The organism is Sphingomonas sp. PvP055 (assembly GCF_040546365.1).
Taxonomy (GTDB): Bacteria; Pseudomonadota; Alphaproteobacteria; order Sphingomonadales; family Sphingomonadaceae; genus Sphingomonas; species Sphingomonas echinoides_A.
Genome location: NZ_JBEPNS010000001.1, coordinates 2,120,001 through 2,235,343, shown reverse-complemented (window position 1 = coordinate 2,235,343; position 115,343 = coordinate 2,120,001). Strand labels below are relative to the sequence as shown.

Below are 115,343 nucleotides of genomic sequence, written 5' to 3'. Positions count from 1 at the left end.
GTTGCATCGCGACCTGGAGCCCGAAATCGCCGACCTTTGCGGCCTCTGATGCGCGTTCCAGCAACCTGCTCACGGACAAGGCCGACAGGCGGAACTCGGGTTCACGAAGGTAGCGTCGATCGATCGCCACGGAATCGAGCAAACTGGTTACATCGAGCCCGACATCGGTCGCCATCCGATCAAACCCCCGAAGAAGCCTCGCGCGAATAGTGAGTTCCTGGAGCATCTTACATTCTCCAATTGGCTGTCCGTTCTGACCTCAAGGTTCGGGAGTTACCGAACCCGGAAAGGCAGACCAGAAGCCGATTAACGCATCGCTTTTCCGTCCATCGGAAGGTTCTCAGAGCTCATCGCTGGGAAAGGATGTCTCGGGCCACTGGTCGAGCGGCGCGCTCATCATGTCCGCGTAGAATTTATAGAGGTTGCGCTGCACCCCCTCCTCGTACCGCGGTGCATAGACAACGCCGGGCCCCGGGAAATCGGTGAGGCGCTGCGCAATGCCGGTGTCCGGCAGGCCCATGCGGTAGTTCAACTTGAGATCGAGCACCTCCGCGCTCACCGAGCCACCGGTCTGATGGATCATGCTCCACGGCTCGCTGTCATCCATCTCGAACAGCCCCCCAACCGAGAAACTGGCGAGCGTAACCGCGTACTGGCGCTCCTTCTGCTCCTGCGTCATGTTCTTGTAGACGGGGAACTGGTTCCAGATCTCCATCCGGTCCGGACCCTTGGGCTGCCATACCTTGAGCGAGATGCCCGCAACCGGGGGCTGGCTGGGATCGTCGGTCGTCGGCACGATGATGAAAGTGAAGTTCGGAAACACGTTTCCGACGATCACGCGCGACATGCGCGCGGCATGCAGCTGATCCGCACTGATCTGCGACGTATTGAAACTGTCGACCAGATTCTGCGGCGACCCGAAGAAACGCGGACCCGGATCGTCTTCGGTCATCGCCGACGAAAAGCTCAGGCTGTGCCCTGGCGCTGCCTGGATGTGATACCCCTTCATGTTCTCGACGAAGGACACCGGGAAGGCGTTCACTTCGGCAATCGACTTATGCAAGGTCGGGAGATGGTAATCATCGCCGCACGAATTGTCCGCGGCGGATTTCCAGTCGCCAGGGATGACGCACCGCTGCGGCGGCCCCATGAACTCAACGCCATGCTCGTTCAGGCCGAAGATCAGGTCGAGATACCACGCCATCCCGCCCAGATATTCCTTGAGCGACGGCGCCTTGGCATCGAGCGTCGCGAAAATCAGACCCTGGTGCGTATCGAGCTGCGCCACATGGAGCAGCCCATTCTCGCTCTTCGACATGTCGCCATAAGCGTTCTTCCAGAGCGGGCCGCCGACCAGGTCACCATTATTGGCGAACGTCCAGCCGTGATACAGGCAGCGGAACTGCTCCGCGTTGCCGCGATCGACGCGGCACACGTGCACGCCGCGGTGGCGACATGCGTTGAGCATCGCATGGATCTTACCGTCCTTGTCGCGGGTGACGATGTAATCGTCCTCCCCCATCTTGCGGAGCATGAAATCGCCGGGGTTGGGGATCTCGGAAACGTGACCGAGATACAGCCAGCAGCGACCGAAAATTCGGCGCAGCTCTTCCTTGTAAACGCGCTCGTTGCCGAAGATCCGGGCAGGAACCCAACCGGCGCCCACACCGTCGTCCACTTCCCGCATGATATCGCGAACGTAAGTGTCGCTACGCTCGTGTTGGATGGGAGCATTCATGGGACTTCCTCTCAAATTCCGGGGCGCGATCAGAAGAAGACGGCGAGGTTGTGGACCTCGAGCGCGGTCAGATCGACATAGACGTCGCGTTTGAACAGCCGCAGCGTTTCGCCTTCGCGCCGCAGCCTATCGTGGCGTTCTGATGCGATGATATTGGCATGCGTATCGCTGCGCCGGGTCTGCACGAGCAGCAGCGCGCTTTTCGCTTCAAGCGTGCCATCTTCATGCTCGTACACCCGGAGATTGCTCACGAAATGGCGCGTACGGGTGGCGGGGTCCTCGGCCCAGGCGAAGCCGGTCTCGTTGCGGGCAACCTTCATGTTGATGGTTCCATGAGTCTCGTTGAGGTGGTACACCCCCTCGATAAACCCCGCACTGATCCCGCGACCGACGACTTCGCGGACGGGCATTCGGTACACGATGTCCTTGCTCAGCATGGTGTCGCACCATTCGCGGTCGCGCATCGAGTCGAGCAGATCGGCTTCGTCGAACAGCCAGTCCTGTACTTCACAAAAAAGAGGGGCACTTGACCGCACCCGTCGGGCAGTCGTCTGCTGCGCTTCTCCCGCAGCAATCCTGGCCTGCGCCTGCATCCTTCGCCTCCCGAAACTTCAGTCTGTCCCTCTACGAAGCGCCTTCGTGAGATACACAGTTTGTGAACAAGATGTTCCTCTTCCGGTGCCATGGTGTCAACTCGCCCTTGAGGGGCATGTTCTCAACATGCGGGATTTCTGGAATTTCGGGCACGCTAGCAGACATAAAAAAAGACCGCGGAACGTCGTGTCCCGCGGCCGCATTGCGCCTGCTTACGAAGTTTTCAGATTGCCCTATTCAGAGTTCGTCGCATCCCACTCGAGCGTGCCGGCCGCGCGGGTCTGCTCCTCGTAGATAGCGGTCATCAACGACAACAGGCGTGTCGCCGACGCCATGGTTTCAGCGTAATTTCCGATGAACTCCACTTGCGGAATGAGCAGATGCCGTCGGACTTCGGCATAGGCTTGCACGACCTTTGCGCCTGCATCGGTTGCCGAATAGGCGAAAGCCCTGTCGCCCTTCTCTCTCGACCGCTCCACCATGCCCTTTTTCTCGAGCTTCCCGAGACTGTACTTGATATTATGGAGATCCAGCCGGTTCATCGTCTGCGCGATCTGCACGAAACTGCGCGGCTGTTTCTGAATACCGACCATGTGGAGAACCATATGGTCCTGATATCCAAGCCCGATATCCGAGACGGCGCTCATCACGCTCTGCTCCCACCGCGCGAAGCTCTCGCTCACCCGCAGAACCGTCCATTCGAGCTCCGACAACGTGAGTTCAACGGGAAGCTTCGAAAGATGTTCGGGCGGCGTGTTGCTCACGCTGGCGTAATGGGGGTCGGCGGCCGTTGCGGTCTTCCGGGACTTCGATGGCAGATCGGTCTTCGCCTTCGTCGCGCTCATCAACCAAATCCTGCTCTTGTCATTTCGCCATGGGCGGCATTGCGCGGTATGTGGAATGCTGACCCGGTATCATGGACATTCCGCGAAAACCACCGTGCAGTCCCACGGTGGTCACGCCAACCTGACAGTATCGTTCACCTCTACGGCTGTGACAGCCCGCCTCGTTCGGGTTTTTCCCATGAAATCGAGCTTGCCGATCTGCACGCCCTTGTTGCGGAGGATCGCGTAGGCAATCGTCAGATGGAAATAGAAATCGGGTTGCGAGAAGCTGAGTAGGAAGTTCTCGGCCGTATAAGGGATCCGCTTTTCCCCGACCACGAACGCCATGTCCTGACCGATGAATGACTCCATTTTATCTCGCTCAACGCCAAGCAGCGCCTCGCGCGCAGCCTCGACGCGGGTTCTCAATTCCTCGAACGTTTCGGGCAACGCGCTACGGTCGGGCGAGAAGCTGCCGCGTCGCACGCCCTCGATGGCGCCAATCGAGTGCAGAACGGCGGACTTCACCTGATATGCAAAAGGGTACATGTCGTCGGCCAGCTTTGCGCCGATGAGCTCGGCTGGCGGCACTGCATGCTCCGTGCAATGCGCCTCGGCTTTGTCGAGCAAGTGAAGAAGCGAACCCAACATCTGGACGTAGGTCGGGACGATCGCGTCGTATAGCGAATACATGGCAACTCCGGAAATAGTCTTAGGGTACGTGACGAGAGTTCGACGTGCGCCCTTCCGCAAACTGCAGACCGATCGGTCGATCCTATCCGCATGCTCATGACATCGCTGCGATCGGGCCATAGCCACCTGACGATCCTATGGAGCGGACACCTTTCGATCAATCCGAAAGGCGGGATGTGGACCGGCTTGTCCCATATCCGCAAGACGGAGTCCCAATTCCCAAAGTCACACGCTAGGAAGACGCCACCGATATACTAGAAACAGTCAGGTAGCTCTATCGACCCGCTTCACCGTTACTGCTTACGCCAGTTCGAGGGCGATGGTTTTGAGCGGTGTCTCGACATCGGCGAGTCTGATCTTGTCCGGCGCAAGGCGCCCTATGACAAGCGCCTTACCTTGGACATAGTCCTTGGTGGCGTTGACACAGTCGAGCGCGAGGACATGTCCGTCCTTCAAGTAGATAATCGAAAAACTGCGAGTGGCCGGATCCCCCCGCACGATTGCCTCGTCGAACCCGATCGATAAGCCGACGGTCTGAAGCCGCAGATCATATTGGTTTGACCAGAACCACGGCACCGCGTGATAGGGTTCGCCGCCACCTAGAATATCCCTGACCGCGACATTCGCCTGATCGTTGGCGTTCTGAACCGATTCCAGCCGAATCTTCGCGTGTTCGGCAAAGGCATTGGCATGAAGCGCACAGTCGCCGATCGCGTAGATGTCGGGAAGGCTCGTCCGGCAATACGCATCTACCTCGACGCCATTGCCCCCCTCTGCCCCCGCTGCGAGCAACGGTTCGACCGCAGGAATGATGCCGATCCCGACGATCACCATGTCGGCGGGAAGGATCTCGCCGTCGGCCATTCTGACGCCGGTCACACGACCGTCGCCAAGGATACAATCGACCTTGGCGTTGAGCCGAACCTCTACGCCATGCGCACGATGCTCCGCCTCGTAAAAACGCGAGAGCGGCTCACCGGCGACACGCGCCAGCACGCGATCGAGCGCTTCGAGCACGGTAACGCGTTTGTCGAACGTCTTGGACAGCACCGCCGCGGCTTCGAGGCCGATATAGCCGCCACCGATCACGACGACGTCGCGGGTCGCCTCAAGCTCGCCCAGCATGCGATCGACGTCGGCGCGAGTCCGCACGCCGTGGACCCCGACCAGGTCGTGACCAGCGCAACTCAGCCGTCGCGGCGCGCCGCCGGTGGCCCAGATCAACTTGCCATAGGATATGGTCGAACCATCGGTCAGCGCGACGCTATGCGCCTCCGCATCGACGCGGACCACCCGCTGGCCAAGCAGCATCACCACGTGACGCTCTTCCCAGAATTTGGGCTGCCGGATCAAGATCCGCTCGAAGCTCTTGTCGCCCGATAGATATTCCTTGGACAACGGCGGTCGCTCATACGGAAGCTCCGGTTCATCGCCGAGCACGGCGATGCTGCCTTCGAATTTGGCGAGACGAAGCGACACAGCAGCCTGCGCGCCCCCGTGTCCAGCTCCGACGATCAGCACGTCATACTGCAATGCGGTCATGCCTGCGCCATCACCGGGCCGGAATGCGGAGCGACCCCGTCACGCGAAATTCCTACCATGCTATCCTCCTCAGATCGAAGCTGGCGAGAACACTATGACGGACCCGGCGCGCTTTCCAGCACGCATCAGGCTGACGTTGGCCCGTTACTTTCTCGCTCCCATGATGTGGCAATACCGGTCGCCCCCTCGACGACTCCTGCGAAAGGTTACGGTATCGGCCCGACGGTCGGAGCGCGAGGGTATGTCTGGCCGCTACCGCTCGAAGATGCGGTTGGCCGCTTTGGCCAAGCCACCCATTCCCACGGAGCCCAATCCCGATCACGCCACGAAGTCAGGGGAGAATATGGTTGAACTGGCCAGTGAACCATCATCGCGCCGACGGCGCTGTAAACTACCCGCGCAATACGTGGTGGGTCGCCGCGTTCGGGTCGGAGATCACGCACGCGCAGATCTCGCGATGGATGCTGGACCGACCCGTCGTCCTTTACCGCAGACGGAATGGCGACATCGTTGGCTCGACGACCGGTGCCCGCATCGCTGGGCGCCACTCTCGCTGGGTCGTGTCATCGACGATACCATTCAATGCCCGTATCACGGCATCAGGTGCGCCCCGAATGGCGAATGCATGAAAATCCCGTCGCAGAAGACGATCGTGTCGGGCTGCGCCGTCCACGCTGATCCCGTCCGCGAGGAAGGGCCGTTCGTTTGGGTGTAAATGGGAAACCCTGCCCGGATCCCCGAGTATGTCGCGCCGCTCGATACCGCCTGGGCGCTCTCGGATGCGTGGAGCGTCGCGTCAGGCACCCTGGAAATGGATGGCATTTACATGCAGCTGCATGACAATGTCCTCGATCTCACGCACTCATCCACATCGGTTCGCTCGGCATCACCGACAGGATCAAGCCACCCAAGGTGTCGACCACCACGACCTCTGCCAAATTCCGCAGCGAATTTGTCGATCGGCTTCTCCAACCCGCGCATTGCGCGATCACGGGACCGGAACTCGATCGTCCTGCCAATTTGTTCGTAACCGAGGGGGAGTTCGTGTCGCCTGCCGTTCACGACGCTATCGAGACGATCGAATATGACGCGCCGACGCCGGCGGGACGATCGAAATACGCCCTCCGCATCGTTCACGCGACCACGCCGATCAGCATGGACAAGTATCGATATCACTACCTCTTCGGTTGGGACGTGAAACTGCCGAGCGAGGCGATTGCGGCAATGCAGGCCGGGATCGAAACCGCTTTCACCGGAGACAAGGTGATCCTCCGCGCGATCAGCAAGTCCCTCAGATGAGATTCCCGCGGGATCGAGTATCCCGAGATCAAACTTCAGGCCGATACGCCCCAACTGCATGCGCGCCGAAAGCTGAAGGCATTAATCGATCGGGAGTGAAGTGCGCGAAAAGGGGTGGGGACGGTCCGAGCATCTAGCCCCCTTCCTCACGCCCTCGATATCGATACCAGTTCCGCCCGCCAGCTACGTTCAGCGCGCCTGTCCCTGGAACTGCGGCAAGAAAAATTCGTCCAGATCGCGTCCGGCATAGATCGACCCATGAAAGTATGTGTCGATGCCTTTGACATAGGCCGCCGCCGTGACCTCGTCATCGAGACCGGGAACGGCATGCGTCAGCACCACCGTCTTCACCCCAGCCGCCGCGGCCATTTTGCCGATCTCCTCGGGTGCGAGATGCTCCTTCGCCATATGCTCGCGGAGGGCGGCAGCCTGCGCTGGGTTGCTGCTAAGCATCTTGTTTTTGTTCAATAGCGCGGTCATCGTCGCATCTTCGTCGATCACTTCGATCACGAGAACGTCTGCGCCCTTCGCCAGCGCCGCGACCGCCGAACTCGGCCCGGTGTCACCCGAAAAAACGATCGATCCCGCTACAGTGTCGAAGCGGTAGCTGTACGACTTATCAGCCGTGTTCGAACCCGCCGGGAATTGTGAATAATGCGTGTTCTCCGCAGCATAGACGGTCACGTTCGAATCCGAGAACACCTTGCCCGGCGCGGATACGGTCGTCGAGGCGAAGGCAGTTTCGGGATCGCAGCCAGGCGAAATCCTCTGTTCGGTGAAGGTCCGCAAGGGAACCTTCAGATAGGCCCTCGCAGCCTTTACCATGTCGTCCGTTCCGTAAGGACCGGTCACGGTTACACGGTTGTTCCGACCAGTGACGCAACTGAAAGCCATGAGGTCGGCAAGACCACCATCATGGTCCAGATGATGGTGGGTAATGAAAACCTGATCGACCTCAGCGGGCTGATAGCCAGCCGCCGCCAATCGGCCCAATGTCCCGACCCCGACGTCGATCAAATAGACCGTTCCGTTGATCACCAAGAGGTTGGACGGCTGCGAGCGTTTCACGCGGACGATCGGCCCCCCGCCTGTGCCGAGCAGGACCAGCCGCGCGAGCGAACCGTCCTTGCTCGCGGCCGGTTGCTCCTTGGCCGTTTGCTGTGGTGGAGAGATTTGCGCCTGGCCAGCCGAGGCAAGAAAGGCTGTGGCTATGGCAACGATCGACACTTTGAAGTTCGGATTCATACTTCCCCATTTCGCCGCCGGATCAGATGGTTATGGCTGATGTCTCGATCGTCGAACCAGCTCAGAACTTCGCCGCCAAGCGCACGCCATACGTCTGGGGCGGACGCAGGAGCGCACTGTTGAACAGTCCGAACGGTGCCGGGAATGCGCTCGTGAATACCGTCTTGTCGAAGATGTTGTTCGCATAGGCGGTGACCGTGATGCGCTTGTTCGGGAAGGTATACCCAACCTGCGCATCTGCCTGCCAATAGGCGCCCTGGACCTGCACTTCGGTAAATTCGAGGCCGGTCAGTGTTCGCGTCTGGAAATGCGATCGAACGCCGCCAACGATTTGACCACCATTGGACATATCGACCGTCTGTTGCACCCCCAGATTGAGCGTCCAGGTGGGCGCATAAGGCGGGCGCTTGCCCGAGCAATCGACGGTGTAGCTCAGCGCCGATATCGACGTACTCGCACACGCCGTCCCATTACCCTGGCCGCCATTCTGGTTCGGAACACGGTAGACGAAGGATTTATACTTGGCATCGAGATATTGGACGTCGGCGTTGAATTCGGTCGTACGCGTCAGCAGAAAGCGTGCCTCGATCTCGATCCCCTTATAATCGGCTTGGCCGACGTTTTCGGTCCCGAGCTGCGTCGAACCGGAACTGTCCTGGATGAAGTGCGAGATCTGCTGGTCCTTGTACTTCCAGTAGAACAGCTCGAGATTGAACTGGAGCTTGTTGTCGAAGAACCGGTTCTTGGAGCCGATCGTATAAGAGGCGATATTCTCCGGCTGATAGATCCCGGAATCGGCCGTCAGGTAGAACCCGCCGGATTTGAAGCCAGTCTCGTAGCTCGCGTAGAGCAAGTTCCGAGGCGTGATGTCCCAGTCCGCGCCAACGCGGTAGGTGAACTTGTTGAAGGTTCGTCCCTGCGCGTTCGCGCCGGTCTTGTTAATGAAGTTCGGTACCGTGATCGTGCCGTCGATGGTGGGATCGAAATTCGGGGTCGGCACGGCGAAGTTCACAGGAAAAACCGATGCTGTGGGGCATCCGGGAACGTACGTGGGGAAATAGGTGGTTGGGCGCACGCAAACCTTGAGCAGACTTTGCTGCGTCCCATCGAGGGTCTTGTGCTCCGATGTGTAGCGACCGCCGACCCCCACCCGCAATTCCGGGGTGATGGCCCAGGTCAATCGACCGAACGCGGCGCCGTTCTTGTTGGTCAGGCGGTAGACCTGGTTGACGACGTTGGACTGCTGGTTGACGTAGAATTGCGGCACGTCGTTGGTTTCACGGTAGAAGAACCCACCCAGTAAATATCGGATCGGGCGATTGTCGTCCGACGCCAACCGAACTTCAAGACTGGTCTGGCGATCCTGTTCGCGGGGTCCGATGTAGAAACCGACGGCGCTGCTGAGGCTACGAAGCTTGGACTCGCGATAACCCGGGACGATCGTGACCGTGCCGACCGGGGTTTTCCAATCGACGGTGCCCGAAATACCCCAGAAACTGTTCCGCAGGAACGACTGGATCGAATACGGCGCGAACGTCCGGCCAAGCAGGAGATTGGGCTGTTTGGTGACGAAGGCCGTCCCCTCCGCCGACTGATATCCGTTGCGATCTTCGACACCGCTTTCGATCGCAATCCCGCCCGGGCCCACGCCACGCTGGCGGAAGGCATCCGCCACGATATTGATCGACAGCGTGTCGGTTGGTTCGGCTCGTACGGAGATACGTCCCCCAAGATCGTTCTGATCGTCGGTTCCGCCGTTCATATACCCATCATGCCGCGTCCGGTTGACGGCCGCGCGTACGGCGACCTTGTCGCCGAGCGGCACGTTGAGCACGCCTTCGAGACGCAGGGCATCGTAATTGCCATATTCCAGCGTTGCGCTGCCGCCCAAGGTGCCCAGCTGTGGTCGCTTTGCGAGGACGTTGATCGCACCGCCGGTTGCGTTGCGGCCATACAGAGTGCCCTGCGGCCCCTTCAGCACCTCGACGCGTTCGACGTCATAGAAAAAACCGTTGGTGCCTGATGCCCGGCCGATAAAGACGCCATTAAAGTTGAAAGAAACCGCCGCGTCGGTGAAGGCGGTCCCGCCGAGCGTGCCGACACCGCGCAGATAGAAGACGCTGTACGAACCGGCCGATGGCGCGATCTGCAACGCGGGCACGATCGATGTCAGATCGGCGGGCTTGACGACGCCGGCGGAAACGAGCGCGTCTCCGGAGACGGCACTGATCGCGACCGCGGCCTTCTGCAGGTTTTCCGATCGGCGCTGCGCAGTGACGATGATATCGGCCAGCCCGGCTTCGGGAGCGGCGAGAGGGTTCGGGGCCATCGCCTGGGCCTGAGCGGCCGGGGCTTCGGGCGTCGCGGGCGTTACCGGCGTGCTCTGCTGTGTGGTTTGAGCGATGGCGCCATGCGACACCAGCGCGTAAGCACAGACCGCACATGTGGCGAGTAGTCTCGACTTCATGTATCCCCCCATTTGTTTTAACGTTTTTGGTTGCCCCGATGCTACGTCAGGTCTCACGCAAAGACTTTATGTTCGGGGACGCCAGCTTTCCGGATTGGGACATGCGTGCGTTGGCGACACGTCCGATCAAAAAGATTTATCAGAATGTGGGATAACTGCGTGGGGGGGGGGAGACCGGTCGCTTCCGGTCCGTCAACGCGGTGAGGACCGCATGGGCGAGGTGCTCACCAAATCCTGCTTGAAACGATGAGGCGGACGCGCGCTCAACGCGCGTGCCGTGGTTCCTGCCGGCACCGCTAGGGCTCGTCGGAAATGTTGTACGCGGCCCAACAATTAACCGGGTCGCAATCACGTCAAACGTCAGATGACGTCTTAACGCACCGCAACCCGGCACAACAGTTTATGCGCTACGTCCGCTTCCGGCCCGTTTCCAGATCCAGCTAGGGTCCGGGTGGTGCGACGAGACTGGTCGTTCCTGGCTTATTGCTCGCCTGGCTTTGGATGAGACCGCGGCGGCATGCCGTGCCCCCAGAAGCTTGATGCCTGCCAGTTTTTGACGGTCCATTCGTCTTCATTGTCGATCCGCAAAGCGCCATACCCGTATTCGACGTGGAAGCCCGATGGCGTATCGGCGTAGAAGGAGAGCATCCGGTCGTTGACATGACGCCCCAACGCGCCGGTCGCCATGCCACGCTGCTTGAACAGATCCAGCGCCGCACCGACGACATCGACGTCTTCAACTTCGAGCATGAAGTGCTGCAGACGCTTCGGCGGCGGCGCGCCGGGCATTTCCGGCAGGACCATCACGGCGACGGAGTGATGCCGCGGATTGACGTGGACGAACGTCAGATCGATCGTCATCGGCCCAATCGCGAGCGAAATGTGATCGCTGACCCGCCCCCCAAGGCCCTTGGTCAGATAGTCAACATAAGAGGCCTTGTCCTGCACGCCGATGACGATGTGGCCGAACCCAAGTTCAGCCGCGACGAACCGAGGGATGCCGCGTGGCGAAACGAACGGCGCATGATCGAACAGCGGACCGTAATAGATCTCGGTCGCCATGCCATCGGGATCATCGAAGCAGATCATCCGACTGACGAGCCTGGCCGCCGTCTGTTCCGGGCTTCCGGCTCGAACGTCGATACCATAGGCACGCAACTGCGCCGCTACCGCGTTGAGCGCATCCTCGTCTTGGACTTCATACCCGACGTAAAGCAGATCGTCGGCATCGTTGCGGCTGAGGATGAACCGGTGGTGGTAATCGTCCATGCGCAGAAAGAGATCCCCGTTTGCGGACTCGCCATTGTCCTGCAGCCCCAGAACTTCCTGCGCGAACTCCCGCCACTTTTCGAGGTTCGAGACGCCGAGCCCGAGATATCCGATCTGACTGACCCGAGCCGGCTGTACGGCTGTTGCGCTGCTGCTCATGTTCAATTCTCCGTTATAGAAAAAGACGATGGTGCTGAACTCGGTGGTAATCGCCGCTCATCACGAGGCGTCGCAGGCGTAAGGAACAACCGCGGCGCTTCCGCCGCGAAATGTGATCGTTACGCCCTCCCAAAAAGCGGTCTTCCCGTCGTGAAAAAGCGAAGCAATCCGCCGAGACCGGGATACCGGTGACGATCGCTTCCGCTATGAACGGCCCGGTCTCACTGCCATCCGCCGCTCGTAGCCACACGGCAAACGGATCGCCCGCGGCAGACAGCGCACTGAACGTTGCCGTGGAACACCGCTGGGTGTCGCCGTTCTCCCGCTGGAGCAGCATGTCGACGGCTTTCCAGTCCCGCGCGCGCCCCAGATCGAAGGTGACGCGCGTGAAGCGGACGGGCACCCGGACGCTGTTGCGAAACGTCGCCAGTTCGCCGATCAGATCGCGCACAACGGGAGCTCGTCAGTTGCTTGCGAGGAAGTTGGCGACGAGCACGTTGAACTCGTTGGCATGCTCGATCTGCGCCCAGTGCCCACAGCGGTTGAACACGTGGAGCCGCGAATTGGGGACGATGCTCAGAAGCCGCAAACTATGCTCGATGCTCAACACGCGGTCGTCGCGACCGTGGATGAACAACGCCGGCGTCTTGATTTTCGACAGCGCGGCGACCGCCTCGCCGGTTACGGGAACGCCGCCGGGGTGTGCGAACATCTTGAGGAAGTTGGTAAGATGGCCGGGATTGGCCAGGGCCGCCTTCGATCGTGCTTCAAACAGCGCGTCGGTCGCAAGCGAGGAATCGAAGACCATGACCTTGATGAGATTGCGGAAGCTCTCGGGACTTGGGTCGCGATAGGCTTGCACGAGCACCTTCATCCCTTCCGACAAGCCGGCGGGGGAAAAGATCGACGGGATCGTGATCAGCCCCGATCCCATCGTCACCAGGTGCGTCAGGCGATCGTTCTGTGTTTCCGCAAAATGCAGCGCGATCATGCCGCCCATCGAATTGCCAACCAGCGCCGCCTTGTCGATCTTCAGCGCATCCATCAGCGCGAGGACCGCCAACGTTCCTGATGGGACCATCGGCGTGACCGTCGGGTCGTTGGGGGCCGACAGCCCCCACCCCGGCACGTCCAGTGCAATCACGCGGAACATCTTCGACAGCGGGCCGATGTTCGGAAGGAAATTGGTCCAGCTGGTGGCACCGGGGCCGGAACCGTGCAGCAGGATCACCGGTTGTCCATTGCCGACTTCGTTATAGTGCAGCCGCCCCCGCGGAGTATCCACGAAGCGACTGGTTTGCTCGAAGGTGGGTTCCCCTGTTCCGGCGACGGCAGAGGTTTCGATGTCAGCCATTTCTGGTCTCCTTGAGAGCGAAGCGTATTGTGTGCCGTATGGTGAATTTCTTCGGGCCCGACCGAAGGCGAACTCTCGATACGGGTTGATGCTATGCGTCGGCCGGTATCGCGGACTTGGATCGAAGGATGTCGAGCGCGACGTCGACGATCATGTCTTCCTGCCCACCGACCATCCGCCGCCGACCGAGTTCGACCAGAATTTCGCGCGTATCGACCCCGTGGTCGATCGCGGCCTTTTCGGCATGTCGCAAAAACGACGAGTACACGCCGGCATATCCGAGACTGAGCGTTTCCCGGTCGACGCGGACCGGTCGATCCTGCAGCGGGCGAACCAGATCCTCGGCTGCATCCATCAGTTGGTACAGATCGCACCCATGACGCCAACCCATCCGGTCGGCCGCCGCGATGAACACCTCCAGCGGCGCATTGCCAGCCCCCGCCCCCATCCCGGCCAGGCTTGCGTCGATTCGCACTGCCCCGCCTTGCGCGCCGACGATGGAATTGGCGACGCCCAACGATAAATTGTGGTGCGCGTGGATACCGCGCTGCGTCTCGGGCTTGAGGACGCGGTCATAGGCTTCCACCCGGAGCCGATAGTCGTCCATGTTCATCGCGCCACCGGAGTCAGTGACATAGACACAATGCGCGCCGTAGCTTTCCATCAGCTTGGCCTGTTGCGCCAAGGCATCCGGGTCGCTCATATGGCCCATCATCAGGAAACCAGACACATCCATGCCGAGGTCGCGCGCGGCCATGATATGCTGCCGGGAAATGTCGGCCTCGGTACAATGCGTTGCGACCCGCACCGAGCGCACCCCGAGAGCATGCGCGTGTTGGAGCTCCTCGATCGTGCCGATCCCCGGGATCAGCAGCGTCGTCAACACGGCGTGCTCGAGCACTTCAGCCACCGCTTCGATCCATTCCCAGTCGGTGCAGCGCCCGAACCCGTAATTGAACGAGGATCCGTTCAAGCCGTCTCCATGCGCAACCTCAATCGCATCCACGCCAGCCTGATCGAGTGCGCGTGCAATGGTGCGGACGTGATCGATGCCATATTGATGGCGGATCGCGTGCATCCCGTCGCGCAGCGTGACGTCCTGGATGTAAAGCTTGTCCCGTATCGGATCGAACGCCATCAGACCGTCTCCTTCCGCTGCAATCGCCGGGCGGCGATCTTCTCGGCGGTCGCGAGTCCGGCCGACGTCATGATGTCGAGGTTTCCGGCGTAAGCGGGCAGGTAATGCGCAGCCCCTTCTACCTCCAGGAAAACGGTGGTCTTGATCCCTTCGTAGGTACCAAGGCCGGGAATGCTGATCGGGTTGTTGGCGCCGAACCGTTCGTGCTGGACGCGCTGCTTCAGGCGGTAGCCAGGAACATAGGCCGCAACCTTAGCGACCATCGCTTCGACCGCTTGATCGATGGTCGCCTCGTCGGCGCCGCTGGACAGGGTGAACACCGTGTCGCGCATCAGCATCGGCGGTTCGGCCGGGTTGAGGATGATGATCGCCTTGCCCTTCGCCGCGCCGCCGACCTCCTCGATGCCACGCGACGTGGTCTCGGTGAATTCATCGATGTTTGCGCGGGTGCCGGGGCCGGCCGACTTCGAGGCGATCGACGCGACGATTTCGGCGTAGTGGACCGTTGCGACCGAGGATACCGCCGCGACGATCGGAATCGTCGCCTGCCCGCCGCAGGTCACCATATTGACGTTGGGCGCATCGAGATGCGCATCCCCGTTGACCACCGGGATGACATAGGGCCCGATCGCGGCTGGGGTTAGGTCGACCATGACCTTGCCCGCCTTCGTCACGATGTCGCTATGCCGTACGTGTGCGCCCGCGGACGTCGCGTCGAACACGATGCCGATTTCCGGCCAGACGGGCATGGCGACCAGACCGTCGATCCCGCCCGCGGTGGTGGCGATCCCCATCCGTTCCGCCCGTTTCAGACCGTCGGACTCGGGATCGACGCCGACAAGCGCAGCGACTTCGAGCACTTCGGACCGCCGGATGATCTTGATAAGCAAGTCGGAACCGATATTACCGGGACCGATGATCGCGACCTTGATCTTCGCGGTCATGCGACATCCTTTTCGAAGTGGAACGAAGCACTTCCCAGTCCGCCGATCTTCGCCTCGACCCGATCACCGGGTGTCAGCGCAACCATCGGTTCCGAGCGCCCCGGTCAACACGACATCACCGGCGCGCAACGGATCGCCTGCCGCCGATAATGTGCGAACGAGCCAAGCGGCCGCTTCGAGAGGATGACCCAGGCAGGCCGCGCCAGCGCCCAGCGAGACGATCGCCCCGTTGATCTCCATCACCATCCCGCACGTGTAGAGATCCAGTCCGTCGAGGGGCTTTGGTGTGTCTCCCAAGACGTAGAAACCGGACGAACCGTTGTCGGCGACCGTATCCGCAAAGGTAATCTTCCAGTCGGCAATGCGACTGTCGACGATCTCGATCGCGGCAACCGCGTGTTTGACGGCGGCGGCGACCGTTTCAGGGGTTGCATTTACGTCGTCGAGATCGGTCGCGAGCACGATTGCGATTTCAGCCTCGGCCTTGGGCTGAAGCGTACGGGACGGATCCAGCCGACCTCCGTTCGCGACGATCATATCGTCGAACAGCACACCGAAATCCGGCTGATCGACGCCGAGCTGAATTTGAACCGCCCTCGCCGTCAGGCCGACCTTGCGACCGACGATGCGGCGACCCGCATTTGACCAGAACCGCGTGTTGATCGCTTGCACGGCGTAGGCGCCGCTCGCATCCGCCGGATCCAGAACACCCCGTAGCGGGGCTATGGCGCCAGTTTGATAAGCCGCGCGTAAAGCGGCGGCGGAATGGGTGTAATCGTGCAATTTTTGTCCTCCAGGCGCAGTCAATACGTATGGCAGGCGGTGATAATCAGCAATTTTATGGTGCTATCTTCTCTCACACTGTGGTAGGACACTTGTTATGAACAGTGGCACCGCAGCAAGTGACAAGATGCTGGACCTCCTCGAGACCCTGCTCGGCGGTAACCAGAATGGTTCCCTTCGCGCAGCCGCGGAAACGCTGGGGCTGCCGTCTTCGACCGCCCACCGAATGGCTGCGGCCTTGGTACGCCGCGGCTTTATCGCCCCGGCCCAACGGGGCCATTATGTCAGCGGCATGCGGCTCGCGAACCTCGTCGCTCGCAGCAATCCGCAAGACACCCTGGAAGCCGTTTCCCGACCTACGCTGCGCGCCCTCGCGTCGGAAAGCGGGGCCACAACTCATCTCGGTATTTGGGATGGCGAAATGGTTACCTACCTCGTCAAACAGGCGGGGCGGGGCGCAACGCTCTTCACCTCTGAGGGTGGCCAGTTGGAGGCCTATTGTTCGGCGATTGGAAAAGTTCTGCTCGCTCATATCGATCCAGCCAAGCGCGACGCCTACCTTTCAGCCGGACCGTTCATAGCACTGACCGATCGTACCAAGATCGACCCCGCTGATATCCAAGCCGAACTGGATGAGGTCGCGCGACTCGGATTTGCGCTGGATCAGCAAGAAATTGCACAGGATCTTTTTTGTATCGCCCTGCCGGTGAGAGATGCGGGTGGCACCGTGATCGCCGCGGTTTCGCTGTCCGTAACCGGCGCCGCCGCCAAATGGGTAGAGCCGCCGGCAGCGTTGCGCCGCTGCGTCGCGACGATTGAGCGGAGACTCGGCACCGGCGGGACGGACTGAAACGGTTCCTAGGTCAGTCGAGGTTGGCAGACCGGTGCTTGGTCCCACGCACATCAGCGGTCGCTGAAAAGTCTCGTTCCGCACCCCGCGGAGCGGCCCAACACGACATGTCAATTTTTCGAGACGCTAGGGCAAAGACATGTCCCCCGGATTTGCATACTCTTAGAGGGCAAGGTCGCTGCGCCTTGAAGCCGAGGCCCCGGACGAGATGACGGTATTGAGGGGTCTCCAAGCTATTTTGGTTTGGTGATCCTCCTCGGACCATTCTGATTGCCAATGGTCGTCCGACCGGACGGGAAGCATTTCCTCTCGGACGTCTGAACTTCGAAATTTGCCAAACACCGAGCGGGTTCAAACACGCCGGTCGATCCTTGGAGAGGAAGATCTATGTCTTCAGAGTCTTACAGCATCCGCACTCCTGTCCTAATCGCTGGAGCGGGCCCCGCGGGGCTAGCCGCTTCGCTGGCGCTCAGCCGTTATGGCGTTCCCCACATCGTTCTAGAACGTTTCTGCGATGTGGCAAATACGCCGCGCGCGCACATCACCAATCAGCGAACGATGGAGATCTTCCGCGACCTCGGCATCGAGGACGACGTGATGGCCGAAGCGACACCAAACGCAATGATGTGGAGCAATGCCTACATCACCACGATGGCCGGACCCGAGATCCTCCGATCAGATGCGTGGGGAGCAGGCGAAGACCATATTGATCGTTATCGTCGCGCAAGCCCATGCCAATCCGTCAACATTTCGCAGCATCACCTCGAACCGATCATGGCGCGCGCAATCGAAGATGCTGGCGTCGGGGAATTGCGATACGGCCACGACCTCCAGGATTTCGTGCAGGACGAAACGGGCGTAACCGCCACCGTTCGCGAGATGCACGGCGGCGCCCACTACACGATCCGTGCCGACTACATGATCGGCACGGACGGGGCACGAAGCATTGTCGCTACCAAACTCGACCTGCCGTTTGACGGGCATACCGCCGACGGCAGGGACAGCGATATCGGCGAAGTCGTCTACATCTGGATCAAGGCGGATCTGACCCGATATTGCGCGCACCGTCCCGGAACGATGTACTGGGGACTAGACCCGCACGACGGCGCCACGTTTGTGATGGTGAAACCGTGGACAGAGTGGGTCACCGGGTTCAATGTTCCACCTGCGCAGGTCAACAGTGAGCTCGACCCGGAAGCGCTACGCGCCCGCATTGCCCGCGGCATCGGCGACCCCAATGTTGCAATCGAAATCAAGGCAATCTCGCGATGGAGCCCGAACCGGATGTGGGCGCTTCGCTATGGACAGGGGCGTGTCTGGTGCGCGGGGGATGCCGTCCACCGTCATCCGCCGATGAACGGGCTGGGCTCGAATACGTCGATCGCGGACGGGTACAACATCGCCTGGAAGCTCAAGCTTCTGCTGGATGGCCATGCCGCACCAGCCCTTCTCGATACGTACGACACGGAACGCCAACCGATCGGTGCGCGCGTGGTGGATCGCGCCTTCAGTTCGCTGGTCGCACAGTTCGGGACCATGTTCCGGGACGTGTTGGGAATGAAGGGCGAAGCTTCGCCTGAGGAGATTGCATCCCGCATCGAAGCTCTGCGCGACGACGGCCCCTCCGGCATCGCGCTTCGTGCCGGCTTCGAACGGTTTCGCACGAATGAGCTGGAGACCGCGTTCAATGCTCTCGGTATCGAAGTCGGCTATCGCTACGAGGGCGGTGCGTTGATCGCCGAAGCAGGACAGGAAGCGGGTATCGAGGGCCCGCCCGATGTCGGGTATGTCGCGACCACCCGACCGGGCGCCCGATTGCCGCATGCTTGGATCGAGCGTGGCCTTCGCAAGATCTCGACGCTTGACCTCGTCGGACGCGGCCGTTTCACATTGCTGACCGGACCCGGTGGAGATGCTTGGGTCCAAGCCGCTGCGAACAGCCGTCGTGAGACCGGCGTCGACGTTGTAGTGATACCAGTCGGTACGCGATACGGCTTCGTGCGCGATCCCCTCAATCACTGGTCGCGACAACGCCAAGTCGACGCCGATGGCGCGGTTCTCGTACGGCCTGACGGACATGTCGCTTGGCGCGCTCGGGATGTGAGCGCCGCATCGCAGCTGACGGAGGTGATGCGCACCGTCCTGGGTCATGATCACAAAGAACGCATTGACACCGCAACGGTCGTGGAGCCGTCCGACCGTCAGGTGGCATTTGCTCACGTCCTATAAGGTCTTACCGTTGTTCACGTGCTCCGCCGAAGACAACTGAGGGGGCGTTGCGGGCGCCACGGGATCACAAAGCCCCCGTGGCGTCCGTTTGATGTTACGTGGTCAGGCGATGGCATCGCAGCGCGGCTAAAAAGCGATGACGCTCCGAATGGCCCGTTCTATGCTATTGGAGAAAGCACTGATTGCGCAGGGAGAGGTATGCCGCCAACACCATCCCCTGCCGGCCCTTCCCTGGTCAATCCGGCGAAATTCCGCCCGCCTGCTCCGCTAGACGATCTATTGCGTTCGATCCGTCTATCAGGCGCGGTACTTTGCCATTCGCACATGTCCGCGCCGGTCTGCGTCAGCGTCGCGTATGAAGCGGATTCGCTCGCTTTCTACGAAGCGGTCGAGGGGCACTGTGAAGTCCGTTTCGACGGGATGACGGAACCCATGACCTTCGAGCATGGCGACGTTCTAATAGTCCCCCGCAACCTGCGTCACCGATTTTGCATCGAGTCCGACACCAATCCTCTCGATCTTCGTGACGTGCTCGCCTCTCTTGTCGATGGCGAGATGACCGACGAGAACGACATGGTCTCGCTGACCCGCGCGTTTGGCATGCACATCGCCTTCGGCGGCGGCGGCACGCCGTTCGTAATGCGCATGGTCCTCGCCTGGGTGGACGACCGGGTTCCAGGCCCCTTGCTCGACGGACTTTACCGACCAGTACTATTGAAGGGGTTTGGACGTCAGCACTCGGCGCTCCTTTCGGCGATCTTCGAAGAGGCCGATACGCAACGCGAAAGCAACTTCCTCACTCAACCTGTCTTCATTCGGCTGGGCGAAGCGCTTTTTGCGCTGGCCCTCAAGGAAGCCGCGCTGCGCGACAATTTCTCGCCTTTTTATGAGGGTCTGTCCGATCCCCTCGTGGCCAAACTCATTGGCATGATCCTACGGGATCCGGGTCACGATTGGACGCTCGATGCGCTTTCACGCGCAACCGGTCTCTCACGCTCGGCCATGTCTTGGCGTTTTCGTACCGCTTTGGGCATGTCGCCCGGCCGTTTCGTGACCCATACGCGAATGAGTGCTGCGCAAATCATGCTGACATCGACCAATTGCAGCATCGTTCAGATCGCCGAACAGCTAGGCTACAGCTCCGAAGCCGCCTTCAATCGCGGTTTTCGCAAATGGAGTGGGACAACGCCCGGAAAAGTCCGGGTTAAGAACTACCCTACACCGCGATGTCGCAAGGGACCGAGTGTCAGCCTAGGCGCCTCCGTAACAAAGTGACCTATTTGGTAAAGTGGAACCACGCCCTGCCCCGCGGCATCTCCTGACGTACGGGATGATTCAACGCCACCCGAAAATTGGTGCCGATCATACCTCGAAGCCCCTGAATCACCTCGGCACGCTTGCCCAAGCGGTCGATTTCTCCGTTTTCCCACCATACGAGAAGGGGCATTCTTCCTCATAGGAGACCCCATTGTGGCTTCGGAAGCAAAGGACTAGGTTTTGAGGATCATGAATCGAACCCGTTTGGTGACAAATGGGTATCGCATACAGTGCGCGGGCCTCACGCCAAACGGTATGAGCCGCGCAAGACTTAGGACTGTTCCGTCGCGGTAATGTGACGGTCGGGTGTGGACCTTGCCTGACGATATGGTTCGTCGTTGGGCCAGAGTTGCAAAGAGGATGATCTGGACCGTCGGAATATCGGTCGTGCTCTCTCCCGGTTTTCGTCAGCTTCGGCAGGCGCCCGAGAGTGAATGGGAGTGAATACGCCGTTACGGTCGAAGCGACAAAGGCAGAACAATGTCAGCGTTTAAATTGATAAGCCCGGCAGACCTCGTCGCCTTGGATGATCAGTCCAAGCTAGCGATCGTAGATATTCGGATGCCGTTTGATTACTTTGGTGGTCGTGTTCCTGGATCGATAAATTATCCCGGCGAACTGATGTTCGAAAACTGCAATTCCATCCCCAAGGACTCGTCGATCGTCCTGGTTTGCGACGATGGCGAACAATGCCTGCCGATCGCCACGCAGGCACTTGCGGCGGGATATGGCGATGTCGCCATTCTGGCTGGTGGGATCGACGCCTGGCTCGACGCCGACCTGCCGGTCGACACGATTGCCAACGGTAACATGCAAGTCTGATGATGCAGTATAAGCAACTCGGTCGCACCGGTGTTCGCGTGTCCGCGATCGCTCTCGGCACCGCGACATTCGGTGTCGCCCCGCAGGAAGCGACAGCGTCCCGCGTCGTCGCGAGGGCGCTCGATCTCGGCATCAACGTCTTCGACACTGCAAACAGTTACGGCAATCAGCCGCGCTTCGATCGCCCGAATGCACCACCGGCGGCGCAGCGGGCTTCGGCAGAGGAAATTTTGGGTAAGGCGCTGACCGGTCGCCGCGATCAGGCTCTGATCTGTTCCAAGGTGATGGAGCAGGTCGGTGATGGCCCCAATGATTGGGGACTCTCGCGACTGCACATCTTCAACCAGATCGAGCAGAGCCTTCGGCGACTCAAGACTGACCATATCGATATCTATTATGCGCATCACGCCGATCCTACGACGCCGATCGACGAAACCTTGCGGGCATTCGACGACCTGCAAAAACAGGGAAAAATCCGCTATTGTGCCCTGTCCACCTTTCAGCCTTCGCAAATGGTCGAAGCGCTTTGGCGTGCCGATCGTCTCGGGACCTGCGCACCGATCGCGATCCAGGTGCCTTACAATCTTGCCAACCGAGAGCATGAGCGAGATCTGATCCCTGCATGTGAACGGAATGGCATGTCGTTGATGGCGTTCAGCCCGCTGGCTGGTGGGCTGTTCAGCGGCAATGTAGCTGGTCGGGAATTCGTTGGTCACAAACGGTGGGGCGGTCCCGGTTTCAGCGAGCCGCAACTGGTCCTGGCAAAGCAGATTCAGCAGATCGCGAAACAATCGCATTTGACCGAACCGCAACTGGCGCTCGGCTGGCTGATCTCGCAACCGTCAATCGCTTCAGCGATCGTGGGTACCGAAAGCGAGGACGAACTCGTCGCTGCTTGTTCTGCTGCGGCAAACCCGATGCCGGCCGACCTTCTGGCGGCCGTCGACGCGGTCGGAAAGCCGGACTTCCCCTATTATTGACGAACGTCGAAGTGCCTGCACTTCGAACGACTGAATTTGGCATGCGGAACGCAGCCCCCTCCGAAGGACAGCCGATGGAACCGAAAGCAAAAGACCGCTTCGTTGATTATCTGAACATCGACGATCATACTGTCGACCGTGTTATTTTCTCTGGCGAGGAGCTTTACAAGACAGAGCAGAAAAAGATCTTCGCGCGCGGCTGGAACTTCATGTGCCATGAATCCCAGATCCCCAAGCCCGGCGACTTCTTCCTCAACTACATCGGTGAGGAGAGTGTGATCGCAACGCGCGATCGGACGGGCAAGCTTCAGGTATTTCTCAACAGCTGCCGCCATCGCGGTAATGCCGTCTGCCGTGCAGAGATGGGCAACGCGCGCGCGTTCCTGTGTACCTACCACGGCTGGACTTACGGCCTTGACGGCAAGCTGACCGGAGTCCCCGGTTTCCGCGAACTGTATCAGGAGAAGATCAACCGCGACGAATGGGGCCTCATTCCCGCAGGTAAGGTCCAGAGCTATCGCGGGTTCGTGTTCGCGACGATGGATCCCGAAGCGCCCGATCTCGAAGAATATCTCGGCGACGTCGGGCGGACTGGCCTGAACTTCATCGCGAGCCAGGGTGACATGGTCGTCGTTGAAGGCGTTCAGAAGAACCGTTTGGAATGCAACTGGAAGATCGTCGTCGATAACACGTTCGACTGGTATCATGCGCAGATCAGCCACGCGTCCGCGTTCATGTCGGGTGCGTTCCCGCGGTCACTCCCGGATGATACCGCAAACGAACTGTTACATCCCTTCGGGTCGAAGCAGCAGCGTGTTCTTTTCGGCGATTACGGACATGCCATCAGTGGACCGCGTCTGACCGACGCAGTGTGGGATGGGCTGCAACGGATCGCGGCTCGCGATGAATCGATCGTGCCTTCGCCCGTGATGAATTCACTTCTCTGGCGGCTCGACCCGCGCGCCGGTGAAGAATTGGGCGAGATTGGGACGCGGTCGTTGGGACATCCGCACATTTTCCCGAACCTGTTCGTATCGACCATCACCAATCAGGTCGCACTCCGCCTGCCAAAGGGGCCAAACGAAACGGAGTTGTGGTGGTTCACCTTCGTCAACAAGGACTGGCCCGACGAGGTCAAGGCCGGAGCGATTTCCCTCGCGACCAGGGTCTTTGGTCCTGCCGGGATGCTGGAGCAGGATGACGGCGAGAACTGGGAGATGAGCACATCGGGCACGCGCGGACTCATCGCACGCGAATATCCGCTGAACTATCAGATGGATGCCGAGACGACCAATCTCACGGTCCCCGAAGTCGGTGCTCCCTACATCGACACCCTCGTCAACGAGCACGCCCAGCTTTGGACTTACCGTGCTTGGGCGGACTGGATGAGTGCGGAGAGTTGGGAGGAGCTGAAGCAAAACCACGCAACGCCGCAGGACGTGTTCAAATCCGCGTGATGCGCGAAGGATGACAATCATGTTTGAGAATAACGATCAACTTTTGCCACCGCTTCCTGCCGTGGTTACCGAGCCTACGCTCGAGCATATGCTTCGGCATTTCGAGGTCGAGCAGTTCCTGATCGAGGAAGCGGCGCTGCTGGATCAGGGCAAGTTTCAGGACTGGCTCGCATTATTTGCCGAAGACGTACGCTACTGGATGCCGATCCGCCGTACGATGACCACCAAAGACACGGCACGACAATTTACCCGACCTGGTCAGATGGCGTTTATCGACGACGACCACGCCATGCTGGCGATGCGGGTCCGGCGGCTCAAGACCGGTTACGCCTGGGCTGAGGATCCCCCCTCCCGCGTGCGCCGGCTCGTCACGAACATTCGGATTACCGCGGCCACCGAAGACGAAATAGAAGTATACTCGAACTTCTACACACACCGCGTTCGGCTGGAGAAAGAAGAGGATACGTGGGTCGGCCACCGCCAGGACCGACTGCGCCGCGTCGATGGCGCCCTCAAGATCCGGCAGCGCGCGATCTTTATCGAGAGCACCGTTCTGCAATCTCCGAACCTGAGCAATTTCTTCTGACGGATAAACCCGATGACCGGCCCGTCGGTCGTCGGGTTTGTATCAACAACGCCTAACGTCTCAGTGCGTTAGCGTACGTGTATTAGGAGGGCTTTGCGTTCAGGCACCGCTTGAGCCAAAAGCCGCTGCCTACCGAAACCCCATGGTCAACCGTCCGCGCGCTTTTGCTCGTGCGGCTGTTTTATGCCGTTCGATGTTCCGCACCGTGGTACGCTCCCGCGGCGGCACTTTTCCTCGATCGAACTCGTCGACAATTGCCCCCCCGTGGAGCTGCTGACCTTTATCAGACCTCCGCCATCGCCCCTTAAACGAGAGGATCGTGGCGAATACAGTCCGTTGCGTCGACCACGCTCATGCGCGACAACGACGGTGAATTCGCGGATGCTGATGATCTCGATGGGCAGCTTCAGCCGAAGTGCTCCACGCTCGACCTTGACCGAACAACCTCCGAATAACCTGACTGGTAGTGCGCGCTTTCCGGCAATCGACTGCAGTAACGTCCCGCGCGCGTCTTGAGGTGTCGCGTTTCCCGTGGCCTGCCCCTAGCGTGGTAAGCGCTTGGAATTTCTGGCACGTTGACATGTCACCTTCGGATCAGGCTACTCCAGAATCCCCCTCCATCGAAGCGGAAACGACCCATGCACACTGATGCGAGCCCTGCTGACGCAGGTACCTTGGATGACGCGCGAGTGACGGCTGCGATCGTCATGAGCGCAGCGGGTGCTGCGCTTGGCGGTCTTCTCTTCGGTTTCGATACCGCCGTCATATCCGGCGCGACGAACGCCCTGCAGAGCGAGTTCGCGCTGACGGCGGGATCGCTGGGGTTCACCGTGGCGTCTGCGCTGATCGGAACCGTGGTGGGTTCCCTCGTCGCGGGCGTGCCGGCCGATCGATATGGCCGCAAGGCGATCATGCTAGCCGTCGCAATTGCTTACGTAATTTCGTCGCTTGGGACCGGATTGGCGCAGGACTGGTCTGTTCTGATCGCATTTCGCTTCCTCGGCGGGATCGCCATCGGCGCGGCGTCGGTGGTCACCCCGATCTACATCGCGGAAGTGTCACCCGCGCGGTTTCGCGGCCGACTGGTGGCGATGAACCAGCTCAACATCGTGCTCGGCATCCTCCTCGCCTTCTTGTCCAACTATGTCATCGCGCAAATCCTGCCGCCCGAGACCGCATGGCGCTGGATGTTCGGCATCGTCGCGGTACCTTCCGTTGTATTTCTGATAGTTACGCTGCTGTTGCCGGAAAGCCCACGATGGCTTGCAGTCCGCGGGCACCGCGATCGGGCCGTTGCAGCCATGACGCGTCTCGGGTTTAGCGATCCCGCCGCAGAACTGGTGCGGATCGAAGCCGCGGACATGCGGGAGGCGAGCAAGGGCGCGCCCCGCCTGTTCCAGGCGGCGCATCGGTTGCCGGTGGCTTGCGCCATCGCAATTGCCATGTTCAATCAACTCTCTGGCATCAATGCCCTGCTGTATTACGCGCCGCGGATCTTCGAGCTCGCGGGGGCCGGTGCGGATAGCGCGTTGCTGCAATCGGTCGCAGTCGGCGGAATCAACCTGCTTTTCACGGCGTTGGCGCTGTTGCTGATCGACCGGTTTGGCCGCAAGCCGCTGTTGTTCGTGGGATCGATCGTTTGTGCTGCGGCATTGCTGCTGGTCGGTTGGCAGCTCGAGCGCGCCGCGCCGGACGGGACCCTGATCCTTGCCGGCCTGCTTGTCTTCATTGCCGCCTTCGCCGTCAGTCAAGGCGCTGTAATCTGGGTGTTTATTTCCGAAGTCTTTCCGAGTTCGGTCCGCGGCAAGGGGCAAGGGCTGGGCTCGACGACCCACTGGGTGATGGCGGCGATCATCACCTGGCTGTTTCCAGTGGTGGCCGACGCGGTGGGTGGCTGGGTCTTCGCATTCTTCGGCGCGATGATGCTGCTGCAGTTCGTGTGGGTCTGGAAAGTGATGCCGGAAACGAACGGTGTTGCTTTGGAGAACATGGACTTACGGGGAACCGGGGCGTGAACGCGGCCCTATCGCCGTCTTGAAATTTCCAGAAGGCAGCACGATCTACGTTGGGCCCGGTTCACGGACCCGACATAGAGCGTGCGGCCCGATTGCGATGCCAAAAGCTGGTCGGTTTACCGCAATATGCCGCGGATCATGTCCGAAAATGTCGCGATCGCGTCGGTTTCAGCGACGGTTTCGCGCACAATAGCCGCGGAAAGCGCCGCTCCCGGTCGCTGAACGGCCCGAGGACGGACACGAACGTCGCAACGGACTGCCCGTGCAGTTCGTCATACACTTCGGCTCTCTCCAGGCTGCCCGCCATGCCGCGCCAACGATGTGAAACGCCCCCGTCAAATCGGCGGCACAGCGAATATAGTGTTCCCCAGGAAGGCGATCGTCTCGTTACGGCTTGCCAAACACGTGCGACCGTGTCGAAGCACGGGGCCAGCAAGAAGGAACCATGACATGAAACGATGGACGTGGATTATCCATCGGATCATCCGCCAAATCTGGTTCCGGGCCGGTATCATCAGCTTGCTCAGTGTCGCGCTGGCGATCCTCGCGGGCGTCATCACGCCCTACCTCCCCTACGCCTTCGACGTCGACATCGGTCAGCGTTCGGTCGGCACCATTCTCCAGATCATGGCGTCGAGCATGCTGGCGGTGACGACCTTCTCGCTGACCGCGATGGTCAGCGCCTATTCGTCGGCAACACAACTCGCCACACCGCGCGCGACGCAGCTGATGGTCAGCGACCCGACCTCGCAAAACGCCCTGTCGACGTTCCTCGGCGCGTTCGTCTTCTCGATGGTCGGGATCGTCGGGCTCAACACGAGCGCCTATGGTCATGACGGTCGTATCATCCTGTTCGCCGCGACCGTGCTCATCATCCTGCTGGTGGTCGGCACGCTGTTACGCTGGATCGGCCACATTACCGCGTTCGGACGCATGGCCGACGTGATCGATCGGGTCGAGGAAGCCGCGACGCAGGCGATGGCGGAGTTTGCCGCGGCACCCTATTTAGGCGGAAACGCCGCGACCGTGGTTCCGCCGAATGCCGTGGCGATCGCGGGATCGAAAACGGGATATGTCACCCATATCGATATCGCCGCGCTCAAGGCGATCGCCGAACGCGAAGACCTGTCCGTTCACGTCGGCGTCCTTCCGGGAATGCTGGTTCATCCGGCGCGGGATCTGGTGCAGGTGGAAGGGGTTGTCGACGACGCGACCCGCGGCGGGCTGGTCAAGGCGTTCACGATCGAACGGCATCGAAGCTTCGATCAGGACCCGCGGCTCGGGCTGATCGCGCTGTCCGAGATCGCCAGTCGCGCGCTCGCCCCCGCAACGAACGATCCGGGGACCGGGATCGAAGTGCTCAATGCCCTCCTCCGCGTATTCCTGACGCTCGGGACGCAACCTTCGGAGAACGGGGAGAAGGACAAGCACGGGCACCGAGTGTATCTCGGGCGCCCGTCGATCGAGGATATGCTGACCGACGCCTTCGGCCCGATCCTGCGCGAAGGCGGCAGGGAAATCGAAGTGTCGCTTCGGCTGACGGCGACCTTGGCCGCGATGCATGCGAACTTGCCCACGAACCGCACGCAAATCGAAAGCTGGGCGGTGCGGCATGCAAAGCGCGCCCGCGAAACCATGGACGATGCGGACGATCTTGCGGTATTCGAAAGCGCTTATGCGCGGCTATGGCCCGCATCGACTTGACTTGGACGAACGCCCCGAATGGCGCCGCGCACTCTTTGTCGGGTTCGGGTGGGAACAGACGGAAAGGCCAGATGTCTTGACGCCATGAGCGCAATCGTCACCGTTTCGAGCAAGTCTGTCCGTTGCGCGTGGTGATGCGCCTGGTCCGCAGCGTGTACCAGCGCTGGGTCGCGCTGCGTGATGCCCCCGTTCGGGGGACGGCGGCGCGGCATCCGTGGGAAATCCCGCTTGCCGGGTGGCTGGACGTCCTCGCCCGGACCCGCCGCAAGACCTTCGAGGAACATCTCACGCTGCTCGCCTCGGGGATCGCGTATCATGCGTTTCTGACGGTCGTCCCGACGATCCTCTCCATCGCGCTGATCTACGGCATGATCGCCACGCCGGCGCAGGTCGCGCATGACATGGCCGCGCTGATCGACATCGTGCCGAACGGGGGGCAACCGCTTCTGTCCAGGTCGCTCGCACATGGTTTGGGCTCACGCCACGGCAATGTGATCGGCGCGGCATCGACGGTGTTGTTGACGCTGTACACGGCGGCGCTGTTCGCGCGGTCGGTGATGGCCGCGATGAACCTGGTCTATCATCAGCCGCGCCGGGCGAGCTTCTTCAAGCGATGGAGCGTCGCAGCGGTGATCGCGATGTCGGGTGGACTGTTCCTGCTGATGGCGCTGTGCGGGATCGCGGTGCTTGGGTATGTCGAACAGCTGCTTCCCGATGGAACGCCGCTCCTGTGGAATGCGGTTCGGATCAGCTTCTGGACCGTGATGGCCATCGCGACCGGAACGGGCTTCCTGCTGCTGTATCGCTACGCTCCGGCGCGCGCGGATGCGCGGTGGTCGTGGTGTTTGGCCGGGCGCCTTGGGCGCCACGCTCCTGTGGCTTGCGGCAACCTATGGCTTCGGGATCTATGTCGCTGATTTTGCGCGATACGATGCCACTTATGGGTCGCTGGCGGCGGTCGTCATCCTCCAGGTGTGGATGTTTCTGTCGGCCGTTGCGATGCTGTTGGGCGCGCGCCTGAATGTCGAGCTGGAGCTGCAGACGGCGCTCGACACCACGACGGGGGCGCCTCGGCCGGAAGGTCTGCGGGGTGCGGTCGCGGCCGACCAGAACGAGGCCGGCACCCTATCGTCGCGGAAGGACGCCGCCTGAACCTGCCGGGACGGCCGGCAGCGGCAACCTTCCCGCCCAACGTTACATTCCCAACATTACATCGATGTAACGTCGGCACCACGCTGACCCCATCGTAGCGGTTCAAAGGAGGAGCATCGTTTCTCTCCAAGGACCAAGATCATGGCTTTGCATCGTCGTCTGACCGTACGCCCGCTCGTCGCTGCCGTTGCGCTGGGGACGACCGCGCTTGCCGGGGTGGCCGGCGGCGCGATCACTGCGGACCAGCGCCACGATGGGCTGAGCGACCGCTTCGTTGCGCCCGGACCGGCGGCGGTCGCGGCGTCGGGTGTTCACGCCTCGCTGTCCGACATGGTTCAAGCGGTCGGCCCGAGCGTCGTCCAGATCCAGGTCAAGCCCGCGGCCATGCTGCAACAATCATCGGCGCCGATGCCATACGGATCGGACGACGACGAACTGGCGGAGCGGCTGGGGCAGTTGTTCGGTTTCGATCCCCGCGGCGGCGGCGGTCAGCAGGCGCGGCCGAGCCAACCGCAGGGCCCGCAACGCGGCGCCTTGGGATCGGGCTTCATTGTCGATGCGTCCGGCCTCGTCATCACCAACAACCACGTCGTCGATGGGGCCGACCGAGTCACCGTCCAGATGTCCGATGGCCGCGAATTCGCGGGCCGCGTGCTGGGCCGGGACCCGAAGATCGACGTCGCGGTCGTGCGGATCGAGGGCAAGGGCAGGTTCACGCCGATCACCTGGGGCGACAGCGATCATATCCGCGTCGGCGACAGCGTGTTCGCGGTCGGCAGTCCGTTCGGGCTTGGCAATACCGTGACGTCGGGGATCCTGTCCGCGCGCGGACGCGAGATCGGTGCCGGGCCGTATGACGACTTCCTCCAGGTCGACGCGGCGATCAACAGCGGCAATTCGGGGGGGCCGCTGTTCGACAGCGCGGGGCGTGTCGTTGGCGTCAACACCGCGATCTTCTCGCCGAGCGGCGGAAACGTCGGGATCGGCTTCGCCATTCCGGCCAAGATGGCCCGGCAGGTCGCGCTGCAGATTGCCCAGACCGGACACGTGTCGCGCGGGCGGATCGGCGTGTCGTTGCAGGACATGACCCCGGAAATCGCCAGCGCGATCGGCACGACCGTGCAGAAAGGCGCGTTGATCGCGGAGGTCGACGACAGCGGTCCCGCCGCACGCTCCGGCATCCAGCGCGGGGACATCGTCCGTCGCTTCGGATCGACCCCGATCGACAACGGTCGCGATCTGGCGCGCGCCGTCGCGTCGGCACGGATCGGCTCGAGCGTCCCGACGCAAGTGCTGCGCGACGGTCGCACGGTATCGCTCGACCTGCGCATCGCGAACGAAGGCACGGCGCAATCCTAGGTGGGGGAACCGGCGCGCGATCCGCGCGTCCGCTCCCCGAGGCCTCGAACGGAGCATCTGGATCTTGAAGCTGCTGCTGATCGAAGACGACGCCCAGACCGCGGACTTCATCCGTCGCGGACTGGGCGAGCATGGACACACCACCGATCACGCCGCGACCGGGATCGACGGTCTGACCGCGGCGATCGTCGGGCGTTACGACGCGATCATCCTGGATCGAAACCTGCCGACGCTGGATGGCTTGTCCGTCCTGAAATCACTGCGCGCACAGGGCGACAGGACCCCGGTGCTGGTCCTGTCGGCGTTGGGACAGGTCGACGACCGAATTGCGGGCTTGCGCGCGGGCGGCGACGACTATCTGCCCAAGCCCTTCTCCTTCGGCGAACTCGTCGCGCGGGTCGAAGCGATCGCGCGGCGCCATGGCGACGAGGACGTTGCCACAGGGGTCCGACAGACCGGTTCGCTGACGCTCGATCTGCTGGCGCGGACGGCCACCCGAAACGGAAGGCGCATCGAGCTGCTCAACAAGGAGTTTCAGTTGCTCGACTATCTCACCCGGCATGCGGGCCAGGTGGTCACCCGGACGATGCTGATGGAAGCGATCTGGGACTATAATTTCGACCCGGGCACCAATGTCGTCGACGTTCATGTCAGCCGCCTGCGCGCGAAGATCGACGCCGCCGAGGATCCCCCGATGATCCGGACGATCCGTGGTGCGGGGTACCGGCTGGATGCGGTCTGACGATGCGCTGGCCATCGACCGCGGCGCTGCGCGGCGCGCTGTGGATCACGGTGATCGCGCTGATCGCGACGGGCACTGCGCTGACCGTGCAATATGTCCAGACGATCCGGCTGCTCGATACGCGCGCCCAGGCGGCCGTCGATGACGAGACCGCCGGGCTGATCGAACGCTACCGGGCGGAAGGCCCGTTCGCGGTCGTGCAGGCGGTGTCGCGCGCGGTCGGACGGCCACGCGTCACGGACTTCATCTATCTTATGGCCGACGCGAACGGCGACCCGATTGCGGGCAATCTTGCGCGGTGGCCCGACGCGATCGATCGGACCGGCTATCGCACCTTCGATACCCAGATCACGACCGCACGAGGTAACGTCATCGACCGGCAGGTGGCCGCGCGGACGGTGCTGCTCGGCGGCGACTATCGTCTGCTGGTCGGCAGCCTGTCGGACGATCGCCGCGTGTTGCACGATCGCTATGTCGCGGCACTGGCGTGGTCGCTCGTCGCTACCGGAGCGATCGGGCTGCTGTTCGGCTTCTGGTACAGTCGGCGCGGCCTTGCGTTCCTCACGGCCGCCAGCGCCGCGGGCGATCGCTTCCAGGCCGGCCATCTCGACGAACGTCTTCCCGTTACGGGCCGCGGCGACGAATATGACCGGTTGGCGGTAACGTTGAACACCAGTTTCACCGAAATCGAACGCCTGGTGGATTCCTTGCGGACCGCGACGGATGCGCTCGCGCATGACCTCAAGACCCCGCTGACGCGAATCCGGTCGCGGATCGATCTTGCGGCGCTGAGCGACGACCCGCGCAGCGTCGCGCTCGACAGCCGGTCCGATCTCGATGCGCTGCTCCGGACGATCGACGATACGCTCCGGCTTGCGCGCGCCGAGACGACGATGGCGAGCGAATTCGCGCCGGTCGACCTGGCGGCGATCGTGCGAGAAGCGGGGGAATTATTCGAGCCGGTCGCGGACGACTGCGGCGTGGCGCTCACGATCGAGACGGTGCCGGCGGTTACGCGCGGCGTCCGCTCGCTCCTTGGGCAACTCGTCACCAACCTGCTCGACAATGCGATCAAATATACGCCGTCCGGTGGCCGGGTGACGGTCACGCTCGAGCGCGACCGGACCGGCCTTTCGCTGACCGTTGCCGACACCGGCCCCGGCATCGCCGCAGACCAGCGCGACCACGCCCTCGCGCGTTTCGTGCGGCTAGATCCGAGCCGTCATGCCGAGGGCAGCGGGCTGGGCTTGAGCATCGCGGTGGCCGCCGCGCGCGTGCATGGCGGGACGCTCACGCTCGGGGACAATGCGCCCGGGCTTACGGTGATCGTGTCCCTGCCCAGTCTCGGGTGAGCGCTGCCGGGGTACGCTGCGTTCCGGTGTTCCGTGCAGATCCGTTCTGGGCACTCCCGGGGACGGGCAGCTTTGTGTGTCGTGCTTCCAGGCGATCGTCACGGCTCCATTACCGGAACGAAAAGAACGCCAAAGCGGAATCCTGCCTAAGAATCGTATAAGATATTTGACATACGATCTGATAAGTGATGGATTGCGCCCACGATCACGGCAGGGATGTGGGCAGCACGATGGACAACATGGGAACTTTTGCGCGGCGTTTGGGTGTGAGCGCCTTTGGTGTGATGCTGATGTCGACGTCGGCATATGCGCAGGTTGCGCCAGCTCCGGTCATCGGCGGCAGCGACCCGACGACCACCCCGAGCCAGGAGACGTCGGAAGCGATCGTCGTCACCGGCACCCGCATCAAGCGCCCCGATCTCGAGAGCAACAGCCCGATCACCTCGGTCGGCAGCCAGGAGCTGAAGTACCAGGGGGCGGTCAACGTCGAGAGCGTGCTCAACCGCTTGCCGCAATTCACCGCGGACACGAACGACAGCGTCTCGAACGGGTCGGACGGCACGTCCAACATCAACCTGCGCAACCTCGGGTCGAACCGCGTGCTGGTGCTGGTCAACGGCCAGCGGCTGATGCCGCAACAGGCGGTCGATCTCAACGCGATCCCCTCCACGCTGGTCGACCGGGTCGATGTAATGACCGGCGGTGCCTCGGCGGTCTACGGGTCGGACGCGGTCTCGGGTGTCGTCAACTTCGTGCTCAAGGATCATTTCGACGGGCTTCGGCTCGACGTGCAGAGCAGCCTTGCGCAGCATACCAACGGCAATAGCTACGTCCGCGGGCTCCTGTCCAAACAGGGGTACACCAACGCCAACCGCAACGTCGCGGACGGCGGCAAGCAGGATCTCAACGCGGCGTTCGGCAAGAACTTCGCCGACGGGCGCGGCAACATCACGGTCTATGGCGGATATCGTCACGCCGACCCGATCGTCCAGTCGAGCCGCGACGTCTCGGCCTGCGCGCTCAACCAAGCGGATGCGGCGGGAACCGGCCTCACTTGCGGGGGCTCGAGCAACACGACCTTCGGGACGTTCGCGCCGCTCGGCGGCCCCAACCAGGGCAAGACGCTGACCAACAATCGCAACGGCTCGCGCACCTGGGTGCCGTACGACAACAGCTACGCGTATAACTACACGCCGACCAACTACATCCAGCGGTCGGACGAGCGCTACACCGCGGGTGCCTTCGCCAAGTTCAAGTTCGCGCCGATCGCCGAAGTCTATGGCAGCTTCATGTACATGAACGACCGGACGTTCTCGCAGGCGGCGCCCTCGGCGCTGTTCCTCGGCACCCCATTCACCGTTCCCTGCAACAATCCGCTGATGAGCGCGGCGCAGCAGCAATCGCTGTGCGGTGCGGCGGCGGGCACGGCGGCAACGCAGGACACGCTGATCGGCTATCGCCTGGGCGACGAGCAATCGCGGCGCGATAATCTGCGGCACGAGGATTTCCGCTACACCGCGGGCGTGCGCGGCGATCTCGGCCACGGCTTCAACTACGACGTCAACTATCTGCGCTCGTTGGTCCGCTACGACGAAACGTACATGAACAACATCGACAACGTGAAGGCGCAGCGCGGGCTCGACGTGGTCAGCGTCAACGGCGTCCCGACGTGCCGTTCGGTCGTCAACGGCAGCGACCCGACGTGCGTGCCGGTCAACGTGTTCAGCCCCAACAGCATCACCGCGACGCAGGCGCAATCGCTCTTCTCCGAGAGCAACACCGGCTCGCGCAACATGCTGTCGGTCATCTCCGCGAACGTGTCGGGCGACCTTGGCACCTTTGGCATCACGAGCCCGTGGGCGACGCGTGGCGTCAACATCGCGCTCGGGTTCGAGCACCGCGTCGAAACGCTCAACTTCACTGCCGACGCAATCGCGCAGCAGGGCGGCACGATGAATTCGGACGGCAAGATCTCGGTCAACGAAGGCTATGGCGAGATCGAGATCCCGATCCTCCAAAACGTGCCGTTCGCGCATGCCCTGACGCTCAACGGCGGCCTGCGCTATTCGGCCTATGTCAACGATCAGGCATCGACCGGGATCAAGTCCAAGTACAACGTCTGGACCTACAAGGGCGAAGCGAGCTGGGCGCCGGTCCGCGATGCACGGTTGCGCCTGAGCTACAACCGCGCGATCCGCGCGCCCAACGTGGCGGAACTGTTCGGGGCGCAGAGCGTCGGCAACGTCGCTGCGCAGGACCCGTGCTCGGGCGCATCGCCCAGCGCACCGCTCTCGGCGTGTCAGCTGACCGGGGTCTCCGCCGCGCAATATGGCAGCATCATCGCCTGCCCGTCCGACACCTGCTCGTCGCAATATGGCGGCAACAGCGCGGTCAAGCCCGAGACTGCGGACACCTATACCGCCGGGATCGTGCTGACCCCGCGGATGATCAACAACTTCACGCTGTCGGTCGATTATTTCAACATCAAGGTGAAGGATTACATCAGCTCGGTCAGCCCGTCTCTGGTGATCAGCCAGTGCGTCGCGACCGGCGACCCCTATTATTGCGGGCTGTTCCGGCGCGATCCGCGTTCGGGTGCGCTGTTCGGCACCAACGGCTATATCGTCGCGACGACCTATAACACCGGTTCGCTCAAGACCTCGGGGATCGACGTCACGGCGGATTACACCGTCCAGGCTGGGGGGCTTGGCAAGGTCAACCTCAACTTCGTCGGCACGCGCTTGCTCGACCAGTCGCTCGAACCGCTGCCGGGCCTCGGATCGTACAATTGCAAGGGCCTGTACGGATACACCTGCAATCAGCCCAACCCGGTCTGGCGGCACGTGATGCGCACGACGCTGATCACCCGCCAGGGATCGACAGTGTCGGCATCGTGGCGGCATTACGCGGGGACCAAGCTGTCCTCGCTGTCGACCGACCCTTTCCTTGTCGGCACCCCGAGCGTCATCAACGCGCGCATCCCGGCGTATGACTATCTCGATCTTGCGGTGACGGTCGTGGTCGACAAGGCGTTCCAGCTGCGCGCAGGCGTCAACAACCTGCTCGACAAGGATCCCCCCGCAATCGCGGCGGGCGCACTCGCGGCGTTCGGCAATGGCAACACCTATCCGGGCGTGTACGATACGCTCGGGCGCTATCTGTTCGTTGGTGCGACGGTGACGTTCTAAGGTTGTCGAAGACGGCTTCTCGGCGAAGGCCGGGGAAGCCGTCTTCCGTTCAAGCGCACCCTGCTGTCCGGCGGCGGTGCGCCATCATCCGGGTTAGCGCCGGAATAAAGGATCACTCCATGCTCGGTCGCCGCGATCTGTTGAAGACCAGCGGGGCGACCGCGCTCGCGACGATGCTTCCCCATAGCGCCGGAGCCGCGACCGTGGCTGTCCAGCCGACCGGTCCGCGCGAGATCGTCCCGCTCGATGCCGGGTGGCGCTTCCACCTCGGCCACGCCTCCAACCCCGCGAAAGATTTTGGTTTCGGCCGCTCGCACGACACGTTCGCCAAGTCGGGGGACGCGGGCACGCCGGTGGCCGAGGCCAAGTTCGATGCATCGGGCTGGGAAACGGTCTCGCTCCCGCACGACTGGGCGGTCGACCTGCCGTTCGAACGCTTCGGCCCCGCCGGGAGCGACGCCGACAAGACCGGATCGTTCCAGGGGTTCAAGCCGCTCGGCCGGATGTGGCCCGCAAGCAGCGTCGGCTGGTATCGCATCGTCCTCCCGCTGCCCAAGGGCGATGCCGGGCGGCGGTTGCTGCTCCAGTTCGACGGCGTCTCGCGCGATTGCCGCGTCATCCTCAACGGCTTCTTCGTCGGCGCGAACGAAAGCGGCTACGCGCCGTTCGAACTCGACATCACCGATTTCTCGCGTCCCGGCGAGGACAATGTGCTGGTCGTGCGCTGCGACGTCAGCCTCGGCGAGGCGTGGTCGTATGAAGGCGCAGGCCTCTACCGCGCGGTCCGGCTGGTCAGGACCGCCCCCGTCCACGTCCGCCAATATGGCGCGACCGTGCGCAGCACCGTAGGCGCGCAAGGCGCGACCACGCAGATCCTCACCGAGATCGTCAACGACGGACCCGCCGTGCCCGCGCAAGTCCGATCGATCGTGTCGGACACCACCGGGCGCGTGGTCGCGACGCTGCTGTCGGACCCCGTCACGCTTCCCGAATGGGCGACGCTGACGACGACCCAGCAGACGCTGATCGCGCATCCCGCCCTGTGGTCGCTCGAAACCCCGCACCTCTACACGCTCACGACCGAGATCCTCGTCGGCGGCGTGGTAGTCGACAACGATCAGACGCACTTCGGCATCCGCACGCTCCGCTTCGACGCGGACAAGGGCTTTTTCCTCAACGGCCGGCCGGTCAAGATCAAGGGCACATGCAACCACCAGGATCACGCCGGGGTCGGCTTCGCGGTCCCCGACAGCCTCCACGTCTGGCGGCTCGAGCAATTGAAGGCGATGGGCGCCAACGCCTATCGCTCGACGCATCACCCCGCCGCCCCCGCGATCCTCGCCGCGTGTGACCGGATGGGAATCCTCGTGCTCGAGGAAACCCGCCAGATGTCGAGCAACGCCGAGGCTATGAGCCAGCTCGACCGGATGGTGCGGCGCGGGCGCAACCATCCGAGCATTGTCCTGTGGAGCATCGGCAACGAGGAAATCCACCGCGGCACCGAAACCGGCGCGCGCATCGCCGAGACGATGAAGCGGCGGATCTACCAGCTCGACGGGACGCGGCTGGTGACCGAGGCGTTCAACGGCAAGTTCGGCGAGGGCGCGTCGCGCGTGCTCGACGTGATGGGGTGCAATTACTATCTCGACGCGATCGACGGCTATCATGCCAGCCACCCGACCGTCCCGATGATCGGCACCGAGACCGGCAGTACCGTGATGACGCGCGGCGAATATGCCCGCAACGACGCGGAAGGCTTCGTCCCCGCGTACGACAAGGAATACCCGCGCTGGGCGACCACCGCGGAGAAATGGTGGAGCTTCTATGACGCGCGCGCCTTCCTGAGCGGCGGGTTCGTCTGGACCGGGTTCGACTATCGCGGCGAGCCGACTCCGTTCGAACGCTGGCCCGAGAACGTCTCCAACTTCGGCCAGATGGACCTATGCGGCTTCCCCAAGGACAATTATCACTATTACCGGGCGTGGTGGGGCAGCGCGCCGGTGCTCCACCTGTTCCCACACTGGAACTGGCCGGGGCGCGAGGGCAAGCCGGTGTCGGTGTGGGTTCACAGCAATTGCGCCGAGGTCGAGCTGTTGCTCAACGGGCGGAGCCTCGGGCGCAAACCCGTGGTGCGCAACCGCCACCTCGAATGGGAAGTCCCCTATGCGCCCGGCAAGATCACCGCGCGGGGTTTCCGCGACGGTCGCCAGATCCTCACCGCCGAGCGCGCGACCACCGGCGCGGCGGCACGGATCGGCCTGAGCAGCGACCGCCGCCGCCTCGCGCCGGGCGAGGTCGCAGTGGTGCGGGCCGCCGTGCTCGATGCGCAGCGGCGCGAGGTGGCGATCGCGTCGAATGCGATCACCTTCGCGCTGTCGGGGGATGCGCGGCTGCTCGGTGTCGGCAATGGCGACCCGCGCAGTCTCGAACCCGATCATGCGACCCGGCGGTCGGCGTTCAACGGCCTGTGCATGGCGCTGATCCAGGCGGGGCCGCGCGGCGGACCGATCCGGCTGGAGGCGCGCGGTGACGGGCTCGCGCCCGCGATGCTGCCGCTGATCGGGGCGCGGGCGTGATCGCGTCGCGCGCGGTTCTCGCGCTGCTGCTGGTCGCGGTGCCGGGTACGGCGCTGGCGGGACCGGACGAGGCTGCGTTCCGGCGCTCGATCGGTCTCCGCCGCGCGTGGCAGGATCTGACGCGCGAGGTCGCGGGGCCGGCGCACTGGACGGCGGACAGCCGGGCGTTCTCGTACCGCAAGACGGTCGCGGACGGGTTTGCGTTTGAAACGGTCGATGCGCGGACCTTGGCGAAGCGGCCGTCGTTTGATGCGGTGCGCCTCGCCGCTGCGCTCGGGGCTGCGCGGGAGGAAACGCTCGATCCGCTGCACTTGCCGTTTGCGGAGTTCGACCATGGCGCGGAGGCGGGGACGATCCGCTTCGCGCTCGACGATGGGCGGTGGCAGTGCGACGTGGTCGTGTACCGCTGCGCCGCCGACGCCCCCTCCGGCTTGCGGCCGCGCGGGTTCGGCGTGGTGCGCGACATGACGGTTCCGGCGGAGAACAGCCCGCAGGTCTCGCCCGACGGACGGTTCAGCGCGTTCGTCGAAGGCGACAATCTGGTGCTGCGCAAACTTGCAACTCTTAGCCCCTCCCCTTCAGGGGAGGGGTTGGGGTGGGGGAGTCCAGCAGACCAACCTCTCGGTGAGACACGCCCCACCCCCAACCCCTCCCCTGAAGGGGAGGGGCTTATGAAACTGAGCACCGACGGCTCTCCCGGCAACTTCTACGACCCCGAAACCCTCCGCTGGTCCCCAGACAGCCGCCACATCCTGATCTACCGCGTCCGCCCCGGCTACCAACGCCACGTCCTCCGCGTAGAATCGTCCCCCGCCAACCAGCTCCAACCCGCGCTCCGCACCCAGCTCTACCCCAAGCCCGGCGACGCGATCGACCAGGAGCAACCCGTCCTGTTCGACGTAACGACCGGCAAGCAAACCGTGATCGACCCCACCCTCTTCCCCAACCCCTATCAACTCTCCCCCCCGCGCTGGCGCAGCGACGGCAAGAGCGTCGCGTTCGACTACGTCCGCCGCGGCTTCGGCCAGGCGCGGATCATCGCGGTCGATGCAGAAACGGGCACGCCGCACGCCGCCGTCACCGAGGACGCGAAGACCTTCGTCTATGCCGACCGCCGCTTCGCTTATGAAGTCGGCGGCAAGGGCGACGAGATCGTCTGGGCGTCCGAGCGCGACGGCTGGAACCACCTCTATCTCATCGACGGCCGCACCGGACGCGTGCGCAACCGCATCACCACCGGCGCGTGGGTGGTGCGCGACGTGCTCAAGGTCGACGACGCCAGACGCCAGATATGGTTCGTCGCCAGCGGCATGACGCCGGGCGAAGACCCCTATTTCCGCCACGCCTACCGAATCGACTTCGACGGCAAACACCTGACCGCCCTCACTCCCGCGAAAGCCGACCACGACGTCCGCTTCTCCCCCGACATGACGCACTATGTCGACACCGGGTCGCGCGTCGATCTCCCCAACATCAGCACGCTCAACCGCGCGAGCGACGGCGCGGTCGTCGCGACGATCACGCGCGGCGACGACGCCCAACTGCGCGCCGCCGGTTTCCGCCCTCCGCAAGTGTTCGTCGCCAAAGGCCGCGACGGCGTCACCGACATCTGGGGCGTGGTCGTGCGCCCGCGCGACTACGATCCTGCCAAGAAATATCCGGTGATCGAGAACATCTACGCCGGCCCGCATGACAGTTTCGTGCCCAAGGGCTATTGGCCGTTCGGCTTCCATTCGGGCGGCGACAAGGTGATCGGGATGCAGGAGCAGGCCGACCTCGGCTTCATCGTCGTCCAGATCGACGGGATGGGCACCGCCAACCGCTCCAAGGCGTTTCAGGACGTCGCGTGGAAGAACCTCGCGGACAGCGGCTTCCCCGACCGCATTTTGTGGCATAAGGCGCTGGCGAAGGTCGACCCCGCCTATGACATCAGCCGCGTCGGCATCTACGGAGCGTCGGCGGGCGGGCAAAGCACGCTCAACGCGCTCCTCTTCCACGGCGATTTCTACAAGGCCGGGGTCGCCTATGCGGGCTGTTACGACAACCGCATGGACAAGATCAGCTGGAACGAACAGTGGCTCGGCTGGCCGGTCGACGCGAGCTATGCCGCCGCGTCGGGGGTCGACCATGCCGCGCAATTGACCGGCAAACTGCTGATGATCGTCGGCGAGCAGGACAGCAACGTCGACCCCGCCTCGACGATGCAGGTCGCGAACGCGCTGATCAAGGCGGACAAGGATTTCGAACTGCTGGTGGTGCCCGGCGGCGAGCATAGCGTCGGGCGCTCGACCGGCCCGATCGATTATGTCGCGCGGCGGCAGTTCGATTTCTTCGTGCGCAACCTGGCGGGGGAAGCGACGCCGGCGTGGAATGCTGCGCCATCGTCATCGCGGTGACAGCCCCCAACCCCCGTTCGGGCTGAGCGAAGTCGAAGCCCCCCGCGCAATGCGAGCCCCTTCGACTTCGCTCAGGGCAAACGGAGGATGCGCTATACACAGACAAGCTCAGCGCGGTGACAGCCCCACCCCCCGTTCGGGCTGAGCGAAGTCGAAGCCCCCTGCGCAACGCGAGCCCTTCGACTGCGCTCAGGGCGAACGGAGGATGCGCTAAACGAGACAGGCTCAGCGCGCTAACAGCCCCCGACCCCCGTTCGGGCTGAGCGAAGTCGAAGCCCTCCGCGCAACGCGAGCCCTTCGACTGCGCTCAGGGCGAACGGAGGATGCGCTATACAGAAACAGGCTCACCGCGGCGTCAGCGTCACCTCCACCGGCGCAGCACCAAGCGGAACCGTATAACCGCCCCGCTCCGCCACCCCGCCAACCGGCGCATACCCCCGCGCGCCCGCAACCGTCGTCTCGACGAACACCCGCGCCACCGGCGTCCCCGCCACCGCCGGATCGAGCGTCAGCGTCACCGCCCCCGTCGCAGGCGCGAACGAAGCCCGCGCGATCTTCCCCGCCTCCAGCGTGATCCACACCCCCGCTGGTGCCACGAACACCCGGCTCCGCGCCCCATCCCGCGGGACGATCGCAACCGACCCGCGCCGCTCGGTCACATTCCCGCCGAACCCGAGCCACCCGAACGTCGGATCACGCACCAGATAGCTCGCCGCCGCGACCGCATGGCCGTACAGCCCCATGCCGTAATCCCCGCTATACGGGTCCCACTTCATCATGTCGGGCGCGGAGTGGAAGGCGGCGGAGGAGAAGCCGTCACGATCGATATTGGTGATCCCGCCCATCATCCCGCCATAGGCCACGCGCAGCAGCCGCAAGTCGGTCGGATCCGCGCGATACGCATCGAACAACGGCACCGCATTGAGCGTCGAGCCATAATGATGGATTTGCCGTTCGATCCGAGGATATTTGCCGCCGTACAGGAAGTCCCAATAGCGCCGCGCATTGCCGTTATACCCCCACGACGGGATCGTCGGATCATAGCCGAGGATCACGCGGCGGGTCGCATCCGCCTGCGGCTGGTATCCGAAATAGCGCATCCACGCATAGACTTCGGGCTGGCCGGTCGAATCCCACGCCATCTCGCTTCCGAACGGGAAGGTGAGCGTGCGCCAATGGTCCGCGCGGCCCTTCATCAGCCGCTCGAATTCGGTCGCCTCGGCGGTCAGCCCCTCACGATTCAGGTCCTTGAGAATGTCGACGAACACGTCGCCCTCCATCAGCCCGAACTGCGTATAATAAGGCGCATCGCGCATCATCGCGACGGTCGTCCGATAGGCATGGTCGAGATACCAGCGCCACGGATGCCGCAACACCACCCCCGGATGGTTTCGCGCGACGCGGTACAACACCCAATGCGCGATCGCGACATGCGGATAATTATACGCACGCCCGAGGTCGCCCGCGTCCTTCTTCGACCACGACGTCCAGGTCGTCCAGTTGGTTGCCGGGTCATAATAGCCGGGGTGGAGCTTGGGATCGTAATAGAAGATGCTCTTGCGCACCGCGCCCGCCTGCGCGCCATCGGGAACCTGCAACCGCCCCTCGATCGTCTCGTCGATCAACCGTTCGAGCTTGGCGATCTCGCCCGCCTCGGGAGAATCGAGCTGCTTGACCATCGCCGCGACCCAGCTTCCCGCGCCCCCCTCGTCGCTCATCCCCGAGATCCATACGCGCGGGTCCTGCGTGACGACCTTGTCCGCTTCCCGGTCGAAGGTCAGGATTGCGGGGTTGCGGCCGAACGGATCGGTCTTGTCCTCATACCATTGCCGCGTCGTTGCAAAATGCCCGAGGTCGGCCATCACCCGGTCGAGCGGCTTGGTCATGAAATAGCTGACCGTCTGCACGCTGCCGTCAGCATAATGCACCAGCAGGCTCGCCCGCCCCCACCCGCTCGCGCGCACCGCATAGCGCGCCCAGCCCTTCGCGCCTGCGACCGGGGTCGCGGTCAGCGCCCCCGCGGGGAGGCTTTCCACGCGCACCACCCGCTGCGGCGATTTGAGGAACAGCGTCGCATCCTGATCAGTCGGGACGACATAGCCGGGGATCCCGACCGCAACCGGGCGACGGTTCGCGACCAAAGTATCCTCGATCGCGCCGATCGCAGGCGCAGTGACGAAGCGCACGCCAATCTCGCGCCGCGCGCCAGGCGCAAGCGTGAAGCTGGTGGGCGCATTCCACTGCGCGTCGGCCTTGGCCCATTCCTTGTCGGCGAACCCCTTGCTCGCGACCGTCCAGTCGTAGAAGCCTTCGGAGGTCTGCCCGCGCTTGCTGCGATCCGTGAAGATGTCGCCCACGGGGGCCTTGCCCGCTTCGAGGATCGGGCGATACGCCTCCAGCGGTGTGCCGCGCTCGGGCAGGACGAGCAGCGCCGGCCCCTCCCCGTTCAGCCGCGTGACCTGCAGATACCCCGCATCGCGCCCGATATAGGGATCTACGAAACTCGCCTGCGCATGCGCCTGTTCGAGGCTGCGATCGGTGATGATGTTGTCGAACACCATCGGCAACCCGAGCCCGCCCACTTCGACCGGCGCGCGGCTGGCGTTGATCAGCGTGAAGCGCAGCGCGAGCACGCCGTGATCGTCGACCCAGCGCCGCTCGACCCGAAGCGGGCTTCCCGCCCCCAGCGACGCGGTGATGTCGGCCGCGGCAAGCACCCCGCCGCCGCTCCGCAAGAGACGGATCGGCTGGCGATGCTGCGCGGACGCGAAGTCGGTCCACGCCCCGCCGGGTGCCCGGACTCGCAGGTGAATGTCGCCGACATGGACATACCCGTCACCCGCGCGCTCGGTTTCGCGGCTACCGGGGACGAAATCGAACCCCGGCAGCGTATTTGGCGACAGGCGCGCGAGGGTCTGGGTATCGCTGCGCAGCGCCACACGAAACGCGCGCGTCTTCAGGCTTGTCACGACCACCGGCGGATAGGAGACTTTGATTGCGACGGGTTTGCCATCTTCCGCACGACTGATCGTCGACGTGAACAGCGTACCGCCGATCACGGAAGCAAGAAGGACGGTCCGCAACGGCAACATAGGATGGCTCACAATCGATCAGGGCGGGTGGAACGTGAAACGCCACGTCCGATGCGTCAATGTATATTATACCGTATATTATTTTGTGGAAATATCCGGCGGTACACGGCAGACCCGTCATGCCGATAGTCGGATGGGAGAATGAGATGCGCGCGAACCGGCGGGAATGGATGTGGGGCATGGCCGCGGTCACGCTGGCAAGTGCGCCTGCGCGCGGGATGGCGGCGGTCGCGACGACTGCGCTTCCGGCCAAGGCCAAGCCGCTGCCGCTGTCGTCGGTCCGGCTGCTCCCCTCCGCCTATGCCACTGCGGTCGAGGCGAACCGGACGTATCTGCTGCGGCTCAGCGCGGACCGCCTGCTCCACAATTTCATGGCCTATGCCGGGCTTCCCCCCAAGGCGCCGATCTACGGCGGCTGGGAAAGCGACACGATCGCGGGCCACACGCTCGGCCATTATCTCACCGCGCTCGTGCTGATGCATCAGCAGACCGGCGACGCCGCGTGCCGCACCCGCGCGGATTATGTCGTCGCCGAACTCGCCCGCGCACAGGCCAAGCGCGGGACCGGTTATGTCGGCGCGCTCGGGCGCAAGCGGAAGGACGGGAAGATCGTCGACGGGGAGGAAATCTTCCCCGAAGTCATGAGGGGCGACATCCGCTCGGGCGGGTTCGATCTCAACGGGTCATGGTCGCCGCTCTATACGGTCCACAAGGTGTTCGCCGGGCTGCTCGACGTCCATGCCGGCTGGGGTAACACCCAGGCGTTGCAGGTCGCGACCGGGCTCGCCGAATACTTCGCGAAAGTCTTCGCCGCACTCGACGATGCGCAGATGCAGACGTTGCTCGGTTGCGAATATGGCGGGCTCAACGAAAGCTATGCCGAGCTCTCCGCACGCACCGGGAACCCACGCTGGCTTGCCGTCGCGGAACGGCTGTACGACCGCCGCGTGCTCGACCCGCTCGTCGCAGGCGAGGACAAGCTCGCCAATTTCCACGCCAATACGCAGGTGCCAAAGCTCGTCGGCCTAGCGCGCATCCACGAGCTCAACGGCAAGCCCGAGCCTGCCAATGCCGCGAAATTCTTCTGGCAGGCCGTCACCGGCCATCACAGCTATGTCATCGGCGGCAATGCCGACCGCGAATATTTCACCGCGCCCGACACGATCGCGACGCACATCACCGAACAGACGTGCGAGCATTGCAACAGCTACAACATGCTCAAGCTGACACGGCAGCTCTATGGCTGGCAGCCCGACGGCGCGCTGTTCGATTATTACGAGCGCGCGCATCTCAACCACGTCATGGCGGCGCAGAACCCGCGCAATGCGGGCTTCAGCTACATGACCCCGCTGATGTCGGGCGTAGCGCGCGACTATTCGACCCCCGCCGACGACGTCTTCTGGTGCTGCGTCGGCAGCGGGATGGAAAGCCACGCCAAGCACGGCGAATCGATCTTCTGGGAAGGCGGCAACACGCTGCTCGTCAACCTCTACATCCCGGCGGAAGCACAGTGGCGCACGCGCGGCGCGACGCTACGGCTCGACACACGCTACCCCTATGAACCCGAATCCCGCCTGACGCTGACGACGCTCGCCAAACCCGGCCGCTTCGCGATCGCGCTGCGCGTGCCGGGCTGGGCCGCGGGCAAGGCAACCGTTCAGGTCAATGGCGCGGCGGTCGAACCGGTGATCGCCAACGGTTATGCGCTGGTCGAACGCCGCTGGAAGAAGGGCGACATGGTTTCGATCGCGATCCCGCTCGACCTGCGGATCGAAAGCGCGCCGGGCGATGCCGACACCGTCGCGGTGCTGCGCGGGCCGATGGTGCTCGCTGCCGATCTCGGCCCCGTGGCGGACAAATGGGACAAGGCCGACCCCGCGCTGGTCGGCACCGACCTGCTCGCCGCCTTCACCCCGGTCGCGGGAAGCGCGGGCAGCTATGCCACGCGCGGGATCGTCCGCCCCGGCGACCTGACCTTCGTCCCCTTCTACAGCCAGTATGAACGCCGCAGCGCGGTCTATTTCAAGCGCTTCACCGATGCCGCATGGAAGCGCGAGGAAGCCGCCTTCCTCACCGAACAGGCGCGCGCGCGCGATCTTGCGGCGCGGTCGGTCGACACGATGCATCTGGGCGAAATGCAGCCCGAGCGCGATCACGGGCTGACCTCCGAGATTTCCTACCCGGTCAGCTATCGTGGTCGCAACGGGCGCGATGCGCGCTCGGGCGGCTATTTCGAATTCGCGATGAAGACCCGGCCCGGTCCGCTGGTGTTACAGGCAAGCTATTGGGGCGACGAACGCGCGCGCGACTTCGACATCCTCGTCGACAACGTTCGGATCGCGACGCAGCATCTCGAAGCCGACCAGCCCGGCAAGTTCTTCGACGTCGATTATCCGATCCCACCCGCGCTCACCAAGGGCAAGGCCAGCGTCAAGATCCGCTTCCTGCCACACGACAAGTCGTCCGCCGGGCCGGTGTTCGGTGCCCGCCTGATGACCGCCGCACCCGCCGCCAACCCGGGGCTGACCGCGTGAGCACACCCGACGCCCGCCCCGACGTCCGCCTGTCGCTCGACGCGTTGCGCGATCTGGCGCGCGGCCGGCTGCTCGGGGCGGGCCTGTCGCGCCCGCATGCCGAGGCGGTCGCCGAGACGATGGTCGCGGGCGAGCGCGACGGCTGCGCGAGCCACGGCATCTACCGCCTGCTCGTCGCCGCCAACAGCATCGCGCGCGGCGTGGTGGTCGTCGATGCCGAGCCGCGCGTCAGCGAACCCGCCACCGCGCTGGTCCGCGTCGATGGCGGCGGCGGGTTTGCGCAGCTTGCGTTCGAAAGCGGCAAACCGCGCCTGATCGAAAAGGCACGCGCAGGCGGCATCGCCGCGCTCGCGATCACCAACGTCGTGCATTTCGCGGCCTTGTGGCCCGAGGTCGAGGCGCTCGCATCCGAGGGTCTGGTCGCGCTTGCGGTCACGCCGAGCCACGCCTGGGTCGCGCCAGCGGGCGGCACGCGCCCGGTGTTCGGTACCAACCCGATCGCATTCGGCTGGCCGCGCCCCGGGGGCAATCCGTTCGTGTTCGATTTCGCGACCAGCGCAGTCGCGCGTGGTGAGATCGAGCTCCACCGCCGCGCGGGCAAACCCGTCCCCGACGATTGGGGCTATGACGCCGCCGGCAACAGCACGACCGACGCCGAGGCCGTGCTCGCGGGTGCGATGCGGACGTTCGGCGGGCACAAGGGCTCGGCACTCGCGGCGATGGTCGAACTGCTCGCGGGGCCGTTGATCGGCGAGATGACCAGCCGTGAATCGCTCGTTGCCGACGCCGGCCGCGGCGGCTCGCCGATCGGCGGCGAGCTGATCCTCGCGATCGACCCCGCAGGTTTTCTCGGCGATGCGGTCGCCGAGCATCTGAAACGCGCCGAGGCGATGTTCGCCGCGATCGAACGCCAGGGCGCGCGGCTGCCCTCGCAACGCCGCTACGCCGCGCGGCAGCGCAGCCTGGCCGACGGGGTGGTCCTCCCCGCGGCGCTGTACGACGACATCATGGCACTGCCCTCGGGAGAATGACGATGCGCACCACGAAGCTTCTGCTGGCGCTCGGCGCCTCGATCCTCGGCAGCGTCGCCGTCCAGGCCGCCCCGCCCGTCCCCGGCAAGGCCGCTGCGCAATCCGCCGACGCGCTGTTCGAGGCAATCTACACCTCCGAATACGCCTGGCGGCAACGCCAGATGGAACAGGACGAGGACACCCCCAAGGGCAAGAGCGCGAAACTCCCCGATGTCGGCCCGGCGGCACAAGCAGAGCGTCTCGCCCGCTGGAATGCGACCGAAAGCGCGCTGAAAGCGATCAATCCCGTCAGTCTTTCGCCCGCGAACCGCGTCAATTACGTGGTCTACAAGCAGCAGATCGACGCGCTTCTCGCCGAGCAACGCTACCGCGAATATGAAAAGCCGCTCAACGCCGATTCGAGCTTCTGGGGCAATATCGCGGGCTCCGCGCGCGGCAGCTTCCGCACCCCGCAGGACTATCGCAACTATATCGCGATGCTGCGCGACATCCCGCGCTATTACGACCAGCAGATCGCCAACATGCGCGCCGGCCTTGCGCGTGGCTTCACCCCGCCGCAGATCACGCTTCAGGGCCGCGACGCCGGCGTCGCGCAAGTCGTTGAGGCAAAAAGCATAACCGCGTCGCCCTTCTACGCCCCGTTCGAAACCTTCCCCAAGACGATCCCCGCCGCCGAACAAGCCGCGCTCCGCGCCGAAGGCAGCGCCGCGATCACGCAGGCGGTGGTGCCAGCCCACGCGAAACTGCTCGCCTTCCTGCGCACCGATTATATCCCGCACGCCCGCGTCGCGCTCGCGGCGTACGATCTCCCCGACGGAAAAGCCTATTATCAAAGCAAGATCCGCGAATATACGACCCAGGATCTGACCCCCGATCAAGTCCATGCGGTCGGCCTCGCCGAAATCGCCAAGATCCGCGCGCGGATGGACACGGTGATGCAGCAGGTCGCGTTCAAGGGCGATTTGCAGGCGTTCTTCAACCACCTGCGCACCGATCCGCAATTCTACCCCAAGACCCCCAACGAACTGCTGTACCGCGCCGCGTGGATCGCCAAGACGTTCGACGGCAAGGCGTCGCAATACTTCGGCCACCTCCCGCGCAGCCGCTTCGCGATTAAGCCGGTCCCCGCCGACATCGCGCCTTTCTACACCGGCGGGCGCGGCGGGCCGGGGATCTACCTCGTCAACACCTACGACCTGAAGTCGCGCCCCTTCTATTCGCAAGTTGCGCTGACGCTCCACGAAAGCGCACCCGGCCACGCGTTCCAGATGCCGCTCGCGGGCGAGAACACCGCGCTGCCGGCGTTCCGCCGCGATACCTATCTGTCGGTCTATGGCGAGGGCTGGGCGCTTTATTGCGAGGCGCTCGGGGAGGACATGGGGATGTACGAGACACCGTACGACACCTTCGGCTTCCTGAGCTATCAGGCGTGGCGCGCGGCGCGGCTGGTGGTCGATACCGGCATCCACGCCAAGGGCTGGACCCGGGCGCAGGCGCAGGCGTATCTCCATGACAATACGGCCTTGTCGGATCACGAGATCGAGACCGAAGTCGACCGCTACATCGCCTGGCCCGGGCAAGCGGTGTCCTATTACATGGGCGAGCTCGCCTTCCTCGCCGCGCGCGACAAGGCACAGAAGGCACTGGGCGCGAAGTTCAACATCCGCGCGTTCCACGATGCGATGCTCGAGATGGGGTCGGTCCCGGTCCCGGTGATCGAGCAACGCACCGACCAGCTGATCGCCGCGGGTGGCAAGGGGCCGTATCCCAACGAGGAGTGAGGCGAGCGGGTGCCTGACACTAAGTCATCCCCGCGCAGGCGAGACCTGTGCATAACAGCAATCGGAGGCTTGTTCGTCACGCCGCGCCCCAAAGCTGCCGTCATGCTGAACTTGTTTCAGCATCCACTGCGCGACAGGCATAGTCCGGACTCGCGGAGGGCTGGATCCTGAAACAAGTTCAGGATGACGGACGGTTTAAAACGCTCGTCTGCGCCGTAATTGATACTGGCTGGCGCCGCCCGTCCTACCGAACCGTCCTTTGCCGTTTTCCCGCGAAGGCGGGAATCCAGAGCCACGCAAAACAACGGCTTACAGATCTCGCGACTCCTGGACTCCCGCCTTCGCGGGAGAACAGCGATGGTTGCGCAGAGGCCATGCCTCCGCGCGAATGACGAACGAAGTGAACCTCAACGTGCGCCCTCGGCCATTTCCGCCTCGATCAGCGCCACCGGGATAATCCCCGGCGCCCACATCGCCTGCAACGCGCGCGCCGCATCGAACGGCTTGCCGTCGCGCTCGGCACGGTCGGACAGATCCGACAGCAGTCGGTCATATTGCAGCTTCCCGGTGACGTAGCTCGTCCCGTACCCAGGCTGGCGCAGGTACAGCAGTTGCTCGAACCCGACGAGATCGCTCTTGGCATCCGAAAACCCGCGCGGGGTCCAGCGGGCGTGGAATTGCCCCGCCTCCGCCAAGGTCATCTCGTTCGCCTGTACCTTGAGCGACGCCAGCCCCCGTGCCGCGCGGTTCGCCAGCATGATCCACACCAGCTCGCGCCCGCGGGGCAGGTCGTCGTACAGCCCGGTGTGCAGCGCGATCTCCTCCATCGCGGTCGCGAACCCCTCGGAGCGCTCTTCCCAGATGTTGTAGAGCAGCGGCCCCTGCCGGATCGGGTTGACCTGCGGCTCGTGCTTCAGGCGAGCAAGATCGATCCAGTGATAATCGTGGCTGTACAGCGGCAACGGGTCGCGCGCGGTGACGTGCGAGAAGAAGTTGCGCTCGGCGCGCGGGGTGAACGGCACTTGCTGCGCGGCGATCGCGGCACGGTAGTACGGCTTGTCCGGCACCATCCCCGTGGTGATCAGGAAATCCGCAAACCGCCGCGCCTTCTCGGCGGCGAGTTTGTTGTAAGCGACCGGATCCTCGATCGGATCGAGCGGCGGCAACGCGCGGTTGCGCACTTCCTCCAGCCGCAACGACGCGCGCGACCGGTCGAGCTCGCGCTGGAGCAACGCGACCTGTTCGTCATAGCCGTACGGCAGCAGGTGGACGTTGCGCATCGCCCAGTCATAGTCCGCCTTGCCCACCCCCGATGGCCCGGTCTTCTTGGGTGCTTCCGCCGCGATCCACGTCGCGAACGCATCGGTCGCCGCGCGCGCCGCGCGCACCGCGGGTAACACCGACCGTCCCGCACCCGACAGATCGGCGTGCTTCGCGCCCTCCAGCGTGCGCATCGTCAACGTCCCCGCCTCGAGCTTCGCCAACACCGCCGACTGTTCGCGGAACGCCCGCGCGCCATACAACCACAGGTCGCGCGCCTTGCTCTCGCCGAGCGTGCCGCGCGCCTGCGTCAGCAACGCTGGCACGGTCTTGAGCATCGCGGTCAGCTGTCGCGCATCCTTCGCCGACAGCGGATATTCGAACGCAAACAGGTCGATCTTCGGGGCGTTGGGGCCTTCGTGCGAAGGAACGTCGCTCTGCTCGCCCCATACCGTCTGGTAGAAGCCGGGATCGCGCGCCCATGGCCGCAGCACGCGCAGGTCGAAGTCGAGCCCGTTCATCTCGGCCTCGATCAGTTGCGCATCGATCCCGTCCGCCTTGCTCCAGCCGGTCCGGTCGAGCGCCGCCAGCCGCTGGCGGAACGTCGCGAGCCCGGCAGCTTGGCGCGCCATCGCCGCGGGGGAATAATCGGGCACGCCGTCGACCAGCGGCGCGTCCGCGAACCGCCGCCATTCCGTAAAGAGCGCGACCAGCGCAGGCCGCCCCGTCGTCGCGGTCGTCCGGGCGGGCGGTTCCTGTGCCTGAAGCGGCACTGCGGTCGTCGTCGTCAGCAGCGCGAGCAGCAGTGCGAAGCGTGTGGAATGGCGCATCATGTTTCCCCCTGTGATTGAAAAGCCGCCCCCGCCCCCCGCTACCCGAACGGCCGGTCGATCGACGGCTGCGGCTCGGTGAACCACGCCGCGCCCGTTTCGGTGACGTGGAAATGATCCTCCAGTCGCACCCCAAAACGATCGGGCACGACGATCATCGGTTCGTTCGAGAAACACATCCCCGGCGCAAGCGGAGTCCGGTCGCCGCGCACCAGATAGGCGGGCTCATGGATCGACAGCCCGATGCCGTGCCCGGTCCGATGCGGCAGCCCCGGCAACCGATAGTCCGGCCCCAGCCCGGCGCGCTCCAGCACTACGCGCGCCGCCGCATCCACGCTCTCGCACGAAACCCCCGGCCGCACCGCCTCGAACGCTGCGCGCTGCGCCGCCTGCTCGGTTTCGAAGATTGCATGGACCTCGGCGTCGACCGTCCCGAACGCATAGGTCCGCGTGATATCCGAATGATAGCCCTCGACCTGGCATCCCGTGTCGATCAGCACCAGCTGGTCCTCCTCGAGCAGTTGATCCCCCGGCAAGCCATGCGGAAACGCCGTGGCGCGCCCGAACTGCACCGCGCAGAAATACGATCCCGCCGACCCCAAAGCCCGATGCGCGGAATCGATGAAGCGGATCACCGCGCTTGCCGCGATACCGGGTTCGAGGATCGCCGCCGCGCGCCGCTGCACCTCCAGCGTCATCGCCTTGGCCTGCGACAGCAGCGCCAGCTCCGCCGGGCTCTTGAGCATCCGGCACGCATCCACGACTCCCGACGCATCGCGCAACACCAGCCCGCACGCGCCAAGCGCGGTCGCCATCCCGAACGGCAATTGCGGGTCGACCAGCAGCGTCGCGCCACCGCGCAATCCGGCGGCCACCAGCGCGGACGGGCTCTCATCCTCTTCCCACAACCGCACATCGGCGGGGATCTCGAGCGCCGCGAGCAGCGATCCTTCCTCGAACCGCGGGCAGACGATCACCGGATCGCCCTCGACCGGCAGCACCAGCGCGACGAGCCGCTCGCTCGCCCCCCACGGCACGCCCGCGAAATAGCGCAAGCTCGCGCCCGCGCCGATCAGCAGCGCATCCGCCCCCGCTTCCGCCGTCAGCCGCCGCGCGCGGTCGAGCCGGGCCGCGCGTTCGTCGGCGGTGATGCGCGGTGCCGTGTCCCGCCACGGCAGCAGTGACGCCAGTTCAGCGGCTACAGTCGATCCACCGATGGTCATGCACGGGGTCCTTGTTTGGAAAAACGGTCGAGCGAAAAGCGCGCGATCGCGACCGACGGCTCATCCGCCACCGCAAGCGCGCCGACAAGCTGCGCGGTCACCGGCGCAAGCGTCAAGCCGAGATGCTGGTGCCCGAAGGCATAAAGCAAATTGGGATGCCGCGCCGACCGCCCGATCGCGGGGAGATAGTCGGGCAAGGTCGGGCGCGCGCCCATCCAGCGTCGAAACGGCCCGGTGATCGGCAGCCCGAGCTGCGCGACATGCCGCTCCAGCCGCGCCCATTTGCGCGGATCGGCGGGGGCGTCGGGGTTGCCCAGTTCGACGAAGCTCGCCGCCTGGACGCAATCGGCATAGCGCGTGACGATCATCGACCGGTCCTCGAACACGATTGGCGGCAGGTCCGCCGGCCAGCCCGCCGCATCGGCGCGGATGTGATAGCCACGCTCGGCGATCATCGGCACGCGGTACCCCAGCGGTTCGAGCAGCCCGCGCGACCGAACACCCGCGCTGACGAGCACCAGATCACTGGGATGCCCCGCGATCGCGACGCCATCGCCGGTCTCGACCAGCCGCGCCACGTCGCGCACGATCACCCCGCCGCGGGCGACGACCGCCGCCTCCAATACGTCCGCCAGCCGCGCAAGGTCGCTCACCTGCCCGCTTCCGGAGAACCGCACGCCGTCGATGATCCCCTTGGTCAAGCCACGCAAACGGCTGAACGTCGGCGAATCGACTTCGCCGATCGTCGCGGTGCCGATCGCCGAGCGACGCCATTTCAACCGCCCCCGCCGCGCCGTCGCGTCGGATTCCCACGTCACGATATGCCCGTCCTGCCGCAACAGATCCGGCGCATCGAGACCGTCGACCAGCGCGCGCCAGGTCGGCATCGCCGCCGCCAGCAATGGCGTCAGCGCGGCGACCCCCGCCGAAAAGCGCTGTGGCGTCGATGCCGCCGCGAGCTTCAGACCGAACGGCACCCAGCTCGCCGCCATCGACAGCGGCAAGGCGAGCGCCCCGCCCGATGCGAACAACCGCCCCGGCACCGACCGCACCGCCCCCGGCGCCGCGAGCGGCGCGACCTGTTCGACCGCGATATGCCCGGCATTCCCCCAGGACGCAGCACCCTTGGAGACGTCCGGGTCGAACAGCGTCACCGCCAACCCCCGGTCGAGCAACGCAACGGCCGCAGTCAGTCCGACGATCCCGCCGCCGATGATGCCAATCGATCGCAAGGGATTCTCCTGTTACATGCCCAAATCGCGTTTCGTATACGATATATACCTGCTGACGCCGGAAGGTCGAGACGCAAAACCGCGTTCAGGCGATCACGCTCGCAGAGCAGGGGATGACCCTCGACGCCGAACACGGCCTTCCACTGCTGCGCCGAGATGATCGCGATGGTCGAGCATGCGTCGTGCCATTTGATGCTGCAGTTCGATCACGCACGGTAGAGCGTCAAGCGACGTGTCACGGATTTGTCGCCGTATCGTCATGATATCTCCGGAAAACTGCCCTCCAACTGTAACGGAAGCCCCCTACGGCCGCGATCAAGTGCAGCAGCACAAAACGGGGGCCTCCATGACGAAATCATCTGTGTCGAAACTCGCACTCGCCGCAAGCCTGATGGCTGGCGTTCAGTTCACGCCTGCGCATGCCGAGACCGTGCCTGCCGCACCGGTCGCGGAACCAGCGCCCGCCGCCCCCGACGCGTCCCCTGTCGACGATGACGCGGGGCAGACGATCGTCGTCACCGGCAAGGCAACCCGCTCGGCAACCGCGCTGCCCGGCACCGAAATGCAGAAAATTCTGCCAGGTATCTCGCCGCTCAAGGCAATCGCTACCCTGCCCGGCGTGCTGTACATCACCGCTGATCCCTGGGGGTATAACGAGCAGAACGCGCAGATCTTCATCCACGGCTTCAACGCGCAACAGCTCGGCTATACGATGGACGGGCTGCCGCTCGGCGACCAGAGCTATGGCAATTACAACGGCCTCGCTCCGCAACGCGCGGTCATCTCTGAGAATGTCGGCCGGGTCGTCGTGTCGACCGGCGCGGGTGACCTTGCCACCGCCTCCAACAGCAACCTCGGCGGAACGGTCGAAACCTATTCGTCCGATCCGCTGAAGACGTTCGGCGTGCAGGCGGCGCAAACGGTAGGCAGCTATTCGACCTCGCGCAGCTTCGTGCGGATCGACAGTGGGACGTTCGGCAACGGGAATACGGCCTATGTCTCGGCCGCACGCCAGGACGCGCGCGCCTGGGATTTCAACGGCAAGCAGGGCGGCTATCAGGTCAACGCCAAATTCGTCCATGACGACCGCATCGGTAAGCTGACGGCCTATTTCGACTATAACGACATGACGCAGCCGAACGAGGACGCGACCGTCTTCTTCAAGCCGTCAGCAGGCGGCACCGCCACCGCAGTGCAACTCTACACGCCGTATACCAAGCCGTTCTTCTATCCCGATTTCACCACGTATCGGACGTCGTACCTCAGCGCGCAGGGCAATTCGCCGACGGCTGTCGGCAGCAATTACCGCAACTATTATTCGGACGCGCAGCGCACCGACTTCCTCGGCTATCTACGCTACGACGCGCATCTCTCGTCGAACGTGACATGGTCGACGACGGGCTATTACCATCACAATGACGGTGTCGGCGTCGTCGCCGGGCCGCTCGGCCAGTCGATCACCACGATCCAGCCTTATCTCGATCCGGGCTATGCAAGCTTGCCGGCCAACTGCCGCTTCGGCGCGAACAGCAACGGCGTCGCGCCCGCTGCCTGCACCGCGCGTACGGCCGCGCAGCAGCGCGCAGCCGGTGCTGCCCTGCTCGCCGCGACCGGTGGGTCCGGGCTCGTGACGCGCACTACCGAATATCGCATCGACCGCGGCGGCGTGATCTCGGCGATCAATGCCACGTTCGGTGCGCATACGATCGAATTCGGCGGTTGGTTCGAACATAACAGCACGACGCAGTGGCGCCGCTGGTACGGGGTCGACGTCACCAACCCCAATGCAAGCACGCCCTACATTCGCCCGCTCGAGGTCGCACAGCCGCTCTTCACGCAATATCAGGGTGAGGCGCGGATCAACCAGTTGCAGCTTCATCTGCAGGATACCTGGCAAGCGACCGATCGGCTGCTGCTCCAGGCGGGGTTCAAGACCAGCGCGCAATGGGCTGACGGCCGTTTCCCGGTGCAGCCGGTGCTGGGCTCGCTGTCGGGGCTCACCGGCGGGCTGCCGCAGGGGCGGATCGATACGCTGCGCTGGTTCCTGCCCTCGGCGGGCGCGACTTATGATCTGACGCGCAACGAACAGCTCTATTTCAACGTGCAGAAGAACTTGCGGCAATATCAGGCCTATCTCGCGGGCGGTGGCGGACCCTGGTTCACCGGCAGCCAGGCGGCGTTCGACGCGTTCGCGCAGGAGGGCAAGCCCGAGAGCAGCTGGACCTATGAAGGCGGCGTCCGGAGCCACCGCAGCTTCGACGGCCTGCTCAGCGGGTTGGAGGCGCAGGTGAATTACTATCACGTCGTGTTCAACAACCGCCTGCTGGCGATCTCGACCAATCCGGGCGGCATCGCGGGCGGCGGGATCACCGGCGGCACCTCGATCCTGGTCAACGTCGGTGCGGTGCATACCGACGGCGTCGACGCGGCGTTCACGCTGCACTTCGGGCGCACCTTCACGCTCTACAATGCGGCATCGTACAATCTGTCGAAGTATCAGAGCGACTATACCTCGACGGCATCGGGAATCGGCGCCGCGACGGGTACGTGCATCGGTGGCTACCTCGTGACCGCCGGCGTCGTGCCGACGTGTGGCAAGCAGCTTCCGGGCACCCCGAAGTGGATGAACAAGACCGTTGCCACACTCGCGCAGGGTCCGTTCGAAGCGCAGGTCATCGGCGATTTCGTCGGCCAGCGGTTCGCCACCTTCACCAACGACGCGAGCGTATCGTCCTACTTCCTGACGTCGCTGCGCCTTGCGGCGAAGGTGCCGGACGGACGGCTTCCGCTGCGCAAGCTGGAAGTCTCGCTGAACGTCACCAATTTGCTGGACAAGAAAGGTGTGTCGACGCTGTCGGTCGGATCCGCCACCAACAGCTGGTCAGCCTATCCGATCGCGCCGCGCCAGTGGTTCCTGACGGTGTCTGCCGCTTATTGAGGACAGCCGTCATCGTGGCGGCGCATCCCACCGGGACAGACGCCGCCACCGCGACCCGAGCCGCCCGAATGCTGCCGTTGCGCTTGGGGGTGAGCGATCGCGTCGAGAGCATAGGATTGTTGCAACGCGGCGGGACCCGGCCCGGCGACTCCTGGGCGCCGGGCGCCAGTCGTCGGAACCTTGTTCATGTCGCGCGGCGGGCGGAGGTAGCGAGCGAGGCTGGCGCAATGCCGTGTCCGATGGCATCGTAGCGGCTCAATGGTGTGCCTACGCAAGGACATCGACGCGTGTCAGAGTGGACGGGAAACTTTGCGATGAGGAAAATCCTGATGGCCATCGCCGCTACGATCCTGCCCCTTTCAGCCACCGACGCGAACGCCGCCAACGCTGCACTGAAGGTTCGGATCGCCGAGATCGAGATCGATCCCGGCCAACTCGCCGCCTACAAGACCCTTCTGGCCGAGGAGCAGGAAGCGTCGGTGCGGCTCGAGCCCGGCGTACTCATGCTGCACTCCGCCGCGATCGCTACCGAGCCGACCCAAATCCGCCTGCTAGAGGTCTACGCGGATCAGGCCGCCTATGAGGCGCACATCAGATCGCCGCATTTCTTGAAGTATAAAACGCTGACCGAACGGATGATAAAGTCGTTGAAGTTGATCGAGGCGACGCCGATTCTATTGTGCTCCAAAGCCGGGGCGGCGGGGCCGACAGACACCTGCCGATGAACGAGCGCCCCCGATCTTCAGCGGCTGTAGTGCGCACCGGAACGAACGTCCGAAGCTGGTGAGCGGGCCGGACGCGCGGAGTGTCGGCAACTTGGGTCGAACCACCGACCTTACGCGTGATGCCCGCTGAGTTCTGACCCCGCATCGCGCGCGAAGCGTCGGTTCCATATCGTCGCGGAGGCGGAGACCGCGGTGACCACGAAGAATGCCAGCGAAAAGTCGCTGAGCACCGGCGTCCCCCGTCCCGACCCCAGCATCCCGACATGGAGCGACGCCGCGCCGACGCAGATGCCGAGCGACAGCATCAACTGCTGGAACGTCGCATAGAAACTGGTCGCGCTGCTCATCCGGGTCGACGGAATTTCGTCATAGGCGATCGTGTTATAGGCCGAGAACTGGAACGACATGAAGAAGCCCGACAGCATCAGCACGCCGAAGATCGCCGGGATCGGCCAGTCGGGCCGGAACAGCCCGCACACCGCATAGCCCGCGCTCGCACCGATCCCCCCGACGATCAGGCTGTTGCGAAAGCCGAACCGCCGCAGCAGCCGTGGAGCCAGCCCCTTCATGCACAGCGAGCCGATCGCCCCCGCCACGGTGATCGCCCCACTCGCCGCTGCGGTCATCCCGAAGCCGAGTTGCAGCATCATCGGGAGCAGGAAGGGCTGCGCGCCCTGCGTGATGCGCGTCAGCGACCCGCCGATCACCGACAGGCGGAACGACGGGATCCGCATCAGCGACAGGTCGAGGATCGGGTCGGCGCGACGCTTGGCGTGGCGAATATACAAGATGCCGGAGACCAACCCGATCCCGATCAGGATCAGCGCCTGCGCCAATTCCCCAGTCCGGCTCGTCATTTCGAACCCGAACAACAGGCAGCCGAGCGACACGCCCGACAGCAGGAACCCGGGAACGTCGAATTTCGCAGGGCGATCCTCCCGCACGTTCCCGATGTAGCGCGTCACCAGGACTACGCCGAGCAACCCGATCGGCACGTTGAGATAGAAGATCCAGCGCCAGTCGAGATAGGTGACGATCGCACCGCCCACTGGTGGCCCGAGGATCGGGCCGATCAGCGCGGGCATGATCAGCCACGACATCGCCTGGACCATATCCTCCTTGGCGACGCTGCGCAGCAGGACGAGCCGTCCGATCGGGATCATCATCGCGCCGCCCAGCCCTTGCAGGAAGCGCGCCGCCATCATGAACGGCAGGCTGGTGGCGAACCCGCACAGCATCGATCCGCCGACGAAGATCAGGATCGCCGCGCGGAACACGGTGCGCGACCCGAACCGGTCCGCCAGCCGCCCGCTCGCCGGGATGAAGATCGCCAGCGCGAGCAGGTAGGAGGTGAGCGCGGACCCCATGCTCGTCGCGGGAACGCCGAAATCGCGCGCCATCGTCGGCAAAGCCGTGGCGAGCACGGTCGCGTCCATTTGCTCCATGAACAACGCGCAAGCGATGATCAGTGCGGTGACGCGGTAGTTGCGCGGCGTGTGTGGGACGGTGCCCGGTTCCTTCGCGACCTGCGCGATCGTGCCAGCGGCAGGCAGGATGCCGTCGCGGATTTCACTGTTGATCGCGGCCAGCCCGCGGCGCCGGAGCCTCATGCCTGCCACCCCCCGCCGAGCGCCTTGAACACGTCGACCTGGCGATCGACCAACAAGGCGTCGGACGCTGCGAGATTAGCCTGCGCGGTGGTGAGCGCGGCCTGCGCGGTCAGCAGCGACAGGAAATCGGTCCGCCCGAAGCGATAGAGCCGCCCCGCTTGATCCGCCGCAGTCGCCGCGCTCGCCTGCGCGCGCGATAGCGCCGCGTTACGGTCGGCCTCGCGCGCATAAGCGGACAACGCCGTCTCGGTCTGGCGCAGCGCCTCGAGCGTCGTCGAATCGAACTGCGCCAGCGCCTGGTCGGCGGACGCGCCCGCCTGCGCGATCTGCGCACGGACGACCGGACGGTTGGGGAAGCTCCAGCTGATCAGCGGCCCCAGCCCGAGGTGGAAGGCGTTGCCCGACCCCAAAGCCGATACCGGGCCGGTGAACCCCGCCGAGCCGCTCAGGCTCACCTGCGGATACAGGTTCGCCGTCGCTACGCCGATCCGCGCGGTCGCGGCGGCGAGCGTGCGTTCGGCGCCGCGGATATCGGGGCGGCGGCGGATCAAAGCCGCGCCGTCACCGATCGGCAGCGGACGGGTAAGCGCGGGCGGTCGCGCGCAGGTGGCGACGTCACGCGGGTAATCCGCGGGCGTGCGCCCCATCAGCGTCGCGAGCCGGTATAGCGCGGCGGTGCGGGTGGCGACCTGCGTCGGGATCAGCGCCGCGCTCTGCTCGACTGCCGAGCGCGCGCGGGTAACGTCGAACGCGGTGCCGCGACCGCCGCGCTGCAACCGCTGTGTCACGTCGAGCGTCCGGCGTTGCAGCGCGAGGATCCGGTTGTTGGCGGCAAGCACCATGTTGGCGGTGCAGACGGCGGCGTAGCTGCGCGCGGTCTCGGCCGCGACGGTCACGCGAACGTTGTCGCGCGCGGCGGCGACCGCTTCGGCATCGCCCTGCGCCGCCTCGATCCCGCGCCGGATCCGCCCTGACAGATCGAGCGGATAGGCCAGCGAAATGCCGAGGTTATAATCGAGCGTACCCGGCAGCGACCCGCCGGTCGTCGTCAGGCGATCGACCGAGGTTCCGCCACCCAGCAGCGTCGACAGCGTCCGCCCCGCCGCGACCTCCGCGACCACCGCGTCCGCGCGGCGCAGGTTCGCATCCGCCGCGCGCAGATCCGTGTTCGCGGCCAGCGCCTCGGTCACGAAGCCGTCGAGCCGCGCGTCGCCGTAAAGCTGCCACCAGTGATCGGGCAGCGGCACGTCGGCGAACACCTTTTCGTGCCCGCTGTCTAAGCTGTTCTGCGCGGACGGGCGATTGACCACTGCCGCCTCCGGAAGCGCATAGTTCGGCCCTGCGGTGGTGCACCCCGCCAGCGCCAGTGCGATCAGCGCGGGCAACGTCCTGCGCGGTGCGGTCCGGAGGCGCATCATGCCGCCACCACCGGCTGGCCGGCCTTCTGCTCGACCGTCACCGTCGCGGTCCGCCCGACGATCAGTGGGATGCCCGCCGGGACTTGCCCCAACTTGACCCGCACCGGAATGCGCTGCGCCAGCCGGACCCAGCTAAAGGTCGGGTTAACGTTGGGCAGCAGGTTGGACGTGTTGGTCCGCTCGCTGTCGTTGATCCCGGCGGCGATGCTGTCGACGCGCCCGTGCAAAGCGCGTGGCTCGCCCATCAGATGGACGATGACCGGATCACCGAGGTGGATCCCGCCGAGCTTGGTCTCCTCGAAATACCCCTCGACGCGAAGCGAGTCGGTGTCGACCAGCGCCATCGCCTGCGCGCCCGCCGCGATATAGTCGCCGGGGTGGAGATCGAGGTTGGTGACGATCCCGTGCACCGTCGCACGCACCGTCGTCCGCGCGAGATTGAGCGCGGCGGTCGAGCGCGCGCTCTGCGCCTGCGCGAGTGCCGCCGATGCGGTTGCGACGCGCGCGACATTCTGTTCGTGCGTTTCCTTCGCGACGAGATCGCCCAGCGCCAGATCGCGTTGCGCCTCGCGCCGCGCCTGTAGCAGCGTCGCACGGGCACTCGCGATCGCCGCATCCGACTGCGCGAGCGTCAGTTCGAAGCGGGGGCGGTCGACCACGAACAGCACGTCGCCGGGCTTGACCGCCTGATTGTCATGGACCGCGACTTGCGTCACCAGCCCCGCGACGTCGGGCGTGACGCGGACGATGTCCGCGCGGATGCGGCCGTCGCGCGTCCACGGATCGGTCTCGTACCGCCGCCACAGCCAGATCGCGACCAGCACCGCGAGCGCGACGATGATCAGGGTGACGGCGGACCGGCCAAGCGGGGCGATCAGCGATTTCAGGCGGGCGGAGGTCATGCGGAAGGTCCGGTCAGCAGGGCGAGCAGCCCGAGGAGGAGGATGAACAAGGCGACGTCGACGAGCGGTCGATAGGCGACCAAGCGGTACACCCCGGCAAAACCGAGCAGGCGCGACACCGCAGCGGTCAACAGCAAGGCTGCGACGCCAAGCACGAGGATGGTCGGCAGGAACACGCCACCGATCGAGACTTCACCGATCATGCCGTCACCTCCACGCCCGGTTGATAGGCAAGCGCCTGCGGGAACAGGTTGCGGCGCAGCGACGTCAGCGCGAGCACGCCACTGCGATGCCGCTCCGGCAGGCTCGCCCCGAAACCGGTCAGCGCGCGATCGATCCCCGCGAGCAGCTCTGGTTCCGGGGGCGCGGGCTCGTTCGGCCGCAACGCGCGGTAATGCGTCCCCACGCCGCGCAGCACCGGCGTGATCAGCGCGTCCTCGGTCTCCGATCCATCGAGCCGTAGCTGCCGCAACTCGCCGACCGCGACGCCGACGCGCAGATCGGCGAGCGCATCGAGCAGCGGCTTCCCCGGATCCTCGCCCTGCAGCGCGAGGCGGGGCGCGAGCAGCCCGATCCGGTCGAGCATCCGCGCGACCCATCCGGCCGCATCGGGTTGCCCGCGCAAATCGCTGCGCGCCGCGAGCTCGCGCCAACCCGCGCGGATCAGTCGGCGCGCGCTGGTATCCGCCCCGATCGTCTGGAACAGGCCGACGGTGACGACCGCGAAGAACGTCCCCACCAGCTGCGAAATCCCGCCGTTGAGAAAGGCATCGAAGCTCCCCCCGAAGCGATCGTTGAGCCCGACCGTGTTGAGCCCGCCAAGCAACGCGCCGAGCGTGATCAGCATGGTCGACGGTCGCGCGAGGAACATTCCGCCGATCAGCATCGGCGGCGCGAGGACCGCAGCGAGCGTAACGAAGTCGGTCACGCGCGGCAGGATCGCGAACGCATAGACGGCGGCCACGGCAAGCCCGAGGATCGTTCCGTAGAAGAACGCCATGATCGCGGGTGCGGGATCGTCGCTATTGCCGAACAATGCGCAGCAGACCCCCGCGATCAGCACGGCGCCCGCTCCGTCCGACCAGCCCGTTCCGATCCAGAAGGCGCAGCCGAGCAAAATCGTCGCGACCGTCCCGCCAGCCGCGCGCAAGGCGATGCCACGGTCGCGGTGAAACGGACGCCGAGCAGTGCGCTTGAGCAACGCGGCGACCCCCGGCGTTACAGGCGCGCGCGACGGCGAGCGCATCTGGTCGCGCAGGTCGCGCGCGTTGCGATGCGCGTCGATCAGTTCGGCGAGCCGCGCGAGCAAGCTGAGCCGGAGCGCATCACGCCAGATCATCGACGGCGCGGGGGCCGGTTCGAGCGCGCGGGCACGCGCGATCAAGGCGTCAGCGGTCGCGCTGCGGTCCGCGGTGGAAGGCGGATCACGCAGCCAGTCGCGAACGTCCTCGATCAGCGCGAGCGCCTCGGGCCGCGGCGCATCGGCGCTGCGCAGCAACTCCTCAATGCGGTCGTCGACCGCGCTGGCGAGCGGCAGCAGCATCGACAGTTCGGCCTGGAGGGCCCGCAACGTGCGTACGCGCGGCAGCAACCGTGCCGTATCGAACGGAAGATGGATGGAAAGCTGGTGCAACTCATTGATATCGAGCGCGAGGCGACGGCGGTCCCGGTCGAGCGCGGCATCCGCCTCGCCCGCCAGCGAATCCCGCGACCAGCGTTCCGCGTCGCCAAGGATCGTGTCGATCCGCGCCAGCAAGGTCGCGGTCACGGTCTGCGGGAAGACCAGGCCGTGGATCAAACTCCCGCACAGGATGCCGATCGTAATCTCCTGGACGCGCAACGCAGCCGTCGTGAAGATCGCACCGGGCGCATCGACGGAAGGAAAGCCGATGATGCTCGCGGTATACCCTGCCAGCAGGAACAGATAGGCGCGCGGGGTCCGGTCGAGCAGCGAGATGTAGAGGCAAAGCCCCAGCCACAGCGCCAGCCCAAGCGACAGCAGTTCGGGCGCGTTGACCAGATTGGGCACCAGCACCACCGCCGCGATCGCGCCGAGCACCGTGCCCGCGACCCGGAACACCGCCTTGGACAGCACGGCGCCGGCAAGCGGCTGCGCGACGATATAGGACGTCGTCACCGCCCAGTACGGACGCGTCAGACCGATCCGCAGCGCAATGTAATAAGCGAGGATCGCCGCAACGAAGCATTTCACTGCGAACAGCGCTTCCCGGCTGCCGAACCGTGCCCCGATCATCGGGCGCGGCCTTGCTGGAAGCGCGCGCCGACCCGCTCGGCGACGCGGAGCGCGGTCGCAAGGTCTTCGTCGCTGACGCCGTCGAGCATCGTCCGTCGCAGGCTTTCGAGTGTCGCTTCGATCGTCGTGACCAGCGCACGGCCTTGCGCCGTCAGCCGGATCCGGCTGACCCGCGCGTCGTCGGGATCGCGGTGGCGCTCGACCCATCCCCCGTCGACCATCTGGTCGACCGACCGGACCAGCGACGCCTGCGTGACGTCAAGCTCGTTCGCCAGATCGGTCTGGCGAACGTCGTCCCCCAGTCGACCGACCTGGATCAGTGCCCAGCCGATCGAGGCGGACAGCCCCATACCGCTGAGCGCACGATCCGCGGCCTTCCGCCACATTCGCGCAAGCGGCAGGAGGGTGCGCGCGTAGGACGACTCGAGGGTGGATCGCGGAGGAATCATTAGCGTGCTAAGTAATATGATTTCGCGATGCTGCAATGCAGCACGGTAAGATTTATTGTTGGGCTAGCCCTATTCTCCCTGAGCGCCGATCGCTCGGTATGTCCGAGCGCTCGATCAACGCTCGCTCGTCCTCCACGCCGCGACCGCAATCGCGACGCCACCGAGCGCCAGCAGAACGCCGATCGCGCCAGTCGAGGTCCAACCCAGCCCCGCCGCAATAGCGACCCCGCCGAGCCATGCGCCAAGCGCGTTGGCGATGTTGAACGCGCTGTGGTTGAGCGCGGCGGCAAGCGCCTGGGCATCGGCGGCGATATCCATCAGGCGGGTCTGCAATGGAGCCCCCATCGACAACGCCGCGAAACCGACGAAGAACATATTGACCGTCACTGCGACGACAGAGGGCGCGGAGACCGGGATCAGGCCAAGCGCAACGACGTTGAGCGCCAGCGTCACGAAGATCGCGCGCATCACGCCCCGATCGGCCAGCCAGCCGCCGAACAGGCTCCCGGCGACCATTCCCATCCCGATGACCGACAGAACCAAAGGCACGCGCGCTTCGGTCATGCCGGAGACCTCCGTCAGCAGCGGGGTGATATAGCTGTAGACCGCGAACACCCCGCCGAACCCGATTGCGGCGATGCCGAGCGTCAGCCAGATCTGGCCACGCTTGAGCGCGCCGAGTTCGGTCAGCGGGCTCGCATTGTCGGGCGCAGGTGTGGGGTTGAGTGCAACCCGGCACAGGGTCGCCGTCGCCAACCCGATCACCGCAACGACGCCAAACGCCGCACGCCAGCCCGCGGCCTGACCGACCCAAGTGGCAAACGGGACGCCAACGATGTTGGCAAAACTCAACCCAAGCATCACCCGTGCGACGGCCTGCGCCCGTTTCTCGACCGGCACTAGGGACGCGGCGACCAGCGCGGCAATCCCGAAATACGCACCATGCGGCAGACCCGCGAGAAAGCGCGCGGCGACGATGAGGGCATAGCTGGAGGCGACCGCACACAGCAGATTGGCGACCGCGAAAAAGATCATGAGGCCGATCAGCATCGCCCGTCGCCCGACCCGTGCAAACAGCACCGTCAGCAGGGGCGCTCCCACGACAACGCCGAGCGCATAGGCGCTGATCATGTGACCGGCGATGGGAACGCTGACGTGGACGTCATTTGCGACGTTGGGTAGCAGTCCCATGGACGCAAACTCACCCGTTCCGAGCGCAAAGCCGCCAAGAGCGAGCGCAATTTCTGCCAAATACGCGGTCTTTGGCGTCACGGTGACGGGATTAGCGGCGATCGCATCCTGGGCGCTCGTCATGCGGGAAGTCCTTGATGGGATATCCCCTCCGCGCCGGTGCTTTTGCACTCCGCTGGTCGCCGTGGATGTGGTCGTGCCACGGACAAGTTACAACCGCGAGACTTGAACCGGCTATCAGAGGTTCCCGATAGCAGGTTCGTGATGCCGCCCGCATCCCCAAGGATACGCGCTTCACGAACCCGACTATCGGGATCCCCCATCAGGTCGCTCGGTGGCGAGACCGGATCAGAACTTGACCCGTACCCCGAAGTTGTACCGTGCACCCGTTTCCTGGAGCAGCAGGAACCGGTCTTCGATCGCCGACCATTCGCTCACCCGCGTGTTCGTGACGTTGACGCCCTGAACATAGACCTGGAAGTTGCGGGTCAGGTCATAGGCAACATTGAAGTCGAGCTGCCCATAAGACGAGCGGTTGCGCGGTCGTCCCTGGCTCGACCGGCACTGCCGCAGGTAATCCGAACGCCAGTTGTACGACGTCCGTGCCGAAATGCCGTACTTTTCGTAAAAGACGCTGCCGTTGGCCGAATGCGGCGACAGGCCGTTGTACCCGCAGTCATAGTCCGTGAGAGTTTGATCGCGCTCCACCTTGCTGTTCACGTACGTATAGTTGCCGGTGACGCCGAAGCCCGACGCAAAGCCCGGCAGCCAGTCGAATGCATATTGCGCCCCCACCTCGACGCCGCGGATGTAGCCGGTTTGTCCGTTGCGCGTGCGGGTATCCTGGAACACGCGACCGAACCGGTTGACCGGCAGCGTCTGGAGTTCAAGGAAATCGCTGAGGTCCTTGTGGAATGCACCCACGCTGAAATAGCTGACGGGGGTGACATACCATTCGAGCGAGACATCGTAGTTGGTCGAACGGAAGGGCAGCAGGTTCGGGTTGCCGCCGCTAGACTGCGGCACCGAAATTCGGCCACCGAAATCGTTGTTCACGCCAAGATCGGTCAGCGTCGGGCGGGTCACCGTCTGCGAGAACGCAGCCCGCGCGAGCAGCTTGTCGGTGACGTTGTACCGGATGTTCGCCGACGGCAGTGCGTTGACGTAGCTGTTGCTCACCGACACCGCCGTTGGCGGACCATAGGTGTATTGCAGCGTGTCATCGCCCGGCGTGTTAGCGATGCTCGTGACGGGCGTGTCGAAGCCAGCGGACAGGACTTGCGTCCTGACGACGCGGACGCCGACGTTGCCCGACCAGCGCGGGCCGCCGAACTGCATGCTGATGTACCCTGCGGTCAGCCGCTCCTGGACGTTGACCGTTCCGCGAAGCTGCTCGCGCACCCCGAACGGTCCGCCCGGCAGCGCGAGCGCCTGTTGCGCGAATGCGGCCTGTTGCGCGGGTGTCCGACCGTTGGTCGGGATCGACAGCGTGGCTGGGTCATTCAGATAGGCCAGGAACGCCTGCGGATCGAACTGGAACAGCGAAGGTGGAATGTTCCGACCGCCACCCTGGAAGTTCTGCCAATCGTACGATTCCAGAAGGCCTTGAGCGATCGGGACCTGATACCCGCAATAGGTGCAGCTCGAATCGCTGTTGTTGAACGACCGGTTGATCTTGCGCCGTTCGGTGTACGATCCGCCGATCAACACCGACTTGAGGATCGAATTGTCCACCTGATACTTGGTATCTAGGTGGAATTCCGAACCCCGATCGCGCGAGCGATTGGTGTCGATCCCCATGTAATGCAGGCGCATCCGGTTGGGATCGTTGATGATGGAATTGTCGAACGACGCGGTCGGCAACTGGCCGGGGTTGAGATTGAACTGATAGCTGTAGGGCAGCAACGCGCCGATCACGAGGTACTGGTTCGGCGAAACGCGGTTTGCGCCCGTGACCGACGCGTCGAGCCGGACTTCGACGTTGCTCGACGGGTTCCATTTGACGTTGCCGCCGATCTGATAGCTCTCGGACTGGCGGTTCGTCAGGTTGTAGACGTGGTCGACCTTCGAATTGAGGCCGTTGTTGGTCAGCCGGTCGCGGTTGTCCGCCAGGAACTGCGGGTTCTGGGCGATGAAGTCGCCGCCGATCATGCTTAGACTGGTCGCGGTCCTATTCCCGTCGAACGTCGGCTGATAATATGGCGCGGCCAGGAAGTTATCGAGCCGGCGGACTTCCCCCGACACGTTGAACTTCGAGTAGACGCCGTCGACGGTCAATTCGAGCGTGTCGGTCGGCTTGAACTGGACGGCACCCGCCAAGTTGATCCGCTCACGCTGTTCCTGCGTGCGCTGGTAATAGAGGCTCTGGGGAACGTTGACGTTGCCCGAGACCGGGTATCGCGGGTCTGCGCCGGTGATCAATGTCGGCGCGCCGCCGATCACCGAGATGATATCGGGCCGGCCGTTGATCCACCCGTCGATCGCGATGGAATCGTCCTGGTTCTTGCGCTTCGTGTACGACCCCGACAGCACGACGCCGAAGGTCTTGTCGGGATTGGTCCACGACGCGGTAGCCGATCCATCCGGCCCGGCCTTCTTGCGCAACGTATCGTATATCGCGCCCGCCGACGCCGCGAAGTGGAACCCGCTGCGCCCAGACAGCGGACGTGCGGTAATGATATTGACCGTGGCCCCGATGCCGCCTTCCTGCAGTTCGGGCACGTTCGATTTGAACACGTCGGTACGCTGGATCATGTTGGACGAGAGAACGTCGAACGAGAATTCGCGTCCGGGATTGTCGGTCGCCATGACGCGACCGTTGACCAGCACGGTATTGAATTCCGGCCCAAGGCCGCGAACGGTGATGAACTGGCCTTCGCCGCCCGATCGGTCGATCGCGACGCCGGTAATGCGTTGGAGCGATTCAGCGATGTTGGAATCGGGGAATTTGCCGACATCTTCCGCGCTGATGCTGTCGACGATTTGCTGTGCGTCGCGCTTCACGCGTGCCGAATTGGCGAGACTGCTGCGAATTCCGGTGACGACGATGTCCTCGCCGGGTGCGGGCGTATCCTGACCCGGCTCAGCGGCTGTCGGGGTCGGTTCCAGCGGTTGCGCGGTGGCGCTGTCCTGCACCGATCCTGGTGTGGGCGCGGTTACATCCTGCGCGAACGCCGGCGTGGTGACGAGAGCGCTGCCGATCAGCAGGCAAACTCGTGCGGAACGAAACTTCATAATCCCTCTCCCGGTATCGGGCAATCCTGAGCCCATTCAGTTTGTAGTTATCTCGAGCTTGTTGCCGCCCGATGATCTGCGATCCTGGAACTAGTCTGGCACCGTGGCAGGACAGACTCCCGCGCCATTGCATATGTTCAGCAATAGAAAGGCACAGACATTCCAGGTGATGTTGTTGATATATTCACTTCATCGACATCTTGCCGATCAATGTCCTTTCTCACGGAGGCATTCTGAGCATTACAACCTCCGGTGATTTGAGTGCGGCCGATAAGAACGGTCGACGTACTGTTGCCTCCGGCAACGTCGTCTTACTTCTTATCCTGGCGGAATGAGCGGCTAGGCGACCCAGTGTCTCGGTCATTCGACGAGACGCTGAACGGTCCGCTTTGCATAATGCCATCGGAACAAGTGCCGGGTTGTACGGATCGGAGGCGTACCGAGACGCCATCAGCGAAGCCCTGAATCGATCGGTGCGGGGGCGTGACGAGGAATGCTCATCATCTTGCGGGAAGCTTTAGTCGCGCACCACCCACGGCGGGCTGCGGCCCTTATTTTGCGTTTTGGCGCGCTCGAGCGACGTGTCGAACCATAGCGCGCTATGGTGACGGCAGCCTTCGTTGTGACCACGCCAGCCTCTCCCTCTGCGACGTCTGAGCGCCAAACTTACGCGTTGAGTATGTTCATCTATTTTTAATGTAAAGGATTACATCGCGACCCGTTTGCAAAGCGGGACCATGCGATCGCGCTTTCCGTGCTTCGCTATTCGGGTGTCCAACCTGGGGATTTACGCTCGCAACGCCCCGACAAATTCCCCTTCGGCCAGCGTGCGGTTTCCCGCGAGCCACGCCATCAACAATTGCGGCAAGCCGAAATTAGACCGCATGGCGTGGCGGCGTTCAGGGTCGGTGCCCAACGATTTATTCGGATTGCAAAGCGCGTTTCGAATCGCCCTCACTTGCGCCGCCACGTCGCGCCGGCTGCAATTGGTTCACCACTTCGGGGTGTCGCGCTCCCGGCCGTGAAGCCGTTACGTCGGCCCGGCAGATAGATCATCGAAACCGGTTGACGATATCCGAACAGCGCGGGCAGACCGCTCTGCGCATGCCAGCCCCTCGCGACGGCTATGCCAAAACCGTCATCCGCTTGGCACGCCCGTCATAATCTACCGACAGACCTGCGCTTGCCAAAAGTGCGGCGGTTCCTGGGCGCATCACATGAACGCGGATCTCCCTGCGCTTCGTCATGCCGGGATACGCGCCCTGCCGCGTGCCGAACGCGAGCACCCCTGCCGACTGTTCCCAAGTGAGCGACATGCGCGCCGCCGCACCCTGCTCATAGCGATAGCTGAGCCCGTCATCCTCGTACAGCGAAGCAGTGCCATCCCGCCCGGGATAGACCATGAGATCAAGCGGCCCGCCCAGAAGCCGCGCGGTCGATTGGCCGACAGGCCCCAGCGGCAGGATACTTCCCGCCCGCACGTGCAGCGGAATACGGTCGAGCGTCACCGGGACGGTGTGCGTCCGCCCACCCGCACGGTGCTCATTCGTCCAGAAATCGTACCAGCCGCCCTCCGAAACCGGCAAGTAGACGTCCCAGGTCGTCACGTCGGCCGCCAGTACCGGCGCGACGTGGATGGCGCTGCCGAACATATAGGCGTGAACCTGATCCAGCGCCTTCGGATCGTCCGGAAAGTCGAACACCAACGGTCGGATCAGCGGCATCCCGGAAGCAGAGGCCTCGGCTGCCAGCGCATAGGTGTAGGGCAGCAACCGATAGCGGAGTTCGAGGTAGAAGCGCGCGACGCGCTCCACCGTTTCGCCATAGCGCCAGAACTCGGTGTCGGTCATGTAGCCGTGGACGCGCGTCATCGGCAGGAAGGTCGCGAACTGGAACCAGCGCAGGAAGCGTTCCTGATAGGCAGGGTCGGTATATTGCCCCTTGCCCGGGCGGAAGAAGCCGCCGGCGTCGACGGTCCACCAGGACTGACCTGCCGCTGCCATGTTGAGCCCAGCCGGGATCTGGCGTTTCAGCGTCTCCCAGTCGTGACCGATGTCGCCCGACCATGTCGCTGCGCCGTAACGCTGCTGGCCTGGTGCCGCGGATCGGGTGAGGATCATCACACGCTTGTCGGGATAGGCGCGCCGCTGCGCCTCATAGACCGTTCGGCTGACTTGGAGCGGGTATAGGTTGCGGCGTTTCTCGCCCGGCTGGGTCCGGCCCGGTGCCGCATAGATCGGCCGCCCGGCCAGATCGTCATTCTCGGGTTCGGTCGCGTCCTGCCACCAGGCGTCGATGCCAAGCGCGCCGAGCTTCTGGGTCTGCTGTTGGGCATAGAAGCGGGCGGCGACGGGATTGAAAAAATCGATCCACTCGGTCCCGGGAATGTAGAAGCGCTTGGCGGCAACCTCCTTGCCGAGTTCGGTTTCCTTGCCGACCTTGGACCAGACCGACAGCATGAAGCGCATGTCGATCGCATGCAGATCGCGAACGAGGCCAGCGGGATCGGGATAATGATCCTCATCGAAACGCATGGCGTTCCAGCCATACTTTCCCCAATATTGCCAGTCCTGCACCATCATGTCGCAGGGCAGCTTGCGCGCGCGGAATTCGCGAGCGGTCGCGAGGATCTCGTCCGACGAGTGGAACCGCTCGCGGCAATGAATGTAGCCGAGCGCCCATAGCGGCATCATCGGCTGCGGCCCGAGCAAGGCATGATACCCCGCCATGATCTGCGCCGACGTCGGCCCGGCGATCACGACATAATCGATCCCCTCGGAGACCGGCGACGACCAGGTCGTGCGATCTTCAACGGGTGCGAAGGCGAGGACCGGAACGTCCTCGTCGCTTGCCCGCACCAGCACGCTGTGCTCCCCCGCGGCAAGCGCACCGATGACGCTGGCGGTCGGCGGCAACCAGGCATTGGTGTGATCCGTCAGGGGCGTGCCGTCGATCGCCAGATAATGGCGCGAGGACATCTTGCGCCCGAGATCGAGCAGGAACGCATAGCGCCCACTCTGCGGGACGCTGAACGTGCCGGTGAACTCCGCATCGCGGCGCTCGACGCGGGCATTGCCGGTGGAGGTGGTGACATCCGCCATGCGCGCCGCGCCAGCCGCCGCCTGCCGGGTCAACGCAATCGCCCGGTCCGGCCGGTTCAATTCGGCCATGCCGGGATTGTGCCACAGCAGACCATAGCCCTTGCTCGACAGCACGAACGGCTGGCTGATCTGCGTATTCACTTGCGTCAGGCGACGGGGAAGACCCCGGATATCGAGATGGCCGTCCTGAAAACAGCCCGTGCCGTAGAGGCGTTCGTCGGCCGGGCTGGCGAACCCTTGCGTTACGGCGAGGGTAGGCTCGTTTCCGATCGTCGATGGCGCAACCTGGCGCGTTCCGGGCGCTTCGCTGAGGAGCAATTTGCCCGCGCCGTCCTGGAACGACAGGCACCCCGTCGCTTCGTCCCACATGCATCGCGCGTGCGGCAGCGTCAGCACCGTTCGACTACCTTCCTGCGTTCGCTTCGGGATAGGCGGCTTCGCGATGGGCGCGAGCATTTCGCTCGGCGTTGCGGGAGGTGCTCCAACAGGCGCGACGCGGACGCGAAATGCACGGTCGCTGAGTGCCGTGACGGCAATCGACAGGTCGCCGGTGCGGATCACGAAATCCGGCGCGGCGATCCTTGTCGCGGCTCGCACCAGGCCGCTCGACACGATCGCCACGCCCGCACCGCTTCCAAGCAGCGCGCGCCGGGTGATGGCCGCGCTACGCGGCGTTTTCGTCTCGCTCACGTACCCTCCCCTTCGTTTCGTTTCTGCACGGCGCGGCCATCAGCCGGGCCGCCCGTCTTCCTCGATGATCGCGACGTCCCACGGGGCGAGGTCGATCGATCCGCCGCGCTGAACCTTGCGCCCATGCAACAGTTCGGTGCCCGCGGCCGGAGCCGCCAAATGCTGTGGCGCAGCCGAATAGTTGAGCACGTACCGGACGGTATGACCGTTCTTGAGCGTGCCGCCGCGCACGATCACCGGGAACTGCACCCCCGCGACCGATGGCAAGACCCCTGCCCGCGTGACTTCGGCGGCGACGATCTTCTCGGCGAGCGCGTCGCTCGGCATGAAGCCGACATAGCTGACTTCGCCTTTGCCCCAATGGTTGCGCGTCATCGCGGCGCCGGCCGGCCAGGACGGGTGCTGATAGCGCGCCACGACCTCGGCGGTGGTGGGCTTCAACATCTCCATCCACCAACGCGGCGCGTTGTCGGCGTCCGAGACCCCGAACGGATTGCCCGCGAGCGTGACCCCGACGGGAATCGTGAACTCCTGATAGGTGACGCCCGCCGCATCAGCGATCGCGCCCGGCTGTGCGGCATAGCGGACCTTGGTGTTCTCGTCCGAAAAGCCGCTCTTGAAGGTGTAGAGCACATGCCCACCGCGCTTGGCGTAATCGTTGAGCCGCGCGATCTCGGCGTCGCTCGCCGCGTACAGAGCGGGCACGACGATGAGCTTGTACTGATCGAGCTTCTGCGTGCTGTCGGGCGACACGATGTCGGCCTCGACGTTCATGCGATAGAGCGCGTCGTAGAACGGGCGCAGCACCTGATTATATTCGATGCCCGCCGGCTTGAACGAATTGAACGCGGTCTGCGCGGCGTTGCTGACATAGACGGCGACCTGGTTGTGTTTCGTCATGCCTGCCAGCTTCGGGCCAAGGCGCGCGATCTCGGCGCCGATGACCTTTGCCGCCGCATATTCGGCATTGGGCTTATAGTCCTGCGACAGCAGGCCGCGCCAATAGGTCTCGACCGCGTTGGCCGTCGTCGCCCAATGCCAATATTCGACCATCTGCGCGCCCGAGGCGAGATGGCTGAACGCTTGAAGACGAAGCTGGCCGGGATAAGGAGTCCATTGCGGGAAACCCTGCGCCTCGGTTTCCAGCACCAGATAATTCTGTCCGTTGCGGATCGAGCGCGCCTCGTCGCCGCCAAAGGCGATCTCCGCGCCGGTCAGTTTGTCCTGCGTCGGATGATAGATGTCGATGCCGGCGATATCGAGCGACCGCGCCGCCTTCCAATGATCGACCTCGGGTTGGATGCCGTAGGAACCCTCGCGCCAGCCGAGATCGAAATTCTGCGTCATGAACTGGCCGGGCCGGGCATGTGCGCGCACGAGCTTGGCCTGCCAGCCGAGGAAATCGGTGACGAGACTGCGCTGGTAGGCGGCGAAGGCGTTCGACATGCTGGCGTTGATCGAGCCGTTGGTCGACGGAAAATCCTCCCACCGGTTGATCCGGTTCGACCAGTAATTCAGCCCCCACGCCTGGTTCAGCGCATCGAGGCTCGGCCATTTCGCCTTGAGCGACTGGACGAATGCCGCCTGCACCGCCGGGCCGCTGGTGCCATAGGGCTTGGTCTCGTTGTCGAGCTGATAGCCGATCACCGCGGGATGATCCTTCACATGGTCGACCAGCGCGACGATCACGCGCTCGGCCGCCGCGCGGTAATCGGGATCGGTGATGTCCATGTTCTGCCGGGTGCCATATTGCGCGCGCACACCGTCGCGGCCGACGACGAGCACGTTGGGATGCTGGCGCGCGAGCCAGGTCGGGATCGCATAGGTTGGCGTTCCCACGATCACCTTGATGCCCTGCTTGTGCATCGCGGCAAGCATGCGATCGACATGGCTGAAATCGAACACCCCGGGCTGCGGTTCGAGCGTACCCCAGGTCGACTCCGCGATGCGGACCACGCTGATCCCCGCCGCCTTCATCATCCGCGCGTCCTCATCGACGCGGTCGACCGGCGTGTACTCGTCATAATAAGCGACGCCGTACAGGATGGTATCGGGCATCTGCGCCTGCGCCGCTTCCGGCGCCGCCACGATTGCCAATGCGAGTGCTTTCAAGATCCGCTGCATGATCTGCCTTCCATTGCCAAGGCGTTCCCCGGCGATACCGTTTCTAGAAATCGAGCGTGGCGTGCCGGATGGGTTTTGTCGTCTTTACGATATGCGAGACGCTGCTGCCTTGGCGGACGTGGATCAGCCCAGCATCACATGCTGAAACGAAGTCCGACCCGGAACGTCCGACCGTTAACGTCATACAACGACGGATTGACAAAATTCGGCGATGCGGGCGGCTCCTTGTTGAACAGGTTGTCGATCTTGAAATAGCCCGTCACCTGCTTGGTGAAGTTGAACGTGCCCCCCACGTCCATCAAGAAGGCACCCGGAAAGAAGTTATTGTCAATCGTCGGCCTGTTGTTCGTTGATACCGGACAATTCCCCGCAGAGCATTCTACATATTGGCTACCGAACACACCATCGCTGAACCAGCGCTCCTGCAACAGCAGCGAGAAGCTATCATTGGCATAGGTCTGCGTTGCCAGCCATTTCCAATCGGGTGTGTTTCCGACGTTGACCCCAGCACTATCGATCGGGATCGTCCCGGGCAAACCCGTATCGGTCACGAACTTGCGGATATTGGTGGCCAGCGCGCGCAGCGTAAAGTTGCCCGGCAAGCCAAGCGGACGTCGCCAACGATAACTCGCCTCGATATCGAAGCCATCCGTGTCGATCGAGGCGAGGTTGAACGCCTGAACATTGATGAAGTTGGGTCCTGCTGCGTTGTTCAGATTGAACGCACTGCACGTTTCCGGAAGGATGTTCTGGAAACACAGATTGACGATGTCCCCCGTGCCTAAGCTGGAGATTACGTCCTTGATCTTGATGTGATAATAGTCGACCGACAGACTGAGGCCGGGCAGCCGCGACGATCCCGAAAATGCTATCCCGGCGGTGGTGTTCCGCGCAATCTCGGGCGTCAGTGCCGTATTGCCGATCGTATTCTGTATCGCGAGCACGTTGACGTTGCGGAACGGATCGAAGAACCCCGGTAGCGTCGTGGTCGTCGGTGCGGCGAACAGTTCGGACAGGTTCGGTGCCCGGACGTCGCGCGAGGTCACCCCGCGCAACCGCAGGCCGTCGATCGGGAGGTCCCATGTTCCACCGATCTTCCACGCCCAAACGGTGCCCGACGTGCTGTAGTCGGTGACGCGGATCGCACCGTTCAACGCCGCGCGTCCAGCCCCCTCGGAATTGAGGATCGGCACGTCGGTTTCGACGAACCCCTCCTTGACGCTGTAGGCCCCGCTGCCGTTCTTGTAATTGCCCGCATACCAGTTGTTGCCCCCGGTCAGCAGCGTGGGATCGGCGGGATAGTCCGGCGTGTTCGGTGTGGCCGCGTTCCCCGCGCCATAGGGATCGGCGCGGACCGTGTAGAATTCGTGCCGGAACTCGCCGCCGAAGGCGAAGGACACCGGCCCTGCCCAAAGACTGAACGGCGCGCCCGAGAAGTTGATGCTGACGACGTCCTGAGTCTGTCGGGTCCGCTGGTACGGGCCATCTTCGGGCATGATGTAGTTCAAAGCCCCCTGCGACGGGTTGCCGCCGAAGATGTTGAGCGGCTGACACCCATTCGCCCGGGCGACGGGATTGGCGCAGACGGTCGCGCCGTTGACGATCGTCGCGTTGATCGCCTGGTTGAAGCGGTTCGACAGCAGGACGTTGTTGACATCGATGTTGGAATAGTTGGTGCCGTGCTCGTAATACATGTCGTAGGTCCAGTCGGACCCGGCGACCGACTGGCGCCCCTTGGCCCCCGCCACGAAGCGATACTGGCGGCGATCGGTGAAGACTCTGGTGCTCCCCAAAGCGGCGTTGCTCGTGCCGTATTGGAAGCTGGAGATCCCCGCCGAGGCACAGGCCGCCTGGACCGAGACGGGCACGAACGGATTGGCGCACTGGATCGTCAGGTTCGGACGGTTCTGGCCGCCGATCGGCTGGTTGCTGGTTTTCACCTGAGCGATATTCGCCGTGACGTAGATCTCGTTGTCGGACGCCCAGTCAAAGCCAATCCGACCGAAATTGCTGAACCGCTGCAGCCGCGACTGCAGCGACCGCCCCACATCGACATTTCCGGACAGGTCGCCACCAAGGCAGCTTCCAGGGAAACACCCGATGACCGCACCAGAGGCGGTCCGCGATGGCACGCCATTCGAGCCATATTGGAACTGAAAGGGATTGCCGGCCTGATCGAAGGCCGTGCCCTGCAGCGGGCCCGCGGTAATCAGCCCGAACTTCGTATAACTATATTGCTGCGAGTAGTTGCGGACGAGATATTGCGGCGATCCGTCGTTGAACACGTTGCGATTGATCAACGTCGTTTGCCGGAACCAATCTCGTCCACTCGCCAGGTTGATTCCCAAGCCCCCGCCCTCGATGCCATCCTCGTGCGCATATTCGGTGCTTCCGACGAGGTGGAGCCGATCGCCCAGCAAACTCGTTCCGGCGGCAATCTGGAGGAGGACCTCACGGTTGTCGCCGTAGGTGGTGACGCCACCTTGGACGTTGCCCTTTATGCCCTTGAACCGGGTGTCGGTGATGAAGTTGACTACCCCGCCGACCGCATCCGATCCGTAGGAGGCCGAGGCACCCCCATTCACCACATCGACCCGCTTGATGAGAAGTTGCGGAAACAGGCTTACGTCGGGCACACCGGTGACGTTGGCGCCAACGACGCGCTGGCCATCGATCAGCGTCAGCGTGCGGATCGCACCGACGCCGCGCAACGAGAAGGAGCTGAGCCCCTGCGCACCGCTCGATGTGCTGAACGTACCGGTGCTCGTACCAGTCGATCCCTGCAACGATGGCAGTTGGGCGATGGTCGTGAAGACGTTGGGTTGCGCGTTAGCGGCAATCGCGTTTGCGTCGATCACGGTCGTCGGGGTCGGGGCTGTGAAACCGCCGGTGGTGATGCGCGATCCGGTGACGACGATATCCGTCGACGCTGCTGGTTCAGCGGTAACTTGTTCCGGCCCAACAGGGGTCGTTTGCTGAGGTGCCGCGACTGCGATCGAGTCCGCAACGACCGGCGAGGATGCGGTGGGAACGTCCTGTGCTTGCGCTCCGGCAGGCATTGCCAGGATGCATGCGGCCATCGCGATGACGCTGGTTGCTCCAGCGTGCTTGTAACCGTGCGACGTTCTCGACTGTATCGCCATCGTCATCATCTCCATGCCGTCCAGCGTTTGGCTGGTAACGTTATCGTTAACGCGGTCTGCGGGATCGACACCTGTTCGCAGGCCGAGACAATCACGCAATTCCAATCTTCGTAGGCACGATGTGGCGAAAGGTTTTCATTTATGCAAGCAAGATTCCTCTGGCAGAAACATAAGACGTGTTCGGCCCTTTCGGTAGGCGAGCTACGCTAACGTTAACGGGCGCCGTTCTGACTACCGACGGATGGCGATCGTGATGTACCCGTCGTCGTCAGGCCCTATGGCTATTCGATCTATCAAGGAGATTGATCATGACAGGCGTAACGCTCCCCATCACTTTGCTAACAGCGGCGGCATTGGGCGCGATCAACCTGTGGCTCGCGCTCCGCATCGTTCGCATGCGCCTGCGGGACGCGGTGCTGATCGGCGACGGCGGCGATGATCTGCTGGCCGGACGGATGCGCGCGCACGCCAACCTGGTCGAATATGCGCCGTTTGTGCTCGTGCTGCTGGCGCTCATCGAGGTCGCACGCGGCTCAGGTGCGGTCCTCGCCGTGACGGCGCTGACCTTCGTGATCGCCCGCATCGCGCATCCGATCGGGATGGACTTGCGACGATCCAACCTACCGCGTGCTGGCGGAGCGGTCCTGACGTGGCTCGTACTCGCCTTCCTTATCGTCTGGGCCGCGCTGGTCGCGGTCGGCGTCGCCTGATCCGCTGCCCGACCGTCTCCTGACGAACTGGATCGCTTCCGTTGAAGCCCCATGATGGTAACGCCGGTAACGTCGCGAACACTTCGATCCGCAACAGCGCGGTGAAGCGAGGATTTTTGTCGGCCCCTCTCCGAACGCCGCCGGTCCCGTAGGAAAGCGCCGACCGCCATCCCGGGGAACTGTCGTCAGCGAATAAGCTGCAATGCCGCTCGATCGGCGGTAGCAGCGGCCAATTCGGCACGCGCAGACGCAATTCTCGCCTGCGCCTCTACCAGACGCACCCTCGCGTCGGTGGCAGTCTCCTCGCGTTGGTTGACCAGGAAGAAATCAGCGGAGCCCAACTCGAACCGGCGGCGCTCGGCTGCGGCCAGGCGGTCAGCGAGTTGACGCTCCTCGTCGGCAATTCCGGCCAGCCGCTCCGCGGCGCCGACGGCGATGACGATGCCCTGCACTTCGACGGTAATCTGGTCGCGCAAAAAGCGACTGCGCTGGCCGAGCGCGTCGATCTCGGCTTGCGCCTCTGCGACCCGGCCCTTGGCTGCGCGGTTTTGCAGCGGGACGCTGAAGCGGAAACCGATCGCAGCCTCGAGCGGCGTCCGGTTGGGGCCACCCAAACCAACCGGCCCGACATCCTTGCCGACCTCACCGCGCAGGTCGAGCCGAGGCGACAGGTCATTCTCCGCCAGGATCAGCCGCGACGTCGCCTGATCGATCCGCGCGAGTACGGCGCGATAATCAGGGCGCTCGACCGGGCCCGCCCGGGTCGCCGAGACGGGCAACGCGGCCAATGCCCCCGCGTCCGCCGGCAAGCGGTCGTCCGACACCGTCACGGGTGTTCCCGCCTCGTCGCGCAGGTAAAGCGACAGCGCATTGGCTGCACCGGCGACATCCTGCTCGGCACGCACCACCAGCGCGCGACGCCGCACCAGATTCTGGTCGTTCTCGACGAGCAGGATCTCGGGCCGCGCGCCGAGTGTCACCAGCCGGCCTATGGCGCTGCGCCGCCGCTCCGCGAGTTGCAACAGGTCGCGATAGGCGCGCATGCGCAGGCCGGCCGCGACCCAGGCCTGATAGGCATCGACCGCGCGACGCTGCACGCCGATCGCGACCATGTCCGCCTCGAACCGCGCGACGTCGATCTCGGTACCGGCGATGGTCCGCCGCGTGCGGCGTTCGTCGATTACCCGGTCGCGCAGCAGCGCGAACAGCGCGCCGACCTTCGCTTCGCCCAGGCGATTGGTATAGGACTGGTCCTCATAGATCGGGAAACGGCCGCGCGACGCGCGATAGCCGCCATAGACATAGCCACCATTGCCCGTGAGCGGTCGCGTCGCGCGTCCCTCCACGACGGTGCCGTCATAATAGCCCGCAACGCGTGCCTTCGACTCGACATCAAACACGGTGTCGAACGCGCCCTCTGCGGAGAGGGCGCGCCCATCCGCCTGCCGCACGCGCGCAAGCGCCTCAACGATCTGCGGCGCGGAGCGCGCAGACGAGCGCAGCACCTCGTCCAGCGTCAGCGGCACGCCCTGCGCCGCTGCGACCGAAGGCCCGAGCGTGAAGAGCAGAAACGCAACGACCCGTATCATTTCTTTGCATCCCCTTCCTTGCCGCCATCGTCTGCGACAGGCTTGGCGGGCGGCTTGGGTTGTCCCTTGCTGGCTGCCGCGGTCCGCTGGCCGAACTCGAGCGGGAAGTCGTTCAGCTGTCGCCACACCTCGTAACCGACAAGGACGGTTTCGCCCTGTACCCAGCCGCGCACCTTGCCACCCGGGCGGACGAAGGTGCTGGTCGGCCAGGCCGGCTTGCCGGGGCGTGGTTCGACCAGGATGCGGAAGGCCCCATCGGGGGCGGCATTGGGATCGATCATCCGGACGCGCCCGTCGAACATTCCCTGCGCGACCGATGGCCAGCCGCTGAACTGGATCGCCGGCCAGCCTTCGAACTCGAGCCGGACCGGGCGCCCCGGGCGGATCAGCGGCATGTCACGGCCATCGACATACAGCTCGACCGCGCGCTCGACACGCTCGGGCGCGATCACCGCCAGAACGGTGCCGGGCGATACCAGCGCGCTGCCGCTCGCCGCGTTAAGCTGCTGGACCCGACCGTCACGGGGAGCGCGGACAAGCTGCGCCGACTGCCGTCTCAGCTGAATATCAATCCGGTTGAGCTTCGCGCGCGCTTCGGCAAGCTTGGCGCCGGCGTCGGCGACCTTGATCTGCGTCTGCTCATAGTCGCGGCGGGCGGCAAGACCCTCGGCGAGCAACTGCCCGGTGCGCGCGACGTCGATCCCGGCGACCGCGCGGCTCTGCTGGATTGCGGCGATCTCCGCCTGGACCTGCGCGCGTTCGGCACCAAGCCGTGCAAGCAAGTCTGGATCGAGATCGACGACGCGCGCGATCGGATCGCCGCGCGCGACGTGCTGACCGTCCTGGACGTACCAGCGCTCGACCTTGCCTGGCACCAGCGCGGTTACCTGTTGCTGCCGGTCGCCGGGATCGAGCGCAACGACCTGCCCCGTCCCGTTGGCGGTTTGCACCCAGGGGACCAGCGCCATGATCCCCACGGCGATCGCGATGCCCAGGACCAGCATCCACGCCACGGCCGACGCGACCCGCGGCGCGCGCATCGCGGCCAGCGTCTGGAAATGCGCGAGGCGATCGGGCTTATACGACATTGCCGGCTCCCTGCTGGGTCGCGGCGACCAGCGCCGCGCAACTGTCGAAGCGACGCTGGCGATCGGGTTCGAGATGAAACCAGCCGTCGAGCGTGATATCCTCGGGGCGCCCGGTGCACAGCAGGACCGTCGTACCCGCCGCCTTGAGATGGCGCAGGACCTCGGCGAGGCGGCTCGTCGGAATCAGATCATAGAGCTGCGACAGCATCAGCACGTGCGGTCGCACCAGCAGGGCATTGGCCAGCTTCAGGGCCATGACTTCTCCGATCGACAGCGGATAGCCGGATGCCGCCAGCGGTGTGTCGAGGCCGTGCGGCAAGCCTGCAACGCGGTCGCGCAGGCCGACCGTCTCGAGCGCGTCGAGCATGACTGCGGAGGTCGACGCGGCGGCGGCGAGCGTCAGATACTCGCGGATCGTGACCTCGACGATACTGGGCCGGTCGAGCACCATCACCTCGGACCGCAACAGATACATGTCGAACGTCGCCATATCGGCGCCCCCAACCAGGACCAGCCCGCGCTCGGGCACCACATGGCGCTTGAGGACCATCGCCAGCAGCCGCTCGGCACCGCCGTCCGCCCGGGTGACGAGCTGTTCGCCCGCCGCAAGGTCGAAATCAAAACGCCCACCCTCGGTCACGACGCGGTCGAGCCGCACCGCGCCGTCGCCGGGCGACTGGCCCACGCCGACGACCGCGCTCTCCTGCGGAATTGCGTAGAGCAACGACAATTCCTCTGCGCTGGCGACGAGATCGTAGAGGGAATCGAGATACCAGCCGAGTTGCGACACACCGTAGAAGACGCCGCTGAGGATCAACTCGGCCGCAACGAGCTGTCCGATCGACAACTCTCCGCTCAAGATCAGGTTGCCGCCCAGCGCCAGCAGCGCCGCGCTGGCAAAGGCGTAAACGAGCAGGAAGGCGACCGTCTGGGTGAAACTATACCGGAAATAGCGGCGGTGGCGATCGACATAGGTGGCCGTAACGGCTTCCGATCGGTCCATCGCGAAATCGAAATGACGGCTCGATTTATAGAAGCCGTTCGATCCGCCGACGCTTTCGAGCCAGCGCGCAGCGTCGTGCTTGGCATGGCTGAGCGCGACCGCCGACCGGATCGAACCGCGCGACCAGATCAGCCAGATCGCAAGGATAACGAGCAGCAGGATCGCGTTGAAGGCGAGGAAGAAGGGGTGGTAGAAGCTGGTGACGATCAGCCCCACTGCGGATTGCAGGATGATCGTGAACGCGCCGATGACCAGGCTCGGCACCGCCTTCTGCACCACCACCAGATCGAAATAGCGGTTGAACAGGTCGCCGCGGTTCTGGTCCGCGAAGAAGGGGTTCTGGGCATGAACCGCGCGGACCGTGATCTCGGCGACGATCCGCGCGAACAGCCGCCGCTCGAAGAGCGCCATCATCCAGAACCGCATCGCGCTCAGTCCGGCGACCACCAGCAACAGCCCGAGCAGTAGCCCCGCCAGCGTCCATAAAGGTGCAGGCATCGCCGTATTGGCGACGCTGTTGATCAGCAGTTGTACCGAGATCGGCGTAGCGAGCGACAACAGGCTGATCGCCACGCCGTAGACCATCGTGAGCCGGACGTAGGGCATGTCCGGCCCAACGCTCTCTGCCAGCCACCCGGCCGCTGAGCGCCATCCGATGTGTTCGCTTGCCATGTGCCCCTCGCGTCTGATCCGGGCCAAGTATCCCTGATCTGAGGCATTGGAGCAATCCAGCCCGCCTTATGCTTTCAATAGGAATAACCTATGCGGAAACCGCGCGCAGCAAGTCCGCAATAACGCCATAGGCCGGTGCGCGGCCGGCACCCTGTCGCCACAGCAGGCCGATGTCGCGGTAATACCGGCTACCCTTGATCTTCCGCACCACGACGTCGTCACCCTCGCGAATTTCCTGCCGGACATAAAGGTCCGGCAGCAGGGCGAGACCCATGCCCATGCCCGCCATCTGGCGGATCGCGTCCAAGCTGGTCCCCTCATAGTCACGCAGCACCGTTGCCCCGACATCGACCGCAATCGCTGCCACCTGTTCGGCCAATCGATATTCGGGCAGCAGCGTCAGCAAGCTGGTTCCGCGCAGATCGGCGGGGGCGATGATCGTCTTGGCTCGCAACGGGTGATCGGACGCCATCGCGACATACAACGGTTCGCGAAAGAGGCGCTCGCTATGAAACGCACCGCCCGTCACGGGGAGTTGTGCCAGGATCAGATCATGGACGCCGGTGGCAAGCCCGGCCGCGAGCGCGGTCGGCAGGCCTTCGCGGACATGCACTCGGAGCGTGGGGTGCTCACGGTGCAGTCGCGCAACGAGGGCCGGCAGAAGATAGGCGCCGAGGGTCGGTGATACGCCCAGCCGGATCGTGCCGATCAACGGATCGGCCGATGTCGCCCGGAAATCCTCGAGATCCACGACATCGAGCAGAATACGCCGTGCCCTGTCGAGCAGGTCGCGCCCCAGCGGAGTAAGGATCGCCGGCCCGCCCCGCTCGAACAAGGCTGCCCCGACAATCGTTTCCAGCGCGCGAATCTGTTGCGAGAGCGACGGTTGGGAGACCCCCATTCGCTCCGCCGCTCGCGTAAAGCTGCCGGTTTCAGCTAGCGCGACGAAATAGCTGAGGTGACGAATCGTAGTTTTGGGAAACGACATGACCAACGCTATGCCGTAAGGACGCGTGACGCACCAATCGACGCCTGCCCCGAGTTCGTAACCGGCTTGTAGAAGATGCGGCGAATGAAGGCGCTTAGCCTTTCTGGTCTGCGCGGGTGGCATGCCAAGTCCGGGATCGAAACCCCGGCTGGCGATGTCGGTGACGGCTACGCCAAGTGTGCGCCGATACCATTGATGCCGGATATTACCGATCAGCGGCATACCCCGTAATAAGAAGGCGTCGCTTTTAAACGGAGCCTTCCTTCGATCCGGAAACGGACGCCCCCTTCACCGCGTCGAACCCGTCGTGTCATAGCGCCATAGCCATTCGAGCGCGCCCGGCAGAGTCTGGGCAATGACATTCCCATCAACGTGCGCGGCATTCTCCGCAACCACATAGCGATAGTCATACCCTTTGGCCTTTAACGCCGCCGCCATGCGATCGTTTGCCATGGGCCAGTTGTGATAAGTCGATTCAGGATCTTGCCAGTGCAGGTCCTTGCTGCCCACCTCCATCCACATTCGGATCGGTTTGCGCGGGCTGTCGGGAATGAGGCGGGCGTGAAAGTCCCATGCGCCGCGCGGCGTCGATGGATCGACCGGCGAAGCCTGGTTCACGAAGGTGCCCGAATAGGACAGCACCTTGCCGTACCATTCGGGGTGAAACCAGGCCATGGCGAAGGCCGCCGACGCACCGGAACTGCCACCCATCGCCGCACGCAACGCCGGATTGCGGGTGAAGCGCACGGCATACAGTGCAGTCACCTGCGGCAGCACTTCACGCTCGACGAACTCCGCATAGCGGCCCGAGACCGTGTCGTATTCCAGACCGCGCTCGGACCCCTGCGCGTCGCCGCCGCCTGATTGCATCATCACGGCGACGATCGGCGGCACGCGGCGCGCCGCGATCAGGCTGTCGAGCGCAGCCGCGACGCGCACGGCGTAATCACGCCCGTCCTGCACCACCAGCAGGGGTGCCTCGGTGCCGTGGCGATAACCCGCCGGAATGTAGACAAGGACCTCCCGGCGATAGGGTGCGGCTTCGGACTCCTCGTCCGCCGGCGCCGCGATGCGGTTGCCATAAGCGTCGCGCCGCTGGGTGACGGCGTTGTCGAGTTGCCGAATACCGGGGAAGATGCGGCTGTCGCGCGAGTGCATGATGAAGCTGTGCACCGTCCCGTGCGGCGTGGCGCGCCGCGCCGCCATTTCGGGGGCGTCGATATAAGGCGGCGCGATGCGAACGGTATCTGGCGCGCTCGCAGTTGCGACGAGAAGGACTGACAGAGGCAGGGCCGTTATCCGCATTGGGGTTCCCCTTCATCCAGCGAGTGCCGGGCCATTGGCTTGCCGTAACGGCGTTCGGACGCCAAGCGCATTGGCGAGCAGCGCACCGGCGGCACCGGAGCAAACTCATGATCCTCGCCAAACGCTCGGGACCGATCTACACCGTTCGATGATAGCGCAAACAGCGCACGGAGAGGGGTAAAGCGCATGAAAAGGCCGACCAATATTCGCGGGTGCGCCGTGCTGGCGGCGTTCCTGCTGACGGCACCAGTCGCGGCGAAGGGCCCTGCCCGCCCGCCGCTGGCCAGCGTGTCGCACATCGCGGTCTATGCGCAGGATCCGGCCAAAAGTGAACGTTTCTACGTCCACGATCTGGGTGCAGTGAAGCTTCCCGACCCCGAACATCCATCCGGCGCGCGCTATTATTTCGCGCCGTCCCAGTTCGTCGAAGTGCTGCCGCTGCCCCCCGGCGAAGCTTCGATCAACCGTCTTGCGCACGTTGCATTCAACACCGCCAATGCCGAAGCGATGCGAACATATCTGGCAGCGCAGGGCGTCGCCGTGCCCGCGAAAGTCAGTATGGCCGCGGACGGCAGCCGCTGGTTTTCGGTGACCGACCCGGAGGGAACGGTCGTGCAATTCCTGCAACCGCCCGCCCGGCTGCCGGCCATACCGGTCAACCCGCTCTCCAGCCATGTCATGCACTTCGGGTTCATCGTGCATGATCGCGTCAAAGAAGATCGCTTCTACAAGGCTATCCTCGGGCTGCGGCCCTATTGGGAGGGCGGGATGCAGGACGATCATCCCACCTGGATCTCGCTGCAGTTGCCCGACGGGCGCGACTGGATCGAATATATGGTCGTCGGGACGCCCGACACTAAAGGCATCCCGCACACGATGTCGGCGGCCAACCTGGGGGTGCTCAATCACTTCGCGCTCGGCATACCCGATGCGCGCGCGGCCTACACATTGCTGTGGAACGGTGACCGCCTGCAGGGCCAGGACCAGACTCCCAAGATCGGACGCGATGCCAAGTGGCAGCTCAACCTGCTCGATCCCGACGGGACGCGCGCCGAACTGATGGAGTTGCACGCGATCGGCAAGCCCTGCTGCTCCCCCTTCCGCGCGCCAGATCCACAGCGATGAGCAGAGGAAGGATCATACAGAAATCCACCGTGTGGGTGGCCGCCGCGACGATGACGATCCTGTCTTCGGCGCTGTGCGCACAGCTATCGCCGGAAGTTCCCGGAACCTCTGCCAGGAACAGCCCGCCCGGCGCACCGCTCGCGCCGGACTGGGCCTATCCGCACTCGACGCAGCATGATCAGGTGGGGCCGCCAGCCGGCTTCCACCGCGATACCCGCGTGGAGAACACCCCGATCGGTGTTTTCGACGGACAAGCCGACGTCGGGGGTGCGCTCTTACCCGGCAAGGCGTCGTTGAACGGCGGCACGTACACGATCCATTCGGCGGGCTATAACGTCTGGTACACCCGCGACGAGTTCCGCTTCCTGTTCAAACGCATGAGCGGCGACATCTCGCTCGCGGCCGACCTGGCTTATCCCGACGGCGGCTTCGGCGACCATAAGGCGCTGCTGGTGATCCGCCAATCGCTTGATGACGATGCCAAGGAAGCGCTGGTCGCGCTCCACGGCGACGGCATGATCCATTTGGCGCAGCGCCCCGCCCCGGGACGACGGATCAGCGACCGGGAATATCGCATCGGCAGTCGCGGCGGCCTGCCCGGCGGCAAGTCGCCCGACAGCCTGGTCACGCTCAACGCGAAGCGCATCGGCATCGAGAAGAAAGGCGACCAGTTCACGCTGTGGGTGAGCGAGCAAGGCGAACCGCTGCATCAGTTCGGGGCGCCCATCACGCTCAAATTGACCGCTCCGTTCTATGTCGGCATCGGCTTCACCTCGCACCTGCCCGGCGTGGCCGAGACCGCCACGGTATCGAAGCTCGTGCTGGAGAACCGTGCCGGTCGCGTGCGCTGAAACGATGCGTCGATCCGTCTCACCGCTTGCGGCGCGGCATGCCGAGGAAGTCGCGCTTGCCGAGCTCGACGCCTTGCGCGCGCAGGATCCCATAGGCGGTGGTTGCGTGGAAATAGAAGTTCGGCTGCGAAAAGGAGAGTAGGAAATTCGCGCCGGTGAAGGGCATTTTCGTCTCACCGAATGCGAACTGCGTGTCACTGTCCGCCAAAGCGTCGAACGTCTCGCGGTCGATCGCGTTAAGGCTCGCAATCGCGCCCTGCAGCACGGTATGCAGCTCCGCGAGACTGGTCGGCCAAGCCGACCGATCGGGGGAGAAGGTGCCTGCCCGCACGCCCTCGATCCCGCCGATCGAATGGATTGCGCACGACTTCACCTGATACCCGAATGGCAGCATGTCCGGCGCCAAGCGTGCGTCGATCAAATCAGCTTCCGCTATGCCCTGCTTCAGGCAGAATGCCGCTGCCTTGTCGAGCAAAGCGTCGATCGCTGCGAGGATTTGAAGGTTGGACGGAACGACGGCATCGTAAAGCGAAAAGGTCATCAAATGGCTCCAGCAAAGGCCGCGTCGTTATGCAGGGTTCCGTGTTGCAGGTCCACGCGCATGCACGACGCAAGTCGCCCTCGGCATGTCAGTGAGCAATCCCGAGTATCTTGCGCTCTTCTACCTCTGAGTTAAGCCGCTCGACTGGCGATTTCGCTGGTCTCCGGACCCTTTGTCCTCGCAATCCTCTGATATTTAGGGGGGAAGACCAGGGCGGGTACGAAGAGGCCGGGAGCAACGTCGTTCGATGGATCGCTCCGCTGGCTTTGGACCGCGGCCGTACGCGTTCGCATCAAGCATGTTGCGTTGCGGGGGCGGCTAGGGGATGAGTAACCCGCGCCAAGTTCTGAAGGCATAATGATACCAAGGAGATGCGCCCTGTTCGCGAACGATACCGATGCAACCGGGCCAGCACCGACGCTGCCCAACGCGCAATTGCCTAGCGACGGACGGACCGATGCGTAAAGTACCGGCCGTATCATGGATGGTTCCGCTCTCACTCACCACCTTGGTGTCGGCTTCGGCGGCCACACCCCCGGCACCGTCCCGCTGGGATGCGCCGGGTGCGCGCAATCCGTTACTGCCCGGTTATTTCGCCGACCCGTCGATCGTCCGCGACAAGGGGCGTTGGTACATCTTTGCAACGATCGATCCGTGGGGCGACGACCGGCTTGGAATGTGGACATCGGACGATTTCCGCAACTGGACCTTCTCGACCCCCGCATGGCCGACCAAGGCAGCCGCGACCAGCAAGACGTCGGGGGATTCAAAGGTCTGGGCACCATCGGTCGTCAAGGCGGCGAATGGGCGCTGGTACATGTACGTCTCGGTCGGGAGCGAGATCTGGGTCGGCAGCGCGCCCTCCCCGGCGGGTCCATGGGCGGACGCAAACGACGGCAAACCGCTGATCCCCGGTGACTTCCGCCCGGGTTACCACATGATCGACGCCGAGGCGTTCATCGACGACGACGGCCAGGCTTACCTGTTCTGGGGATCGGGGCTGAACTGGGTCAACGGACGGTGTTTCGTCGCGCGCCTCGACGACACGATGACCAAGCTTGACGGTGCGCCGAAGGATTGCACGCCCGCGCATTATTTCGAGGCGCCCTTCCTCGTCAAATCGGGCGGATCGTATCTGCTGACCTACAGTTGGGGCAACACGACGCGCGACACCTACCAGGTGCGCTACGCGGTCGGAAAGTCACCGATGGGACCGTTCACCGAAGCGGCGAACAGCCCAATCCTCGAAACCCATGCCGACCGGCAGATCATCAGCCCCGGGCACCATGCCGTTTTCCGCTATGAGGGTCGGCCCTACATTCTCTACCACCGCAACGGCCTGCCCTATCCCCCCGTAGACGGAACCGTATTGCGACAGGTTGCGGTCGACGCACTGAGGATCGATGGTGATCGAATTGCGCGCGTGACCCCAACGCACGACGGCGCCGATCTCCCGGGCCAGGCCGCGCATCGGACAAGCGGCCTGCCGTGGCGGGGAAGCGCCTCGAGTGCCGCCGACGCAGGACACAGCCCACAGCGGGCCGGTGACGACAATTACGCGACCGCATGGGTTGCGCGCGAAGGGGATTCCACCCCATGGTTGCAGGCGGACCTCGGTCGAGTGCGACAGATCCACGGGAGCAGCGTGCGACCGCTCTTTCCCGGACGCACGGCTGATCTCGGCGTTTCCGCGTCCTCTGACGGACGGAATTGGGTGACGATCGTTCCGTCAAAACCACAAGCGGGATCGCCGATCGTCCTCCAGCATGCCGTCAAGGCACGGTACTTGCGGCTGCACGCGCAGAAAACGGCGATCATCGAATGGAATATCGATTAAACGGTCCGTCCCGCAAAACAGCTCCAGCGTCGGGTATTTGCCGGTTCTATAGAGATGTGCCCGAACGCTGAAACCGATCGTGCCCATGATAGAAGGTGTGAAGCTGCCTCTGCGCAATCTTCGGAAGTGGTCCTTCGTTCATGGGGGGGTGACCGATGGCGATCGCATTCGCCCAACGGGGCAAATCCCAAACACGAGCTTCGATAACCAACCGTCTGCCGCACGTTAGTTACCTCTATTCCAATGAATAAGGTAGATGTGCGTGGCGCCAACGAATCGACAATACGCCTGCGCGGTACAATCGGAGATAGCCATGAGCGTGATCGTTGAACAAGCCACCGATCTCGGCGACGATGAAGTCGATCTGATCGATCGCTACTTCTCCGCGGCGAACTACCTTTCGGTCGGGCAAATCTACCTGCTCAGCAACCCGTTGCTGCGCGAACCGCTTGCAGCCGAACACATCAAGCCGCGGTTGCTTGGTCATTGGGGCACCACGCCGGGTCTGAACTTCATCTATGCGCACCTCAATCGCGCGATCCGGCAGCGCGGTACGGACGTGCTCTACGTGTGCGGTCCCGGCCATGGCGGCCCCGGCATGGTCGCCAACACCTATCTCGAAGGCACCTATTCGGAGATCTATCCCGCGATCAGCGAGGATGCCGCCGGGTTGGGCCGGCTGTTCCGGCAGTTCTCCTTCCCGGGCGGCATTCCGAGCCATGTCGCCCCCGAGACGCCCGGTTCGATCCATGAAGGCGGCGAACTCGGCTACGCGCTGGTCCATGCGTTCGGTGCGGCGTTCGACAATCCCGATCTGGTCGTCGCCTGCGTGGTCGGCGACGGCGAGGCCGAAACCGGGCCGCTCGCCGCGTCGTGGCATTCGAACTGCTTCCTCAATCCGCAGCACGATGGCGCGGTGCTGCCGATCCTGCACCTCAACGGCTACAAGATCGCCAACCCGACGATCCTCGCACGGATGCCCGACGACCAACTCCGCTCCTTCTTTGTCGGACTTGGTTATGAGCCGCTGTTCGTCGAAGGCAGCGAGCGTCCGGCGATGCATCGTCGGATGGCGCGCGTGCTCGACACCGCGCTCGACCGGATCACGGCAATCCAGACCGCCGCGCGCAGCGGCGAGGATGTCGGAACGCCGCGCTGGCCGCTGATCGTGCTGCGCAGCCCCAAGGGCTGGACCGGGCCGAAGGAAGTCGACGGACTGAAGGTCGAGGGCTTCTGGCGCGCACATCAGGTCCCGATCGCAGCGGCCAGGGAGAATGACGCACACCGCCAGCTGCTCGAGGACTGGATGCGCAGCTACCATCCCGAAACCCTGTTCGACGAACACGGTCGTCTGGTCCCGGAACTGCGCGCGTTGGCGCCCGAGGGCGACAAGCGGATGGGGTCGACGCCCTACGCCAACGGCGGACGAAACCGCACCGTATTGCATCGGCCCGACTGGCGCACTTTCGCGATCGAACTGGCGGAACCCGGCGCCACGATCGGCGAGGCAACCCGGGCGGCAGGACGCTATCTCGCCGAAGTGATGGCGCTGAACGCCGAATCCCGCAACTTCCGGCTGATGGGCCCCGACGAGACCAACTCCAACCGGCTCGGCGCGGTGTTCGAGCAAACCGACCGTGTGTGGATGGAACGGATCGAGCCGTTCGACGACCATCTCGCCCCCGATGGTCGGGTGATGGAAGTGCTGAGCGAGCATCTCTGCCAGGGTTGGCTTGAAGGCTATCTCCTCACCGGGCGGCACGGCCTGTTCAACTGCTACGAAGCGTTCGTCCACATCGTGGATTCGATGTTCAATCAGCACGCCAAATGGCTGAAGGTCAGCCGCGGCCTTGGCTGGCGCAGGCCGATCGCGTCGTTCAACTATCTCCTGTCGAGCCACGTCTGGCGGCAGGACCATAACGGCTTCAGCCACCAGGATCCGGGCTTCATCGACCATGTGGTCAACAAGAAGGCGGACGTGGTTCGCGTGTACCTGCCGCCAGACGCGAACACGCTGCTGCGCACGGTGGATCACTGCCTGGGCACCTACGACCGGATCAACGTGATCGTCGCGGGCAAGCAGCCGTCGCCACAATGGCTGTCGGCGGACGACGCCGAGCGGCATTGCGCGGCCGGGCTCGGCATCTGGACCTGGGCCGGAACCGAGGCGGTGGGCACCGAGCCAGACGTCGTGATGGCCTGTGCCGGCGACGTCCCGACGCTGGAAACGCTTGCCGCGGTCGATCTCTTGCGGACGCATGTGCCGGGGCTGCGTATCCGGGTCGTCAACATCGTCGACCTGATGACGCTGCAACCCGAAGCGGAACATCCGCACGGGATCAGCGACGCCGATTTCGATGCCATCTTCACGCGCGATCGCCCGATCATCTTCGCGTTCCACGGCTATCCGTATCTGATCCATCGCCTGACCTACCGCCGGACCAATCATGCCAATCTCCACGCCCGTGGCTTCAAGGAGGAAGGCACCACCACGACACCGTTCGACATGGTCGTGCGCAACGATCTCGACCGGTATCACCTTGCGCTGGACGTCCTGCACCGCGTGCCGGGGCTGGCCACCCGGACGGCGAGCGTGGCGCAACATCTGCGGGACCGGCTGATCGACCATCATGCCTATGTCACGACATATGGCGAGGACATGCCCGAAGTGCGGGACTGGGCATGGACACCCAAAGCGGTCGCCGACGACGTGCAACCAGGGTGACCGCGTGACCGCCATCCTGGCGCTCAATGCCGGTTCGTCCAGCGTCAAGTTCGCGGTGTTCGCGCCGCGGCAGGACGAGCTTGCCTGCGTCCTGCGCGGGCAGACGCGAACGGCGGACGGCACGATCACGCTGTCCGCGACCGACGGTTCAGGCACGGCGCACACGGCGGAGTGGTCCGACGACGGCACGCCCGAGACCGAGCTGCTCGACTGGATCGACACGCACCACGGTGACCAGGCGATCGCTGCGGTCGGCCACCGCGTCGTGCATGGGGGCACCGTGTTTCAGGCCCCCGTCCGCGTCGATGCGGCCATCCTGGAACGGCTGGAGGGGCTCACACCGCTCGCGCCGCTCCACCAGCCGGCAGGGCTGGCGCCGATTCGCCGGTTGCTCGCCACGCGCCAAGATCTTCCGCAGGTCGCGTGTTTTGATACCGCGTTCCACCGCACGATCGGGTCGCCCGCGAACCGGTACGCCATTCCGCGCGCGTGGCACGACGAGGGGGTGCGGCGTTACGGTTTCCATGGCCTGTCCTATGAGGCGATCGTCGCTCGGCTCGCCACGGCCGACGATGGGGCAGAGCGCCAGAAGATCGTCATCGCGCATCTGGGAAGCGGGGCCAGCCTGTGCGCGCTGGAGGGCCTGCGCAGCGTCGACACCAGCATGGGGTTCAGCGCGCTCGACGGGATCATGATGGGGACGCGACCGGGCAGCCTCGATCCGGGCATCCTGCTCTATCTGTTGCAGCACGCGCAGTTCGATGCGGCGCGGCTGGAGCAGTGGCTGTATCACGAATGCGGCCTGCTCGGCGTGTCCGGCGGGTCGTCCGACATGACGGCGCTGACCACCTCGGACACCGCTGAAGCGCGCGAGGCGATCGCGTGTTTCTGCCTGTCCGTCGCGAAAGGGATCATGGCGATGGCAACGTCGCTGGGGGGCTGCGATCGGCTGGTGTTCACCGGGGGCATCGGCGAGCACGCCGCGCCGGTCCGCGCGGGGATCGCGCGGTACCTCGCCTGGGTAGGTGCCGATGTCGACGACGCGCTGAATGCGGCAAACGCTCCGGTGATATCGCGGCCGGGCAGCGCGATCCGGCTGCAGGTCATCGCTACCGATGAAGAGCGCGTAATCGCCCGGCACGTCCTGGATATCCTGGAGGACAAGCCTGCATGAACTTCGTTCAATGGCTCAACTCGCTCGACAAGCTCCTCTACGAACTGATGAGCTGGCTGGTGTTCTTTCCGGTCACGCTCTGGCGGATCGTCCGCGCGCCGCTGACGACGATGTCCTACGCCGAGGATCAGCTGAAGCTTCCCCCGGATCGCCAGTTCCGCGGCACGGTCAATCCACCGATCACGCTGGTCCTGACGCTGGTGCTTAGTCAGGCGATCGACCTCAGCCTGCACGACGTCAATCCGATCGTCGCGAGCAAGCAGGGGCTGGCCGGACTGGTCAACGACAACACCACGCTGTTGTCGCTGCGGCTAATACTGTTCGGCATTTTCCCGCTGGCGCTGGCAACGCACAAGGTCCGTCGCAGTGGCGTGCCGCTCGATCGCGACAGCCTCCAAGCCCCTTTCTACGCCCAGTGTTTCGCGATCGCGCCCTTCGCGCTGGCGATCTCGATCGGCCTCACGCTCGCGGTGCAGCCCAATCTCGTTTTGCGCGGAGTGGGCGTCGCGGCGATGTGCCTTGCTGCGCTCTATTACGGTATCGTCGAGACGCGCTGGTTCCATCGGGAACTCAAACAGTCCTATCTACGCGCGTTCCTCGACACGATGATCTGCACCGTCGAAAGCGTCCTGTTTGCGCTCGGGTTTGCCATGCTGTTCACGCTGTCATGATCGCCTTCGCGCGCACAACGGCGGCAATCTGCGGCCCTATTTCACCGCGATGTTAAGGCTGTAATTGGCGGTTTCACCCCTCCGCGCGGCGTTGCGCATCAGGTAAACCTGCACCGTATAGACCCCGCTGGACGGAATCTTGCCTGAGAACCGGTTGCCCGTCGTCGACCCGATGAACAACGCCGCATCGGCACCGGGCGCAGTGACGTTGAAGTAGCTCGATCCGTTGCTGGTCGTCAGCGCGACGGTCATCGTCTGCCCGGCGCGCGCGGCAATGGTATAGTTCACCGTGGCATAGCCGCGAATGCTGTCCTTATAGGCCTTCGCACTCGTACCCTTGGCAAAATGCACCGGAACCGTCTTTACCGGATCCTGCGCCGCCGCCGGCGTCGCGAGGGCCATCAGGGCAATGCCCAAGATCGAAACGCATTTCACTGTCTGTCTCTCCTCGTCAGTTCAAGATAGCGCAGACTGGTGGCGCACACCCGTCTTCGCGTCGTGGCGCAAGACGGCAACGACAGCGACGATCGCGAACAGATATGTGGCGAACTGGAACAGCACCCCGATCGGCAGAGCGCCATGGGTTGCCTGCGCGCTGAAGGAGGTGAAGTCCCAGAGGCCGTGCATCACCATCGGCAACCAGATGACGCCGCTCACCCGCCGCAGGACGTAGAGCGCGCTGCCCATGATCGCCGCGGCGACACCCTGGATCAGCCCGACGTACCAGGGAATGCCGAACAGCGCATTGGGGATGTGCATCGCCCCGAACGCCGCCGACGACCAGAACCACGCCCACCCCTCGCGCGACACCGCGCCGCGGATGCCGGTCAGGAGCACGCCCCGCGCCATGAGTTCCTCGTTGAACCCGACCATGATCCCGGCGATGGCAAGCATCGCGAGGTGCGCGACCGACAAGCTCGACCACTGCGTGCCCGCACCGTTTACGATCGCCATGCCGAGCATCCCGATCAGCACGAGCACGGCCGCCCAGCGGGGACCGCCGCGCGTGTTCTCGCGCGTGACCGGGCGCCACCAGCCAAGCCAGCTCACCACGGCGACACAGAATAGCGTGCCGAGGCCGAGCGGGAGATCGAGGCTCGTCACTGCCGTCTGCGCAGACACCATGTCGGTATAACGCGCGCCGACGACAGCCCAGACCGCGTAGATGATGGCGTTGTAGAACGCGAAGACGCACAGGGCGATCGGCCAGTTTGGCGGTATCCTCATCGCGGGTTCCCTGATGCCACCGTCGCGTTGCCGGTGAGCTACTTCGCCCAGACCAGATGCGCCGCCTTGCCGCCGGCACGCTCCTGCGTCGCGGCACGACAGAACGCCGTATGATCGTTCGCCGAAATCGCAATCTGCCCGCCGAACGTCATGCCAAGACCCAGCGTCGCCTTGCGTTCGATCTCGGTGCGTTGCGCTCCGCTGAGCGAGCGCGGTTTCCCGTCGGCACCGTCATAGATCAGGTCGAACGCGTTCGCGAATGCGCGCGGATCGATTGCAAAACCAGGGCACGTCGCGGCGACCGCTTGCTGATGACCAAGCGCCTGGAGCATTGCGATATGGCCTTCGTCGAATTGCCCGGCCAGAACCGTACGCACCGCATCGGTAACCGCCAGGTCCATGTTGACCGTGGCGGGAGGCGCCGTCCGCTTGCGCGCGGTTTGGGCGGACAGGGGAAACGAAAGCGTCGCTGCGCATGCCAGCGCGAGGCACAGGGTCCGCATCGTCAATATCCCCGGCGGTAAGGATCGTAGGAAAACTGGCGGTCCGTCCAGGCGTAGGAGAACTGGCCACGAACGTAACACCGCCGTTCCCTACTGTAGCAATTGACGTCCGGCGCGGGCGAGAAGGCGTTACCGCCATAGCTGCCACCGTAGCCATATTGGTACGCGTTGCGCTCGTCGTCCGCACGCCGCTTGTTCTTCGCCGCCACCGCGGCAGCAATGCCGATCAGCCCGATGCCAAGCGCGACGCCAACCGCCGCACTATCGTCGTCGTGATGACGGTGATCCCGATGCCAGTCGTTGCGATCCCGGTGCCAGTCGTCCCGATCACGACTTGATGCGGGAAACGGCAGAACCAGCGCGCCGGCGATAGCCAGGCCGGTAATTTTGGTAAGCAAGCCCATCATGCTTCTCCCAATCGAAACAACAACATATCATACGAACATCTGAATACAATACAGTCTGTCGTGTCGCCTGATCCCGCGACAGCGTATCGCGGCAAGGCATCTCCGACTGATCGATCCGCTGCAACCGACCCCACGCAAGCCACACGCCGTTTCGTACGTGGCTGAGAGGAAATCGACCTGTCCGGTTCCCAACCGATACTGTCCGCCACGGATCACGACCCTGCCCTGCTCGATACGCTCCGCAATGATCTGGCTGGAACGCGCGATTTTCTCTGCGGTCAGTCAAACAGATCGCCACGCTGACTATCGAATGCGGATTCAGGAGCGATCCGCGAGTCCGCACAACGGAGAACGGCGGCGAATGGGTTCTGCCTCGATTGCAGGGCAACGCGCTCACGCGGAAAGTCGCAGCGTTTAGGGGTACCCTCGACACAGCGCCGGTTTCCGACACGCAGAAGCTCGAGCGAAGCTGCCGTAGCGGTCAGAACGGATCGTCGCGTGACGGTTGAAACGCTATAGCGCGAGGGCATTCCCCATTTCCTCTCCCCGCGTGGTGCTGGTTCGACGGCATGAGGTGTCCGGATTGTCAGCCGGATCGCGCGTCCCGCGCGAGGCCCGCGGCAATCTGCTCGTCGGTCACGCGTATCCATTGCTCGATCTGTTGGGACGAAACGCCATAATGCGCCGCCAGCCGGTCGATGGTCAGCTCGAGCGCGGCGTCCTCGAAACCGGGCGGTGGCCGGTCGCCCGCATCAGTCATAGGCGCGGCAGCGCCATCATGCAGCGAAGGCGTTCCAGATACGGGCGCGAAAGTGTCCCTGAACCACTTTTGCGTCTCCGGCGGCGCGTGCGCCATCGTCGGCTCGGCAAGCGCGATCAACGTGTCGAACGCGATGCGGGCATCCCGCAGCTCGTGCAGAATGGCGAGCAGCTCTTGCGAGGTGATGAAGTAGCCGTGCTCGCTGCTCGCATGCTGTGCTGCGATAAGCCGGTGGAGTGCCGTCACGATGTCGAGCACCGGATCGATCTCAGGCAAGGCGCTGGGCAGCGGCGCAGCGCGCGACCCACCGAGCGCGAGGAACGGGTCCAGCGTGCCCGGGCCGAACCGATGTTCCATGTTCGCCAGCGTGACGGCATCCAGATTGGTGTGCTCGCTCTTCGCGTTCCGAACCGTGCTCGCGGAACAGCCAAGGCGATCCGCCAACTCGACGTCGTTCAGGGCGTGGTGCCGCTGAACCGCCGATACGATTGCCTTGACGGCAGCTCGGTAAGCTTGGGTCGAAGGAACCGGGCGTCGTTGATTCATGCGAGCGACTCTTTCTGGCGGATCACAATACTTTGTGTCTTCTACCAAGCGGTTGGCAAGACCTTGTCGCACCCGCTGTTGCAAGGGATGCGCCGTCACGGCCTGCGTGACGCGAGCAGGATGATGATAATGTCGATCGATCGAAAAGCCCTGAGCGAGCAGCACATCGCCCTGGAAGAAAGCGCCGCTCAACTGCAACGGGCCGTCGCGACCGAGGTGCCCGATCTGGAAGCGCTGGCACGGGCCAAGTGGCAGTTCGGCTATCGTCTCGCTCTACACTTGGCGCACGAGGACCGGCACGTCTATCCAGCGTTGAAAGCGCACGTCGATCCCGCGATCGCGCGGCTCGCGTCGCGATACGAGCACGAGATGGGCGACCTGGACCAGCGGTTCCGGCATTACATCGCGCAGTGGTCGAGCAATCGTGTCATTTCCGAATGGCCCAAGTTCGTCCAGGAAACCCGCGCCCTGCTCGCCGGCCTCGCGCAACGGATCCGCTGCGAGGAACATGAACTCTACCCTCTGATCGATCGGTAAGACGACATCGGGATCGACCGCGAGAAACGAGTTCTGCCAGTTTTTACAGCCCCCCAAGAACTCCGTTTTCAAAATAGTCAGCAAGTGGATCCCGTCTAACTCTCCGTCCCCACGTGCCATAGCCCCTCGGCCACCGGGCTCAGCAGATAGTCGAGCGCGGATCGCTTTTTCAGGGGGATGAGGATTTCCGCGGGCATACCCGGCTTGAGTGCCCCTTCTCCTTTGAGCGCCGTCAGCCGTCTATCGCTGTGCGCGAGCAGCGATGCCTCCGCGCGATAATAGCGGTTGCCGGTGCGTTCCTCGGTGAAACTATCCGCCGACAAGGACTCGATGCGGGCGTCGAGAACGGGCATCGCGCGATCATGAAACCCGGAGAAGCGCACCTGCGTCGTCTGCCCCGTGCGCAGATCGTCGGCGTCGTCCGGTGCGACCTGCACCTCCACCACAAGCTTGCGCTGTTCAGGAACGATCTCCATCAGCATTTGCCCGGGCGACACTACGCCCCCCACCGTGAATACGGACAGCCCCACGATCGTCCCCGTCACCGGCGCGCGGACCAGCGAACGGGCGAGCTGTTCGCGCGCCGCCAGGAGCTTGGGGCGCAGTTCGTTCAGGCGGACGAGCAAGTCGCGAAGGCTGCCTTCAACCTCCTCGCGCTGCCGGCGATCGACACCTGCCGCGGACAATTGCGCCTCGCTGATCGCATCGCGGGTCTGCAGCACTTGCGCGTCGAGCGCACCACGCTCGCCGTCCAGCGCGGCCTGCGTCCGCTCCAGCGCGCGGATCCGATTGGCCGATGCGTAGCCCTTGAGCGCAATGACCCGCATCCCGGCCAGCTCGTCCGTCAGCAAAACATGCTGCCGGCGGTTCGATACGATCTGCTGCGTGAAACCGCCAATCTGCTCTGCATTGGCATGGGCCCGCCGCATCCAGACGGCCTTTTCGGTCTGCAACGTGCGCAAACGCGCCGTCAGGAGCAGCCGCTGCCCGCGCAGCGCATCATCGGCAAGCGTTCGGTCGGCGGCCGGCAGATCGCGGAACTCGACCGGTTCCGCGATGCGCTCGCGCCCCTCGCGCTCGGCGTAGAGCCGCTCCCGCTGCGCGTAGAGCATCAACACCTCCGAGGTCATCCCGCGTTCCAGGGCATGCAGGTCGGCGGACGAGATCTCGAGCACCACCTGCCCGCGTACGACCTTTGCGCCCTCGCGAACGTGCAAGGCGGTTACCACGCCGCCGTCGCGGTTCTGGACCGCCTGGCGCTTGCCCGAGACCATGACCGTGCCGTGCGCATAGACCCCCGAGTCGAGCGGCACCATCGCGGCGCCCCCCAACAACCCGATGAAGAACAACCCGGCGACCCGCAGCCCAAGTCGGATCTCGTTGCGTGGCGTGTGATCGATGGCGGTCATGCCGTGGCCCCTTTCAGTCCGACGACGTTGCCGGCGGTTTCGCCCGCACGTTTGGCCAGCACCGCCAGCACGTCATCGGCGGGTCCCTGACAGTCGACCGCCCCGTTGCTGAGCACCAGCAGGCGATCGGCGGCGGCGAGCACGCCGGTACGGTGCGCTGCCACGATGATCGTGGCGCCGCGCCGTCGGGTCGTGTCGAGCGCGCGGAGCAGCGCGGCCTCTCCCTCGGCATCGAGCGCGGCATTGGGTTCGTCGAGCAGCAGGATCGCCGGATCGTCGAACAGCGCGCGCGCGAGCGCCACGCGCTGGCGCTGTCCTGCCGACAACGCGATGCCGCCGCGCCCGATCAGGCAATCATACCCGCCCGGCAGCGAAAGGATCAGTCCATGACACCCCGCCACCTGCGCCGCGGTGATCACGCGGTGATCAAGATCCTCGGCGTACCGTGGGTCGATCGTCGTGAAACGCGCGATGTTTTGCGCGATCGTCCCCGTGAGAAACGCCGGCTCCTGCGGAACATACCCGCGGTACCGCGCGAGCCGTTCGGCGTCCCACATGCCCGTCTCGGCGCCGTCGATCATGACCTTGCCCGCTTCGGGCGTGATCCCGCCCGCCAGAACCCGCATCAGCGTGCTCTTGCCCGAACCCGAAGCGCCGACGATCCCCAGCATCTGTCCATGCTCCAGATCGAGACTGACGCCCTTCAGGAGAACGCTCGCCCCATCTGGACTGCGCACCACGACCTTCTGCGCCGATACGCGGCCCTGGGGCGCTGGCAGCGCGGTTGTGACGGGCTCGACGCTGCTGTCGTCCAGCAGCTTCTTCAACGATTTGATCGCTTCGTTGGCGTTTTGCAGGTTGGACCAGCCGCCGATCAGCATTTCGATCGGCTGCAGCGCACGGCTCAGCAGCACCGATGCGGCAATGATCGCGCCGACAGAAATCTGCCGCTCGATCGCGAGCATCGCTGCCACGCCGAGCGCCAGCGACTGCAGGAGCAACCGCATGAACTTGGCGATCGCGGCGTAGCGGACCGTGGCCATTTGCGCAGCGGCGCCTGCCGCCTGGCCCTCCGCCCGCTCGGCGATCTGGCGATCGACCATCGCGCGCCCCATGCCAAGCGCGCGAATGAGTTCGGCATGTTGGGCAATGTCTTCCTGGACAATCACCGATCTGGTCGCGGCGCCGTGCGCGGTTCGCGTGAGCCTGCGTGTGGCCCGATCGGAATAGACGGTCAGCAGAACGAGGATCGCGCCCGCGCAGACGACGAAGAGCCCAAGCAGCGGATGGATCAGCACCGCGGCCAGCACATAGATCGGCGTCCAGGGGGCGTCGAACACCCCGATCAGCGTCGGCGCGGTGATGACCAGCCGCACCGTATCGAACTCGCGCATCGCCTGCGCGGAGGAGGGGTCACCACGCCCGCCCTGCCCCTTGGCGATCAACCGCGCGAGGATCGCCCGCGCCAGCCCGTCGTCGAGCCGCATCGACGCCTTCACCATCAAGCGCGACCGCACCGCCTCGAGCATCGCGATCGTGCCGATCGCCGCCGCCAGCACCAGCGTCAGCGCCAGCAAGGTGGTCACCCCGCCCGTCGGGACGACGCGGTCATACACCTGCATCATGTACAGCGTGGGGGCGAGGTACAGGATGTTGACCAGCGCGCTGAACATCAGCGCGGAGAGGAAATGCCCACGACACCCCGCCAGTGCCGCGCGCGCCGCCGCTGGCAGCCGGTCACCGAGATTGCCCATTGCCTCGCCCTCCCCGCCCGCTGCTCAGAGACCGAAATCGGTGTGGTCGATCGTGCCGGCGCTGACCCCGGTCAGCGTGATCGTCTGCGCGCCGATCGCAATGACGGTGTTGGCACCGACCTGCGAGATGAGCACTTGCGCGCCGAAGTTTCCGGCATTGACCCCGAAGCCCGAGATATCGAGCAGGTCTTGCCCCCCGACCGCGTCGAAATCGAAATCGAGCACGGTGTCATTGCCTTGGCCCGTGCCGAACAGGAAGACATCGCTCCCCGATCCGCCGGTCAGACGATCGTTGCCGGCACCCCCGATCAGCCGGTCCTGGCCGCCACCACCCAGCAGTTGGTCGTTGCCGCCAAGACCCTGCAACAAGTCGTCGCCATCGAAGCCCGACAGGATATTGATCGCCGCGGTGCCGGACAGGATGTTGTTGCCGCCGTTGCCGGATCCGTTGATCGCAAGCCCCCCGGTCAGGGTCAGGTTCTCGACATCCGTTCCGAGCGTAAAGGTGACGCTGCTGTTGACGATATCGACACCGTCTCCTCCGGCCTCATCAACGACGTCGGCAGCATTGTCGACGCTGTAGACATCGTTCCCCAGCCCGCCCGCCATCACGTCCGCGCCGGCACCGCCATCGAGCGTGTCGGCGCCGCCGCCGCCCAATAGCCGGTCGGCACCGCCGCCGCCCTGCAGTGTATCGGCCCCGTCCAGACCGGTCAGGGTGTTGGCTCCGGTGTTGCCGATGAGGATATTGGCATCCGCATTCCCGGTGGCATCGACCGCCGCCACGCCGGTCAGCGTAAGCCGCTCGACCCCCGTCGCCAGCGTGAAGGTGACGCTGCTGTTGACGGTATCGACCCCGTCGCCACCGGTCTCGTCCACGACGTCGCCGACAGTATCGACGACATACGTGTCGTTGCCGAGGCCGCCAGACATCATGTCCACGCCCGCGCCACCATCGAGCGTATCGGCACCGGCCCCGGCGATCAGTTGATCGTCGCCGTCCAGGCCGAACAGGCTGTTGGCCGCCGCATTACCCCTAAGGATGTTGGCGGAGGCATTGCCGCGCCCGGTGATCGCCGCGGCACCCGTCAGCGTAAGACGTTCGAAATCAACCCCGAGCGTGAAATTCACGCTGCTGTTGACGGTATCGATGCCGTCGCCGCCGATCTCGTCGAGCAGGTCGGCAGCGCTCTCCACGACATACGTATCGTCGCCCAGCCCACCCGACATGATATCGGCACCATTGCCGCCATCGAGCAGATCGGCACCCTCGCCACCGATCAGGCGGTCGATGCCGCCGAGGCCGATCAGCGTATCGTTCCCCGCCAGCCCGGTGAGCGTATTAGCGCCCGCATTGCCAGTAAGCACGTTCGCAGTGGCATTACCCGTCCCGCTGAGTGCGCCGCCAGTGAGCAGCGTCAGATTCTCGAGGCCCGCGCCGAGCGTGAAGGTCACGCTGCTCCGGACGAGATCGGTGCCGTCGCCGCCCGTTTCGTCCACGACGTCGCCAACGTTGTCGACCGAATAGGTGTCGTCGCCCAGGCCGCCGAGCATGACGTCGCCCCCCGCGCCGCCGTCGAGGCTGTCCGCGCCGTCGCCACCGATCAGCTGGTCGTTGCCGCCAAGTCCCGACAGGATGTCGTCGCCGGCGAGACCCGACAGGACGTTTACGCCCGCATTGCCGGTCAGCGTGTTGCGCTCGGCATTGCCGGTGCCGTTGATGGCTGCCGCGCTGGTCAGGGTGAGGTTTTCGACGCCCGCTGCAAGCGTGAAGGTCACGTTGCTGGTGACGACGTCGACGCCATCCCCGCCGGTTTCATCGACCACGTCGCCGACGTTGTCGACGACATAGCTGTCGTTCCCCAGCCCGCCGGACATCGCGTCCGCACCGTTCCCGCCGTTCAGCACGTCGTTCCCAGCACCGCCGACCAGGGTATCATTGCCATTCAGACCGGAAAGCGTGTTTGCCTCGTCATTGCCGGTCAGCACGTTCGCTCCGGCATTGCCGGTACCGTTGATCGCGGCAGCACCGGTCAGCGCAAGGCTTTCGAACGCGGCGGCCAAGGTAAAGGTGATGCTGCTGCGAACGGTATCCACGCCATCGCCGCCCGTTTCGTTCACCACGTCACCGAGGTTGTCGACCACATAGGTGTCATCCCCCAGGCCGCCGGACATGCTGTCGGCACCCATGCCGCCGTCGAGCAAATCGGCACCTGCATCGCCGTTCAGCGTGTCGGCACCATCCAGCCCGAACAATTGGTCCGCACCCGCCAATCCGCTGATCGTGTTGGCGGCATCGTTCCCGGTCAGGACGTTGTCTGCGCTGTTGCCCGTCGCGTTGATCGCCGAAGCACCCGTGAGCGTCAGGTTTTCCATGTCCGACCCGAGCGTGTAACCGATGCTGCTGCGCACGGTGTCGGCTCCTTCACCGACTTTCTCCGTGACGCTGTCACCGGTATCGTCGACGATATAGCTATCGTCGCCTGCGCCGCCCGACATGGTGTCTGCACCCGCGCCGCCATCGAGCAGGTCGTTCCCCGCGCCACCAATCAGCCGGTCGTTCCCCCCTAGTCCCGACAGCACGTCGTCCCCGCCCAGACCGAGCATGAAATCAGCGCCGTTCGTGCCGGTCAGCGTATTCGCGCCACCATCGCCGACGATCGCGTCATCGGGGATCGCAACGGGGACCGTCGGATCGGAATAGACGACTCCCTCTGGCTGGTTCACCCCTGTCGAGCTGAACCCGCGATTGTCGGTGTAGCTCGTTGCGACCCGCAGCGCTTCGCCGACATAGTCGACCGTGACCTGATAGCTGTCCCCCGTGGCACCGGGAATGTCGGTCCATACCCCGTCGACGAGATGCTGCCATTGGCGGGAGAAGGTCGACGTACCGTCGTAATCGATGAACGATCCGGTCGTCACCGTCAGGAGCTGGTTGACCTTCGGCGTCGTGTTGTCGATCGCGAACGTGCCGACGTGGTGACGATTGATCTCTGCCGTGCTGTCGGCGAACTGGATGCGCTCGATGTTGCGCAACATGTCGTCACCTTCGTCGCCGACATTGTCGACCACGTTGACGCGCCCGTCGGGGCGAAGCGTAATCGTGAAGTCGGACCGGTTTCCGATATAGACGGCAGTGTCCAGTCCCTCGCCGATCGTTGCCGCACCCGTTGCATATCCATTGACGGTCTCGCGATAGACGATCTCGCGCGACGCCACGAGCTGGCCGGGATTGATCGTTCGATCGATCAGACGCGCCTGGATTTCCCGCAAGGAGTCCACACGGAACAACTCTTCGCCGGTGCCATCCTTGTTGGCGCGCACGCTGATATAGACGTGCATATAGGCATCGCCGTCGATGATATCGTTGCCCGCCTGCCCTTTGATGACGTCGGCACCACCACCACCGATCAGCAGGTCATCGATGGTGTCGCCGTCGATCACCAGCGCGTCGGGGTTGCTTGCGTCCCAGGTCTTGAAGTCGAGCAGTTCGCGCAAGCCCTCGATCCGGCGGACCCCGTCCTCGTACAGATCATTGCCGAGGATGCGCGGGTTGGCGTCGCCAAGCAGATCGGAGAAGTTCGCGCCCGTACCGACCAGCCCAAGCGGGGTCTGCTTTCCGGTCAGGATGTCGTCATGCTTCCAGCCGGACAGCGCCTCGACCAGATCGTTCCGGTCGCGCAGCGTGAACGCCTGCTGGTTGACCGCTGCGCTCAAACCGAGGTCCGAATTGGCGTTGCTGGCATCGCCCTGATGGATCGACCAGTCGAAGCCCGCCATGCCGTTGTTCCGCTGGATCCCGGCGCCCTGGAGCATGATGTCGTCGCCGGTCTCGCCGTCATAGTCGGTATCGTTGCCTTGCCCGTCCATGATGTCGTGGCCGATGATCGGACTGTTGAAGAACAGGTTCGAATTCTCGCCCGTCAGGCTGTCGAAACCATCGCCGCCCTCGAGCCAGTCATCGCCCTCATTCCCCATCAGATTGTCGCTGCCGCTCCCGCCAAGCAGGAAGTCGTTGCCGCGCCCGGCGAACATCTCCTTCGTGTCGGTACTGCCGACCATGAAGTCGCTACCGCCGCCACCGAACATGATGTCGAGGCCGGGGCCGGCGCTGACGACGTCGTTACCCTCGCCACCCCGCAGGAAGTCGTCGCCGAACGGATCCTCGATGACGTCGTCGCCATCACCGCCGAAGACTTCGTCCGATTCCGATCCGGGGTTGAGGTAATCGTCGCCACCGTCGCCCCACAGCGTGTCGATCCCCTTGTCGCCATATAGCGAGTCGTTCCCTTCGGTGCCGCCAAGCGTGACATGCTCGCCGCCGCTGTACTTGAGCATCCCGCCATCGCCGAAGCCGTCGCCGTTGACGTCTGCGCCGGGCGCAATGCGCACGACCTTCGGATCGATCGACTGCTGGAAGCCATCGGACCATTGCGGGTCGTAAGTGCCCCCGGCCAGGAAATCGCCGTCCTCACCGATATGGGTGACCTGCCGCGTCAGCGGATCGAGTTCGAGCGTATAGTCCGCGGTATCGAACAAATGTCCGGGAACGTGCGTCGAATGCACATCGCCAAGGTTGGTGTTGCGCATGACCATGTCGGAAAAGGTGTTCTTTTCCAGCTCGTTGAGCAGGTTCATCCCTTGCGTCCGGCTGAGATAGTACATCCGGTCGCCGTTCTGCAGATCCTCCATCTGATGCTCGAACACGTAGTTGAAGGTCGAACCCAGCATACCGCCGAATTCCATCTTCTCCTCGGCCAGACCGCCGATCCACAGGTCGACCAGGTTCAGCCCGGTTTCATGCGTGTTGACGCCGTTGACGCTGTTCGGCGCCCAGCTGCCCTTGCTCTGCAGGAAGTCGAGCCGGTCCGCCGGTACGTGGATCATGTGCTCCTCGACGCCCATCGCGGCGTTGGCATGAACCAGGATGTCGGGACCGCCCATCACCAGCAGCGTCGCCGCAGCACGCTTCCCTTCGAGCGTCAACTCGCCAATGATCAGCGGATGCGTGCCATAGGCCGCGATGAAATTGACGATGGAAAGCGGGGTCTTGATGTTCTGCGCGAAATCCAGCCAGCTGGTATAAGGCTTCAGTTGGGAATCGTTCGTCGCCGCATAGAGTTGCGCGCGCACCACGTTGAACGCCGCGACACCGGCATCGCGACCGCGCGCGATATTGAGCGCGGCCAGATCGAGCGGCAGACCGACGAGGAAATTCCGCAGGGAATCGACGACGAATTCGTCGATCTCATTTCCTTCGACGCGCGTCATCCCGCGAATGATGTCCCCCGCCGCGGTCGCCGCGTCATAGACGCCGGTCGTCGGATCGAGGCTGGCCGATATGAACGCCTGGGGATTGAGGAACGCCTCGACCAGGGAAAGCGACTCGGTGGTCAGCGGACGGATCCGAAATCTCGATCGTATCCGTCAGCATCGAGTGACCGAAACGGTACACCGCGTGCGCGAACTCGGCCGTGATGGCGGGATCGACATCGGCCGTATTGCTGAAGATGAACGGATCGACGTTCGGCTGAATCTTGCGCGCGAACTCTTCGAAAACCATATGTTGATATTGCATCTCGGTGCTGAAACGCCCCGCCTGGAATAGCCTTTCGCCATCCCAGTTCAGCGCATCGATCGCGGCTGCCTTGGCACTGCCGCTCAGCGCGTTGATCGCGTCGAGTTCAGCCTGTGTGATCGCGTTGCGCGTGGTCCCCGTGGGCAACAGCCACTCGTTGACCACCGCCACGTCGCCGGAGGCAATGATCGTGTCCTTGTCGGCCTCGACCACCCGATTATGCTCGGAGTGGAAGACGGAGTGGACTGCGGTAAGCCCGATGTTCTCGTTGCCGCGCCCATCGCCGGTGATGTAATGCGCATCGAGCATTTCATTGTCGTACGTCAGCGGATTGTTGTCGTCCGCGACGAGGTCCCTGGCGTCGATGACGCCGTCGAGGTTGACGTCGGCGAGATCGTCGACGGTAATCCAGCCGTCGTGATTGGCATCGCCGATCAATGCGGCACACGCCGCCAGATCGGCCTCATCCGAAACGCCGTCGCCGTTATAGTCCAGCAGATCCGTATCCGCCGTCTGGCGCACCGCCGGCGTGCCCGGATTGTGATCCATGTCGACGAGGACGGGCTCGGCATGATGCGCGATGTCGTTGAGGAAGGCGGCGCCCGCAGAATAGGCATTGGCCGGGATCGATACCCCTTCGCGGGTGCCTTCGAGCAGCGTGCCGTCCTTCAGCATGATCTGCGCATAGCCATTGGGCCCGGGAATGAACTTCCCGTACGGATCGGTCAGGAGCAACGGCACGTTGAGGACGTCGTAATCGTCGAGCTTGATCCCCAGCATCGACAGCGCCTGTGCCTTCGTGTCGGCCCAGGTCGCGATCCCGCCAATCGCCCCGTCGAGCAGGCGTCCCGTCGCGATGGCATGCGAGTCCTTGATCCCGTCCCCGTCGCTGTCGACCGAAAACGTGTACTCGCGAAGGAAGACCTGATGCGATGCATGCGACGTATAGGTCTGGTTCTGGTCGATGAACGGTGTGGTGGTGTTCACCGTCTCCGTACCGCCCCGGACGGGATTGCCGTTCGCGTCATACTGGGTCGATCGCGTCAACGGCATGAAGTTGGGCCCGCCGGGAACGTACGACGGATCGTCGGGCTGGAGCGGAATGAAGACCGTGCCGTTGCCGCCCTTGGTGATCAGATCGAGCCCGTGATCGAAGAACTGGCCGAACATGGTCATCCACGCGTTGAACGAAGGCGAGAGACCGATGTCGGGCGATAGATTGGGGATCAGCGACAGCTCTTCGTTGGTCGGAATATAGCCGTTCGGCGGCGGATTGCCGTCATGCGCATCCGCGTAGGCGGACTGTGCATGGGCGTTGACGTACCACGCCGCGATCGCGGCGGGATTGGTGTTGGTCATATCGACGATCAGGTTGCTGATCAGCCGTGGATCGGCATCGACCACGCTGCCCGGTGCGCCATAATTCGTATTGGTCAGCGTCGGTGCACCCGCGCCGGGCGTGAACGTACCCCCGTCGTTCAAATTACGGAACACCGGGGTGGTCAACCGCGGCAAGATCTGATCGGCCGCGCCAAGCAGAGCGTTGCCCGGCAGCAGGCTGTTGAAGCTGCCATCGACCGTCCGCAGCCCGTATGGAATGAGTTGCCCTTGCGGACCCATGATGCTCAGCAGGGATTCACCGGCGGCATGCCGCTCGGCAATTTTGATTTGCGCCAGAATGAAATTGAGATCGCCAAGATCAACAGTAAAATCACCGGACATAGCAGCACCTCTTCTAAAATGGTGCGCTTGCCGTACTGGCCTTGATCGAGTCGCTCCCGGGGCCAATATTGCAAGACACCGTGGTCTTGCCCGGATGATCCTATCGTGGTGAACGAATGTTAATTGTGCAGATGGACATACGCTGTTTACCCGCGGTCTAAGCCGCCTCTTAGGCAGAACGTATTAGTCTGGCGGCGGAGGCCGGACGCCCGGACGAAGGATTTCGCGGGATGTTTTGTGGCGGCAAGCCGCGTGGCCCATCCTTTCGGAACGTCGGCTGCCGTTTTGCGGCAATCCGGCCATTGCCGTGACCATAACGATATTGGTGAGCGCCGAGACGGGGTCGAGCCGACGCTAATGGCTGCTCGATCGCGTGGTTTCGACGCAGTATTGCAGCGTCGCAAGCCCGTTGGAGGCGTTTGCGGTGCCGCCATCCGCCCCGCGATCGTCAGGCTAGATGCGCAAGTCGCCGTATCGCCTGTTCCAGGTCCGTCACCGACCAATCATGCATCGCATACCCCGCCACGCGCGTGTCGGGTGCCAGGAAGTAGATCAGCGACGAATGATTGATGCTGTGGCCAACTTCGCCGCGCCGTGGCGGAATATGCTCGCGCGCCACGACAAACGCCTGCGTTGCCGCATTTAATTGCGCGCGCGTCCCGGTCGCGACGACGAGCCGCCCGTCAAAGGCTTTGGCCAGCGCCCGCATCGCTGCGATCCGGTCGAGGTCTCCGTGGCCATGATGATGCCCCGAATGGCCCTCCATCGCCGCGGCGGCACCCGGCCGACGAAAGCGCATCACGCCCAACGGCGGCACGTCGATGTCAATGAACACGGCACGCGCGGCAATGCCCGATTGCCGCAGTTTTTCCGCCGTTCGCACCATTTTGGGAATGGCGACGGGGCAACTGGCGCGGCATCGGCTGTACCCGAAAAACAGCAGCGTCCAGCGTCCCCTGAAATCGCTTTGCGCTATGCGGTTCCCGGCAACATCTGAGAATTCGAATGCCCCGCCCATCTTCGCAACGCTTGGCATCACGGCGTGATCATGCCCGCCCGAAACCTCGCGCGCCGGCTTGTTCGAAGGGCCTATCATGACACGACAATCTGCGTCTTGGCCACGCCGCGGCCGTAATCCTGCACACGGCGGGTAATCCAGTGCAAAAATTCGATCTTCACGCCGATCACCCCGGGCCGCGTAGCTTTGAACAGGAAGTCCAGCCGCGCGGCGCTGGTAAGTTCGATCGGGGTGTTCGCGGGAAAAACGATCGGCGCGTTCCACGCTTCTTTGCCGAGGCGGTGCCCGTCGCAACTCACGCAGGTAACGGTTGTCTGGAACGTCACGCGCAAGATGCTGTAACTGGCGTTCAATATTCTGAGCAGGACGGTTTCGCCGATTCTGGCCCTCGCTGCCACTTTCTGATCGGTCAAAGTATAGTTGTTGAACACGCCGTTGATCAGAAAATATTGCGGCTCGAAGCGGTTCATCCCGACATTTTCACCGCATTGCCCGGCATCGTGGTTCTGGCCGATCACATTGTGCCAGCGAATGTCCATGTCGTCGCACACCCACAGCCGCTCGACTTGATAGCGCTGGTTCGGGGCATTCGGCACGGGCGACGAGTATAGGTAACCCGGCCCCTCCGGCGGGTCGACGATTAGGCCGCCGAACATGCCCATTTCGAAATGCAGCGGCGTGTTGCGATGGCAATGATAGAAATAGGTGCCGGGGTTCGACGGCTTCCATTGATAGGTATATTCGTTCTTGACCTCGAACGAGACGTGACCGACGCCATCGTTCATCGTCGACGGCTCGATGCCGTGGTGATGGATCGTGTGCTGGTTCTTCGCCGTCAGCAGCTTGACGTGGACGACCTGTCCTTCGCGCACCCGGATCAGTGGCGAGGGATAGGGCGTCTTCACCGGGTTCGCCGGGTCTTCGAACGCCCAGTAGCGCAATCTCGCCCCGTTCGGCGCCGTCAACTGTCCGCTGCTGACAACCTGGCGAACGAAGCTGATGTCGGGCGTCAATCGATCGGGCGTCGGCGGGCTTTCCTGAAAGACGTTGCACCCGAACGTCTGGAAATTGGTGTCCCCCTTCACACCGGTCTTGGTCCAGTCGATCCCCGATGAACTCACGGTATCCGCGCACATGCTCTGTTCCCGCTGTCAGAAAGTGTAGATTGGGCCGGTCATTTTCCAATGCGTCACAAGTCCCTGCGGGTAGTTTCCGCCCCCCGCGGTTTGCGACATTTCGGTATGGCAATGCATGACGTAGCGCAGCGGAAACGGCTCCTGCTTCGGCGGCCAGACCGGGATGTCCGGCGGGCGCTCGAACGGCAGCAGCATGTCCTTGCGATCCATCGGCCGCATGATCCACACGTCGCGTTCGTAAACATTGGTCTCGCAATACGGCACGCCGCTCGCATCCGGCTCGGTGCATTCGAACAGGTGGTTGCCGTGAATATGCGCCGAATGGGTGCAGAGCCCGGCGTTCATCACCCGCAACAGCGTCGGCTGGCCCTGTCGCCCAACCGGCTCGATGGCCTCTGCGGCCGCCAAGTCGGCACTGGCGGTGCTGGTATGGACCGCCGTATCGAAGCCACTCAAACCGTTGATATGGAAATAGTCCGGCAGGAAGGCGTCGATCAGCGCCTGTCCGGAAATGCGAACCCCCGATGCTGCACGCGCGTTGATCGTCGAATCCGTCTGGGAGAACAGCCACAGCTTGTCACGTGCTGGATCCTGCGGCTTCCAGCTATCGCCCGGAAAGCGCGGATGCCGACCGAAGGCGTCGAACACCGCGGCAATCTGCGGCGTATGCATGGCCCGACTGAACGGTGTGGGCGACCCCGCGACCGTCGTACCGAGCGCGGGATCGACGATGAAAGCGCCATGCAATCCCAGGATACGGTTGAGCGGCGCATCGTACGGGTCATGATACAGATAGGAGCCGCCAACCGGCGCGGCAAAGCTGGGGACCAGGCGGGTCTCCCCCGGTGGGATTGCCGCAATCGTCGCCTGCGGAATCCCGGTGATCGCAAAGCCATGCGGCACGATGTCGTTGTTGGTGATACTGATCGAGACGAGATCGCCTTCGCGATACCGAAGCGGCGGCTGCGCCTGACCCGTGGTCAGGAAATAGAACACCATGTAGACCATCTTCCCGTCGATCATCTCCTTCTCGACGGGTTCGATCACCAGCTGGCGCTCGGCGACCGTGGCGGAGAAGGTCGACAGGGACATCGGCGACGGCGGCGGCGTCACGACCGCCAAGGGCGTCGCCTGTGGCGTGATGAATTGCTGCGCCGCTGCCGCGAGCGTTACCGTCGTGGCTCCAGCGCCGATCTTTATGAAATCCCTGCGATCCATCGTTGGCCCTCGCGGCGTGCGGAAGAGACGATGAATGATCGACCCGTCATCCACCCCCTCCGTGATGCGCCGCACGCCCCTGCCCGATCAATTAGGCCAACCGGGCTAGTCTCCCGGTTAGATAACTAGGCCCGCATTCGTCTTCGTGCACCTCGCTGTCGGGCGCACGACCGCAGCACCAAACGGGTTGCGCCCTAATAGGCCCGGGCATGCACCGATGCCACGGCACCAGCCCGGCTATGCACGCCCAACGCTTTGTAAAGTCCGCATAAATGAACCTTTATCGTCCCCTCCGACAGCTTCAGCCGGTACGCGATTTCCTTAGTAGAAGCCCCGTCTACCAGAAGCTCGAGGACTTGTTCCTGACGCCGCGTCAGCAGGCCTTTGGACCGATCTTCCGATTGCTCGGGGACGGACAGGTTCGCAACACTGTCCGGCAGATAGATATGACCTGATACGACCATATGAATTGCCCTGGCGATCTCGTCCATCGGCGTCGTTTCCAAGACGTAGGCGTGCGCGCCGGCGCTGACCAAGGCCAGGATCTTCATCCGCTCCTGGCTTTGGCCTATCACGACGATCCGCAACTGCGGATAGGCGAGCCTCAGGCTGCGCAACGTGGTATGGCACTGCCCTTTGATAACATCCGAGTTGACGATAATCAGGCTCGCCGCGCTGGAGTGCGCAAGACAGTATTGCGCATTACTCCAGTTCGACGCTTCATAAACCTTGTCTATCAATATCCTCCGACGCATCAGGTCGGATATTGCGAACCGGAATATTTCCGCTCCACTCGCCACGATTGCACACGGCAAATCGCCTTCGTTTTGAAGCATCGCAACGTTTTTCATGGTGCCCCCATGGTTTATTGCTGCTGACACGCCCACCATAGCTGTGCGGGTTTGTATGCTAAGCAGGCGTACCGATTAATAGCGCATCGGGGGCATGAGTTATATATCGTCATAATGGCGTAAGGCGTCCAGCAGCTGGACGAAAACGTCTGTGGATAGCGCGCGCCCGCTGATGCCACCACGGTGCCGACGCATCCTTGTTCCGATCATGATCGTGCGGTTCGAAGTTCAGGCTGCGGAGGCGCTCTGTGCTGCAAATATGATGTCCTACAGCTCGGTTTTGCTTATAGGATGAGCATTCGTGTTGCGGAGTCCGGAGCGTGTATGCTCGAGCGCTTCGAGCAATCGATGCTGCGTCGTTCGATGCGCCCGAAACTGCGGTTTTCGGGCGACGAAGTGACGCCGATCTGCAGCAAACGGCCTGAGACTGGCGGCGATTTCACCACGAACGGACGCATTTCGACAGCAAACGCAAAAAGGCCCCGGACGCGGATGCGTTCGAGGCTGTGTGTTGTGGTTGGTTGCGGGGACAGGATTTGAACCTGTGACCTTCAGGTTATGAGCCTGACGAGCTACCGGGCTGCTCCACCCCGCGACGGTTCCTGTGAAGGAACGAGGGTAGATGACATGTGAATGGGTTCTTCAGATACGAGACGAACTTGCTGCTCACCGGCTTCAATGCCTGGCGACGACCTACTCTTCCATCACTTAAGTGATAGTACCATGGGCGCAGTCAGGTTTCACGGCCGAGTTCGGGATGGGATCGGGTGGGGCACTGACGCTATAGCCACCAAGCAATGGAGCCGGTGAACAGCGAAGTTGGGTTCGTATCTTAAAATCGGTGCACGCTTTACGTCTGTGAGATGTAGTTTTGTTCAATCAGGCGTTGCATTTGATCATCCGCCATACAGCGACATCTGGTTTCCCAGGATTGTCATTGATGGTGGGACTCTCAAGCGCGAATAGAGCAATTAGTATCGGTTAGCTCCATGGATTACTCCACTTCTACATCCGATCTATCAACGTCATGGTCTCTGACGGCTCTATGAAATCTTATCTCGAGGGAGGCTTCCCGCTTAGATGCTTTCAGCGGTTATCCCGTCCATACATAGCTACCCTGCTGCGCTCTTGGCAGAACGACAGGTACACCAGAGGTATGTTCAACCCGGTCCTCTCGTACTAGGGTCAACTCCTCTCAAATTTCGACGCCCACGGCAGATAGGGACCAAACTGTCTCGCGACGTTCTGAACCCAGCTCACGTACCACTTTAATTGGCGAACAGCCAAACCCTTGGGACCTGCTCCAGCCCCAGGATGTGATGAGCCGACATCGAGGTGCCAAACAACCCCGTCGATATGAGCTCTTGGGGGTTATCAGCCTGTTATCCCCGGCGTACCTTTTATCCGTTGAGCGATGGCCCTTCCACGAGGGACCACCGGATCACTATGACCGACTTTCGTCTCTGCTCGACTTGTCAGTCTCGCAGTCAGGCGGGCTTATGCCATTGCACTCTAACAGACGGTTTCCAACCGTCCTGAGCCCACCATTGCGCGCCTCCGTTACTCTTTAGGAGGCGACCGCCCCAGTCAAACTACCCGCCACAGAGGGTCCCTGATCCAGTTTCATGGATCGAGGTTAGACATCAGAAACAAACAGGGTGGTATTTCACCTATGGCTCCACGTCAGCTGGCGCCAACGCTTCAAAGCCTCCCACCTATGCTACACAGTTTCTTCCTAATGCCACTCTGAAGCTGCAGTAAAGGTGCACGGGGTCTTTCCGTCTAACCGCGGGAACCCCGCATCTTCACGGGGAATTCAATTTCGCTGAGCATGTCCTGGAGACAGTGGGGAAGTCGTTACGCCATTCGTGCAGGTCGGAACTTACCCGACAAGGAATTTCGCTACCTTAGGACCGTTATAGTTACGGCCGCCGTTTACCTGGGCTTCATTTCAGAGCTTGCACCCCTCCACTTAACCTTCAGGCACCGGGCAGGCGTCAGGCCCTATACGTCGTCTTGAAGCCGACTTAGCAGAGCCCTGTGTTTTTGCTAAACAGTCGCTACCCCCTGGCCTGTGCCCCCAACAAGAGCTTGCGCCTATGTTGGGCCTCCTTCTTCCGAAGGTACGGAGGCAATTTGCCGAGTTCCTTCAGGACACTTCTCTCAAGCGCCTTGGTATACTCTACCTGACCACCTGTGTCGGTTTCGGGTACGGTCTATACGGTGGGGCTATTTCCCGGGACCTCTTCGAGGCCGTCCCAATCCGATAAGGGACGACAACACACGAGATCCGTCACACACCACCAGGCCCACGAATATTAACGTGGTTCCCATCGACTACCCCCTTCGGGCTCGTCTTAGGGGCCGGCTCACCCTGCGCGGATTAGCCTTGCGCAGGAACCCTTGGTCTTTCGGCGAAAGGGCATCTCACCCTTTTTATCGCTACTCATGTCTGCATTCGCACTTCCGATACCTCCACGACCCATTACCAGATCGCTTCACAGGCTTACGGAACGCTCCGCTACCGCGTACCATATAAATGGCACACCCTAAGCTTCGGTGCGTGTCTTGAGCCCCGTTACATCTTCGCCGCAGAACCTCTTGATTAGACCAGTGAGCTGTTACGCTTTCTTTAAAGGATGGCTGCTTCTAAGCCAACCTCCTGGTTGTTTTGGAAGTTCCACATGCTTTCCCACTTAGACACGACTTGGGGACCTTAGCTGTAGGTCAGGGCTGTTTCCCTTTTGACGACGGACCTTAGCACCCGCCGTCTGTCTCCCGGATATCACTCCTAGGTATTCGGAGTTTGGTTAGTGTTGGTAGGTCTCGCGACCCCCGCAACCATCCAGTGCTCTACCCCCT

Annotated in this window: 79 protein-coding genes, 1 tRNA gene, 2 rRNA genes and 1 pseudogene (2 of these 83 cut by a window edge); 32 read left to right on the top strand and 51 right to left on the bottom strand. The window is 63.7% G+C overall.

The genetic code is table 11. The features are described 5' to 3' along the window. The 6 genes from ABIC16_RS10470 to ABIC16_RS10445 all read right to left on the bottom strand — a co-directional run. A protein-coding gene (locus ABIC16_RS10470; RefSeq protein ID WP_277969715.1) for an AraC family transcriptional regulator crosses the window boundary here: on the bottom strand, positions 1–175 show its start. 839 nt of this gene lie to the left of the window's left edge; only the first 175 of its 1,014 coding nucleotides appear in the window; it begins with the start codon at positions 173–175; its stop codon lies off the left edge, out of view. Positions 176–340: 165 nt separating this feature from the next. Further along, positions 341–1,687 carry an aromatic ring-hydroxylating oxygenase subunit alpha gene (locus ABIC16_RS10465; RefSeq protein ID WP_354291036.1) on the bottom strand — a complete coding sequence of 449 codons (1,347 nt, stop codon included), beginning with the start codon at positions 1,685–1,687 and terminating at the stop codon, positions 341–343. Between the two features lie 80 nt (positions 1,688–1,767). Beyond that, positions 1,768–2,331: an aromatic-ring-hydroxylating dioxygenase subunit beta gene (locus tag ABIC16_RS10460; RefSeq protein ID WP_354291035.1), complete on the bottom strand. Its 564-nt coding sequence runs from the start codon at positions 2,329–2,331 to the stop codon at positions 1,768–1,770. Between the two features lie 234 nt (positions 2,332–2,565). Further along, a complete protein-coding gene (locus ABIC16_RS10455; RefSeq protein WP_354291034.1) occupies positions 2,566–3,177 on the bottom strand; it encodes a winged helix DNA-binding protein in 612 nt (203 codons plus the stop codon). A gap of 111 nt (positions 3,178–3,288) precedes the next feature. Then, positions 3,289–3,849: a DUF1993 domain-containing protein gene (locus ABIC16_RS10450; protein WP_354291033.1), complete on the bottom strand. Its 561-nt coding sequence runs from the start codon at positions 3,847–3,849 to the stop codon at positions 3,289–3,291. 300 nt (positions 3,850–4,149) lie between these two features. Continuing rightward, positions 4,150–5,391 (bottom strand): NAD(P)/FAD-dependent oxidoreductase, encoded by a 1,242-nt coding sequence (locus tag ABIC16_RS10445; RefSeq protein ID WP_354291032.1) that lies wholly within the window; start codon positions 5,389–5,391, stop codon positions 4,150–4,152. On the opposite strand from ABIC16_RS10445, the gene ABIC16_RS10440 reads away from it, so the two are divergent. Then, positions 5,294–6,106 (top strand): Rieske 2Fe-2S domain-containing protein, encoded by an 813-nt coding sequence (locus tag ABIC16_RS10440; protein ID WP_354291031.1) that lies wholly within the window; start codon positions 5,294–5,296, stop codon positions 6,104–6,106. The genes ABIC16_RS10445 and ABIC16_RS10440 overlap by 98 nt on opposite strands. A gap of 149 nt (positions 6,107–6,255) precedes the next feature. Further along, positions 6,256–6,690, top strand: a complete 435-nt coding sequence (locus ABIC16_RS10435; RefSeq protein ID WP_354292301.1) for a hypothetical protein — start codon at positions 6,256–6,258, stop codon at positions 6,688–6,690. A 189-nt stretch (positions 6,691–6,879) separates the two neighbouring features. On the opposite strand, the gene ABIC16_RS10430 is transcribed toward ABIC16_RS10435, so the two are convergent. From ABIC16_RS10430 to ABIC16_RS10395, 8 genes and pseudogenes are all read right to left on the bottom strand, one after another. Beyond that, positions 6,880–7,935 carry an MBL fold metallo-hydrolase gene (locus ABIC16_RS10430; protein WP_354291030.1) on the bottom strand — a complete coding sequence of 352 codons (1,056 nt, stop codon included), beginning with the start codon at positions 7,933–7,935 and terminating at the stop codon, positions 6,880–6,882. A gap of 61 nt (positions 7,936–7,996) precedes the next feature. Beyond that, entirely contained in the window at positions 7,997–10,264 is a 2,268-nt protein-coding gene (locus ABIC16_RS10425; RefSeq protein WP_354291029.1) for a TonB-dependent receptor, read from the bottom strand. Positions 10,265–10,882: 618 nt separating this feature from the next. Further along, positions 10,883–11,830: a VOC family protein gene (locus ABIC16_RS10420; protein ID WP_354291028.1), complete on the bottom strand. Its 948-nt coding sequence runs from the start codon at positions 11,828–11,830 to the stop codon at positions 10,883–10,885. A gap of 13 nt (positions 11,831–11,843) precedes the next feature. Then, positions 11,844–12,281 (bottom strand): hypothetical protein, encoded by a 438-nt coding sequence (locus ABIC16_RS10415; protein WP_354291027.1) that lies wholly within the window; start codon positions 12,279–12,281, stop codon positions 11,844–11,846. 12 nt (positions 12,282–12,293) lie between these two features. Continuing rightward, positions 12,294–13,184 carry an alpha/beta fold hydrolase gene (locus tag ABIC16_RS10410; protein ID WP_354291026.1) on the bottom strand — a complete coding sequence of 297 codons (891 nt, stop codon included), beginning with the start codon at positions 13,182–13,184 and terminating at the stop codon, positions 12,294–12,296. 91 nt (positions 13,185–13,275) lie between these two features. After that, positions 13,276–14,322 carry a 4-hydroxy-2-oxovalerate aldolase gene (dmpG, locus tag ABIC16_RS10405; protein WP_277969703.1) on the bottom strand — a complete coding sequence of 349 codons (1,047 nt, stop codon included), beginning with the start codon at positions 14,320–14,322 and terminating at the stop codon, positions 13,276–13,278. Then, entirely contained in the window at positions 14,322–15,266 is a 945-nt protein-coding gene (locus ABIC16_RS10400) for an acetaldehyde dehydrogenase (acetylating) (RefSeq protein WP_354291025.1), read from the bottom strand. Before ABIC16_RS10400 ends, dmpG begins: the two co-directional genes overlap by 1 nt. Beyond that, positions 15,263–16,049: pseudogene (locus tag ABIC16_RS10395) on the bottom strand (2-keto-4-pentenoate hydratase). The gene ABIC16_RS10400 and the pseudogene ABIC16_RS10395 overlap by 4 nt, the downstream one beginning before the upstream one ends. A gap of 97 nt (positions 16,050–16,146) precedes the next feature. Here ABIC16_RS10395 and ABIC16_RS10390 point away from each other — a divergent pair. The 17 genes from ABIC16_RS10390 (at position 16,147) to ABIC16_RS10310 (ending at position 40,774) form a co-directional block, all read left to right on the top strand. Next, the gene (locus ABIC16_RS10390) at positions 16,147–16,899 is read left to right on the top strand and encodes an IclR family transcriptional regulator (protein ID WP_354291024.1); all 753 of its coding nucleotides are present in this window, start codon (positions 16,147–16,149) and stop codon (positions 16,897–16,899) included. A gap of 387 nt (positions 16,900–17,286) precedes the next feature. Then, on the top strand, positions 17,287–19,128 hold the full coding sequence (locus ABIC16_RS10385; protein ID WP_354291023.1) for an FAD-dependent monooxygenase: 1,842 nt from the start codon (positions 17,287–17,289) through the stop codon (positions 19,126–19,128). 198 nt (positions 19,129–19,326) lie between these two features. Beyond that, entirely contained in the window at positions 19,327–20,403 is a 1,077-nt protein-coding gene (locus tag ABIC16_RS10380; RefSeq protein ID WP_354291022.1) for an AraC family transcriptional regulator, read from the top strand. A gap of 522 nt (positions 20,404–20,925) precedes the next feature. Next, positions 20,926–21,267, top strand: a complete 342-nt coding sequence (locus ABIC16_RS10375) for a rhodanese-like domain-containing protein (RefSeq protein WP_277969697.1) — start codon at positions 20,926–20,928, stop codon at positions 21,265–21,267. After that, positions 21,267–22,247 carry an aldo/keto reductase gene (locus tag ABIC16_RS10370; RefSeq protein ID WP_354291021.1) on the top strand — a complete coding sequence of 327 codons (981 nt, stop codon included), beginning with the start codon at positions 21,267–21,269 and terminating at the stop codon, positions 22,245–22,247. Before ABIC16_RS10375 ends, ABIC16_RS10370 begins: the two co-directional genes overlap by 1 nt. Positions 22,248–22,321: 74 nt before the next feature. Then, positions 22,322–23,704 (top strand): aromatic ring-hydroxylating oxygenase subunit alpha, encoded by a 1,383-nt coding sequence (locus ABIC16_RS10365; protein ID WP_354291020.1) that lies wholly within the window; start codon positions 22,322–22,324, stop codon positions 23,702–23,704. 19 nt (positions 23,705–23,723) lie between these two features. Continuing rightward, positions 23,724–24,290, top strand: a complete 567-nt coding sequence (locus ABIC16_RS10360; protein WP_354291019.1) for an aromatic-ring-hydroxylating dioxygenase subunit beta — start codon at positions 23,724–23,726, stop codon at positions 24,288–24,290. A gap of 689 nt (positions 24,291–24,979) precedes the next feature. Next, complete coding sequence (locus tag ABIC16_RS10355; protein ID WP_354291018.1) at positions 24,980–26,305, top strand: sugar porter family MFS transporter; 1,326 nt, start codon at positions 24,980–24,982, stop codon at positions 26,303–26,305. Between the two features lie 450 nt (positions 26,306–26,755). Continuing rightward, positions 26,756–28,009, top strand: a complete 1,254-nt coding sequence (locus ABIC16_RS10350; RefSeq protein WP_354291017.1) for a DUF2254 domain-containing protein — start codon at positions 26,756–26,758, stop codon at positions 28,007–28,009. A 134-nt stretch (positions 28,010–28,143) separates the two neighbouring features. Next, positions 28,144–28,926 (top strand): YihY/virulence factor BrkB family protein, encoded by a 783-nt coding sequence (locus tag ABIC16_RS10345; protein WP_354292300.1) that lies wholly within the window; start codon positions 28,144–28,146, stop codon positions 28,924–28,926. Beyond that, positions 28,868–29,161: a YhjD/YihY/BrkB family envelope integrity protein gene (locus tag ABIC16_RS10340; protein ID WP_354291016.1), complete on the top strand. Its 294-nt coding sequence runs from the start codon at positions 28,868–28,870 to the stop codon at positions 29,159–29,161. The genes ABIC16_RS10345 and ABIC16_RS10340 overlap by 59 nt, the downstream gene beginning before the upstream one ends. Before the next feature lie 141 nt (positions 29,162–29,302). Next, positions 29,303–30,520, top strand: a complete 1,218-nt coding sequence (locus ABIC16_RS10335) for a trypsin-like peptidase domain-containing protein (RefSeq protein WP_354291015.1) — start codon at positions 29,303–29,305, stop codon at positions 30,518–30,520. Between the two features lie 64 nt (positions 30,521–30,584). Next, a complete protein-coding gene (locus ABIC16_RS10330; RefSeq protein WP_354291014.1) occupies positions 30,585–31,262 on the top strand; it encodes a response regulator transcription factor in 678 nt (225 codons plus the stop codon). A 2-nt stretch (positions 31,263–31,264) separates the two neighbouring features. Beyond that, positions 31,265–32,614: a sensor histidine kinase gene (locus ABIC16_RS10325; protein WP_354291013.1), complete on the top strand. Its 1,350-nt coding sequence runs from the start codon at positions 31,265–31,267 to the stop codon at positions 32,612–32,614. 290 nt (positions 32,615–32,904) lie between these two features. After that, complete coding sequence (locus tag ABIC16_RS10320) at positions 32,905–35,802, top strand: TonB-dependent receptor domain-containing protein (protein ID WP_354291012.1); 2,898 nt, start codon at positions 32,905–32,907, stop codon at positions 35,800–35,802. Between the two features lie 119 nt (positions 35,803–35,921). After that, positions 35,922–38,378 (top strand): beta-galactosidase GalA, encoded by a 2,457-nt coding sequence (gene galA / locus ABIC16_RS10315; protein ID WP_354291011.1) that lies wholly within the window; start codon positions 35,922–35,924, stop codon positions 38,376–38,378. After that, positions 38,375–40,774: a DPP IV N-terminal domain-containing protein gene (locus ABIC16_RS10310; protein ID WP_354291010.1), complete on the top strand. Its 2,400-nt coding sequence runs from the start codon at positions 38,375–38,377 to the stop codon at positions 40,772–40,774. The genes galA and ABIC16_RS10310 overlap by 4 nt, the downstream gene beginning before the upstream one ends. A 344-nt stretch (positions 40,775–41,118) precedes the next feature. On the opposite strand, the gene ABIC16_RS10305 is transcribed toward ABIC16_RS10310, so the two are convergent. Then, positions 41,119–43,878 (bottom strand): DUF5695 domain-containing protein, encoded by a 2,760-nt coding sequence (locus ABIC16_RS10305; RefSeq protein ID WP_354291009.1) that lies wholly within the window; start codon positions 43,876–43,878, stop codon positions 41,119–41,121. Positions 43,879–44,045: 167 nt separating this feature from the next. On the opposite strand from ABIC16_RS10305, the gene ABIC16_RS10300 reads away from it, so the two are divergent. Genes ABIC16_RS10300 through ABIC16_RS10290 form a run of 3 tightly spaced genes read left to right on the top strand, consistent with a single transcriptional unit; the run spans position 44,046 to position 49,212 of the window. After that, positions 44,046–46,400 (top strand): beta-L-arabinofuranosidase domain-containing protein, encoded by a 2,355-nt coding sequence (locus ABIC16_RS10300; RefSeq protein WP_354291008.1) that lies wholly within the window; start codon positions 44,046–44,048, stop codon positions 46,398–46,400. After that, the gene (locus tag ABIC16_RS10295) at positions 46,397–47,431 is read left to right on the top strand and encodes an Ldh family oxidoreductase (RefSeq protein WP_354291007.1); all 1,035 of its coding nucleotides are present in this window, start codon (positions 46,397–46,399) and stop codon (positions 47,429–47,431) included. Before ABIC16_RS10300 ends, ABIC16_RS10295 begins: the two co-directional genes overlap by 4 nt. Positions 47,432–47,433: 2 nt before the next feature. Continuing rightward, a complete protein-coding gene (locus tag ABIC16_RS10290) occupies positions 47,434–49,212 on the top strand; it encodes a DUF885 domain-containing protein (RefSeq protein WP_354291006.1) in 1,779 nt (592 codons plus the stop codon). Positions 49,213–49,619: 407 nt separating this feature from the next. Here ABIC16_RS10290 and ABIC16_RS10285 read toward each other — a convergent pair whose 3' ends face one another. The 3 genes from ABIC16_RS10285 to ABIC16_RS10275 are packed head-to-tail and all read right to left on the bottom strand — an operon-like array spanning position 49,620 to position 53,757. Continuing rightward, the gene (locus ABIC16_RS10285; protein WP_354291005.1) at positions 49,620–51,305 is read right to left on the bottom strand and encodes a DUF885 family protein; all 1,686 of its coding nucleotides are present in this window, start codon (positions 51,303–51,305) and stop codon (positions 49,620–49,622) included. Positions 51,306–51,343: 38 nt separating this feature from the next. Continuing rightward, complete coding sequence (locus ABIC16_RS10280) at positions 51,344–52,525, bottom strand: M24 family metallopeptidase (protein ID WP_354291004.1); 1,182 nt, start codon at positions 52,523–52,525, stop codon at positions 51,344–51,346. Continuing rightward, positions 52,522–53,757 carry an NAD(P)/FAD-dependent oxidoreductase gene (locus tag ABIC16_RS10275; RefSeq protein ID WP_354291003.1) on the bottom strand — a complete coding sequence of 412 codons (1,236 nt, stop codon included), beginning with the start codon at positions 53,755–53,757 and terminating at the stop codon, positions 52,522–52,524. The genes ABIC16_RS10280 and ABIC16_RS10275 overlap by 4 nt, the downstream gene beginning before the upstream one ends. A 346-nt stretch (positions 53,758–54,103) precedes the next feature. Here ABIC16_RS10275 and ABIC16_RS10270 point away from each other — a divergent pair, with 346 nt between their 5' ends. Beyond that, positions 54,104–56,695 carry a TonB-dependent receptor gene (locus tag ABIC16_RS10270; protein WP_354291002.1) on the top strand — a complete coding sequence of 864 codons (2,592 nt, stop codon included), beginning with the start codon at positions 54,104–54,106 and terminating at the stop codon, positions 56,693–56,695. Between the two features lie 329 nt (positions 56,696–57,024). Next, a complete protein-coding gene (locus ABIC16_RS10265) occupies positions 57,025–57,420 on the top strand; it encodes a putative quinol monooxygenase (RefSeq protein ID WP_354291001.1) in 396 nt (131 codons plus the stop codon). A 110-nt stretch (positions 57,421–57,530) separates the two neighbouring features. On the opposite strand, the gene ABIC16_RS10260 is transcribed toward ABIC16_RS10265, so the two are convergent. From ABIC16_RS10260 to ABIC16_RS10210, 11 genes are all read right to left on the bottom strand, one after another. Beyond that, positions 57,531–59,030, bottom strand: a complete 1,500-nt coding sequence (locus ABIC16_RS10260; RefSeq protein ID WP_277970425.1) for an MDR family MFS transporter — start codon at positions 59,028–59,030, stop codon at positions 57,531–57,533. Beyond that, positions 59,027–60,448, bottom strand: a complete 1,422-nt coding sequence (locus ABIC16_RS10255; RefSeq protein ID WP_354291000.1) for an efflux transporter outer membrane subunit — start codon at positions 60,446–60,448, stop codon at positions 59,027–59,029. Before ABIC16_RS10255 ends, ABIC16_RS10260 begins: the two co-directional genes overlap by 4 nt. Beyond that, positions 60,445–61,350, bottom strand: coding sequence for an HlyD family secretion protein (locus ABIC16_RS10250; RefSeq protein ID WP_354290999.1), 906 nt, complete (start codon positions 61,348–61,350; stop codon positions 60,445–60,447). Before ABIC16_RS10250 ends, ABIC16_RS10255 begins: the two co-directional genes overlap by 4 nt. Beyond that, entirely contained in the window at positions 61,347–61,553 is a 207-nt protein-coding gene (locus tag ABIC16_RS10245; protein ID WP_354290998.1) for a DUF1656 domain-containing protein, read from the bottom strand. The genes ABIC16_RS10250 and ABIC16_RS10245 overlap by 4 nt, the downstream gene beginning before the upstream one ends. Beyond that, positions 61,550–63,604: an FUSC family protein gene (locus ABIC16_RS10240; protein ID WP_354290997.1), complete on the bottom strand. Its 2,055-nt coding sequence runs from the start codon at positions 63,602–63,604 to the stop codon at positions 61,550–61,552. The genes ABIC16_RS10245 and ABIC16_RS10240 overlap by 4 nt, the downstream gene beginning before the upstream one ends. Further along, a complete protein-coding gene (locus tag ABIC16_RS10235; RefSeq protein ID WP_354290996.1) occupies positions 63,601–63,990 on the bottom strand; it encodes a MarR family winged helix-turn-helix transcriptional regulator in 390 nt (129 codons plus the stop codon). Before ABIC16_RS10235 ends, ABIC16_RS10240 begins: the two co-directional genes overlap by 4 nt. Positions 63,991–64,167: 177 nt before the next feature. Then, complete coding sequence (locus tag ABIC16_RS10230) at positions 64,168–65,367, bottom strand: MFS transporter (protein WP_354290995.1); 1,200 nt, start codon at positions 65,365–65,367, stop codon at positions 64,168–64,170. Positions 65,368–65,592: 225 nt separating this feature from the next. Then, positions 65,593–68,478 carry a TonB-dependent receptor gene (locus ABIC16_RS10225; protein WP_354290994.1) on the bottom strand — a complete coding sequence of 962 codons (2,886 nt, stop codon included), beginning with the start codon at positions 68,476–68,478 and terminating at the stop codon, positions 65,593–65,595. Positions 68,479–69,602: 1,124 nt separating this feature from the next. Next, complete coding sequence (locus tag ABIC16_RS10220) at positions 69,603–72,269, bottom strand: glycoside hydrolase family 31 protein (protein WP_354290993.1); 2,667 nt, start codon at positions 72,267–72,269, stop codon at positions 69,603–69,605. Between the two features lie 39 nt (positions 72,270–72,308). Continuing rightward, complete coding sequence (locus tag ABIC16_RS10215; RefSeq protein ID WP_354290992.1) at positions 72,309–74,393, bottom strand: beta-galactosidase; 2,085 nt, start codon at positions 74,391–74,393, stop codon at positions 72,309–72,311. A gap of 134 nt (positions 74,394–74,527) precedes the next feature. Beyond that, positions 74,528–77,536, bottom strand: a complete 3,009-nt coding sequence (locus ABIC16_RS10210) for a TonB-dependent receptor plug domain-containing protein (protein ID WP_354290991.1) — start codon at positions 77,534–77,536, stop codon at positions 74,528–74,530. Between the two features lie 308 nt (positions 77,537–77,844). On the opposite strand from ABIC16_RS10210, the gene ABIC16_RS10205 reads away from it, so the two are divergent. Next, the gene (locus tag ABIC16_RS10205; RefSeq protein WP_277970414.1) at positions 77,845–78,246 is read left to right on the top strand and encodes an MAPEG family protein; all 402 of its coding nucleotides are present in this window, start codon (positions 77,845–77,847) and stop codon (positions 78,244–78,246) included. Between the two features lie 185 nt (positions 78,247–78,431). Here the strand turns inward: ABIC16_RS10205 and ABIC16_RS10200 are convergent, their stop codons facing one another. From ABIC16_RS10200 to ABIC16_RS10180, 5 genes are all read right to left on the bottom strand, one after another. Continuing rightward, on the bottom strand, positions 78,432–79,835 hold the full coding sequence (locus ABIC16_RS10200; protein ID WP_354290990.1) for a TolC family protein: 1,404 nt from the start codon (positions 79,833–79,835) through the stop codon (positions 78,432–78,434). Then, a complete protein-coding gene (locus ABIC16_RS10195; RefSeq protein WP_354290989.1) occupies positions 79,832–80,923 on the bottom strand; it encodes an efflux RND transporter periplasmic adaptor subunit in 1,092 nt (363 codons plus the stop codon). Before ABIC16_RS10195 ends, ABIC16_RS10200 begins: the two co-directional genes overlap by 4 nt. Then, positions 80,913–82,598: an ABC transporter transmembrane domain-containing protein gene (locus ABIC16_RS10190; protein ID WP_354290988.1), complete on the bottom strand. Its 1,686-nt coding sequence runs from the start codon at positions 82,596–82,598 to the stop codon at positions 80,913–80,915. Before ABIC16_RS10190 ends, ABIC16_RS10195 begins: the two co-directional genes overlap by 11 nt. An 88-nt stretch (positions 82,599–82,686) precedes the next feature. After that, complete coding sequence (locus ABIC16_RS10185; RefSeq protein ID WP_277970410.1) at positions 82,687–83,586, bottom strand: hydrogen peroxide-inducible genes activator; 900 nt, start codon at positions 83,584–83,586, stop codon at positions 82,687–82,689. Between the two features lie 288 nt (positions 83,587–83,874). Beyond that, entirely contained in the window at positions 83,875–84,891 is a 1,017-nt protein-coding gene (locus ABIC16_RS10180) for an alpha/beta hydrolase (protein WP_354290987.1), read from the bottom strand. Positions 84,892–85,077: 186 nt separating this feature from the next. On the opposite strand from ABIC16_RS10180, the gene ABIC16_RS10175 reads away from it, so the two are divergent. Next, entirely contained in the window at positions 85,078–86,016 is a 939-nt protein-coding gene (locus tag ABIC16_RS10175) for a VOC family protein (RefSeq protein WP_354290986.1), read from the top strand. 35 nt (positions 86,017–86,051) lie between these two features. After that, positions 86,052–86,867 carry a hypothetical protein gene (locus tag ABIC16_RS10170; protein ID WP_354290985.1) on the top strand — a complete coding sequence of 272 codons (816 nt, stop codon included), beginning with the start codon at positions 86,052–86,054 and terminating at the stop codon, positions 86,865–86,867. Positions 86,868–86,886: 19 nt separating this feature from the next. Here ABIC16_RS10170 and ABIC16_RS10165 read toward each other — a convergent pair whose 3' ends face one another. After that, the gene (locus ABIC16_RS10165; protein WP_354290984.1) at positions 86,887–87,408 is read right to left on the bottom strand and encodes a DUF1993 domain-containing protein; all 522 of its coding nucleotides are present in this window, start codon (positions 87,406–87,408) and stop codon (positions 86,887–86,889) included. A gap of 457 nt (positions 87,409–87,865) precedes the next feature. Here ABIC16_RS10165 and ABIC16_RS10160 point away from each other — a divergent pair, with 457 nt between their 5' ends. The 4 genes from ABIC16_RS10160 to ABIC16_RS10145 all read left to right on the top strand — a co-directional run bounded on the left by ABIC16_RS10160 (position 87,866) and on the right by ABIC16_RS10145 (position 93,815). Then, complete coding sequence (locus tag ABIC16_RS10160) at positions 87,866–89,245, top strand: family 43 glycosylhydrolase (protein WP_354290983.1); 1,380 nt, start codon at positions 87,866–87,868, stop codon at positions 89,243–89,245. A gap of 313 nt (positions 89,246–89,558) precedes the next feature. Further along, positions 89,559–91,970 carry a phosphoketolase family protein gene (locus tag ABIC16_RS10155; protein WP_354290982.1) on the top strand — a complete coding sequence of 804 codons (2,412 nt, stop codon included), beginning with the start codon at positions 89,559–89,561 and terminating at the stop codon, positions 91,968–91,970. Between the two features lie 4 nt (positions 91,971–91,974). Next, the gene (locus ABIC16_RS10150) at positions 91,975–93,144 is read left to right on the top strand and encodes an acetate/propionate family kinase (protein ID WP_354290981.1); all 1,170 of its coding nucleotides are present in this window, start codon (positions 91,975–91,977) and stop codon (positions 93,142–93,144) included. Further along, positions 93,141–93,815 (top strand): hypothetical protein, encoded by a 675-nt coding sequence (locus ABIC16_RS10145; RefSeq protein WP_354290980.1) that lies wholly within the window; start codon positions 93,141–93,143, stop codon positions 93,813–93,815. The genes ABIC16_RS10150 and ABIC16_RS10145 overlap by 4 nt, the downstream gene beginning before the upstream one ends. Positions 93,816–93,851: 36 nt before the next feature. Here the strand turns inward: ABIC16_RS10145 and ABIC16_RS10140 are convergent, their stop codons facing one another. The 5 genes from ABIC16_RS10140 to ABIC16_RS10120 form a co-directional block, all read right to left on the bottom strand. Continuing rightward, positions 93,852–94,217, bottom strand: coding sequence for a hypothetical protein (locus ABIC16_RS10140; protein ID WP_354290979.1), 366 nt, complete (start codon positions 94,215–94,217; stop codon positions 93,852–93,854). A gap of 54 nt (positions 94,218–94,271) precedes the next feature. After that, positions 94,272–95,042 carry a CPBP family intramembrane glutamic endopeptidase gene (locus tag ABIC16_RS10135; protein ID WP_354290978.1) on the bottom strand — a complete coding sequence of 257 codons (771 nt, stop codon included), beginning with the start codon at positions 95,040–95,042 and terminating at the stop codon, positions 94,272–94,274. Positions 95,043–95,080: 38 nt separating this feature from the next. Continuing rightward, positions 95,081–95,545, bottom strand: coding sequence for a hypothetical protein (locus ABIC16_RS10130; RefSeq protein ID WP_354290977.1), 465 nt, complete (start codon positions 95,543–95,545; stop codon positions 95,081–95,083). Positions 95,546–95,547: 2 nt separating this feature from the next. Continuing rightward, a complete protein-coding gene (locus ABIC16_RS10125) occupies positions 95,548–95,952 on the bottom strand; it encodes a hypothetical protein (protein WP_354290976.1) in 405 nt (134 codons plus the stop codon). A gap of 586 nt (positions 95,953–96,538) precedes the next feature. Then, on the bottom strand, positions 96,539–97,156 hold the full coding sequence (locus ABIC16_RS10120; RefSeq protein WP_354290975.1) for a hypothetical protein: 618 nt from the start codon (positions 97,154–97,156) through the stop codon (positions 96,539–96,541). A gap of 18 nt (positions 97,157–97,174) precedes the next feature. Here ABIC16_RS10120 and ABIC16_RS10115 point away from each other — a divergent pair, with 18 nt between their 5' ends. After that, entirely contained in the window at positions 97,175–97,795 is a 621-nt protein-coding gene (locus tag ABIC16_RS10115; protein WP_354290974.1) for a hemerythrin domain-containing protein, read from the top strand. Between the two features lie 95 nt (positions 97,796–97,890). Here the strand turns inward: ABIC16_RS10115 and ABIC16_RS10110 are convergent, their stop codons facing one another. The 11 genes from ABIC16_RS10110 to ABIC16_RS10060 all read right to left on the bottom strand — a co-directional run. Beyond that, a complete protein-coding gene (locus tag ABIC16_RS10110; protein ID WP_354290973.1) occupies positions 97,891–99,204 on the bottom strand; it encodes an HlyD family type I secretion periplasmic adaptor subunit in 1,314 nt (437 codons plus the stop codon). Continuing rightward, on the bottom strand, positions 99,201–100,958 hold the full coding sequence (locus tag ABIC16_RS10105; RefSeq protein ID WP_354290972.1) for a type I secretion system permease/ATPase: 1,758 nt from the start codon (positions 100,956–100,958) through the stop codon (positions 99,201–99,203). The genes ABIC16_RS10110 and ABIC16_RS10105 overlap by 4 nt, the downstream gene beginning before the upstream one ends. 24 nt (positions 100,959–100,982) lie before the next feature. Beyond that, complete coding sequence (locus tag ABIC16_RS10100; protein WP_354292299.1) at positions 100,983–106,301, bottom strand: peroxidase family protein; 5,319 nt, start codon at positions 106,299–106,301, stop codon at positions 100,983–100,985. Further along, positions 106,264–108,258 carry a peroxidase family protein gene (locus ABIC16_RS10095; protein WP_354290971.1) on the bottom strand — a complete coding sequence of 665 codons (1,995 nt, stop codon included), beginning with the start codon at positions 108,256–108,258 and terminating at the stop codon, positions 106,264–106,266. Before ABIC16_RS10095 ends, ABIC16_RS10100 begins: the two co-directional genes overlap by 38 nt. A gap of 448 nt (positions 108,259–108,706) precedes the next feature. After that, complete coding sequence (locus ABIC16_RS10090; RefSeq protein WP_354292298.1) at positions 108,707–109,276, bottom strand: SCO family protein; 570 nt, start codon at positions 109,274–109,276, stop codon at positions 108,707–108,709. A gap of 74 nt (positions 109,277–109,350) precedes the next feature. Continuing rightward, complete coding sequence (locus ABIC16_RS10085) at positions 109,351–110,289, bottom strand: multicopper oxidase domain-containing protein (protein ID WP_354290970.1); 939 nt, start codon at positions 110,287–110,289, stop codon at positions 109,351–109,353. A gap of 138 nt (positions 110,290–110,427) precedes the next feature. Then, a complete protein-coding gene (locus ABIC16_RS10080) occupies positions 110,428–111,630 on the bottom strand; it encodes a cupredoxin domain-containing protein (protein WP_354290969.1) in 1,203 nt (400 codons plus the stop codon). A gap of 194 nt (positions 111,631–111,824) precedes the next feature. Continuing rightward, the gene (locus ABIC16_RS10075; protein ID WP_277970220.1) at positions 111,825–112,481 is read right to left on the bottom strand and encodes a response regulator transcription factor; all 657 of its coding nucleotides are present in this window, start codon (positions 112,479–112,481) and stop codon (positions 111,825–111,827) included. A gap of 518 nt (positions 112,482–112,999) precedes the next feature. Beyond that, a tRNA-Met gene (locus ABIC16_RS10070) sits at positions 113,000–113,076 on the bottom strand. Positions 113,077–113,161: 85 nt separating this feature from the next. Further along, positions 113,162–113,276: ribosomal RNA gene (gene rrf / locus ABIC16_RS10065) — 5S ribosomal RNA — on the bottom strand. Positions 113,277–113,432: 156 nt separating this feature from the next. Continuing rightward, positions 113,433–115,343 (bottom strand): 23S ribosomal RNA (locus ABIC16_RS10060) (it continues 889 nt past the right edge of the window).

Excerpts from the sequence above, each read along its gene's own strand:
- ABIC16_RS10240 (WP_354290997.1), bottom strand. The coding sequence starts at position 63,604 with ATGATCGGGGCACGGTTCGGCAGCCGGGAAGCGCTGTTCGCAGTGAAA.
- ABIC16_RS10290 (WP_354291006.1), top strand. The coding sequence starts at position 47,434 with ATGCGCACCACGAAGCTTCTGCTGGCGCTCGGCGCCTCGATCCTCGGC.
- ABIC16_RS10210 (WP_354290991.1), bottom strand. The coding sequence starts at position 77,536 with ATGGCGATACAGTCGAGAACGTCGCACGGTTACAAGCACGCTGGAGCA.
- ABIC16_RS10410 (WP_354291026.1), bottom strand. The coding sequence starts at position 13,184 with ATGGCTGACATCGAAACCTCTGCCGTCGCCGGAACAGGGGAACCCACC.
- ABIC16_RS10270 (WP_354291002.1), top strand. The coding sequence starts at position 54,104 with ATGACGAAATCATCTGTGTCGAAACTCGCACTCGCCGCAAGCCTGATG.
- ABIC16_RS10130 (WP_354290977.1), bottom strand. The coding sequence starts at position 95,545 with ATGCGGACCCTGTGCCTCGCGCTGGCATGCGCAGCGACGCTTTCGTTT.
- ABIC16_RS10370 (WP_354291021.1), top strand. The coding sequence starts at position 21,267 with ATGATGCAGTATAAGCAACTCGGTCGCACCGGTGTTCGCGTGTCCGCG.
- ABIC16_RS10440 (WP_354291031.1), top strand. The coding sequence starts at position 5,294 with ATGCTGCCTTCGAATTTGGCGAGACGAAGCGACACAGCAGCCTGCGCG.
- ABIC16_RS10140 (WP_354290979.1), bottom strand. The coding sequence starts at position 94,217 with ATGGCCCTCGCGACGCCGGCGGCGGCGCAGGATCCGGTAAAGACGGTT.
- ABIC16_RS10160 (WP_354290983.1), top strand. The coding sequence starts at position 87,866 with ATGCGTAAAGTACCGGCCGTATCATGGATGGTTCCGCTCTCACTCACC.
- ABIC16_RS10430 (WP_354291030.1), bottom strand. The coding sequence starts at position 7,935 with ATGAATCCGAACTTCAAAGTGTCGATCGTTGCCATAGCCACAGCCTTT.
- ABIC16_RS10215 (WP_354290992.1), bottom strand. The coding sequence starts at position 74,393 with ATGCAGCGGATCTTGAAAGCACTCGCATTGGCAATCGTGGCGGCGCCG.
- ABIC16_RS10190 (WP_354290988.1), bottom strand. The coding sequence starts at position 82,598 with ATGGCAAGCGAACACATCGGATGGCGCTCAGCGGCCGGGTGGCTGGCA.
- ABIC16_RS10465 (WP_354291036.1), bottom strand. The coding sequence starts at position 1,687 with ATGCGGGAAGTGGACGACGGTGTGGGCGCCGGTTGGGTTCCTGCCCGG.
- ABIC16_RS10450 (WP_354291033.1), bottom strand. The coding sequence starts at position 3,849 with ATGTATTCGCTATACGACGCGATCGTCCCGACCTACGTCCAGATGTTG.
- ABIC16_RS10325 (WP_354291013.1), top strand. The coding sequence starts at position 31,265 with ATGCGCTGGCCATCGACCGCGGCGCTGCGCGGCGCGCTGTGGATCACG.
- ABIC16_RS10455 (WP_354291034.1), bottom strand. The coding sequence starts at position 3,177 with ATGAGCGCGACGAAGGCGAAGACCGATCTGCCATCGAAGTCCCGGAAG.
- ABIC16_RS10445 (WP_354291032.1), bottom strand. The coding sequence starts at position 5,391 with ATGACCGCATTGCAGTATGACGTGCTGATCGTCGGAGCTGGACACGGG.
- ABIC16_RS10400 (WP_354291025.1), bottom strand. The coding sequence starts at position 15,266 with ATGACCGCGAAGATCAAGGTCGCGATCATCGGTCCCGGTAATATCGGT.
- ABIC16_RS10095 (WP_354290971.1), bottom strand. The coding sequence starts at position 108,258 with ATGTCCGGTGATTTTACTGTTGATCTTGGCGATCTCAATTTCATTCTG.
- ABIC16_RS10280 (WP_354291004.1), bottom strand. The coding sequence starts at position 52,525 with ATGACCATCGGTGGATCGACTGTAGCCGCTGAACTGGCGTCACTGCTG.
- ABIC16_RS10320 (WP_354291012.1), top strand. The coding sequence starts at position 32,905 with ATGTCGACGTCGGCATATGCGCAGGTTGCGCCAGCTCCGGTCATCGGC.
- ABIC16_RS10250 (WP_354290999.1), bottom strand. The coding sequence starts at position 61,350 with ATGACCTCCGCCCGCCTGAAATCGCTGATCGCCCCGCTTGGCCGGTCC.
- ABIC16_RS10390 (WP_354291024.1), top strand. The coding sequence starts at position 16,147 with ATGAACAGTGGCACCGCAGCAAGTGACAAGATGCTGGACCTCCTCGAG.
- ABIC16_RS10265 (WP_354291001.1), top strand. The coding sequence starts at position 57,025 with ATGGCCATCGCCGCTACGATCCTGCCCCTTTCAGCCACCGACGCGAAC.
- ABIC16_RS10300 (WP_354291008.1), top strand. The coding sequence starts at position 44,046 with ATGGCCGCGGTCACGCTGGCAAGTGCGCCTGCGCGCGGGATGGCGGCG.
- ABIC16_RS10185 (WP_277970410.1), bottom strand. The coding sequence starts at position 83,586 with ATGTCGTTTCCCAAAACTACGATTCGTCACCTCAGCTATTTCGTCGCG.
- ABIC16_RS10110 (WP_354290973.1), bottom strand. The coding sequence starts at position 99,204 with ATGACCGCCATCGATCACACGCCACGCAACGAGATCCGACTTGGGCTG.
- ABIC16_RS10420 (WP_354291028.1), bottom strand. The coding sequence starts at position 11,830 with ATGAGCAGCAGCGCAACAGCCGTACAGCCGGCTCGGGTCAGTCAGATC.
- ABIC16_RS10135 (WP_354290978.1), bottom strand. The coding sequence starts at position 95,042 with ATGAGGATACCGCCAAACTGGCCGATCGCCCTGTGCGTCTTCGCGTTC.
- dmpG (WP_277969703.1), bottom strand. The coding sequence starts at position 14,322 with ATGGCGTTCGATCCGATACGGGACAAGCTTTACATCCAGGACGTCACG.
- ABIC16_RS10345 (WP_354292300.1), top strand. The coding sequence starts at position 28,144 with ATGCGCCTGGTCCGCAGCGTGTACCAGCGCTGGGTCGCGCTGCGTGAT.
- galA (WP_354291011.1), top strand. The coding sequence starts at position 35,922 with ATGCTCGGTCGCCGCGATCTGTTGAAGACCAGCGGGGCGACCGCGCTC.
- ABIC16_RS10365 (WP_354291020.1), top strand. The coding sequence starts at position 22,322 with ATGGAACCGAAAGCAAAAGACCGCTTCGTTGATTATCTGAACATCGAC.
- ABIC16_RS10200 (WP_354290990.1), bottom strand. The coding sequence starts at position 79,835 with ATGATACGGGTCGTTGCGTTTCTGCTCTTCACGCTCGGGCCTTCGGTC.
- ABIC16_RS10245 (WP_354290998.1), bottom strand. The coding sequence starts at position 61,553 with ATGATCGGTGAAGTCTCGATCGGTGGCGTGTTCCTGCCGACCATCCTC.
- ABIC16_RS10205 (WP_277970414.1), top strand. The coding sequence starts at position 77,845 with ATGACAGGCGTAACGCTCCCCATCACTTTGCTAACAGCGGCGGCATTG.
- ABIC16_RS10195 (WP_354290989.1), bottom strand. The coding sequence starts at position 80,923 with ATGTCGTATAAGCCCGATCGCCTCGCGCATTTCCAGACGCTGGCCGCG.
- ABIC16_RS10105 (WP_354290972.1), bottom strand. The coding sequence starts at position 100,958 with ATGGGCAATCTCGGTGACCGGCTGCCAGCGGCGGCGCGCGCGGCACTG.
- ABIC16_RS10180 (WP_354290987.1), bottom strand. The coding sequence starts at position 84,891 with ATGCGGATAACGGCCCTGCCTCTGTCAGTCCTTCTCGTCGCAACTGCG.
- ABIC16_RS10090 (WP_354292298.1), bottom strand. The coding sequence starts at position 109,276 with ATGGGCGGGGCATTCGAATTCTCAGATGTTGCCGGGAACCGCATAGCG.
- ABIC16_RS10375 (WP_277969697.1), top strand. The coding sequence starts at position 20,926 with ATGTCAGCGTTTAAATTGATAAGCCCGGCAGACCTCGTCGCCTTGGAT.
- ABIC16_RS10260 (WP_277970425.1), bottom strand. The coding sequence starts at position 59,030 with ATGAGGCTCCGGCGCCGCGGGCTGGCCGCGATCAACAGTGAAATCCGC.
- ABIC16_RS10235 (WP_354290996.1), bottom strand. The coding sequence starts at position 63,990 with ATGTGGCGGAAGGCCGCGGATCGTGCGCTCAGCGGTATGGGGCTGTCC.
- ABIC16_RS10225 (WP_354290994.1), bottom strand. The coding sequence starts at position 68,478 with ATGAAGTTTCGTTCCGCACGAGTTTGCCTGCTGATCGGCAGCGCTCTC.
- ABIC16_RS10285 (WP_354291005.1), bottom strand. The coding sequence starts at position 51,305 with ATGATGCGCCATTCCACACGCTTCGCACTGCTGCTCGCGCTGCTGACG.
- ABIC16_RS10175 (WP_354290986.1), top strand. The coding sequence starts at position 85,078 with ATGAAAAGGCCGACCAATATTCGCGGGTGCGCCGTGCTGGCGGCGTTC.
- ABIC16_RS10075 (WP_277970220.1), bottom strand. The coding sequence starts at position 112,481 with ATGAAAAACGTTGCGATGCTTCAAAACGAAGGCGATTTGCCGTGTGCA.
- ABIC16_RS10335 (WP_354291015.1), top strand. The coding sequence starts at position 29,303 with ATGGCTTTGCATCGTCGTCTGACCGTACGCCCGCTCGTCGCTGCCGTT.
- ABIC16_RS10145 (WP_354290980.1), top strand. The coding sequence starts at position 93,141 with ATGAACTTCGTTCAATGGCTCAACTCGCTCGACAAGCTCCTCTACGAA.
- ABIC16_RS10155 (WP_354290982.1), top strand. The coding sequence starts at position 89,559 with ATGAGCGTGATCGTTGAACAAGCCACCGATCTCGGCGACGATGAAGTC.
- ABIC16_RS10380 (WP_354291022.1), top strand. The coding sequence starts at position 19,327 with ATGCCGCCAACACCATCCCCTGCCGGCCCTTCCCTGGTCAATCCGGCG.
- ABIC16_RS10360 (WP_354291019.1), top strand. The coding sequence starts at position 23,724 with ATGTTTGAGAATAACGATCAACTTTTGCCACCGCTTCCTGCCGTGGTT.
- ABIC16_RS10255 (WP_354291000.1), bottom strand. The coding sequence starts at position 60,448 with ATGATGCGCCTCCGGACCGCACCGCGCAGGACGTTGCCCGCGCTGATC.
- ABIC16_RS10230 (WP_354290995.1), bottom strand. The coding sequence starts at position 65,367 with ATGACGAGCGCCCAGGATGCGATCGCCGCTAATCCCGTCACCGTGACG.
- ABIC16_RS10350 (WP_354291017.1), top strand. The coding sequence starts at position 26,756 with ATGAAACGATGGACGTGGATTATCCATCGGATCATCCGCCAAATCTGG.
- ABIC16_RS10385 (WP_354291023.1), top strand. The coding sequence starts at position 17,287 with ATGTCTTCAGAGTCTTACAGCATCCGCACTCCTGTCCTAATCGCTGGA.
- ABIC16_RS10125 (WP_354290976.1), bottom strand. The coding sequence starts at position 95,952 with ATGATGGGCTTGCTTACCAAAATTACCGGCCTGGCTATCGCCGGCGCG.
- ABIC16_RS10425 (WP_354291029.1), bottom strand. The coding sequence starts at position 10,264 with ATGGCCCCGAACCCTCTCGCCGCTCCCGAAGCCGGGCTGGCCGATATC.
- ABIC16_RS10165 (WP_354290984.1), bottom strand. The coding sequence starts at position 87,408 with ATGACCTTTTCGCTTTACGATGCCGTCGTTCCGTCCAACCTTCAAATC.
- ABIC16_RS10080 (WP_354290969.1), bottom strand. The coding sequence starts at position 111,630 with ATGGATCGCAGGGATTTCATAAAGATCGGCGCTGGAGCCACGACGGTA.
- ABIC16_RS10460 (WP_354291035.1), bottom strand. The coding sequence starts at position 2,331 with ATGCAGGCGCAGGCCAGGATTGCTGCGGGAGAAGCGCAGCAGACGACT.